This window comes from Rubripirellula tenax (assembly GCF_007860125.1).
In the GTDB taxonomy this organism is placed as follows: Bacteria; Planctomycetota; Planctomycetia; order Pirellulales; family Pirellulaceae; genus Rubripirellula; species Rubripirellula tenax.
The window spans coordinates 461,370-570,046 of record NZ_SJPW01000002.1 but is presented as its reverse complement, the minus strand read 5'-3'; the positions used below and the strand labels follow the sequence as shown (position 1 = coordinate 570,046).

Below are 108,677 nucleotides of genomic sequence, written 5' to 3'. Positions count from 1 at the left end.
TCGATACCACACCCAACGTGTCACCACGGTCAGCGTACGACTCAGGGCCAGCGTTCTTGGCTAAGATTTCACTGTAAGAAACTTTCATTCTCTATTCCAAACCGGTTTATCCCGGCGTTTTCCGAGGCAACGAGTCCCGTGCGACAGGACTAGTCGCCTCGTCCACTGCGCCAGTCACTGATGCGTCGCTGCTAAGGCATCGGCGCCTGCGGCATATCGAGCAGGCTGATGATCAATGGCAAAAGCTGCTTCTTGCGGCTGACGACCTGCTCGAGCTCGTACAGTTTGTCTTCAAGCTGGGGATAATTGATCTCTTCCCAACCGTCCGGCTCGCTGCTCATCAACAACAGGCTTCCGTTGCTGGCGATGTCGGTGATCAGCAGCGCCGAAAACTCGAGCGAATTTTCGGTCGCGAGTGCTTCGAGCGCCGTGGCAAGTTCATCCTTTCGTTGCCAGAACAGATCGAAGCCGATTTCTTCGATTTGCGAGATCGAAAAACGCCGACCGGATTCCTCGAATTCTTTGCAGTCTTCACGAACGACTTGCTCGGGGGTGCATGATCGCAGCGCCGAGCCGACTTGAAAGAACTCGTTGGCGTATTCACTCATGTCAACGTCGCACAGTTCTTCCAACCACTGCAACACTTCGCGATCGACGTCGGTGGTTGTGGGCGAACGCAAGAACAACGTGTCGCTGATCATGCCCGATGCCATACACAGTGCGATTCCCGGTGACGGGTTAATCCCAGCACGTTGGAACATCTTGGCAACCAATGTGCACGTCGAACCGACCGGCTCCATGTAGAACCGCATCGGGTGATTCGACTTAAGTGATCCGCCTAATCGGTGGTGGTCAAGGACTTCGACGATGTTCGCATCTTCGGCACCGTGAACGGCTTGTGACATCTCGTTGTGGTCGACCAGCACGATTTCGGTCTTGGGCGGATTGACCAAGTCGCTCTTGCTGATCACGCCAAAAAGTTCGTCGCCATCAAGCACGGGAAAGATCGTTTGCGGACTGCGAAAGACTTGATTTCGTGCCGCTTCAACGGGCATCTTCGACGACAACTTCATGAAACTGGTTTCGATGATCGGTTCGATCCGCTGGGCTGCCTTGATCCGCATCGTCGTGGTTGCGGTATCAAAGGGGCTACAGATGACCGAGACACCTTGCGCCTTGGCCAACTGCATCAATCCGCTGGACAATTGGTAACCGCCGGTCACGACCAGGGCTCGCACGCCCATTTCCAAAGCCGGCAATTGAATCGTCGGCCGGTCGCCACTGACCACCAACAACCGCTCGGCCGGAAACTGCTTCATCCGATTGGTGAAGCCTTCGGCGCTCATCGCCCCCACGGTCACGACGTAGTCATCGACACGATCGGGCTCAACGCAATGTTGAAACTGGCCGCCGACAACAGAATTGACTTTTAACAGCGTGCTTCGCACCTCGCGCGATCGCACCGGGTCGACGCCGCCTTGCAGCATCAATTCAAGCAAGTCCAACAACGTGACGATGCCGACCACTTTGCCGGCATCATCCAGCACCGGAATCGAACGAACGTCGTGGTCGTTCATTCGCTGGTAAACGTCATAGAAGACATCATCCGTATTCGCAACGATGGGCTGGCGATTACAGACGTCCTCGAGATCGGGGCGGATATCCATAATGATCCGCGGCGTTTTCAGATTCGCCTTTTTCAGCGCAAACTCGGTCCGTTCGTTTGGCGTTCCACAACAGGCCGCGATCGCATCGGGGCGCGTCGTGCGGCGAAGGAAGTCGGCGTAGGCCAATGCGCTACAAATCGCATCCGTATCCGGATTACGGTGACCAAAAACAAAAAGCGTCATAGTTGTTTATACCGAGTTGTTCTTATCAAGCAATTTTTCGGCAGCGACCAGAATCGATTCGGGCTCGGCCATCCGCCCCTCGCCGCTGACGCGACAACTGAGCCATCCCGTTTCGGGGCCCGCAAAGTGGCATCCGTCCTCTTCTAAACGCACGACATTTCGACGAACGGATGGTTTCGACCACATCGCGGCGCTCATCGCCGGAGCCAGCAAGACCGGACAGGCGACTTGAAGGTACAGCGTGCTAACCAGATCATCGGCAGCACCGTTGGCAAACTTCGACAGTAAGTTTGCCGTCGCCGGTGCGATGACCATCAAATCGGCTCCATCAGCCAATTCGATATGGGGTCCCAGCGGAAAACGCGAGTCGAACATCTCGGACGCAACTGGTCGAGACGAGAGCGCCGCGAACGTGGGTGCGCCGATGAATGCGGCGGCGGCGCCCGTCAGGGCGACGCGCACTTCAAATCCGGCTTGAGCAAGACGACTGCAAAGGATGGCCGACTTGTAGGCGGCAATGCCGCCACCAATGGCCAGCAATACGGTCTGGCGTGATTTCATGCGATTGGGCAGCCCAGAAGGGTGGCGAAGCGGAAGACACATCCCGCTTGCGGCAATGTTTTTCAAACGGCGAATGTAATGAAAACGTGGGATCGGCTTTCAACCGATCCCACGTCTCGAATCCAACGTTCGTGTTTCGATCGATCCCTAAAGATCCGATTCGTCCAGATCTGGACCTTCGGCAAGTGCGATCGCGGCATCCAAATCGGGAACCATTTGAACGTCATTGTCCATGTTCAGAACGATTTTGTCCTGCATGATTTCTTGCAACACAATCGACATTTTGTCGTGGGTGTCGACATTGACGAGCGCGCGGCTGCCCTGGTTCAGTTGGACCAAACGCTTTTGGATCAACGTACTCAGTTTGAAACGGCCGCCAACCTTGTTGACGATCTCTTCTTCTTTTAGCTCTTCGAGCATGAATTTTTTTCCTTTTTGTCTTTCAAAATTTGACAGATCTCGGCGACCGCCACATCGACGGATCCGTTAATGATTTCGTATTGGTATCGATGCCGGTAAAGCATCTCGCTGCCTGCTGTTTCCAACCTTGCGGCGATGGCATCTTCGGTTTCGGTTCTTCGTGCCCGCAAACGTTCTTCGAGCTCATCCATGCTGCCGGGATGGATAAAAAGCGAAATCGGATCGAAGTCGCGGTTTTCAAGGATCGTAATCGCTCCTTGAACATCGATCTCCAAAATTACCCACTTCCCCGCTTCCAGGCCAGTAGCGACCTGATCTCGCAGGGTGCCGTACCAGTGACCGCGACCGAAAACTTCCTTATATTCTAGAAACGCCCCGGCCGACTTCCGCTGGTCGAAATCGTCTTTTGTCAGAAAAAAGTAGTGTTGGCCGTCGATTTCACCCGGCCGCGGCGGCCGGGTCGTGGCCGACACGCTTAAAACGAGCGGCAATTCGCATTGTTTTAGTAATTCGCGCACCACCGTACTCTTTCCGGCCCCGCTGGGACCGGAAATGATGACCAATCGTCCGTGGTTTCCATTGCTCATTCGAGATTTTGGACCAATTCTCGCATTCGTTCGATCGCACATTTGATCTCGACGACGTGTGCCGAGACGGCCGCATCGGACGCTTTGCTGCCGATGGTGTTGGTTTCGCGGAACATTTCTTGGATGACGAAGTCTAGTTTGCGGCCGGTGGGTTCGCGACGGTCCGCATCGGCGGCGCCGTTCAAGACCGAACCAAACATCTCCAAATGACTGGCCAAACGTGTGACCTCTTCGCTGATATCGGCTCGATCCGCGTAAATCTGGACTTCCTTGAGCAGATCGACCGATTGGACGTCCAGGTGGTGTTCAGCCAAGATTTTGGTGATTTTGGATTCCAGACGGCTGCGATAAACGTCGACGGCTCGCGGTGCCAGTTCGCGGATTTGGGCCAACGATTCGTCAATCAGCTGAACATCCGCAACCAGCGTTCGGGCCATGTTGGCACCTTCGACCTCGCGCATATGGTCCAGATTTTCGATCGCCGACACAATCACCTGTTCGACGAGCGACCACAGCTCATCGGTCGGACGACGATCATCTCGATTGGAAACGATCACACCCGGCAGCGTCATCAAGTTTGACAGGTCAATCGTGACAGCCGGGTCACCCAATTCGTCGCGGACGCCGATCACATGTTTCGCGTAGGAACGCAGGACGTCCCGATCCACGCCGGGACCGGCGTCATCATCGGGTCGCCGCCATGAAATTTGCATCGAAACGCTGCCTCGATGGATCATCGATCGGGCAAGCGTCTCGATTTTGTTCTCCAAGCCCACCAACGAATCACTGGTCCGCGACGTGCACTTGAAGCCGCGGTTATTGACAGTTCGGACCTCGACCGACACCGTTCCCAATTCGGACTGATTCGACGCATGCCCCTGGCCGGTCATGCTGCGAACGCCAGCGGGGTTGAAGGGCTTCATTCGTCGATCGCTGTCGCGTCGTCGTCGGAGTCAACGCTCGAGTCGCCGGCGGTTTCCGCAGGCACGAGATCGGTCGTTGCGCTCTCGATTGATTCGCTGAGCGAACCTTCACCGATTCCACTCAAACCGGGCGTGCCGCCCATCGGCGGAATCACCAATTCGTTGCCAGTCTTGGCTGCTTCGTCGCCCGGGCCCGCTGAAACTGTCGAATCCGCAATCGGCGTGGGAGAGTGAGTTCCCAGCAGCCACATTGTGAAGGCACAGGTGAATCCCCACACTGCGGCGACGACAACGGTAATCACGGTGAACGTGTCGCCGGCCTTGCTGCCGAACGCACTTTGACCACCAGGACCACCGAGAGCGCCGGTCAAACCGCCGCCTTTGCCACGCTGGATCAAGATCAACAGAATCAAGAACAGCGACAAAAAGCCCATCAGGAATCCCAGCAGGGTGCTGGACACAGAGGCGATTAGCAGAAACGTCATCGAAATACCAAGCAAGGTTTTGAGTGGAAAAAGTGGGGGACGGCGGGCCCAGTGTGGCGGTGCCGGGTTTTAGGTGCCGGGTTTTGGGTGGCGGTGCCGGGTTTTGGGTGGCGGTGCCGAGTTTTGGGTGGCGGTGCCAGACTATGGGTGGCTATGCCGGGTTGATGATGCCCATGAAGTCTTCAATCTTCAAGCTGGCACCACCGACGAGGGCTCCGTCGATATTCGGTTGGCCAAGCAATTCCTTGGCGTTGCCCGGTTTGACGCTGCCACCGTACTGAATTCGGATTTGTCCGGCCACATCGGCTCCGAACAATTCGCCCAACAGCTTACGGATGAACGCGTGAACTTCTTCGGCCTGTTCCGGCGATGCGGTTTTGCCGGTACCGATGGCCCAGACCGGTTCGTAAGCGATCACGACGCCGGCCGCGCGGGCTTCGTCGAGTCCTTCGAGCGATCCACGAAGTTGCGTCTCGACGACCTTTTCCGTGTTCCCCGCTTCGCGGTCTTCCAGAGTTTCGCCGACACAAACGATCGGAACCAGGTTTCCGGCCAAGGCGGCATGCAGCTTTTCGCTGATCTGTGCGTCGGTCTCGCCCATGATCGCGCGACGCTCGCTGTGGCCAAGGATCACGAATCGGCAACCCACGTCGGTCAACATCGCTGCATTGACTTCGCCCGTGAAGGCTCCGTCGGCAGCGGCATAGAGGTTCTGTGAACCCAATTCGACGGGCGTTCCGGCAACGGCGTTTGCAACCGAAGATACGTACACGGATGGAGGACACAACACGACCTCGACGGTCGGGTTTTCACCCACCGCGGCGACGATACCCTTGGCCAACGCGACTGCGTCTGCGCGGCGGGTGTTCATCTTCCAATTTCCTGCGATCAAAATGCGGCGGCTCAAGCGAGTGTCTCCGGTTGTGGTGGATTCGTGTTGGGAGTGTGGTTTGTGGTTGTTAATTCGATGACGGCTTACTTAGCCGCAAGCGGCGAGATGGTTTTACCCAGCAGGCCGGCCAGCGACTTCATCTGGGCCGCCAACTCGTCGTATTGGTCGGGCAACAGCGCCTGGGGGCCGTCGCTTTTGGCTTCTTCGGGGCAATCGTGGACTTCGATGTGAACCCCGTCGGCGCCGGCGGCCAAGCCGGCCATCGCACACGCGGGAATCAAATCGGGCCGACCGGTCGCGTGCGACGGATCGACGATGATTGGCAAGTGGGAAAGCCCGTGAACCAAAGGCACCGCCGCAACATCAAACAGATTGCGCGTCGCCGGGTCAAAACTCTTCACGCCTCGTTCACAAAGCACCACGTTGGCGTTGCCTTGTGACAAAATGTATTCGGCACACATCAGCAAATCCGTCACCGTGGCGCTCATGCCGCGTTTTAGCAGCACGGGCCGATGCGATTTACCGACTTCGGTCAGCAACGCGAAGTTCTGCATGTTGCGGGCACCGACCTGCAACATGTCCGCGTACTGGGCAACCAATTCGACCAATCGCGGATCCGTCACTTCGGTGACCACGGGAACGCCAAACTTGTCGCCGACTTCCCGAAGCAACTTCAACCCGTCTTCGCCCAAGCCTTGGAACGCGTAGGGGCTGGTCCGAGGTTTAAAAGCACCGCCGCGGAACAGGTTCGCGCCCGACGCGACCACTCGCTCGGCGATTCGAAACATGCGATCACGGTCTTCGACGCTGCACGGTCCCGCAATCATGCCCAAGTGACCGCCACCGACTTTGACGCCCGAAATTTCGATCACGCTGGGTTCGGGGTGGGCATCCAGCGAAGCGAGCTTGTAAGGAGGCAAAACGGGCACGACCTGGGCGACACCGGGGATCGCTTTGAGCGGTTCTTCTCGCAATTGTTCTTCGTCGCCGATGATGCCAACGATCGTGCGATGGGTTCCCCGGCTGAGGTGATGTTTCAACCCCATTGCCTCGACGCGACGAAGCACATGATCAATCTGATCGTCGGTGGCTTGGTGCTTGAGGATCAGAATCACGTGGGACAACGTCAGAAAGGTGAGGTGCCTTGGACCGGAAAATGCCCCGAAAACACTGGGCAAGCCGCACAATGTACCACCAAGCAGCCAGAATCGTCGAGGCCAAGAAGCATCTTTGAAATCGGGCGGCGGAGGGGGCAAACCACCGCTGTATCACGAACATCGGGGGCTGCTGTGATCGGCGTTGCCGTGTTTCCCGCTTCGCTGCTACCCTCGCCCGGTCCCGCATTATGGATCTTTGAGGGAAAATCCCATGATTGTCATTGCTCGCAACTTCGGCCAACTTGGCAACCGGCTGCTGTTGTCGTCGAATTTGATCGCGGCAGCTTGCCAATACGACGTGCCTTTGTTCAACCCGTCGTTTGCTCGCTACGCCCACTACTTTCAGGCCACTTCGAACGACCTTTGGTGCCGTTTTCCGGTACGAAACCGTCCAACGGCACCTTCGCCGATCGCCCGCGAAATGCTCTACCGCAGCGTTTATTTGACCGGTCGCACGTTGTCGCACCTGCGAATGACTTCGTTCCCGTTCCACATCGTCCGCGTGACGCCCCAACAAACATGTGACCTGCAAAGCGACGCGTTTGCTCGCAAAGCCACCGGACGCCGACCCGTTCTGGTCAGCGGTTGGAAGTTCGACGCCGGGGACTGGATTCAAAAGCATGCCGATTCGATTCGCAGCGTGTACCGAATCGCTGACCAGCACCAATCCAATGTCGACGGATTGATGGCCCAAGCCCGGGCACGGGGCAGCCACGTCGTCGGCGTTCATATTCGCCAAGGCGACTACGCCCGATTCGAAAACGGCCGCTATTTCTACTCGATCGACCAATACGCTGCTGCGATGCGGCGGATACGCGAAAGAATGGCCGACCGCGACGTCGTGTTCCTGGTGTGTGGCAACGTGCCGCTGGCCGACCATGACTTTGGCGATTTGAATGTCTGCTTCGGAACGGGCCACATGATCGAAGACATGTACGCCTTCGCTGCTGCCGACACGGTCATCGGACCACCGAGCACCTACACCGGATGGGCTTCGTTCTATGGCCGGGTGCCGATGCGATGGATGAGCCACGCGGAAGAAACGTTCGACCAGATCGATCCGCCCTACTGGTCGTCGCCGGTCGGATCGACGAACACCAACTCGGCCCCGACGTTGACGAACGATGACGCCCCGTCGTTGGCTTGGGCGGCATAAAGAAGCTGCCTGGAAATACCAAATCCCCCCGTTTGCCGAATTCGATTTCAGACTAGAGGCAATCCGAGACGATTAAAACGGTAATGCCGTCAACGATTGAGATCGAATCCAACGAACCAAATCACTGAATGTAGTTTCGTGCAAGTCAGCCACTTCAACAGTTTTCTCGACGGCGGTGCCGCGGCTGCGGCCGGGCGGCTGCATGCTGAACTGATGAGGTCGGGTGTTGATAGCCGATTCTATTACTCGGCCAGCCAAGGCCACCGGCCCGAGCTCGACGCGTCATACGTTGCCGCACGCTGGCAACGACAGGGATTGGTTCGAGATGCTGTTGCCTACGCGAAATTCCGGGGTGCTCGCCAGTCGCTCAAACGCATCACGAAACAGAGGCCGGTCGGGTTGGAAGTCTTTTCGTCGCCGCAGGGATCACCTCACACACCGTGGCCACCGACGCAGCACGTCGATCGCGAAGACGGCAATATCCTCCATCTGCACTGGATCGCGAAGTTCCTGGACTACCGGAGCTTTTTCGGATCGCTGCCGCCGGACCAGCCGGTGGTGTGGACGCTGCACGATATGAATGCCATGACGGGCGGCTGCCACTTCAGTGGCGGTTGCGAGCGTTTCAAAACCGGTTGCGGCGGTTGCCCACAACTGCCAAGCAACCTGGCGACGGCGGGCGAGAACGATCCGAGCCGTCGTTATTTCAACGAGAAAAAACTGGCGTTGGCCGGTATCGACCTGCACATTGCAGCACCAAGTCGATGGTTGATCGACGCGGCCCGATCAAGTGACTTGCTGGCCGGTGCTCGATCGTTTCATCATATCCCGTACGGCATTTCGACGAACGACTATTACCCGATGGATCGCTTGGAAGCGCGAGCCCGGCTGGGGATCGATCCAGACGCGACCGTGTTCTGCTTTGGCGCCATGGACATCAACAACCGCCGCAAGGGCGCTCGTGAAATGATGCAGGCGATCGCTAGCATTGCGAACCTTCCCGGTGTCGAAGGACTCGTTTTCGGCAGCGGCATGCTGCCGGACACTGAACACGCTCGACCAAAGATTCATCACGTCGGCGCGGTGCAGGGGCTGTTGAATCAGCGGGCCGTCTACAGTGCGGCTGACGTTTTTGTGCTGCCATCGCTGGAAGACAACTTGCCGCTGACCGGACTCGAAGCGATGGCGTGCGGAACACCGATCGTTGGATTCGACGCCGGCGGTATTCCCGACTACGTTCGCGCGGGCCAGAACGGGTACTTGGCCCAAACTGGGAACGCAGACGACTTGGGTGAAAAGTTGCGAGCGATGTTGCTCGACGCAGAGAGGACGGCGGACATGGGTCGCCGTTCTCGCCATCTGATGGAAACTCAGTTCGGAGCCGCACGCGAAGCCGCCGCCTACCGTTCGCTATACGCAGACTTGAGCGGTGCCGGTCAGATGCCTCGATCAAGAGCGGCGTAAACCCGCGGAAATCATGAGGATTCGAACTGCTTTGCAGTTCGATCCCGCCAGCGGAGTGGCGGGTCCACATAGGGTGCCCGACTTTAGAACTCTCCTGCGATCACGCAGCACGTCGCGTTTGCGACGCGATCGTCGGCGACGGAGGGGTGATGATGGCCATGATTGTGTGACCTTGGATCGATTGCTTCATCGGGTACATCGCAAAGCCGATACGACACGCCACCTTTGCCAGTCGACGGCGGATGCTCCGCTCGGGAAGATGCTGGACCATGCTGGACGTATAAAACCGATAGTGATATTTCGCCAACGGTTCGAATCGAACATCTCGCAATTCCAGTCCCATGTGGCTGGTCAGCGTTTCATATGATTGCTTGTCCCAGCGGCTCATGTGGTGCGGCGGTAAATCCAGCAACTGCCACTGAAATCGTTGCAAGAACGATTCGCGGTTCGGAGTCGTGAACACCAACGTTCCACCGGGTGACAACAACGTGGCTGCCGTTTTCATGAACACGTCTGGATCAGGAACGTGTTCAAGCACCTGAAACGCGAAAATATGATCGAACTGTTCGCCCGCTTCGGCCAGGGAAGCCAAGTCGATGTTGCGAACCGAGTGCCCCTTTTCACGGCACTCACGGATCGCCTTTTCATTGAATTCAACGCCCTGGACGTTTGTGAACGATGCGTCGCGGCAAGCATCCAGAAACGCGCCGCTGCCGCAGCCGATCTCTAGAATCCGCGAGTCCTTCGGTTCATCGGCGAGCTGGTCGATCGATTCGCGAAACTCCCATTTATCGGCCATGTAGTAATACGAGCGTTTCGACAATTGTTCGTAAAACCTGCCGTCACCGGGGATGCAACCGTCGAACATCATGACGCCGGTTTGCGGGTTCCGCGTCAGCGTGATCTTGTCGTTTCGCAAGAACGGCACAATGTCGATGTCCAACTCTTTCGCGTATCGCGTGGCCAGTTCCGATGAAGACCAAATGTTGGGGCTATCCATGACGGCGAAACTCGTAGCTGGAATTGGGATCGTTGACACGGTCGTGGTCCGACCGAGGGCAGCCTCTGCGTTTCCCAAAAAAGCGGGCCGATGTCAACGGAAATTCCAGCGAATTCCGCCCATTCGCTTTGAACATTGACGCGCGTGAAACAAAAACGGTAAAAGCCAACGATTCATTTCCGAAGGAGCCGTCGACCATGCAAATGCCGATCATTTTCGTCCACAGCGGATGGGCCGAACATCTCTACATCGCGACCCGTCAAGCACGGCTGAGCAATCCCGATGCCGAGATCGTGCTGATCGGTGACCGCGACAACCGATTGATGAAGTGGCCGACCTCGCATCACTTGGTCGATGACTACGCCGTCGGTGTCGACCGCTTTCGTTCCAATTATGTTCATCGCAGTCCCAATCCCCCGTCGTTCGAAACGTTTTGCTTTGAACGTTGGTTCGTCGTTGCCCAGTGGATGCAGACTCACGATGTTGATCGGGCTTGGGTGTGCGATTCGGATCTGATGATCTACAGCAACCTCAGCGAGGTCGCCAATCGTTTTACATCTTTCGACCTTGGCATCTCGTACATCAGCGGCCACTCGCTGATGATCAATCGTCGCCAGACTGTGAACGAACTGTGTGACTACATCAACCGCATGTTTGAAGACGCCGATCAACGTCAATTCTTCGACGACTTGTTCCACCACAGCCCCAACGAGTTGGATCGGTCCATCTCCGACATGACCGCGATCACTCATTTCTCGCGATCGATTCCCGACCGCATCGTCGACTTGGCAACCATCCGCGACGGTTCGGTCTTGGACTATCACATCCGACAAATGGACGGCTTCGAAGGCGACCATTGCAAACGGGTCCGTTGGCGAGACGGGAAACCGTTCGGTTACCACCGTGACCATGCCGATCCGATTCAGTTTCATACGCTGCACTTCCAAGGCCGCGCCAAACAAATGATCCATCGATACGCGACGAATCCCGACATCGACGTGTGGACCAGTTGGCTGAAGCGTCGGACGACGACACGCTTGGCCCGATTGAAACGACATCTTCCCAAACGACGTCCTTCATCCATTCAAGCTGCTTGAATCCATCGGCCGCGTCCCCGACGTTCCCTCACTCGTTCGAAAACGAACCCATGCTTGATGTTCCCGTTGCCTTCGTGATCTTCAATCGACCCGAACCGACGCGGATCAGTTTCGAGAAGATTCGTGCCGCGAAACCGACGACGCTTTTTTTGATCAGCGATGCGGCGCGGCCCGATCGCGAAGGCGAAGCACAACGGGTGGCCCAGTCGCGCGCGATCGCCGAAACCGTTGACTGGCCGTGCGAAGTCCACCGAATCTATGCCGACACCAACATGGGTTGCGGCCGCCGAATCAGCACCGGAATCTCAGCGGCGATGGAAGTCGTCGATCGGTTGATCGTGCTGGAGGACGACTGCTTGGCCGAAGAAACGTTCTTTCCGTACTGCGCCGAACTGTTGGAACGTTACGAAGACGACACGCGAGTGATGGCGGTCAGCGGGAACAACTTCCAACTCGGACACAATCGCGGCGACGCCAGCTACTACTTTTCAAAGTACCCGCATTGCTGGGGCTGGGCGACGTGGCGTCGAGCCTGGCAGCATTTCGATTTGAACATTCCCAACTGGCCGGCGTTTCGCGACGACGGCGGTCTGACCAACATGTGTCAAAGCCGCCAAGAAATTGAATACTGGACCGAGATTTTCGACAAAGTACACGCCGGACGAAGCCAAAGCTGGGCGTTCCCTTGGACATTGACGACGTGGATGCAGAACGGATTGACTGTGCTGCCCCAAGTCAACTTGGTCACCAACATCGGGTTCGGCGAAGACGCCACGCACACGCGACGCGCCAGCCCACACGCCAACCTGCCGACCCGTCCGATCGGAACGATCGAACATCCCAAGTGGATCACTCGCGACATCGCGGCCGATCAATTCACCGACCGCTTCGTGTTCAGCGGCACCGTGCGCCGCGGCCCAATCAAGCGAATCGAAAAAGCGATCAAGAAGTTTCGCCGAGCCGCCTAAGATGGCAATCGCCTGGGCCGTTTAAGCGGCAAGATTTCGTTTGACGAGTCGCGATCGACGAGCCGGTCCACCCAGTGGAGTCTTGTCGACAAACTTGGCCAGCTTCATTGACCATCGCTCGATTCCACGAGGTTTGGGTTTCCACTGATACGCCATTTGGATATCGATGACGGCATAGACGTAATCGTTGGTTCGCCAAACGGATTCGTATTGTAAGTGAGTCAAATGACCGCCCAAATCGCTTGCCAATTGCAAGAAATCCGCTGGCCCAATGATCTCGTCAACGATCTGTAACCCTTCGGGTTCGTTGGCGTACAAATGTTGTTGATGCAAAAAACTAGGACAGGTCACGATCAGTCGCGATTTCTCACCCATCGATTGACGAAGGTTGGCGTGAAAGCGAGGTCGCTCGACCGCAGGAATGTGTTCGTAAACGTCCAATAGCGTCACCACATCGAACGGACCGCCACCGACGGGCGATGTCAGATCGTTGACTTCGAAGTGCGCGTTTGTCGAGTCGGCAAACAACCGCTTCGCCATTCGCACGTTTTCGGTACTGATGTCCACGCCAACGGCACGCAAATCCGGCCGCGCCGAACACAGGTGGTTCGTCGTTTCGCCGACTCCACAGCCGACTTCTAGGATCGATTCGGCCGATTCGGGAACGTTTTCGGTTGCAAACGCCAACGCGTGCGACAGACGCGGATTTCCAGTCACATAGCCGCTGACCAAACGATCGCTGAATCCGTCGTAAAAGTCGGCAATTTCTGACTTCGAAACCGAGTCCGAACTGGGATGAGGCGAGTGTGACACGGGGCTGGCTTCCTGCGCGAGAATCGAGGCAACTTGACGCTGAACACTTCCCTATAAGCAATCGATTCGGTCGTTGGCAAGTTCGTTTCTGTCCAGCGGCGTCACGGATGCCCGAACGAAGCCCGCCGGATCCGAACGTCATGACGCCTCGGGATCGCCTGGCGCACTTCCCTCCGGCGCACCCTCGTCCGGCGCACCCTTGTCCAACGCACCCTTGTCCGGCGCACCTTTGTCCGGCGCACCTTCTTCCTCGACCCATGGGTTATGCCATCCGACCCAGTATTTTAGGTAGTGTTGATAGGCTTCGCAGTCATCCGCTCGGTCGACGATCCACTGTTTTGCTTCGGCGACCAATTCGATCTCTTCGTCAAGTGTGACTTGGCCCGCCAAGACCCGCGTCCTTAAAAAGACAAAGTACGTGTCCAAGACATCGCAGCGGCAATAATCGCTGATCGCTTTCTTGTTCCCCTCGTCAAACTGCTGTTGGACCTGATCACCGCGAAGATCCATTTTTCCGGGCTTGCCCAGCATTTGCGAAATCAAATTTAATCCTCCTTCGCAACGGGCCGCTCCAAAATTGGTCAGCACATCTTGGAGATCCAAGTGCGATCCGACGTTGTACCGATTCCTGGGCGACTTGTACCCTTCGCCGCGAAACCATTTTTGCAGCGGCACACCGAATCGATAAGCGGCCAGTTCCATGATCGGCAAGTCGAACGATCGTCCGTTGAACGTCACCCAAGTCGGATACTTGTACGCTTCCCAACCACGCCAAAAATGCTGGGTGATGACGTGGGGGCGAAACTCGGGCTCGTCAAGCGAAACAATGTCGATCAGCCGAAAGTCCATTGCAACTTTCGCGACGACCACGGCCACGGGGACTTGATAGGTGTAGGGAATAAATGTCGTCCCTTTGGCTTCCATCAATTCGTCTTGAAACGTGGCGATCGCGTTCTTGGGTGTCAAGTCTTGGCCCGGGTACCGCACCTTGGATACCAGGTCGCCGTCGGCAACACTCTCTACATCGAAAATCAAAAAAGCGACTTGATCGGCCATCTGTATCTCGCGTCAAAAAGATCGGCGGGTGTCGGCGGGTGCCTACGACCAGGGTTCTATGAAACAATGTAGCGGCAACCGCCAAGACGAATGAATGCCTAGCCCCGAGAATGCGATGTCATCGAAGAAAACTTCCGCGTCGGTCGAAACCGTCGTCGACCGTGACCGACTGTTGGACCGCTTTTTGAGGTACGTCCGCGTCGATACGACCGCCAACCCTGAAACGGACGCTTACCCCAGTTCGTCGGGACAACGGGATCTGGGCGCGATGCTGTGCGATGAATTGGCAGCCATGTCGATCACGGATGTCGAACAGGACGAAAATTCGCTGGTGTGGGGAACCGTCCCCGCATCGGACGGCGGCAACAGCCCCATCGTCGCGTTGGTCGCTCACTTGGATACGTCCCCCGAGGCTCCCGGCGCAGACGTGCGTCCACAGGTCATCGATGCCTATGCCGGTGGCGACATTCCTTTGCCGAGCGGTGTCGCAATTTCGCTGGCGACGTCGCCGTCACTCGCAAACATGATCGGCAAGACGCTGATCACGACCGACGGCACGACGTTGTTGGGTGGCGATGACAAAGCCGGCGTCGCCATCATCATGGAGCTTGCGCAAACGTTGGTCGAAAATCCGCAACTGTTACACGGCCCGGTGCGAGTGCTGTTTACTTGCGACGAAGAAATCGGTCGCGGTACTGACAAGATTGATTTGAGCAAGCTCGATGCTACGGTTGCTTATACCGTCGACGGCGGAGGTGCATCGGTCATCGATGTCGAAACGTTTTCTGCGGACGCAGCCACGGTTCGTTTCACGGGTCACAACATCCACCCGTCGATCGGTAAGGGACGAATGGTCAACGCGATGCGCGCGGCCGCCGACTTGGTGGCCACGTTGCCTCGCGAGACATGTACGCCCGAGACCACCGAAAACCGCGAAGGCTTCATCCATCCGCACGGGATTCACGGAGGAGTAGGCGAAGCGACGGTCGAATTGATCTTACGGTCGTTCGATAGCGACGACTTGGTCACGTACGCGAAACAAATCCAAACGCTGGCCGATTCGATTGCTGCTAAGACGCCCGGCTTGAAGGCCGAGGTCCTGGTTCGTCGCCAGTACCGAAATTTGCGAGAAGGGCTGGAAGAACTGCCCGAATCCATCTCGCTTGCCGAGGACGCCTTTAGGCGATTGGGGCGAACGCCGACGCGAATGATTATCCGCGGTGGCACCGACGGCAGCCAGTTGACCGAAAAAGGTCTTCCGACGCCGAATCTGTCGAGCGGACAACACAACATCCATGCCGTGACCGAGTTCGCATGCCTGGACGAAATGGTCGAAGCGGTCGAGCACTTGATCGAAATGTTGTCGCTTTGGAGTCAGCAGAAAAGTTGATACTGCGTCCTTAGGACTTAAATTCGGCGATCACTGCGGCCAGTGATGCTTTGGCGTCGCCGAATAGCATGCGAGTGTTCTGGCCAAAGAACAACGGATTTTCGACGCCCGAGAATCCCGACGCCATCGATCGCTTCAGCACAAACACGGTGCGGGCGTGATCAACATTGATGATCGGCATTCCGTAAATTGGGCTGTTTGTATCTTCGCGAGCAGCTGGATTGACGACGTCGTTGGCGCCGATCACGATCGCAACATCGACCGTTTCGATTCGCCGGTTGATGTCGTCCATCTCGACCAATTGATCGTACGGTACGTTGGCTTCGGCCAGCAAAACATTCATGTGACCGGGCATTCGGCCGGCGACCGGGTGGATGGCGTAGGCGACTTCGGCGCCGTTGGCTTCTAACAATTCGCCCAGTTCGCGAACAACGTGCTGGGCTTGCGCCACTGCCATTCCGTAACCGGGCACCATCACCACCGACGAAGCCGCTTCCAAGATCAAGTAGGCATCGTCCGGGGTGATCGGCTTCACTTCGCCTTCGACCTTGGTGGCCGGACCGGAGGTCGCAAAACCCGAGAACAAGACGTTGGTCAGCGACCGATTCATCGCGCGGCACATGATGTTGGTCAAGATGATGCCAGCGGCACCGACCAACGCACCGGCGACGATCAAAATCGTGTTGTTGATGGCGAACCCCGCGGCGCAAGCGGCCAGTCCGGAATAGCTATTCAGCAGCGAGATTACCACCGGCATATCAGCGCCACCGATCGGAATCACCGCAAAGACCCCCAAGGCAAGCGACAAGCCGATCACGACATAGATCAGTGGACTGGTCCAGGCCGGCGACGCCACGATCATGACGCTGCAGACGATGGTGATCGCAAGCAACAACAGCGTGACGTAGCGCTGACCGGCGAATGCACCGGAGCCGCTGCCTAGCTTCTCGGCCAACTTGGCCCATGCCACCAAACTGCCAGTAAACGTGATGCCGCCAATCAGAATCGACAGCACGATCGTGGCAAGCGTGAACGGTGACGAAATGCCGAACTCGCCATTGGCGGTATAAAGCGCAGCCCAGCCGACCAGCAGCGACGCGATCCCTCCCGAACCGTTGAACAGCGCCACCATCTCGGGCATACCGGTCATGGCGACGCGGCGCGCGGCGACCGCACCGACGATCGATCCCAACACGGCCGCAACCGCGATCCACCGATAGTCGACGATCTGTTGCGACAGCATCGTGACGATCACCGCGATCAACATCGCGACTGACGAAATCAGATTTCCGCCAACCGCGGTTGCGGGTGAACCGAGTCGTTTAAGACCGTAAATGAACATCGCCGCGGTGACGATGTAAATGCCGCCGATGATTTCTGGACTCATGATTTTTCCTTCGGCGAATTGTCTTTCTTCTTAAACATCGAAAGCATGCGGTCGGTAACCATGTAACCACCCACGACATTGATCATCGCAAAGAAAACGGCCAACGCACCCAACCCGGTTGCCCACGAACCCAAGTCGGCGCCGGCGGCCAAGATCGCACCGACGACGGTGATCCCCGAGATCGCGTTGGCGCCGGACATCAGCGGTGTGTGGAGCGTTGCGGGCACTTTCGAGATCAACTCGAAACCCAAAAAGACGGACAACATCAAGATGAAGCCCAGGTAGACCATGTCCATGTTTAGGTTCCCATTTTGGCTTGGACGGATTCGTTAACCACTTGTCGATCACGTGTGATCACAGCCGCACGCACAATTTCGTTGTCTGGATCCAGCGTCAGCACTTTGGCGTCGGCGTCCCAGAACTCTTCGATCAGGTTGACCAAGTTGTTGGAATACATTTCGCTGGCGTTTCGGCTGACTTCCGAAGGCAGGTTTCCCAGCCCGATGATTTTGACGCCACCGACGTCAACGATTTTGTCCAACTGCGAACCTTCGACGTTGCCGCCCGTTTCAACCGCCATGTCGACGATCACGCTTCCGGGTTGCATTGCGGCGACCATGTCGGCGGTGATGATTCGTGGTGCCGGCCGACCGAACAGCTGCGCGGTGGTGATGACGACATCGGACGCGGCAATGATTTCTTTCTGGCCTTGGCGTTGGAGTTCGATCTGCTCGGGCGTAAGGGCTTTGGCGTAACCTTGGTCGGTTTGGCCGACTTCGCCCAGATCGATCTCGACAAACTTTGCACCCAGCGACCGAACTTGTTCCGCAACGACAGGACGGGTATCAAACGCCTCGACACGGGCCCCCAATCGTTTCGCCGTTGCGATCGCTTGCAGGCCCGCAACACCCGCACCAATGATGAACACCCGGGCCGGGCGAATCGTTCCCGACGGGGTCATCATCATCGGAAAGACTTTCGGACAATGGTAGGCCGCCTGAATCACGGTCACGTAACCGGCCAAGTTGGCCTGTGACGAAAGCGCGTCCATCTTTTGTGCGATGGTCGATCGTGGAATCATCTCCATCGACAGCGATGTGACACCCTGCGCCGCCATCGCACCAATCAGATCCGGATCGTTGAATGGGTCAAGGAAGCTGACATGGACGGCGTTCTCTTTGAGCCAGCCAATTTCTTCGGCCGACGGTTTCCGCACGCGAAGCACCAAGTCGGCGTCGGCAAGCACGGCGCGACGGTCGTCCGACACGGTCGCGCCCGCTTGGACGTACGCCTCGTCATCAAAACCGGACTCGATTCCCGTTCCGGACTCGACAACGACACGGAAGCCGTAACCGACTAACTTTTTCGCATTGGCTGGAACCAATCCGGTTCGACGCTCGCCGGGGAACGTTTCTTTCGGTACGCCGATCTGCATGGAGCCGCTCACAAGTTTTGAAGGTATTCGATACTTTGACTCAGTTCACCGATACTCGAATCTGCTCGTCCGACGACGTAGCGGCCACGGTATCGATGCTCTTCCAACAAGCCAATCAGGTTCGGGAAATCGGCGATCCCCTGTCCCAGAGGAACCCCAATACCACGACCGGCTGCGAGGTCGATGACGCCGTCAACCGCATACACTAATTGAATTCGCTCGCGAAGTTCGCGCACCGCGTCGGGAACTGAAAAACGATTGATGATCAATTGGCCGGGATTGAACGCAACGCCGACAAAACCGTCGTCCGACGTGTTCAAAAGCTTCGCCAACACTTCGCCGGGTTCGGTACCCGTCTCCGCAGCAAAAAACGCACCGACGCGAGCCCCGTGTCGCCCCAAATCGTCCATCACTTCTCGCAGCGTCGCGTAACGCGGATCGTCTTCTGAGTCGGGGACCGATCCGATCGAATTGACCAGCACGGGAGCCCCCAGCTTATATGCTAGCAACATTGCTGACTTGGTCGCGTCCACACGTTCGTCGAGATTTTCTGGCCGATCGAAGCCCCTGCGAGTCGGAAAACGCAAAGAACTGACCTTCAAGTTGAGGTCGTCCAGCATTTTTCGCAACTGTCGCAGCCCGGTGTCCGACAATTGAGAAGGGTGAATGCCGCTGCGCGCATCCAGCTCGACGGCTCTGACCCCCAACCGGGACGCCAATTCCAAGGACGGACGCAGCGCCATTCGCATCGGTTCGGTCCGCAACGCCAGGTTCAGCTCGGCCATATCGGGATCGCTCTCGGATTCAAGTTCATTCGGTTTTACTTCTCGCTAATACTCGTGACATCTCACCCATGACCGGTATCAACACCGGCGGCATCTTACGTGTCGCAACTGCAGACGCCTACACCGCCGCATCGGCGGGTGGAACGTCGTGCGCGTTTGCGATCCGCTCGCTGCGGTGGTTGATCGCTGCGTGGATGGTCGGATTCGTGCTTGCGGCTACGGCGGTTGCCCAGTCGTTGCCCGCTGATTCGTCGACCGATGAAAATCAGTTGGTCGCGTCTCTGACAAAATTGGAGAGCTATTCGTGGACCTTCGGGCGTAGGGACGACCCCGACTTCCAAGGGACTCCCAAAGGTTGGAAGCAACGAATCGGCGACGGATTTCCAAAGTACGTCGGTTACCAGATCGTTCCACGTGACGAAGACTTTGGCCAGCGGATGCGACAGATCGACACCGAACTGGTGCGAATGTGGTCCAGCCTGCGGCCGCGATTCCCGAGCCTCCCGGCATTGCCGCCGTCGATTTCGGACATGACGGTCGATCGATACTTGAGAATCGACCTCGACGGTGGACAATTGATGGCCCAGTCGCCAACGATCGAAGCCAGCCGAATGTTTCAGTATCGATTCTCGGCCGACATCATGACTCAGGGACTGCGTCATGACTCGGCTCGAGCGGAACTGATTTTTTTGGACGAACGCGGCGACGAAATTGCGGCCCATTCGACCGATCGAATCACGGGGACGACCAAGTGGACGACCTACCGCGTCGATTTGGTACGGCCACCGGTCGGGGCAAAAGCGATGCAGGTTCGCGTGCATGTGCAACGCAGCGACGATGGACTCGAAGACATTCGCGGCACGATAGGGTTCGACAACCTTCGGATCGACCAGTATCCGCAGCTGCAGATCACGACCAACCAGTCGCGCGGTGTCTATCGCGTCGGCGAATCGATCACCACGACGGCAAAGATCATGGGTTTGCCGTCGGGCGATTCGACGATTCAATTCGCCTTGCTGGATCACGCCGGTCGCGCGATTGCCAAACAGCAACTATCGGCGCGTCACGGCAACTTGCAATCCGCTTCGAAATCGTCATCAAAGAAGCCCGTCGTGTCGCCCGATTCCGAAGTCACATGGGCGCTGCCACGGTTGGAACCGGGGTTCTACCGCGTCGCCGCGTCCATCGTGGGGAAACAGACGTCCACGCTATCAACCGAGGTCACGCTGGTTGTGATCGACGACTTGGTGGGCGGGCCGCCGCACGGTCCGTTCGGTTGGACGCTGCCGCGCGGATCACGATCGGCATCGCCTCGCGAGTTGGCGACATGGTTGTCCAGCCTCGGTGTTGCTTGGGTCAAGTATCCGTGTTGGATCGCTCCCGATGACACCGCGAGTGCCGAAGAAGTCGCCGCATTGTTGTCGCGTCTGCAAGACTCGGGTTTGCAAACGATCGGCATGCTCGATGCGCCACCCGAGTCTCAGATACCGAAGTATCAATTGCGAGGTCGCCGCGACATTGTTGCCGCGCAAGTGTTTCGCGACGTCAATACTTGGCAACCATTGCTTGAACCGATCATGACGCGCTTAACGTTGAAGGTCCGAACCTGGCAACTTGGCGGCGATCGCGATTTTAGCTTTCTGGGACGACCGCGTTTGCAAGAGTCTATTCAACAGATTTCGACGGGGCTGCAAGGATTTGGGCAACCGATCGAGGTCGCGATCTCGTGGCCCTGGTTAGAGGAAGAACTGCATAGCAAAGAAGCTTCGTGGCAAGCCGTTTGCCGAAGCAGTGATCCGCCGTTGGCGGCACACGAATTAGATGCGTTTTTGGAACTGGGAGAATCCCAGTCTCGCGGCGACGGGCCGCGGACTTGGCTATTGCTCGATCCGATCAATAAAAGCGGCTATGACCGCGATGCCCGTATCCGCGATCTCGTTCTACGGATGGCAACGGTTCGCTCGCACCGTGTTCAGGCAGCCTTCGTAAGCGATCCCTACGATCCACAAAACGGTTTGCTGCGCCCCAGCGGACGGCCGGACGAACTGCTGTTGCCATGGCGGACGACGTCGCGATTGATCGGAAACTTGCGCAAGACGGGATCACTTCAGTTGCAAAGCGGTGCGCAGAATGCCGTCTTTGTCGGTGGCGATCGGGCCGTGTTGATGTTGTGGTCGGCCGAGCCGGCGGTCGAAAAAATCTACTTGGGGGACAACGTCCAAATGATCGACGTGTGGGGGCGAGTGACCGACTTACCGATTCAACCCGATCCGATCCAACCGTGCCAGCATGTTTCGATCGGCCGGGTTCCAATCTTCATCGTCGGGGCCGACCCATCTCTGCTCGCATTCCGAATGTCGGTGGAACTGCAACCCAAACAGCTCGACAGTCTGCTGGGCCAAGTGCAATCGTTGAGTGTCAAGTTTGCCAATCCGACTCGCGACAGCTTGGTTGGAACCGTTCGCATTTTGACGCCTGAATCATGGTCGATCAGCTCACCCATCCGCAACTGGGAAACGCTCAGTGGACGATCGACGAGCGAGTCATTCGATGTCGTGCTGGGCAATACTGCGAAGATCGGTGACTACGATGTTCCGCTGCAATTCGAACTCGAAACCGTGCCGCCAAAGCTGATCACGGTCCATCGCAATTTGTCGGTCGGTCCCGAGGGGCTCGAGATCAAGATCACGACGCGATTGCTACGCGGGAACGAAATGCGAGTCCAAATCGAGATGACGAATCGTTCCACGCGAGCGCAATCGTACGACTGCTTGTTGTTTCCACCGCCGGGACGACAATACAAACGCCGCTTTGTGACGATCCAGCCCGGCGAAATGATCCGCCGAGAAATTTTCTGGCCCGACGGTGATGAGCTCGTCGGAAAACGAATGCTGCTGCGTTCCGTCGAACAAGACGGCAATCGTGTTCTTAACTATCCGATCGATGTCACACGCTGATCGACGATTACTTTCGCTTTCGCGTGACAAATGGATCTTTGGAAATCGACCAGAATCGACTGCGATGTGAATCGGCGCTTGCATCGGTGACGCCATGGAAATAAGTTGCGCTGGCAGGTCTCGACTACCCCCTCGCCACGCACCTCTCGGATTCGCCCATGATCGCCTGTTGTCGTTTTCGCAGAATCACTTCCTCAGCCATTCTTCTATGTTCCGTCTTTGTCCTGGTCGATGTTTCGTCGGCCGAGGATGAAGCGGCAGTCTTGAATTACTACGGATACAAGCACTGTATCCGTCTTAGCAACGCGTCGACCTCTGTGACGCTTTGCCCCGAGGCCGGTGGCCGCGTGCTGGAGTACGCCCTCGATGGAGCCAACGTGCTGTATCTGCCATCCGGCGATGAAGGGTGGACCTACGAGAAAGACGCCTCCAAAACACCCATGAATGCAGGCCGGTTTGATATCGGCCCCGAGAAAATGGTCAACCGTGGGATGGTTCTTTGGGCGGGTCCTTGGAAGGGTGAAATCACCGGACCGCGCTCCGCCAGGATGACTAGCGAGTATGATCCGGAATCAGGCGTCCGATTGGTTCGTGACTTTGAACTGCACGAAACGACTTCCCAGCTCCGTTGCACGCAAACGATCGTCAACGAATCGAAAAGTCACGTCAACCTATGCCATTGGAGTCGAACGTTTGCTGTTGGCGGTGGCATCGTTGTTGTTCCCCGTTCGCCACGCGGCCGATTCCCGCACGGATATGTGCGTTACGAGAACGGCAACGTGCTAACGATTGCACCCGAGGATCCGAACATCGAAGTTTCGGATCGGGCTGTGGTGATTCGTGACGTGCCGGCAAAACCCAAGTTGGGGTTCGATTCCCATGCCGGTTGGTTCGCCTACTTGGCACCCAGCAATCAAATGTTCGTCAAACGTTTCACGACCTACCCCAACCGCGCGTACAATGAGTTTGCGGCGCTGACGATTTCGGTATGGTACCCCAACGACCCAATGGTCGAGCTAGAGCCGATCGGGCCCGCAGAAAATCTGGGGCCCGGAAAAGCAGGAAGCTTCACCGAAGAGTGGTGGCTGTTGCCACATGCCTTCCCCGGCGAATCCCGCGCCGTCGATTTTGAATCGATACAAACCTTGGTCAACGAAAAAACGACGCCACCAAGTCGCTGACGCTGAACTTTGTGAAGCGACAATCGCCAACAGCGTGGCCGAATGCAACGACGTGCTCAACAACGAAGCAGTACGGCGGGGCAGCCCTTATTCATGACGCAAGGCCTCGATGGGATTCATTTTCGCGGCGCGGATTGCCGGATAGAGACCGCTGATCAAGCCGACGCCGACTGCGATCGCGACCGCCAACGGAATCGTCCAGTAAACGATCGCGGGTTCTGCTTCACGAATCGCCGCCGGCAGCGCCGCGAACTTTTCGGGAAGCGTTTGTTTCACGCCCCATATCGCCAACCGATAGAGTGGCAAACTCATCAACCCGATCAAAATTCCCAACATCGCGCCAGCGAAGCTTAGCACGGTCGTTTCGACAAGAAATTGATTCGTGATGTCACGCTGTTTTGCGCCGAGGGCACGCCGAATGCCAATCTCGCGAGTTCGTTCGGTGACACTCGCCAACATGATATTCATGATACCGATCCCGCCGACAACCAACGAAATACACGCAATCAAAATGCCGATCCCCAGAAACATCAGCTTCATATTGCGAGCCTGTTCCAACAATTCCAACGGCACGACCACCGCAACGTCATTGAGCATACCGTGCGATTGAGCGAGCAGCCCTTCAATCATGGCGGCAGAGTTTTTGACTTGGTCTTGGTTGATCGCCTGCAATGTGATTTGATTCAGTTCCATGATCTCCATTTGGAACTGACCACTGCGACGCGTCACGATCGTATCGCCGATGCGTTTCCGCAGCGTATTCATCGGAATGTAGATGTCCGATGAAAAGTCTTGCGAGTCGAGCGATCCACCGATAGCTGCCGACGGATTGCGGTGCTTCAGTACGCCGATGACTTTGTACTTATCGGTGTGTTCCGGAACGGTCACTCGTTTGCCGAGCGGTTCTTCGAACGGAAACAACCGTTCGGCGACGCCCGCCGAGATCACACAGACGGTGTCCGCCTTGATCTCGTCGGCGTCGGAGATGAATCGTCCGCCCCCGGATCGAATTTTCAAATGATTGACGTCGGAATACGCCGGCGTGCATCCTACCAACCGGCCGTCGACGACTCGATCGCGGTAGGTGAACTGTCGGCGAATTTCACGAATCGGAATGGCCGTTTCGATCGTCGGCACGTTGACCAGAATTTTTTCCAGGTCGCTGCGCAGCAAACCAAACTGGGTCGCCGCCATGCCGGCCAACTTGTCATCCGGCGGCTTTTGGCTTCGGACGATGATGGTCGTGGAACCGAGCGATTCAATTTGTTTTTGAACTTGGTCGCTGGCGCCCTGGCTGACCGCGGTCAAAACAATCACGGCCCAAACGCCGATCATGATGCCAAGCATCGTCAACCCGGTGCGCAGCGGGTGCAGCGCCAAGCTTTTGATGCCAAGTTTCCACGTTCGTAGCCACAACATGTTCGGTCGATCCTCTTGGGTTACTCGCGAGCCTTCAGTTCAGCAACAGCGATCGCGTGCTTGGCACGTACCGCCTCGCGGGCCGATTCTTCGACCAATTCGTCAGTATGCAGCATTCCGTCTTTCAATCGGACGATTCGCTTTGCTCGCAGCGCGACATCGTCTTCGTGAGTGACCAGGATGATCGTACGACCTTCCGCGTTTAGTTTATCGAAGATCGCCAAAATCTCGTCGGTGGTGATCGAGTCCAAGTTGCCGGTCGGTTCGTCCGCCAAAACGAAAAACGGGTCATTCACCAAGCTGCGCGCGATCGCCACGCGTTGTTGCTGTCCACCGGACAATTGCGTCGGTCGGTGATCCAGACGATCCCCCAGGCCAACCTGTTTGGCCAATTCGACGGCACGCTCGCGCTGCTTCGGACCCAACTTGCCTTGGTAATAAAGCGGTACCTGAATGTTCTCGACGACGGACAATTGCTGGATCAAGTTGTACGATTGAAACACGAAACCGATGCGACGACTGCGAATGTCGGCCAACTGATCATCCGACATGGTCGAGATGTCGTCGTCACCCAGCATCAAGCTGCCGCTGGTTGGCTGATCGAGACAGCCGAGCATGTTTAGCAAGGTGCTTTTGCCGCTGCCCGACGGCCCCATGATGGCAACGTAGTCGCCTTCGGGTACGTCAAACGACACGCCACGGAGTGCGCGGACGGTCTCGCTTTTAAGCACGTATTCTTTCTTCAGGTCGCGAATCGAAGTCGCAAACCGTTTCGGCGATTCGGTCGATTTCGAAGCCGGCGCGGGGCTGGTTCCGTAAGCATCGGTCACGCTCATTGCGCGCCCCCGGCACCGCCTTCACTGAACCGAGCCGTCATGGACTTGGTCAATTCGGCGCGAGAAACGGCGCCATCGCCATCCTCGTCTGCCGCAGTGATGCCACTTCGGAAACGCTCGTCGACCGAACTGATTTCATCCGCCGACAACGTGCCGTCACCATCGGCATCACTCCGCTCCATGGTGCGCGATACCATCGAAGCGGCATCTGGTTTTCCGGTACCCGCGGCCGAGTCGGGCCGTCCGCCACCACCGGCATCAGGTCGTCCGCCGCCTAGTCGTCCACCGCCGCCACCGGCACCTGGAGGGCGACCGCCGCCTTCACCGCCACCGCCTTGCCAACCGCCGCCCTGAGGTCGCTGTGTTGCGTCGGGAGCGCCAATCGGACCACCGGGCTGTTGCGCAAATTCGCGTTCGGCGCCCAGTTTCCGCATCTCGCTGTTGTCTTCTTCAGCGACATCGGGCAGTTCCATCAGCGTCAGGTGCTCGCGAAGGTTCAGCACGATCCGATCGTCCGCTTTCAATCCTTCGGTGATGCTGGCCATGGTGTCGTTGGTCGCGCCGATCGCGACCTTCACCGTGTCGAACGACTTCGGCGATCGTTGGACCAACGTGTACATTTCGCCGCCATGTTCGTACAAACCTTGAATCGGAATTTGCAGGGCATCTTCAAGCTGTTCGACAAAGATCTGGACCTCGGACGTCATGCCCGTACGAATATTTTCCGGCGGATCCACAATCTCGATCGTCGTGGCATACTCTTTGATCGACGAACTGAAAAATCCACCCGGTTCGGCGTATCGGTTCACCTTCTTGACGATGCCCCTCAGCTTCAAGCCGGGGATCGCATCAATTTGAATCTTGACCGGCATACCGAATCGAACCAGCGTGATTCGCGATTCGTTGATATTGCACTTGACCTGCATCCGCGTCGGATCGGGCAAGCGGATGATGGCTTGACGTTCCCGAACCGTCGAACCCGCTTCGACGACGAACTCGGCACCACCGCCACGATTGCTGAATCGATTGGCGTGGACCACAACCCCATCGGCGGGCGCGTACAACACGCACTTTTCGATTTGTCGTTCGATATCGTCCAGTTCGTTTTGCTCTTCCATCAACTCGCTCGATGCGGCGGAGAGTGCCGCCGACGCGGCCTCGATCTCGCTATCGTATTGAACGACCATCTTTCGTTTTGTCAGGTCACGCAGCACCTGCAGTTGACCCTGCGTGGCTTTCAGTTGGTTGGTCGCGTTGATGACGGCAAACTGATCGGCCTGCAACTGCAACTCTTTGACCAAGCCTTTCGCGACGAGTCGGCGACTGCTTTCGATCGCCAATTTTGCCTTCAGCAAGTCTTGGTTGGCGACGGCTTCGAGACTCAACAGCGCCGCTTCTTCCGTCTTGAAGATTCCTTGCAGGTATTCTTCTTTGGATATCTTGGCTTGTTCCAGTTGCGCCTGGGCCGTCGTCACGCGAGCCTCTTCGGTGATGACTTGGATCTTCTGCTCTTTGAGCCGGATCTCTAACTGCGACGAATCGAGTTCGACCAGCTTGTCGCCTTTGGCAACCTTGGTGCCTTCGTCGACCACCCAAAGAATCGCTGTGCCACCGTTGCCGTTGTTTGACTTGACTTCGCAAATGACTTCGGTATTGCTGCTGCTTTCGACCTCGCCCTGTTCCAGAACGATGTGGTCGAACGAACCTTTCGACACCACTTCCGTGATTAAGTCTTTTGCATTGACCCTGGATTCGGCATCTCGGAAAAACCGATATCCCACCGCGCCGACGATCCCGGCCAGAATCAAACAGACGAGCAAACCGCCGAGCAAGCCGCCGCAGCGATCCCGACGTCGTGAACGGGTGAATCGTTTCATTGGAAAATCGTTGCGAAAAGGAGGGAGGCGAGAGTAGGCGGGGAGACGGCCGTGGCCGGCTCAGTTGATGGCTTCAGCGATCCGCTATTCGTTGAAACCCCGAAGGACGGGGCGAGGTTTCGCGAACGCCGAAAAGGGCACGTGGGATGGGGCTTTTCCGGGCAATTCGAGCTTCTCGATCACTTCACCATCGGATCAGCTCGAGATTTCACGCTTTTCCCCGGGGGAAAACTACCGTCCGGCCTCATTCTAGTTAGTTGTCAAAATATCGATCGGAATCGATCTTCAAATTGGAAGAGATCTTTTCGCGGACCTGTTCGGCGGACATCGCAAATCGTGGGTTGATTTCAACCACGGCGGTATCCGAGACGTCTGCACCTGCGGCTCGCAACCAACCCTTGTGGAGGTCCGAAACGGCGGCTCGGGCCAAGGAAGCGGTATCCGTCGCGGCACCTTCGGCGTTCTTCACCGGAGCGAACGCCTCGCTAGGCAGGGCTTCGACCACAAAGGCATTTTCGGCGTACGGCAGCAGATCAAAAATAAAACGTTCGAACTTCGTCGCATTCGGTTCAGCCGGATCAACCGATCGACCTTGGTCGTCGACATGGCCGACTTTCTTCGACGCGCGGTGGAACGGCAGGGCATCCGATGTTCGACTCATTCGTCGCAAAAACGCAACATCGATCATGTGAACGCCGATGTTGCCGGCCCACAACTTTAGCTCGCCTTGGTCGTTGGTCGCCACGGCTGACGATTCGGGCAAATCGCTATATTCGATGATCTGGACTCGCCCATCCACCAAAACAACATTGCCGACTTTTTCGGTTGGGTAGCGTTTGCGGACGACTTGAGTGGTCATCTCGCTAGCGGCCATGACGTGGTGACCGATCAGGACGGCGTCACAAAGATTCGCCAGCGGATTGTCGACTTGGATGTAGGCCAAGTATTTCACGCCGCGACGGTCCGCGTCGTCGAGACACCCGCTGCGATCGAGTGCTCCCACCGTACCGCCGTGACCATCAGGGCTAAGTGCTAACGAATCCTTCGACGCCAACAACAACTTGCCGCTCGCCGCATCCACGGCCGGCATGGTGCCCTGTTTGAAAATCCGAACTTGGTCCGGATGAAGGCCTAGGTAATTGTTGTCTTCAAAGTACTGGCGAGTTTCCGCGTCCGTCGCATCGCTCGTCATCACGTACCAGGGAACTTCCGTCCCATAGCGATCGCCGATCGCCCGCAATCGATCCGCAAAAATTTGGAACAACGTCCGCTTCGATACCGGACCGGCGGGGAACATGCCTTTGGGTTGATCGAATCCCAATCGCGTGCCCTGGCCACCGGCCACCAAAATCGCACCGACTTCACCGGCCGCCAACGCCGCTTCACCATGTCGGATCGCCTCGTCGACCGACCACGCCGCGCCCGTCCCGTCGGCTCTTACCGAAGGCGGCGACATGGCTCGGTCCGCCATGGCGGCAAAGTCTTGCTTGACGTCCTGGCCTTCGACCAACAACTTCAGTTGATCCAAGCCGATATCAGCGATCTGGGCTGATAATTGAGTGCGGCCGGTTTCGTCCAACTGACCCCAGAAACGTAAAACGTGCTCCTGGCCAAAGAGGGCGAGTTGCTCTTGCAAGGTTTGATGAATATCGGTTTTGTCGGACATCGAATGTTTATCGTGAAAGAGTAAATGGAGTCAACAATGCTTTGTGGCTCAAAAAGATTTTAGTGGAATGATCGTTAGTGTCGGACGTGCCATGCCGCCGAATCGTATCGATCGCGTCGCAATTGATCGATTTGGTCAATCCAGGCCGCCGCGTTGATCGTTTTGGTCACTTGGAACTGAGTCATCAAATCGGATTCGAATCGATTCGGGTCGATCGGGATGTTGGTCACAAATTCGTCGTGATCGCGGCCGTCTCGATATTCGGGTTGCCGCGGCGCGTGGGTCAAACATCGAGCTAGCAGTTCCAAGTCAAAGTCGTGCAAAATCGTCCCGTGATACAGCAAGTGTCGGCGGGCGACCCGCAGGCTATTGCCCGAACATTTTCGATTGTTCCAGGTCAGATCGCAAATGCCCTGCATCGCCGCATCGGGCAACTGCGCCATGACGGAACGCAAAATGTGTGCCATCACATGCTTGTGCGCGGCGTCAATTTTCTGCAACTCCGGTTTTTCATCAAAACTCAACACGACGCTGTACATCAAACAGCCTGGCCCACCCACGACGGACGCGCCGCCACTGCAGCGACGAAGCACCGGGATTCCGCTGGCTCGACAGAAATCTTGATCGACTTCGTCCGCGATTCGCGATGATCGCCCCAGGATCACCGTCGGTGAATCGAACTGCCAAACGCGAATGAACTCGGTGTCCACATCCACACGTTCATCCTTACCATGGGCATCCTCGCTATTCGCACGGTCGGCGATCAGCAGCATCGTTTCGTCCGTCGCCAATTGATCGGCCGCGGTGACCGCGATGCCTGGGCGATTCAATTCGGTCACTTGGTGCATGGCGAAACTCACTCTGACCGCAATGATTCGAGCAGCGGCATGCGACCGACGCGTGCCACCGCGACCAGTCCTGCCAACATTCCGGCCACCATGATTCCGACGACGATCAAAACCGGTTCAACGATTGGTAACTCGGTGCCGCTGATGTACGAATAAGGAACGACCGCAATGATCGCACACAACGCACCGCATCCGATTCCCGCCAGCAACAGAAACGCGGTCTCGCCCATCACGACGGTTGCCAAGCGGCGCCGCGTGAATCCGATCGCTCGCATAACGGCCAGTTCTACACGACGATCCAAGACGCTGCGCAGTTGGGCAACCGCTAATCCCACCGTGCCCAACAACAACCCGAGCGCACCAAGGCTTTGGAAGGTCCGCAGGTAAGTGTTCTGGACCGCCAACATGCCTGCCAGCACGTCGTCACTTCGCGACACATCCATCCCCACATCACCCAGTCGGTTTTCCAGCGTTGATGCAACACCATCGGCATCGTCTGGCGGTGCCGCGATCAGAAAGTAACGATAGCCGCTGATCGAAGGAAAACTGTGTTCAAAGTTGTTTTCGCCGATCATCATTCGGCCCTGCAGCATCGAATTGGAAAGCAGTCCGACGACCCGAAAGAAGGTCGGCTGACCCGATTCATATTCGAACGAACGAACTTCTCCGATGCCGCCCATCATTTGCAGACTCCACATCGCGGTGTTCTGGTCCAGCACGACGGGGATCGGGTCGGCTTGGGTGCCCTTAGCATTCTTGGCCAGCAGCATCCACGCGGACTCGCCATCGGGCAATTCGTCCGTCGCAATCCAATCAAACTGTCCGTCGAATCCGTCAGGAACTCCCACGACGGTTGGGTGCGTCGCTTGATACAAATTATTGCAACTCGCATCGTCACCCAATCGCATCCGCAGCGGAATGACTTTCGTGTTGGCGAATCGCCCGGCATCCGGCCCCAACAATTCCGATTGAACCGACGCATCACCCAAGTCGCGATAGAGCGGCTGAGCGGATTGGGCAACCAACGAAAACCCACCCGTGCCTCGCTCGGTCGGCGACAAGCGAAACGCACCGATGGCAATGATCAGGAACGCAGCCGTTGCCATCAAGCCGATCGTCATCGTGCTACGCATCGGATGACGCGAAGCGCTTCGCGAAATCATGCTACCCAACGAGTAAGGCGAATCACCTTCACTGCGGGTGATTGATCGAGGTTGCCTCAATCGGTCATAGATCAGTACCAAGCCCGCCATCAACAACAACATGCCACCACCGATGAAGCCGCCAGCCGCGGATTGTCCGCCGGCCCTCGCACCCATCACGGCAATGACGATCGCGACGGCAATCATCACCGCACCCAGGATCGGCAAACGACTCTTGCCTTGGCGACGTCCGACGGCAGTATCCAAGTCACGGCCCGACAACAACGCTTGTGCATCGAACTTCAATATCCATCGCAGCGTGATCGCCATCGTGGCGACTGCGACGATCCATCCGAGCAAGCCACCGACGATGATGCTGGCCCATGACCAATGAAACGTCAAAAATGGAACCGTCACCGCACCGACCCACCATGAACGCAGCGCCCAAAGCACCAGCATCGCGTACGCGATCCCGCCGGCGATGCCGATCAAGACGCCCACCGTCGCCACCAACAAACCTTCGCCCAGTGCTACCGACCGAACTCGCTCGGGTGTCCAGCCGATCGCCATCAGCGTACCAAACTGTTTCGTGCGCCCGACCATCCCCAAGCGAAACAGCATCGCAATCAACATGATAGCCGAGAAAATCACGAAGAAACTGAGTGCCAAAAACAGACCGTCAAACGGCGTCGTTCCTTTTGATGCTGCCAATTGTTGAGCACGTATTGGTCGAATCTGCCAACCGAGATCGTCCATTGCCGGCCGCAGTGCCGATAGTATCTTTGACTCCAACCCGATAACGTCGGATGATTCATCAGCGGCGAACCGAAGTCCCGTCGTGTCACCGAATCGGCTGCCGAACAAACGTCGTCCTTCGGCCAAAGGCAGGAACGCCTTGGGAGTCAACCGATGGTTGTTCCAGTAAAGATCGTCTTGCTTTGAAATGGTGCGCTGGAGCGCGAAGGGTAGATCCCAATCGCTGATCGAGTCCTGATCCGTCACGCCCGGAACGATCGGCGTCAAACCGGGGTCATTGAAGATCGTCGGAAATTGATCAAACGTCGCGTCGCGGCGACGTCGATACGGCGTCGCCGGTTCGGTGATCGGTACGATCTGGGTGATGATTGCATCGAAATGACGTTCAACTTCGTTGCCGTTTTCGACTTCCGGTTCGTAATAGGCGACGCGTAGCCGCGTGCCGACGGCGGCGGACAATTCGTTCGCGGTCCAGTCGTTGATAACCATCGGAACGACGCCGCTAGCATCTTCGGACAGATCGTCGGGAAGCGTGTAATTTAAAGCACCACTGCTTGCACTGGAGGTGCCCAACGTATCGACGGCCGAGATGGTGCTGTAAGCGACGGAGGCGACCAAATTGCCAGACGCGTCTAGTCGCTCGATCGCGTTTGCCAAATACGTCAACACAGGAACGGCGGTTTCGTCCTTCAACGTCGCGCCGATGCGGTCAACGACGGGCTCCGGCAACAGCAATCGGTCACCTGTCAACGAATCGTATTGAAAGACCACGTTGCCATCATACGACTGTGTGATGCGGCGAAGGGACAATCCGTAGGCGGACAGGTCAAGGTTCAAGTCGTCGGGTGTGACTTCAGAATCAAACAGCAACAGGTTTGCTTGGCCGGCGCGATCGAGCGTATCGGCCACGACCGAGCGTGAAACATAAACGTTCGATGGCGCCGCTTGGCTGGGCGAGATCGCGAATCGCCCTAGGCCGCGATCGGCGATGATGTCCAGCACTTTCATCCGCGGCAAACCTTCGCTGCGAATATCACGCCGACCTAGCGGGCTGTCGGCAGGCACGGCCTGTTCGGTGGGCAGTCGCAACGTCACTTCATCACCAATCTCAACGCCCAATTCCTTCGCCGCCGACGTGTTCAGCACCACGCCCGAATCGTTGGGAAACGCTGTGGGCCGGATATCGGAAACGTCGAGATCCCAAAAGTCATCGTCGGCGGCGATGATTTGAATCTGGCCCGCACGTCGCAGCGAACCGCTGTCATCGCGAGCCTCGACGGCGCCGGTCGGAAAGTAGATCAACGAAACCACCGAGACTCCGTCGCGAACGATCCCGTCCGACGGGACGAACGCCCCGGGAGCAACGACGGATTCGGTTCGACCGAGACGCTCGATCGTCAAACCCTGCAAGCTGCCTCGCATCGAATCGCCCACCAACAGCGCACCGACGATCACGGCGGTTGCTGTCGCGACGCCCAGAGCGACCGAAGTCGAAATGCGCCAAGAATGGCGAGTCCCAGCGGCGATCATCCCGCCGATCGTCAACGCTGGCGTGACTTTGCCTTGTCCGCTTTCATCGTTTCCAGTCATCGCAAACCATCGTCATGGGTTGAAAGTGTTGATCGACGTGCCTCTATCCACGTCAATGGTTCTATGACGATCGTGTCGATTCGACCAGCATGGTTGACTTTGCGGGGACAGTCCAAACCTTGTCATAACGGTTGCAACGGTGTCCAGACGCGAGTTGGCGATAGGGATCCCGGTGTTCCGATAGCGTCAATCGGGTACCAGGACGGTGCCCCTCAGTTTACTCGGCCGGGGAAAGGATTCCTTTGCTACCGCGACACCTCTTTCCGAACCCGGTGCATAGCGCGCCGTCGTACGTCACGATTGCTGCCACTTCGTTGCTGGTTGGTTCGACGTTGTTGGGGTGCTCGTCCGGTCGATGGGCAAAGAAGGATGTTCCCCAGGCTCGCCGCGACACGGTCGTAAAGACAACGCCGGTCGATGCCCAGCAGATGCTCCTGGACGAATCCGAGTCGCTGTTCCAATTGGCATCGGCATCAACTCGATCGACATCAACGCAACAGGTTTCCACCGTCGCGGCGAAGCTGCCCAATTCCACGACAGCGATCGAGACTTCCAACAAATCCGACGGCGTGGTCACGCTTGCCGAGAACTTGACGCTCGGCGATAGCGAGATGATCGAAAGTGTGGTCGCAGCGACCGCGTCAATCACAGCACCGCTGCGTCCCCGAGATTCGAATTCCGTGCCGGATCATTTTTTCGATATGACCGAAGCCGAGATGTTGTCCATCGCGATGGCCAACAGCCCCGTGCTAAGACCGCTAGGAATTCGCATCGTCGAAAATCCTGCTGCCGTGACGACGGTTTACGATCCGGCGATCGCTTCCACTGATCCATTCTTTGGGCCCGCTGCGGCACTTTCGGAGTTCGATACAAGGTTGTCGGCCGGCCTGAGTTCACAGAACAACGACCGCGTCTTCAACAACGCGACGTTGGGTGGCGACGTTCAGGAATTGACCCAAGACTTGGCGACGCTCAATACCGGTGTTCAAAAACGCGGCCACTCAGGAACGCTGTTCGATTTCAATACCGTCCATGGCTATGACAACAACAACCGAGCCGGAAACAGCTTCCCCAACTATTGGGAAAACCAGTACGAAGTCGGCGTTCGGCAACCGATTTTGCAAGGTGGCGGACGCGAGTTCAACTTAATCGCCGGCCCCAACGCACGGCCAGGCTTCAAGTTCAGCAACGGAATCTGGATCGCTCGGTTGAACAATCGAATCAGCGACGCCGAATTTGAAATCGAGTTGCGGAATTTTGTTCGCGACTTGTACAGCGTGTACTGGGACTTGAAACGGCAATACAAGAACTACGAAAACGTACTCGCCGCTGAATCGGTCGCTTACGATACCTGGCAAAGCGTTTGGGCGAAGGCCGATTCCGGTGTCACCGGTGGCGAAGCGAACAAAGAGGCTCAGGCCCGAGCCAAGTACTACAGCTATCGCCGACAGGCCCAAATCGCATTGGGCGGCGACGGTTCCCAGGACGGTCTGTATGTCGTCGAACGCAGACTTCGCCAAATGATCGGTTTACCCGTTGTTGATTCACAACTGATTCGCCCGATCGATGCCGTCGCAACGGCGCCGATCACGTTCGACTACGACGCGCTGATCAGCCGGGCGATGACGTACCGCACCGAGCTGATGAATCAGTCGCTTCGGGTTCGCAAAGAAGAACTGCTGTTGGTCGCGGCGAAGAACTTCCTGCTTCCTCAACTGGACTTGATCGGTCGCTATCGACTGCGAGGCTTCGGTGACGACCTGGCCGGCAATGACGGAGGCCAGCGTTTTGCCAGCGCCTATAAAGACTTCTTCTCGCTCGATCACCAAGAGTTCGAATTCGGCGTTGAGATGGGCGTCACGGCGGGCCGTCGACAAGCTCACGCCGCCGTACGTCATGCGGCCCTGCAAATCAATCGCGAACGAGTCGTCCTAGCCGAACAGCAGCGCGCCGTCCAGCACCAGATCAGTGACGCCCATGCTGGCGTCGCGTCGACTTACGCAGCGATGGAAACATCGACGGCGCAAGTCGAAGCCTCTCGCACGCGCTTGGAATCATCGGAAGTTCTGTTCGAAGCCGACAAGCTGCAAATCGAATTCCTGCTCGACGCACAAGAAGAATTGTTGCGAGCCGAAACGCAGTTGGCGGGCGACCAGACTCGCTACGCGATGGCGTTGGTCGAGATCAACGCGGCAACCGGATCGTTGCTGTCGGACTTAGGCATCCACGTCCAAGACACCGCCTGCCGAACGCATACGCTGTTCATGCCATAGAGGCATAACGTCGGGTCCTTGATGGGCGGCTTCGATAATCGTAGCGGGCAAGTTCTCGCATGTTGAGCGATGCCGATCTCTTTGGATGCCTGCGTCTATTTCAAGCAGGCCGTGAAATGCTGGACTGTCATAGCGTTGAGCAGTTGTGCAAGCGCCGGGTCATACCGATGGCCTTCGTCTCGCATGAAAGCGTGTTCACCGTTGAATTCATGCCAAGTGAATTCGATTTCGGCCGCTGTCATCGCTTCGTAGATCAGCCGCCGACCTTCGTTTGGAATATGAGGATCCTGGCGACCCCAAATCATCGCCATCTCTCCTTGGATCTCGGCGATGCGATCCAAAGTGTCGTCGGACATTCCTTTGCCCAAGCTGCGTTTGTGAATGTCGGTCGCGTAAAAGCAAACAGCCGCTTTGACTTCGGCGTTCATCGCAGCGCGAAACGCCAGATGCCCGCCTAGGCAAATTCCCGCCGCGCCGATTCGCCCGGTACAGCCCACGTCATTGCGAAAGAAATCGATCACCGCACGGGCGTCGGCGTCATAGCTGGACAACGCCTTGGTCGTTTTCAGTGCGTTCCCACGATCGGTTCCCGACTGGTCATAGGCGAATGCTTCGCCGGGTTCGGTGAACTCGTGGTAGACATCAGGCACCGCAACGATAAACCCATGCCCGGCAATCATGGCCGCCGTGCGAGCGATTGGACCTGTCATTTGATAGATCTCGGCAAACAGCATCACCCCTGGATACTTGCCCGGCCGATCGGGCCGGAACAAGTGGGTGTGCATGGGGCCCATCGCGGTGTCCAATTGAACGGAGGAGACGGGTTGGATGCGCATGCTAGAACCTTCCTTCAGAGTGGCCGGACGACGGATGAAGCGGATCAAGACGGGCAATGGTACCTGACGCTTGTTTTGGCTCGACCAAAATTTTCCTACTTGCACCTGAGATTGCGTGAGACCGCCCGTGACAAACGAAACCGAATCCAAGAATCGTAAGCGTCGTACGCGTTTCACAATGGTGCTAAGACGCGTGCACTTGTACGCCGGATTGTTTTTGCTGCCGTGGGTGTTTCTGTATGGCATCACTGGCGCGATGTTCAATCACTACGGACTGTTTTCCGAAGCGAATATTGTCGACGTCCCGTCGTCTGCTTTGTCGGGCTCGGCCTTGGATGATTTTCCGTCGGCCGACTTGCTCGCCCAGCAAGTCGTGGAACAGCTTCGCTTGGCCGTACCCGATGCGAAAATCGAAATGGTCGACAGCCACCAACCCGAGTTCGTGAACGACGTCATATTGCAAGTCAAGGAAGACAAGATCAAACACCTAGTTCATATCGATCCGGTGGCTAAGTCGGCCTGGGTGGCATCATCGCCGGACAAGAAGTACCAGCCCGACGCGATGTTGGCCAAGATTCGAAACGTCGATGTGCCATCACGCCCCTACGAGCTTGCCAAGACTTCCGTCGCCAGCGTACTCGAGTCGGCTGGGATCGGCGCCGATGGAAAATCAGAGCCACAGGGGTGGTGCAAGTTGAATTTCCTAGCAACCGTCGATGGCACGCCCGCTCGCGTGACTTACGTGTTGCGAGACGGGCACGTCGACGTCAGCAAATTCGAAGGCAAGTCAGGCATGTCGCCAAGGCAATTTTTCATGCGGTTGCACACGTCCCATGGCCGGCCACCCCACTGGAACGCACGCATGATGTGGTCGCTGTTCGTCGACATCATGGCTTGTGCGATGGTCGGCTGGGGGGTCACCGGATTAGTAATGTGGTGGCAAATCAAGCGAACGCGGTTGATCGGCGGGGCAGTCATGATGCTGAGCATCGCAACCGCCATTGGGCTGTACTACGGCATGATCCACTTCTATGCTGCATCCAAGCTTTGAATCGGCGGAAACGGATTCCGCCTTTGATCGCTCGATGAATTGCCGATCAACGTGCAAGGTTTTTTAGCGTCAGGTCTTGGGGAGCCAGGGCCTTGCCGTTTCCGGCAGGCACCCTTTGCCTACCAGCCTGTTAGCTCAGCTTGTCGCCACGGGCATGTTTGGCGAGCGTTTCTTGGTAACGCTTTTTGCCTTCTTCGACCGACTTGCGAATCGCCTTGGTACTTGCATCGGATTCTTTGCGAAGCTCGGCAATCATTTCCAACGACTCGATCTGGAAACCGCTGATCGCGTCGACTAACTTCTGCACCGATTCGGGATCGATGGTGCTGCCGTAACCGGCGCGAAGGGCGGCCCGTTCGAGTTCGCGGCCCAGGGTAGCGACGTCTTCGAGTCCCTTGTTCACGCCTTCTTTCATGGCCTCGGTCGCTTGCGTGACTTCGTGCAATCCATGTTGGCTGGTGTAGACCGTTCCCAAAATGGTGAAGACGTGTTCGTTGGTCGTAAAGAAGGTGACCGCACGACGATAGACACGTTCCTTGACGTCGTGCGTTTGCTTCAGCTTCGTGATCAGCGTCTCGCCAACGTCGTATCCGATTTCAAGATTCTCGGCGATGTCTTTGAGCAGTTGATACGTTTCGTCTTCTTTCTCGTACGCGTAACGAGCTTCGTCGCGTTTGAGTTCCAGTTGGCTCTTACCGCCTTCGTCGGCGCCGGTGTACTGGTCGAGTGCGGTTTGGGTTGCCGCGAGAGCTTCCTTGGCCGCATCGAGTACGGGCAATTGCTTGTCCAGGATTTCGCGAGCGAGGACTTCGGCTTCCTTCAGCGCGAAACGGAAGTCGATGTAGCCCTCCATGATAGCTTCTTCGCTCTTGAGCGCTTCCTTGGTGTCTTTGGCGACTTCGCTATACGTTTCAACGATCTTTTCGAAGCGATCGTTTGGTGATCCACGCCGCATCTTCATCCACCAATTGGACACCTTTTCGGTGCCGCTGATCTTGCCGTCATCCAGTTGCATGATCAGTCGCTTGCTATCTTCCCGGACCGAGTCGAACATCTGAGTGATGTCCATATAGCGGTTACCGATCTTGATGCTTTCGACGTTCTCGCGGACCAATTGGTTGAACGAACTCATGTGTTGGATGACTTCCGCGATGGCCAGCACCTTGTCTTCGTCGAGGTGTTTGACCTCTTCGAGCAGGTTGATCATTTCTTGTGGGGCCGTGTTTTTGCTGTCGATACCGAATTTTTTCAGCACGACGACCGCGCGGTCGAGATATTCCTTCATCGACTTCATGTCGCGAGTCTGCTGGGCCGATTCGGCTTGCGAAGAGGGGTTGGGCGCAGACGCTTGAGCTTGTTCTGACATGGCCGGGGAAGTCTCCGAGAAAGAGGCGTGCGTTTTCGGGTGAAAACTGCGTATCAATCGTACACCCGTAAGATTAGCGCTTGGTCGAGTCGGCTGCAATCGTGCCACCCTGCCGCCAGAGTGCCGTTTTCATAGAATAGGCAGACTGTTCGGTTTGTTTGATCCCCACTTTTCCTTTGGAAGCGTCCGCGAAATGCCTTCGGCCTCAGCCAACGCGCAAGCCACCGCCCCAGCGTCGTCATCGCTAAATTCCCAAGAAATGCCCTCGCCGCTGGAGAATCTGTCGCTCCAGGAGACGCTGCGGGTAATGGATGTGGCGCGTGAGATGCGGGATCGTCGCGAAACGGCCGAAGAGATGTTCCGCCGCGATGACCTGCGGGCTTCGCTACGAGAAAAGCTGCTTCGGACAGCGCGATTGTCCGGCGACACCGTCACCGAAGCCGAGATCGATGCCGCGATTCGGCAGTACATGGACACGTTGCATGTCTTCCAGGAACCGGCGCCGGGGATGAGCAGGTTCATGGCCCACTGTTGGGTTTGGAGAAACCGCATCATGGCGGGCGCGGCGGCGGCCGCAACGGTCGTTGGTGCGTATTGGTTCTTGTTCGCTTAAGTCACCTCCGCTTTCGTTCTCTCGTCAGGTCAGACCTCCCGATGCCGATCTCTGGACCCGTTGTTCATCAGCAATTGATGGATGCCTATTCGCAAACCCAAGCACTGCTCGAATCGGTGCGCGCTCGCATCACCGAAGCGACACAACAGCGCGATCAATTGGACGATACCCGAAGCGAATCGTTGGTGAAGCTGGCCGAGTTCTATCTGCCCGATCTGACGCCGGAATCGATTCGGGCGACGTGGGTCGAGGTCCAGCCGGCGATGTCCCAAGTATTTCGTCGCAAGCAACAGCAGTGTGACCACCTCCACACCGAGCTTACGAAGTTGGATGCACGGCGGCAGACCGAGGATGCGACGTTGCTGACGATCAATCACGACCTTGACGAGCTGATCGAATCGCAAAAGCAGTTGGCAGACCAAGTCGAACAGCAGCTTCGCCAAGATGGCCCGTTCGTCGAGTTGGCCGATCGCGCGGCCGTCGCGGAAGCGGCGCTAGAGCGGGCGGAAGCAAACTTGCACGAGATCGAACAGGATTCGGCTAGAAAGCTGCCGGCGTACGAAGCCAGTACGTTGTTCAAGTATCTTCAGGACCGAAAGTTTGGGACGGCGGAATACAAGCATCGTGGCTTCACTCGCCGCATGGATCGCTGGGTCGGCAAAATGGTCGACTACAACAAGGCAAAGCAGGGCTACGATTTTCTAAAGAAGACACCCGAGCAAATGCGCCAGATTATCGCCGATGATCGACAATCGCTTGACGTGGTGATGGACGAACTGGAACGCCGTCGCGACCACGTCGCCGCTGGCTTGGGCTTGCCGGCCAAGATCGAAGCGAACTCGGCAATGCAACGACGCCGAGACGATCAGATTCGGATCCTCGACAAGCTGATCGCCGAAACGAATCTTGTTCAATCGCAGTTGACGGAAGCAGATGATCCGCGTGGGACGTATTACCGCGAGGCGATCGACTTGTTTCGCAACATGTTGCAGCAAATCGATTCGCGTGATCTTAAACGTCGAGCGACATCGACGATCGATTTGACGGACGATCAAATCGTTGCCCAGTTGATGAACGTGGAAGCCAAAGTCGGATCATACGACGAAGCGGCCCAGCAGCATCAGAACGAGACGTTGAAGATCCAGGCTTTCTTGGAAGACATGGGACGATTGATCCAACAGTTTCGGTCGGCGGGATTCGATTCGGCGCGATCACAGTTTGTCGGTACGTTGGATGTACCGATGCACGTCAACCGTGCGATCCAGTCCGGCAATGCCGAAATGTTGTGGAGCGAGATTCGCAGCGCCCAACGATGGGGGCCGACGGCAATGGAACAGATCACAGCCGTCGCGACGCACCCGATGACACAGGTGTTGATCAACGCGATGGCACACGCGGCCGGTGGAGCTTTGCAAGAACACGCCCGCCGAGCCGGCCGCCGCCGCAACACTCAGGACCGATCATGGATTCAATCGGGTGGCAGCAGCTCCGGTCGTGGCTCGGACAGCTCCTGGGGCGGCGGCATTCGATGGTGATTCCCGTTCACTGCACCTAGGCGGTGCACCCTGTCACTGCACCTTTTCACTGCACCTTTTCACTGCACATTGGCAGTGAAGTATCCCGCGTCGGCCCATTGAGGCTGAAGGTCCAGTCGCCAAACGAGCGACTGCATCGTCGCCCCATGTTCTTCTAGGTCGGGCAGCGTTCCCAGCGGCACCATCATGTAAGCGACGCTAGGCAGCGTAATCAATCGCGTGATTCTCGCTTCCATTGTGACACCCTTCACCACGCCGATCACGGTTTCGAAATCGCCGACCGACGCCATTGAACTGGCGTATGCGGCGTCCATCGTCAATGGTCCATGCGTTGCCGTGATGCCAAGCGATCGATTCAGATCTTCCGCAGCCGATCCGCCAACATCAGGTGTCGCGACGGCCGCATAGTGAAGTCCGTCCAACGGCACCATGCCGACTTTGCTGGTTGGCGAAAGACGAAGCAACGTCTTCTCGTGGACCTGTTTGCCCAATAGTCTTGTCGCGGCCTCGTGAACGACCCAGTGACTTGGGGCGCTGATGCGGTCAGGCGCAACGGGAATCGGTGCCCCCAGGCGAGATAAAAACTCAGGCCGGATCGAAGATTCGACGATCGACTTTTCCACTAGCAGTGCAGTGGACGCGGGAACTTTCTCGCTCGCTCGACGCGTCTGTTCGCTGGCGAAACGTTTTCGCCAAGCCAAGGGTTCAGCCGTCGCTCGGCGGTAGGCCTCAATCTGTTCCGTGAACCCCGGATCTTTGGCCGCCAATTTCGCAAGCGCCGGTTCAAAGGACTTGCCAAAATCCTTTCCCGTGTAGCCCATCCGGCGCTGTAACACGCCGATGCGATCGATCAGTTGTCGATGCAAATCTCTTACCTTGGTCGCCGAAGTCGATGCCGCGGAAGCCTCGACGAGGGCGACGAGCGAGGCGGTCGCCTTGGTCTTTAGCTCGGTGGCTTGGGCATTTCGTTCCGCCCCGTCTCCGATCTTAAAGGCAAACTCGATCGTCGCGGCCTGGATCAAACCCGTCGATGCGGATTGCCACTGGGCGGCAAGATAATCGAATGCTTCGACGGGGCCACCCGATACTCCTTCGCCAAGCGTCGCAGATTCGCCTTTGACGATTTCACCTACGACGCGATCCGCTTGGTCGGCGAACTCAGTCGCGGGCACGGATCGTGCAGCGGCAACTTCCGCGGCGGCCGCTGCATATTTCTTTCGCAATATGGGTGCGTACTGACCGGTTGCACTTCCGATAACTGGGAAAAAATCGGAATCCAGCCGGTCTCGCTCTTCCGGCGTGAAGTGAATCAAGTCGGCGGACAGTTCATATCCTTTCGATTCCATTTGCTGGACAACGACCTCCACTTTCCCCGCCTCGAGGGCAGCTTTCGCTTTTCCAACAAAACTATCGAGCTTAGGAAGGCCTCGCGTCAGCTTCGACCCCAGCTTCTGTCGCAGTTTCTGGCCCGCGGGTGTGCCTCGAAACGCAAGCGCCTTGTTGGCCATCGGTTGCAACAGCATCTGCGTCGTATTCGCAATTTCATAGCCCGCCGGTTCACCCATCAATTGCAACGTTTGGGCGTCGCGAGTCAATTGCCAAATATCACCCGCAGCGGCGCTGATCGCTGAGCCTGACAACTTCGTCGGATCGTTGGGCGGTGCATGCATTTTTACCAAGTCGGCTTCGATGCGTTGCAGATTCTTATAGCACTTGGCCACCAATTCCTTGGCGCCGCTGATGGTGCCGTGGGCGTCCAGACCAGCCTCTAGCTTGTCGTCACTGGGGTTGGCGTGGCAGGGCATCGCCATGATGAACCCGACCAACGCACTGATTGCCACAAACTTCATTCGATTGACCATGATCTACTGACCTCCCTTTGCAACCGCGACCAGCTCACCGCCCGAAATGGAAACCGGCTTCCCATCCGAGCCCACAAGTTCGATCGCTTCGATGTTGGCCTTGATGGTTTGATCGGTCGGGTCCAGCGCCGTGAACGACACATTTGCCAACTTGCCCGGCGCTGTCATCGCGATCGGTGTCGTTGACGAAACTTGAAGGTAGACATCGCACGCCACCGTCGTTCCCGCCAAAGACGAAACGCTCGAAGCCGTCGTCGCACCATGCAACAGAATCGCTGGATAGGCTTTCGACGAATCGGTGGGATCATAGCTAGCGATCTGGACGAAGCCGGGGCGTCCATCCCCGATCGGCAACAGTTCAAGTGTTGCCGTGCTGGTCGGATCGATCGGCGTTGCACCACGCAGGGTGATCTCGCCCGAGGGTGGCAAATGCTCTTCGACGGCTTCGACGGTCGACTGAGCGATCTCTTGCGTCTTCGTCTTGGCGTCTTCAATCGCCTGCTTCATCTCGGCTTTCGAACAGCCAGCGGCGCACAGGAGCAAGAAAGTGAGGCCAAGCCAGTGGCCCGGAGGACTAAGCTGTATCATCATTTTTACCGCCGAGAAAAAAAACAAATTCATGCGTCCGTTAGGAAGCACAGACAACGTAGCGATCTTTGTTGCAAAGTCCGAACAAAAAACGCGGTAAAAAGCCATTCCCTTTCATCACCCCACCGGCGGATCCGCTGACCCATCGTTGGATTCCGTGCTGAATTCGCCGCGGAGCTCACCGCTGAGAACAACCGCCGGTTGGGGCCGACGCCCGTTGAACCAACGCAACATACCCATGCAGCTGGACAAAACGAGGGCCAGCAACAGCGGTGACGTGAACGTGAACATGATGAATAGGATATGCGGCGCCCGACCGCCGTCGGCGCCCAATGAGGCCGCCTTACCGCTCACCAGCATGCTCAGCTCTTCCTGCACTGCGGGAACGCGAGCGGCGTAAAGGAGCCCCGCCGACATCAGCGCGAAAACAACCATCATCAACATCATGAACCCAATGCTGATCTGTGGCGGTCGCCGGGACAATCGCGTTGGATGGCTCATGATCGCTCGGCTTGTTGTTGGCGAATTTGGCGTTGATGTTCATACAGCACGATGCCCGCCGTCGTCGCCAAATTCAAGCTGCGAACGTGCGACGACGTCGGCAGTGACAGCGACCGGGGGTCATCCGGGTCGAGGATCGTGTCCGGCAGCCCCGACGTTTCGCGACCGAATACGAACACGTCGTCGGGTTGAAATTCGGCGTCCCAAATCGTCCGCTTGGCGAATCGCGAAAGAAAAAAGAACCTTCGCGGAGCCAGTTGGCTGACCAAGTCGTCCCAGTTTGCGGCGTCGCCGAGTTCGAGATGTTGCCAGTAGTCCAATCCCGCACGACGCAGTTTCGTGTCGTCGATCTGGAACGCGGCCGGTCGGACAATCCACAGCTTTGCGTCCACGGCGACGCAAGTGCGCCCAATGTTGCCGGTGTTTTGCGGGATTTCGGGCTGGTACAAGACGACGTGAGCGGTGGGCATGGGGGGGAGCCAGGTTTCAGGTGACAGGCGTCAGGAAATCGGGTTTGGCTGCTCGGAGTCGGACGGCGGCTCGTCCCTACAATACCAAATCCAATGTCTGTTATTATCACGAGCACAGCCGAAACCTGACGCCTGAAACCTGACGCCTGAAATCTATTCATCCATGCAGATCCAAGTCACCTGTCCGAAGTGTTTGAAACGGTTTCAAGTCAGCGAAAAATTCGCGGGCAAAACCGGCCCCTGCCCGAGCTGTAAAAACCAAATTCGGGTCCCCGAACTGGACGAACAGGTCGTCATCCACGCGCCCGACGACGGGGCGCCCAAAGACAGTAGCGGCAAGAGTGTTTTAAAGCCCCTCAAACGCAGCGAGACCGATGTCACTCGCAAAGGGCTGATGATCACCGGCGGCGCAGTCCTGGCCGCGATCGGCGTGGCGATCGGATTGCGATTCACCGGTGGCGTTTCCACAGTGATTTTGGCGATCGGAGCGTTGGCCGTCGCACCGCCGCTCGTTTGGGCTGGATACACGTTCGTGCGAGATTCCGAGTTGGCGCCCTACGTCAGCGATGAACTTCGCAATCGAGTTTTGATTTGCTCGGCCTTGTTCGCTTCGCTGTGGTTGCTGTACGCGTTCGTGCCGGCCTATGTCGCCGATTACGAATCGCCGTCACAGATGTCGTTCATGTGGTTTGGGATCATCTTCTCGGTCATGTTGGCTGTGGGCGCGATGATGTCGGTCGGTTGCTTTGAACTTGAATTCACCAGCGGGCTGGCCCATGCGGGGCTGTACCTGATCGCGACTTTGCTGTTGGCGCTGCTTAGCGGCGCTGTGCTTGCGACCGGCACACCGCTTCCCTAGCCGAAGCGTTTCGAGTCTCGCTTTCTCGATCAGTTCATTCGATCAAAACGTCGCCTCATGCTGCCCGAAATTCAATCGCTTTACCAAACCGGCTCGTTAGTTCGGATCCCACCAGCACAGGACGTCCCGATGTCCGATCGCGTTCGGCGCGTGCTGGATACTTCACCGATCCGTCGCCTGGCATCGATCACCCAGTTAGGGATGGTCAGTCTTGTTTACCCCGGCGCGACGCACTCGCGATTCGAGCACACCCTTGGGGTCTACGGCAACGCCGTCGGCGTGCTGGCAAGATTCGCTGGCGATGCCGGGTTCGAATCGATGGTCGATGACCGATTGGCCGACGCGTTCGTTTTGGCGGCGTTGTTGCACGACGTCGGCCACTGGCCGTTTTGCCACCCGATCGAAGACATGCGAATCGCGGAACTCGGTGAACACGAAACCCGCATCGGCGGATGGATCGAACGATCCGAACTTGCAAACTGCATCCGTGACGATTGGGCATGTGACGCCGCCGACGTGCTTTCGCTTCTTTGCCCGGGGTCGGTGCGACCAAGCGATCACACGTCGGGGCACCGGTTTTTGGCATCTTGCTTGAGCGGCCCGATCGATGTCGACAAACTGGACTATCTGCAACGCGACAGCCTGCATGCCGGCGTTCCCTATGGCCGAAACTTTGACGCCGGTCGATTGATCGCATCGCTTTGCATTCACCCGCAAACGGGCGCGTTGGCGGTTGGCGACAAAGGTCGAACGGCCGCTGAGATGATGGTGTTCTCTCGCTACATCATGTTCAGCGAAGTCTATTGGCATCACACCGTCCGCGCCGCGACGGCGATGCTACAGCGGTGCGTATTCCTGTTGCAGCATCGGCTCGATCTGGAATCGACGCTGGGGATGAAGGAAGCCGAGTGGATCGCCAACCTACGCCGATCGGCCGAAGGCAGCGTCGCCGAACCGCTTGCCGAAGGACTGTTCGGTTCCCGTCGACGTCTTTACAAACGGGCTGCCGAATTCAATGCCGTTGATGGCGACCAAGTTCACGGACGATTGGCTCGTAAACCCTATTGGTGGCTGGTCGCCTTGGCGGAGCGATTGGCGGGGAGTCTATCCAGCAAGAGCGGAGTTGTTGTCCACGCGGTCGACGTTCTTGTCGATGCGCCGCCCGTAAAACTAGAAGTCGATATCAACATGGACGTCATCGGACGTGACGGCACAACAAGAACATTGGGTGACGTTTCGCCGGTGGCTTCGGCGCTGGCGAGTCAGCAATTCGACAATCACGTCAAACGCGTAAGAGTGTTTCTAAGAGATGACGTCCGCGACGAAGTCCTGAACAAGATCAGCGCCGGCGAATTGACCTTTTTGATCATGGAAGCGATCGACGCATTGGAGTCCGAACTGGCATGACGTCTTCCCCTCGATTGACCGTTGTCCCCTCAGCCGGCGATGTCGCTGACCAAGTTGCACGCCGCATTGCCGCGGCCATCACATCGAACCCCAAATTGGTTTTGGGGTTGGCGACGGGAAGCAGTCCCGTTGCAACCTACCAACGTTTGATTCAACTGCATCGCGATGAAGCATTGGACTTCTCGCAACTGACGACGTTCAACTTGGACGAATACATCGGTTTGGCATCGGACCATCCACAGAGTTTTCGCCACTTCATGCAACAGCAATTGTTCGATCACGTGAACATTGATCTGGCCAACACTCACGTACCCGATGGTCAATGCCTAGACATCGAAAAGCATGTTGCCGAATACGAATCGGCGATTGCGACTGCCGGAGGCATTGCAATTCAATTGTTGGGGATTGGGTCGAACGGGCATATCGCGTTCAACGAACCCGGGTCAGCCGCCGATTCTCGCACGCGTCAAGTTTCGCTAACTGGACAAACGATCCGAGCCAACTCGCGTTTCTTCGATTCGGTCGACGACGTTCCAAGAACGGCCATCACGATGGGAATCGGCACAATCATGGAAGCCGATCAAATCATCTTGATCGCGACGGGTGACGTGAAAGCGGACGCCATCGGGGACGCGATGCTTGGTCCGGTATCGCCCGATTGTCCGGCATCACTGCTGAGGATGCACAACGATGTGACGTTCTTTGTCGATGAATCGGCCTCGCCCAAGCGAGACGCTTGAAAGAGTGTCGGCGCGACATGGAATCATCGATCCGAAAACTCATTCCGAACGTCGTCGCTGTCACGAACGTGTCCACGGTGGGCGGCGGCTGTATCAGTGACGCCGCTCGCGTCGTGCTGAAGTATTCGGACGGAACTGCCGAAACTGTGTTCGTCAAATCGAACGACCGATCCTTCGCCGAAAATTTCGAATGTGAACGTGACGGACTATCTCGGTTGCGCGCGGCCGACGCGATCGAAGTGCCCGAAGTCATCGCCGGCGGCGTTGTAGACGGGCGAGCTTGGTTGGTGATGCGATGGATTGAATCGGGCCACCGCGGATCGAGCTTTTTTGCAGATTTCGGATGCTGCCTCGCGGCGCTGCATCGAACAACGCTGCGTCAAACAACACTGCACCAAACAACGCTGGGCACTGCCATCGGACTCGACCGGGACAACTATCTCGGTTCCGCTCGCCAACCGAACGCGTCTCGATCGACTTGGTCCGAGTTCGTCGCCGACCAGAGGATCGGGTTCCAGCTCCGATGGGCCGTCGATCAGGGGCTGGCTGATTCGAGTCTTCAACGCGACATCGAAACCATCGTCGGTCGGATGGACGAGTTGCTTGCCGGGCGAGACGACGAGACGTCGTTGCTGCACGGCGACCTGTGGAGCGGCAACTACTTGTGCGACGCCGACGGGCAGCCGGTGATCGTCGATCCGGCGGTTTACCGGGGCTGTCGCGAGGCCGAATTCGGGATGCTGAGGCTTTTCGGGTCTTGCCCCGCAGAATTTTATGAGGCTTACGACGATGCGTTCCCGTTGCCCGCCGGTTGGCAACGGCGAACGGGCGTCTATGTTCTTTATCATCTGATGAACCATTTGAACATGTTCGGCGTCGGTTACTTGGACCAGTGCCGATCGACCGTGTCGAACCTGCTTTCGTAACCCGAGATGACCGACCATGCTTGCTGCCCGCGTGATTCCCTGTTTGGACGTGTTCGAAGGCCGTGTCGTCAAGGGAACCAACTTTGTGAACCTTCGTGACGCCGGCGACCCGGTCGAAGTGGCGCGGCGATACGAAGCCGAGGGTGCCGACGAATTGGTGTTCCTAGACATCACGGCCAGCCACGAAGAGCGGGCGATCATTTTGGATGTCGTCCGGCGTACGGCCGAACAGGTGTTCATGCCGTTGACCGTCGGCGGCGGCGTTCGGACGGTCGACGACGTGCGAGCTCTTTTGTCGGCCGGGTGCGACAAGGTATCGATCAATTCAGCGGCCTGTACCGATCCCGACTTCGTCCGCCGCGCCGCCGATCGCTTTGGCAGCCAGTGCATCGTCGTCAACATCGACCCCAAGCGGATCGTCAAAGACGGCAAAGAAGTCTGGGAAGTCCACATCAACGGCGGCCGAAAACCGACGGGGCTGATGGCGGTCGAGTGGGCGCAAGAGATCGAACGGCTGGGCGCCGGCGAGATCGTGTTGACCTGCATGGACGCCGATGGGACTCGCGACGGCTACGACATCGAGATCACTTCGGCGGTCAGCCAAGCCGTTTCGATCCCCGTCGTGGCCAGCGGTGGGGCCGGTTCGCCCCAGCATTTGGTGGATGCGATTCGCGATGGCAATGCCGACGCGGCGTTGGCCGCCAGTATCTTTCACTTCGGCCAATTCACGATCGCAGAGACCAAACAAGCGATGCGAGAAGCCGGGATCGCCGTGCGTCTGTAGGCTCGCCCCGTTGACGTTTTGGGCTTTTGGCGATTACACAATGGCGGTTCGTTAAGCCACCTGCCTCGCGTTTTTCTCCGCGTTTGACCACTCCGGATCGCCATGACCGCCCCTGACGTCGTCCCCATCCGCACCGCCCTGATCAGCGTCAGCGACAAGCTCGGTCTGTCCGACTTGGCCGCCGGGCTGCAACGTGCCGGTGTCGCGATCTACAGCACCGGTGGCACCCGCCAACACCTGGAACAATCCGGAATCGAGGTCCATGACGTCGCCGAGTACACCGGGTTCCCCGAGATGCTGGACGGCCGCGTCAAAACGCTGCACCCCAAAATCTTCGGCGGCATCCTGGCGATTCGCGACCGTGACGATCACATGGACGCGATCGACGAACACGACATCATCCCGTTCGATTTGGTGGTGGTGAACCTGTACCCGTTCGCCGCAACTGCCGCGCGACCGGGCGTTAGCCGCGAAGAATGCGTCGAGCAGATCGACATCGGCGGGCCCAGTCTGGTTCGTGCCGCGGCCAAGAACCACAACGATGTTGCCGTCGCGACCAGCCCGCAACAGTACGGCGAGCTACTGGCCCAAATGGACGAAGTCGGCGGCACGGCGCACCAGTTTCGAAGCCAGCTTGCGGCCGATGCGTTCGAACACACCGCTGGCTACGACCGCGCGATCGCCGATTTCATGCGAGGCGAACCACTGGGCGGTGAATTCCCGGCCAGTTTGAGCATGACGCTTCGCCGCAAAACGCAGTTGCGTTACGGCGAAAACCCACACCAACGGGCCGCCTTGTATGTCGACCCGAACGTGCGAAGTGCGAACCTCGTCTCGGCTCGACAAATCAGCGGCAAAGAACTGTCGTACAACAATCTGCTAGACCTTGATTCGGCGCTTGAGATTGTTCGTGGCTTTGGCGGACCAGCCGTTTCCGTCATCAAGCACAACAACCCTTGCGGTGCGGCGACGGACATCAAGCTTGCCCGGGCATGCCGTAAAGCACTCGCCGGCGACCCGCTAAGCGCCTTCGGCAGCGTGCTGGGATTCAACCGAACCGTTGACAAAGAAACGGCCGAACTACTTTGTGAACCGGGATTGTTCATCGAAGCGATCGTGGCACCGGACTTCGAAGCCGAAGCCGTCGGGTTGCTGACCAGCAAACCGAAGTGGCGTGACAACGTCCGGTTGATGCAGGTCGGGCGCTTGGATACGCCGCCATCGTCGATCCAACGTCGATTCATTTCCGGTGGAGTCTTGGTGCAAGATGCCGACCGCATGACCAGTTCCATGTTGCAGTGGAAAACAGTCACCGACACCAAGGTTGTCGACGAACTGTGGGACGACGTTTCGTTCGCCTGGGAAATGGTCCGACACGTCAAGAGCAACGCGATCGTGCTTGCCAAAGACACGTCGCTAATCGGCGTCGGCGCAGGCCAAATGAGCCGCGTCGACAGCGTCGAGATCGCGATCGACAAAGCCGGCGATCGAGCCCAGGGTTCCGTGCTGGCTTCGGACGCGTTCTTCCCGTTCCCCGACTCGATCGAAGCCGCCGCCGACGCCGGTGTTGTCGCCGTGATCCAACCCGGCGGATCGCGCCGCGACGACGAAGTGATCGAGGCTTGCAACCGGTTCAACCTGCCTTTGGTGCTGACAGGACGCCGGCACTTTAAGCACTAAATGACAATTCTGGACAAGATCATCGACCAAACGCGGGTCACGATCGAAACGGATCGTGCCCGCGTGCCTGCGTCGGCACTCGAGTCGATGCTTGCCGATTTGCCAGCTTGCCGCGACTTTCACGGCGCACTTGCCGCCGGTGATGATGTTCAGTTGATTGCCGAAGTCAAAAAAGCCAGCCCGTCGGCAGGATTGATCCGCAAAGACTTTGACCCCGCGACTTTGGCCAAGTGCTATGCCACCGGTGGCGCCGCCTGCATCAGCGTGCTGACCGACGCGCCATTCTTTCAAGGATCGCTTGAATACCTGAAACAGGTCCGTGCCGCAGTCGACTTGCCGCTGTTACGAAAAGACTTCATCGTCGATCGATACCAGCTGCTGCAAGCCCGAGTCGTCGGCGCCGATTGCGTGCTATTGATCGCCGAATGCTTGACGCCAAGCGAGCTGAAACGACTGCACGACGAAGCGGCGGAACTGGGTTTGCAAACGTTGATCGAGCTCTACGAGCCATCCAATCTGGATGCGGTCCTGGCGACGGGAACTCGTTTGGTTGGCGTCAACAATCGAGATCTGAAAACATTCAAAACGTCGCTCTCGCACACCTTGGATCTGCGCCCGTCGATTCCTGACGATCGGTTGTTGGTCGGCGAAAGCGGCATTGTTACTCATGAAGATGTTTTGATGCTCGGCCGGGGCGGGGTCAAAGCGGTGCTGGTCGGCGAGTCATTGATGCGACAAAGCGACGTGACCGCAGCAACGCGACGATTGCTTGGACGTACGAATGGCTAGCCGTTTTGTGGTCGGCGACCGCCGATATGCGATCATCGCGTTTTTCATTTTCGCGCTCGGCGTTTTTTTGACGGCCGCCAGAACGGTCAAGCAGTATCAAACGCCTGGCCCGTTTGATCCCTCACGCCAAGGGATGTGCGACTTTCACAACGGAATCTATTTCCCCACCCGCGCGGTGCTGGACGGCATCAGCCCCTATGGCGCCGACTACGCCGCCGCCAACCCCGTCGCCCGCCAGATTCCGTTCTTCCTGCCTTCGATCTTGGTGTTGCATACGCCCTGGGTCGTGATGCCGTTGCACGTTGCCGAAGTCACGTACTTTCTGTTTTCGCTGTTCATGATCATCGCGATCGGTGCGGTCGTTTCCGCATCCATCGGGCGACCGATTCGTGCCGACTTGACGTTGGCCGTCGCGGCGGCGCTGGTGTTTTCTCGTGGCGGACACATCACTTTGTTTGACGGGTACTTCACGTTCGAATTGGTGTTGGCGACCTACTTGGCGATTCACTGGGGCGACCGACGACCGTGGCGGGCGGCGGTAATGCTGGCAGTCGTCGCATCCAAGCCGACTTACATCTTGCCGCTCGGTTTCATAATGCTGGCACGCGGCAATGTGAAAGCGATCATCATCGGCGCCGTGCTCAGCATCGTCGCCGCGGGAATCCCGTTTGCCTGGATTGCCTATCACGAAGGCGAAGGGGACATCGGCCGCGGCATCGAGATCCTGCGCAACGACTTCACAGAGTCTCAAGAGATTCACCGCGCCCAAGACGACGAGTCGCCCGTGTTTTCATGGACGCGAGTCGACGCACTGGCCGTGGTCGCCAAATGGGCGGGCAAAGATCCGAAGGAAGCGGCCCACCTGGTCGCGATGTTCGTTTTCCTGATCCCGTCGATGTTGCTGCTTCACCAGCGGCGACGGGCCGGATTGGACGACGGGTTGGTGGGTGTCACGGGCGCGTTGATTCTGTTGACTTCGTTAGTCAGTCTCTATCACCAATCCTATGACACCATGCTGATGGTCGGCCCGCTCGCCGCCGTGCTGATGAAAACGCCTTCGTCATGGGCGTCGATCTCTGGATTTTGGCGACTGGCGTTGGTCGGCCTATGGTCCGTTCCGCTGTTCAATTACGTCTCGACACGAATGATCATGGGGCGGATCGACGTCGGTCCCATGGGGGTTCGAGTGCTGACCAGCATCAATGGTGTGTGTTTGGCTGCGGGCTTGGTCATTTTGGTGGCCATATTGGTGCAAAAAAGGCCGACGCAACCAGGTGCTTAAGGGTGTTTCGGGCGACGCTGCAAAAAGTGTTGAAAAGTTCACCATGTAAAGTCTTGTGGAAGCGGGTTGTAGCAATGACACTGGAAATTCCACGAAGGAATCACCCCCCGATTGCCTCAGCTTGCTTCATTCGACACCCGCCTTCGACCCCACACCGGTTGGCTCAGGCCCACCCTTCTAAACATGAATCACGATCCGACCGGCCCGGAAACCCAGCAACAAGTCACTTCGCAAGTCGAATCCAATCATGAATCACGCGATTCGATTCGGTTTCGCCCGTCGAAGGTGTTCATGGCATTGCCGGCCTATAACGAAGAAGAAGCACTGCCAGAACTGCTAGAGCGGATCGGCGAAGCGTTCGCGGACAGCGGATTGCCCTACGAAGTCATCATCGTCGACGACGGCAGCAAGGACGACACGGCGAAAATCGCTTCACAAATGTCGTTTCAAATGCCGATCCACCTGGTCCAACACGAAGTCAATTCGGGCCTGGGCGTCACCATTCGTGACGGTCTTCGCGAAGCCGTCGACCGGGCGGGCGAGCGTGACATCATCGTCACGATGGACGCCGACAACACGCATCCCCCCGGGTTGATTGAACGGATGGTGGGCATGATTCACGAAGGTTGTGACGTGGTTATCGCATCGCGTTTCCAACCGGGTGCTCGCGTCATCGGCGTGCCGTTTGAGCGGCATATCTTGTCGATCGGTGCCCGTGTGCTATTCACATCCCTGTTCCCGACTCGTGGCGTTCGCGATTACACATCGGGTTACCGGGCCTATCGTGCATCGGTGATCCGCCAAGCATTTGCCGAACACGGCGACAATTTCGTCGGCGAAAAGGGCTTTTCCTGCATGGCCGACGTTCTGTTGAAGTTGCGTAGCCAAGGCGTCATGTTCGGTGAAGCACCGCTACGTCTGCGTTACGACCAAAAGGGTGGCGACAGCAAGATGCAAGTCTTCAAGACCATCTGGTTGACACTGAAACTGCTCGGCCGTCACCGCGTCGGGAAGAACTAGTTGTGACCGAATCGAATGCGAACGGCGCCCCGCGACGGACATGGTTGGTCGTCGGCGGTGGCGTTATGGGGCTGAAGATCGCCCGCGATCTGATCGGACGCGGCCAAGACGTCACGATTGCCGAATCCGCACCCGTGATGGGCGGATTGACCAGTGCCTGGCAATTGGGCGATGTCGTCTGGGATCGCTTCTATCACGTCACCTTGCTGAGCGATTCGAAGCTGCGTGACGTGCTGTCCGAAATCGGACTCGAAAACGAGATCGATTGGGTCGAAACCAAGACCGGGTTCTATGCCGGCGGCAAGCTGCTTTCGATGAGCAATACGGCCGAATTCCTGAGGTTTCCACCGTTGTCGATGATCGAGCGACTGCGTCTGGGTGGAACGATTTTCTACGCTTCGAAGATCAAGAGCTGGCGGCGACTCGAGAAGCTATCGGTCGAAAAATGGCTTCGTCGCTGGTCGGGTAACGGCGCGTTCGAAAAGGTCTGGTTGCCCCTCCTGAAGGCCAAGCTGGGCGACGCCTACAAACAAACATCGGCGGCTTTCATTTGGGCGCACACCGCCCGGATGTACAAAGCCCGTCGCAGCGGTGCGAAAAAGGAAATGTTCGGTTACGTGCCGGGGGGGTACGCACGGATTCTGGATCGCTGGGTCGAGGTGCTGACTCAAAAGGGACTGAAGGTGATGACATCGTCGCCGGTCACCAGCGTCGTCCGCGTCGACGACGGCCCCGGTCTGGACGTCACCTTTGCCGGCGGCGAATCCCAACGATTCGACAATGTCGTTTCGACGATCGCATCGCCGCTGATCGCCCGCTCTTGTGACGAGCTCACGGACACCGAAAAGTCAAAGCTCGAAGCGATTCGCTACCTCGGCGTCGTCTGTGCGTCGATGCTGCTGAAAGAACCGATCAGCCCCTACTACGTCACCAACATCACCGACACCTGGGTACCGCTGACCGCGGTGATCGAGATGTCAACGATTGTGAACCCGGACACTCAACTGGGCGGCAACCACTTGGTGTATTTGCCCAAGTACCTGCCGGATGACCACGAAGGCCTCAACGAGACCGACGACGACTACAAAGAAAAGTGTTTGTCGACGCTGGAAAAGATGTACGATTATTTTTCACGCGACAACGTGCTCGATTTCAAAGTCGCTCGGGCGAAGTACGTCGCCGCGTTGGCTACGATCGACTACAGCACCCAACTGCCACCGATCGTGACAAGCGTCCCCGGCTTCTATGCGCTCAACTCGGCGCACATTCTCGAAGGCAACTTGAACGTCAACGAGACGATCACGTTGGGCGAGACGAAACTGACCGACGAAGTCTGGCCCGATTTCTTAGCACGAGCCAAAACGGACCAGCCCGTCACCGACCTGCAACAGGCCTAACGGGATCTCGTCGCCTTCCTTCAACGAGGACTCGACGGCATGTTTCATGGGGGGGCTGATACAGTTGCGGTTCCAGATCAGTATCCGGGGTCCAGATCAGTAACCGGCGTAGTTTCGTTGACCATCGCAGCCTGACACGGCCGCGAGCTGACTTCCGTCACGTGTCGTCAGCGTCGGGCCGTTGCTACTTCGATTAGTTCCACAACTTCGATACGTCGCCCGCCAGAAGGTCGAGAACGTCGATCGAGTCATCGTTGCTATCAGTGGTCTCGCCTTCCGCGGACGCGGTTGATGAACCGGCGACTGGTTGACCGGTTGCCGATGTGTCGGCGATCAACGCTTCGCCACTCAGATCAGCGAAGACGGCGTCACTGGCGGCATCCGAACTCAGATCGGTTGCTGTTGATCCGAGCGACTGAGCGACAATCGATTCACCCTCACCACCGGCACGAAGGCTGTTCGATTGACGCGCCAGGTAGTTGATGACCTGCAATGCGTCCAGAGCCGATACGCGAGCGTCACCATTGACGTCGGCAAAGAAGCTTGGTGCCGTTGCACTTCCTTCTTCGCCTTCGCCGGATGGCGAAGTCACTCGGCTCATCGCATTGATGATCAACAATGCGTCGATCGGCGAAACAGCACCGTCGTTGTTGACATCCTGGGCCAGCGTGGGGTTCTGGAACGCGAACGGGTTCGTCACTGTTCCGGCACCGACGTTGATCACTAACTTGTCGTATCGAATTCTCGAAACGTCGATCGGATCGTCTTCGTTGAATAACAATGTGTCTTGGAATGGGAACGAATCAGCGGGCGACCCGATGACTTCGGCGGTTCCCGGTGCGATCGCATCGAAGAACAGCGTTGCCAGGCGCGCGGGGTTGTTGCCCGATGCACCGTCGTTAAGCAGCGTACCGAATTCGTTGATGATGCCCAATCGCGACGCCGTTCCGACACCCGCGTCGGCCACGAAACCGGGACCGAACGAAACATCAAAGTTGAACTCGTCGCTTGCATCGGTGTCGGCCGGGCGAATCACGCCTTGGCTGTAAAGCACGTCCAAGTAACCCGCGAACACATAAGTCGCACCGAAGCTGCGCAGATCTTCCACGTCGATACGGACACCGAATCGATCGCCCGCGTTGACCGTTGTGATTGGCGTGACACCGTCGGCACCGACCAATTGGAAATCGAATGCGACGTCGGCATTGGCGCTGGCGTTGCCCAGTGCCAAAGTGACTTCGGCTGTACTGCGGATGTTGTCGTCGGTGACGATCACATACGTGAATCGTTCCAAGCCGTTCGCATTCGCGTTGGCACGGTAGCTGACAAAGTCATCGTTCAAGTTGGCCGGCGTACCGTTGTCATCGATGAATGCGTTACCGAGCGACGGGTTGGTCACCAAACCGAATTCGCGAATCGTTCCGGTCGGGCCGAGGTTGTCATTGCCAAGGACGTCGATGACGCTGCGATCGAGCGTGTTGGCGTTGATCAATTGACCGTTGCTATCGCGTCCATCGGGGAACGAGTCATCGATTGCCGACGAGAAGTTTCCATTGGGTTGAACGATCAACAGTTCGGTACTACCGAGACGGAGCTGGTTGACCAACAACGCGACATCGGATGCCAGAACCGTGGTTTCGCTTTCGATGTCGTCAGCCGGATTGCTTGCGAATTGAGCCACACCGGGCGCGACCGCTCTCATACGGATCGTGAACAGTTCGGCCGGGCCGGCATGTTGGACTTGGCCGGTGATCTGTTGAACGCCACCGACTTCATCAATCAGTCCGGGCGTTTGTGCGTTTGCACGTTGCAGGCCGTCGGCACGCGAGAACAAAGGTCCGAACGTGATATCGAACGGAAAGTCATCGCTGCCATTCGTGTCCAACGTCGACACCAATTCGTCGGTGTAAAGCAGATCCATGAACGCCGATGCGACGCCTTCGGGATTGGCGAAGGTACGCAGGTCTTCAACCGAGACGCGGACCAAGAATTCTTGGCCGACTTGAACGTTTGTGATCGGGGTGTTGATGTCCGTCGGATCGAAGATGCCGATCGAAAATGCGACGACATCGTCGCTTCGTGATCCGGGTAACAAGTTGATCGTGACGGTGGCACTGCTGATCGAACCGGCCGAGTCTTGAATGCTGTACGTGAATTCTTCGGTGCCGGTGAAACCGGGCTGCGGCGTGTAACGCAGCGATTGACCGCCACCGATAATTTGAATGTTCCCGCCGTTGCTTCCCGGCGTGACACTGGTGATCGAAATGCCGCCGGACAGGCTGGGCACGTCATTGTCCAAAACATTCAACGGGCGTTGCGAGGAGTCTTGGGCGATTTCGAACGAATCGTCCACTGCGATCGGCACGTTGGACTGGAACGTCACGTTGACCACTGCGGTGGCCGTCGATCGGTTTCCGAATTGGTCAACGACCGTATACGTGAACACGTCACGACCCGTGAAACCGTTCGGTGGAGTGTAAAAAATCGACATCTGATCGTTCGATCGGACGACTTGTCCAACCGTTCCAGCCGTGTTGAGGCTGTCGATGCGAAGCGTGTTGTCGGTGGTTTGGAAATCGTTGGCGAGTACGTCTAGGTTGTTCGACAACGTGTTGCGAGCAACAGAGAACGCATCGTTGTTGGCAATCTCGGCCGCGTTGAGAATCGGGAACTGATAATCTTCGACTTCGCCCGAGTTCGCGAACCCGGTCGGGCCCAATCCCGACGTTTGGCTCAAACGGAAACGAACGAACGTCGATCCGACGCTGGCGTTCGCGGGAACATTGACGGTCACATCCATCGCCTGGGCAACGGTGCCGGCGGCGACGGGCAAGTTCGTCGCGAATTGCTCGCCGACGTCAAGGAAGTCACCGTCGCGGTTGAAGTCCATGAAGCCTTGCAGGAACGCCGGAACGCCGGTCGTATTGGTCGCTGTCACGCGGAACGTCGCCGCATCGCCGGGGCCAAGTGGCGACAGCAAGACGACGCCGTCTTCGTCATCGACCGTGCCCGTGGTGTCGTCACCACTTGCGTTCGTCGACGGTTGCCCGTTGGTTTCGCGGTCGACGGTCGCACCCAAGCGAAGCCCGTCGATGATGCCGTGTCCGGCACCGTTGGCCGCGTTGGTGGTACCGTAGGTGTCCGGTGCGTCGCCAAAGTCACGGGTCGGCAACAATCCAAAGTTGGCCGGCGTGTTGACGATCGTGTTGCCGTCGGCGATGACGACATTGGTTCCGTCGAACGTCACCGTGTACTCACCGGCACTTGGCAATGTCGGCGAGAAACCAGCCGTCACCACTTGCCGAACCGTGTAGGTACCTGCGCCAGGTAGAGCAAGCGTGTAACGACCCGACGCATCGGTTCGCGTGTTGGGTTCGCCCAAGTCGGGACGATCGTCGCCGTCCAGATCCAAATACATGTAGACGCCGGCGATACCGCCTTCGCCATTGTCGATCACACCGTCGCGATCGTTATCGGCAAATACGGTGCCCGACAAACCCGAACTGGTTTGGCCGAGACCGAAGTTCAGCGCGACCGTCGATGTGGATGTCACCGTCACTTCGACACGACCGGCCGTCGTCAGGGTTTGACCGGCAGGCGGATTGACGATGATGTTGAACGTTCCCGATCCGGTCGAAAGTCGATAGGTGCCGTCGGCACCCGTGACAGCACGCGGTTCGGAAGCGTCGAGGGTTCGGTTATTGTTCAAGTCGGCATAGACCGTGACGCCGGCAACGCCAGCATCGCCGGTCGGCGAACCATCACCGTTGGCATCGCGGAAAACGCGTCCGCCAACGCCACCCAGGATGCCGCCATCGGTCGTCGTAACGACGGTACCAGTTCCCAGGGTCTGTGACAAAGTTAACGCCGTTTGGTTGAAACCGAACAATCCTTCGCCTCGCGAAAATTCGTCGGTAACAAAGTCAACATTTCGATCGTCGACGGTTCCAAAGATACCGTCGGGACCCGATCCAATGATTTGAGCGAAGTCCGCACCGGGACCTTCGTCCATGATGTTGATGATCGTGTTGGCGCTGGTCGTGTGCCGCATGCCGAAAGAGTGACCGGCTTCGTGCGAGATCAAAAACGCCAAGAATTTGCTCATCGCATCGACGACGCTGGCCGACGGATCGCGATCTGGATCGTCGGCAATGTCAAACACCGAATCGAGCGCACCGATCACGATGTCATCAAGGCTAAAGTTTCCGATGTCAAGCGTCGACGAAATTCCGATGGTATTGATCTCGATATCGTCGACAGTACCGCCCAAAATGACGCGGCTGACCAACGGATTGAAACCAGGATCGGCGTGGTCGCGACTATTCAGAATCGTAACACCGAAGTCACCGGGATTCCCGGTCGTGTCGAAATCGCCGTTATTACCACTGACGCCTAACTGACCAAACATCCGCTTGGTTTCGACGATCGTTTGATCGATCAGTTCGTTGAGAGCAGCGAAATTTGTTTCTTCAAGTCCTAGCAACGGCAGCGATTGCTGCAGCGAAGGAATTCGCACGACACCGCCGGACGGGTCGCCGAACACGGTGCGCGGATAAAAACCACCGTCGAAGTCGATGAAGATGATCTGTTCCGAGCCCACGGGGAACGACTCGATGATAGGGCGATAGGCTCGCAGCCCCATCGTGTACGAACCAGTGATGTCGATCGGCGAGACAGTGATGAAGTAAGTACCGTCTTCAGGAATGACCTGTGCAACGATAGCGTTGCCATTCGTCTGTAACGGCGAATCCGTTGGGTACCCAATCCCTTGGTTCGAATCGGCTGCGTAAAGAAGGCGTCCGAATTGGTTGGAGACCGTTATCGAACCGGCCGCACCGGTCACTGCGATGTCAAGAATGTCGCCGGCTCGCAAATCGACCCGGTAGGTGTCCAAATCGCTGATCAGGCTCGGCGGAATGGACTGCGAGAAACCGAGGGGAAGCGTTCCCGTCACGTCGATCGTGTCCTGTTGGCCTGCTCCGGTGCCCAGCGGAATGAACTGAGCCTGGGTGAAGAAGTCGTTGCTGTTCGGGTTCAGCGTGCCTTCCTGTTCCAGAACCGGCGCTGCGATCACCGTCCCGATGTTCCGCGGCGCCGTGTAGATCGGCACACTGGCCGGCAGGCCGGCAGCCAACAGTTCGCGTTTTTCCAAGCCTTCGACCGTCAAACGCCGCTTACGGTTTTTTTGACCAGCGGCTTGGCGACGAGATTCTTTAGAATTCAATTCGTTTCGTTTGATCATCGAGGGTCTCTACCAAACTGAAGACCAACAACCGCCTGCGGGCGCTGGACCGATCGACTTGGGGTGGATGAACGGAGTGACGGTGTTAATTCTGCCAAAAATCCGCGACAAGGCAATCGAATCCTCCTGCGAATGCCTGGAAACAGTTTTCTAGCGTTACGGGACCAATGGTTTTTGGCGTCATGGACTAGCATCGGCCGAAACATTCTCTTTCGTTTGCCAAATGGCCATTGCCGTCTTATTCGGACCAGTGCCTCCCCATTCGGAAGCAGGAAAAATGGGAAGGCTGCGAGGTTTTGATAAGATGCAGCTGCGATTCTAGTTGCACCCCTACGAGTGTCAACGAACCGCACCTTCTGGGACGCGGTAGCCTAGTCAAAGTTCCAGGCCACACCAGCAAAATCGTCGAAACCGGAAACGTTGTGCCGTTTGCGTGGACGGGCGTTTGATTTAGAAATCGACACAAACGACGAAAAACCCGTCCCTGGACTATACCGAGGACGGGTTTTCGAATTTTCACCGATTTTTGTTATTCCACCGCTGATCTTGGACGATTCGAGGCGGCGACAACCGTTACCAAAGGTACTCGGCACCGAACGAGAAGCCGTTGAGTACCAGCGAATCAAACTCGATCCCAGGTCGTGAGACGTTCTGGGTGCTGACTGCATTGTTGATGAATTCGCGATTGAATTCCGGGTTGCCCACCTCGTCGATCGCGATCAGGTAGTAAGCCGATCGGAGGGTCCACGAGTGGCTCAGTCGGTAAGCCAGTTGCGACGAGAACTCAACCGCAAAGGTGCCTTCATCTTGGCGGAACGCGTCCGAAGCCAGGGCGACCGAGTTTGATCCGATGTTGTATCGGCGGCGAGCCTCGTTCTTTAACCATGCACCCTTCAATTCAACACCGAGTTGGATACCGGGGGTCATGTTGTACCAAAGGTCACCCCCAATCTGGGCACCCAGCATGCTGTTCTGGACGCTGTCGCTGGCATTGAAGAACCGCAGGGTCGGGTCGATCACCGAATCTCCGGCTGCTCCGTTTCCGCCTTGGGTGCCGTCATCGGTCAGGCCGACGATGTCCAGGCCCAAGGAGTTGTCGTAGCGAAGGTATCGCAGTCCGGCCAACCATGATCCTTGGAATCGGCAGTATGGGCCGACGGTACGGCGACGATAGTTGATCTCACCGCTGTGGAAACTGGCGTTATTGGTGACACGTTGCGAGATCGAACGGTCGGTGTCGTCGAAGCCACCCGTAGGGTTCGTTCCGAACTCGCTGATGAAGGAATACAGGTCGGCACCCGAGCTCAAGATGAAAGGTTGGTTGCCTGGGCTGACTCCGACAAGCGGGTTCGGGTCAAACGCAGTGTTGGGAATCAAAACGGCGGGCGAGCTGGCACTTGCCGAGCCGTTCCATTCTTGGCCGCCCATGTACGTTCCTTCGATGCTGCCACCGACGCCGAAGATCAAAGCACCCGACAAACGGGCACCGGCTTCGATTCCGTCTTCGACAATGTCGCCGGCCGAGATCACTGGGGTTCCGCCCGGACCGCTACCACGTTGTGTGATGACGTTGGTGCCGATACCCGATGTCGAGCGATCCAAGAACAATGCTTCGGCCGAAATGTCATACCATCGTTGGGCACATTTGCCCGCTTCGGTATACGGTGCCAAAGCACCCAACAAGCCCGCCAGCGATCGACCACTGAACATCTGACATGCTTCGCAACCGTCGCCGCGACAGAAGATACACAAGTGACGCAGCCCCGAGAGCTCTCCGTCACCACCGTGCATCTTGCCCAGCACACCGCCGGCCAGAACGCCACCGCTCATGCCACAAGCACCGGTGCCGCCGCACGCACCACCGCATGCTCCGTCACAGCCGCCATACATGGATCCGCCGTAGACCGATTCGCCGTACATGCCGGGGGCCATGGAATAGCCTCCGCCGCCGCTGCAACAACCGCTGTCACAGCCGCCGCTGCCGGAACTGTCACAGTCGCTGCCGCCCAAGAATCCGACCTGCTGGACGGATGTCTGTGGTGCGTATCCGACCGGTTGGCCGTAGCCCGCTTGGGCGTTCACGCCGCTTAGCTGCGGGACATGGCCCGGTCCTGCTTGAGCGGCATAGCCGGTCCGTTGAACGGGTCCCGACGATGTCAGCCCGGCAATCGCTCCCGGCGGCATCTGGCCGCTTGCTGGCATCACAAAGCCGCTGGCTTCATAGTCCAGATCGGCGTTCATGGCGCGAGGAGGTTGAGCGGAGGCAGGTCGATTCTCCAAGGATACGCAGGTGACCAGCGTCACTGCGGCGACCAAGATTGTGATTGATTTCATTTGAGTCATTCGTTGCATCGCAAACGTCTCCGCCTCGCTAGGGGCCGGTTTTTTAACTGGCGGAAACGGAAGTTACTGAGGCCATTGCGGTCGATCGAGAATCCGATTCCGATCGGCCGGCCGTTCAGAACAACCGCTCCAGGCGGAACTATCGGCACGATCGGCCCCCGAGATTCGGTTATTCCGCCAGATCCGAGTAGGAAAACTTTGCGGGCCGCAACTCAGAGAGTGCCCCCGATGGGATAAAATCGTTCGATTCACGGCCTTTGAATCACTTTTCCTCGCAAACGGACCGAAACCGTGCTCGATCGAAAAACCATCGAATCGACGCTCCAACAAATCCGCGACGGAGAACTTTCGACCGACGAGGCGACCGATTTCCTGCTGGAACTGGACTCAGCGGCCGTCCACGATTCTCCCACAGCGACTTCGAACGACCCTCACGCTGAATCGGAATCGATCGCATCGATCGTGGCTCGATTAGGCCCGCCGCCCGCGGAGATCGTCGAAACATGGCGCCGTCAATTGATCTCGATCGCAGCCGAACACGAATCCGAAACCGGTCAACCGATAGCCGGGATCGAGTCCGCCGATTGCCAATTGATCAGCGACGGCCGGTTGATGTGGAAGGGTCACGTCGCCATGCCACCCGCATCCGACGCCCCCGCGATTTCCATTAGCCAAGTTTCACGCGATTCCGTCGAAGCATTCGGGCGTCCATGGCACGCCGAGTCCGATTTCAAACGCGTCGAAATCGAAAACCCAGAAGCCGAAGCGGACGCCGAACAACTCGAGCCCTCGTCGCCTAAGCCCTCGTCGCCTAAGCCCGATGCGCCACGTCCTGCCACTCGGGACCCCAAACCGCCGACCGGCGTTGGGAAACGATGGTTCGTCCGCGCCGCCACCGCTGCTGCACTGCTTGCCTGCATCGCGGCAAGTTACTTCATCGTCAACAGCGCGATGAAGCCGGAAACGGTCGCCGTCAAATCATCCAAGTCGGCGGCAGCCAGAAAAACGCCGCCGCGCAACACCGTCGACATCTTCGACTTTTCGTCCGAACCGACGGCCGAAGACTTGGAAACGTTTGAATCGATGACCGAATCCGAATTGGCGACGCTGGAAAGAGAAACGCAAGTCGAAATGGAAGCCGACGCCAAGTCGCTTTCGCTCGATGCGTTCATGCCCGCGACGGCGATGTTCTCGCCCGCATCGAACTCGAACACATCGAATTCAAACGAAGCCTCCATCACGAATCCAGCACTTGCACCGGAGCCACCCGAGGAAAGCGTCACGGATGAAACCCGTGCCAACACCGACACGCCTGCAGCGATGCACACGGCCGATTTGGACAGCGACGATGGCACAGCGCCGCCCGAATCGGAACAGCAAACAGTCGTTGCTCCATCGGCCGGAAGTGTCGCCGTCGCCATCGAACGAACACCGACCATCAGCGAAGTCGATTCCGTGGCTCCGTTTTCGATCGGACCTCGACTGGGCGAATCACTGAGTCTTGATTTCCCATATGACGTGCCCCTAAAAATGGAAACCGTTGGCGACGAAACCTACAACATCGTCGACACACGAAAGGCGAACGCTATCGCAACGCTCACGTCGACCGACGACGGTTTGACGATGGCGTGGACGGCGCCGTCGGCCACCTCATCGAGTGCGTCGATGATCGTGCATGGACGCTTGAAAGACGGGTCCGGCGGCAGTCTTTTCTTGCGGCCCGTTGTGGAAGCGGAGCCGTTCCGATTGCGTCTCGATACGCCCGATTCGATGCCGACGTGGAATTTGGAAGCCCCCATTCCGCCTCGCGTCGCGAAGATTTCCGTCGACATTGAACTGCCCAAAGACGTGGAAATCACGTGGGCCGAAACGATCCAGCCCGATCAAATCCGCCGCGCTCGCGGTATGGCGGTTTTGATGTACCAGGACAACGAGAACGTCGCCTTGGGTGTGCGGATGGACATCCGATGCAGTCGAAAATTGCAATGCCGAATGCGGTTCGCGGGCCGACTCGATTCGTCAATGCCCTGGAATATCGTGTCCCGTTCCGGGCTCGAAACGTTCGCGGACCAGTTGGCGTATCAATCCGAATTGGTCGCCCGCGAAGCAACCCGATTAGACGGCGTCTACGAGATCGCCAATTCGTTGGGCCGCCGAGTGATCAAGATGAAACAGACGCGCAACGACGCGCTGGCCGAAAACATTCGCACGACCCTGAGACGAGTCGCCGAACTCGAATCCCTCGTCGCGGCGGTCGAATTAGAGGCGAAGCTAAAGCTGCGAGTCTGGATCGACTGGCCCGATACTCAGCAGACCATTTTAACAATGGACTAACGACTTTCCCTACGGCAACTTGGAAGTCGGCTCAGGATGGTTCCTAACGAGTTGCTTCCGTACAGATTCTAAGTCGACACCAGCTCGTCAAAGCTGTGCAGTTCCAACGCGAGCGTTGCCGCTTGACCGGGTGCGACCGCAACCGCGCCGATGAAACCGGGCCGAGGTGCGACGCAGTAAAACTGCCATTGCCGATCGCTTTCCAGTTTCGGGTCGAGCATCCGAATTTTGGGGCTATCCGATTCGATTTCCTCAAACGCGAAATCGGCGAGCGGCGTTTGCAAACCCGTGCCGATCGCTTTGATGAACGATTCTTTCAAAGTCCAAATTCGCAGGAACGCCGCGCGGCGGGCGTCGCCGGTTCCACACGTTTTCAAGAATTCGATTTCGGGTTTCGAAAAATAACGGTCGGCCAGTCCCGGATCGGTCCGTCGATCCAGCCGTTCGATGTCCACGCCGACCAACGAATCGGGACGGTCAGCGATGCCGCACATCACCAACCCGTCGGTGTGAGCCACGTTGAACGGACGCCGCGCCGTGTCGGGTTCGATCACAAACGGTTTACCGTACGTTTCGATGTCGAACCGAATCGCGTCCGGCGGGATTCCGTTGGCACCCAATAATTGCCGCGCCATCCCACGGCCGATCACGTGTTGATTGCGGCTGGTCGGTTGGCGAAACCTGTCCGCGCGTTGGCGTTCGGATTCGTCAAGCCAACTCTCGCAGTGACGCTCGATCGGGCCGGCCGGACCCGACGAGCTGGTCGCGTGCCAAACTCGCACAGTTTCGGTGTTGGGTGGGTCGGAAGTCATATCGGCAAACGGGTTTTCGGAATCGCCAAACGGTTCAATCGGCAAAACAAGAGTTACTGATCATGTCGCTGCAATGCGAGTTTCTTCAAGCCGACTGTTTTTGGCTACCGCCGAGCGCCGATCGAATCATCCATGGTATGGCAACTCTGCATCGCGATGGCCGAAGTCCAACGGTCACAATTCCTGGCGGTTGCCGGTTTTGTGATGCTGGGGTGGGTGCTTGCCCGGCGGACGCTGCGAAATCGCAAGCGGGTCAACCAAGATACCAGGGCTGCCAACAAAGAACTGCACCGAATCCGAACGTCAAAACCGTCGGCGTTGCCGCTGGCCGATGCGCCGCCGGAGACCCAGCGGTGGCAGGTCGCCCTGTTCGACACCCAGCGCGAACTGAAGGCCGAACTCGACACGCGGATCGTGATCGTGCAAACGCTGCTGCGCCAAGTTGACGCTAAAATTCGGCACCTCAGTGAATTGCAGGGTCGACCCGAGATCGAACCGGCAGCCGACCCCGCCGGCGATCGTCGCCACGAAATCGAAGCGATGGTCATGAGCGGTCACACCGCCGAAGAAATCGCCAAGGCGATGGGATTGCCGATCGGCAACGTCGAAATGACGATCGCCACGGTGCGAGTCGGCTAAGACTCTCGCCGAACGTCTCGTGCATCGATACACTTCACCCCATGGAAGTGATCACCTTGCAATCGGGAAGCAGCGGCAATTGTGTTTTCGTCGAAGCCGACGGAGTTCGATTGCTATTTGACGCGGGCATCAGTGCTCGCCAAGCCGAACTTCGGTTGGCCCAGCACGGTCGCGACATCTGTGACATCGACGCCCTGGTCATCTCGCACGACCACCGTGATCACTCCACCGGCATCGGCACGTTCCATCGCAAATTCGGGCTGCCGGTCTACGTCACGGCGAAGACTTTCCAAGAAGTTCGCCGGCGAATCAAGATTGGTCCGGTCAGCGACCTGCGTCACTTCGTGGCCGGCGACACGCTCTCGTTTGGTCCGGTCAAAGTTGAAACCCATTCGACGCCTCACGACGCGGCCGATGGAGTCGTATTCGTCGTCGAAGACTCACAGCATCGGTTCGGATTGCTGACCGATCTGGGTCACGTGTTTGAAGGACTGGGCGAACTGATGTCGACGCTCGACGCAGTGTTGATCGAAAGCAATTACGACCCCGACATGCTGGACCGCGGTCCGTATCCTGAATTTTTGAAGCATCGCATTCGAGGCCCCAAGGGACACTTGTCCAACCTCGACTGCGCGATGCTGTTGAAGAAAGCCGTCCGCGATCGGTTGCGATGGGCGTGCCTGGGACACCTGTCCGAAACGAACAACGATCCCGAAGTCGCGATGCGAACGCACCACGAAATCCTGGGTGCCGAGTTCCCCCTGCGCTGTGCCGACCGAAAGGCAGCGTCAACAAAGATGCTGATCGGCGACCACCAGACGGACAACCCGACGTGGACCCGCGACGCCGCTCGCGGGACGTGAGCTGCAAAGCAGTTCACGAAACCCCAAAGAAACCCTGCGACGGCGTCGCAGGGCCGCGTTGGGTGATCCGAAACCTGAGACCCTCTCTGGTATCGACGCAACCCCGAACATCAAATTTCACCCTCCCGAGGGAGGGAGGGTAAATTCCGTCCCTAGGGAGAGTGAAACGGTGGCGCAGCTTCGAAGCTATCCGATTGCCGCATCGGTTTCAAATTTCGTCATCGCAACGCTTGTAGCCAGCTCGCTCGCGAAAGCCTTCGATCATGACTCGTTCGAACGCATCCACGGCGCCGCTTCGGCCGCTAGGAAAAAAGAACCGCACACGACCAGCGTTCCATCGGGTGAAACCGTTCGCAGTGCCGCTTCGCATGCCGCGATTGCGTTTTCGTTGACCGCCGCTTTCGCCACGATCGAATCGGGGACCATCGCCATCAGTTCCGCCGGTGGCCTCCACCGCGGATTGCCTTGGAATCGCGTCAATTGGATCGTTCGCAAATCGACTTGCATTGCCAATTGGGCGATCAATTCCAACATCCGGTCGGCCGACTTGTCGTGGCTGGTCCCGAACACGATCGCGACCGGACCCGTCGCCCGGTTGCGAACCGAGTCACAGAGCGCCCCGATCGAATCTTCGTTGTGCGCCGCGTCCACGATACCGGTCACTCCCGAATTCAATCGGTACCGTTGAATCCGCCCCTCGCAGCAAAGGTTCGCCAACGCCCCGGCGATCGTGTCGTCGTCGATCGAAAGCGATAGCCGGTCGCGAAGCACTTGAGTGATCGCGATCGCGGTGGCGGCGTTGCGTGATTGATGCTGGCCTTCCATCGCCAGCGTCGTTGCAAGGGAAGCCGAAAGCGGCGACGTTTTTCCATGAAATTCGACGTTGGACCCCCAATCGGGCTTCAGCTTCCAATCGATCGAGAAGTCGCGGTCGATCTTTAGCAGTCGCGCGTTCTGGTTGGACGCCACCTGCTCGATGACGTCGGCCGGTTCGTCGGCGACCACGCCGCTGATGACGGGCACGCCCGGTTTGATGATGCCCGCTTTTTCCGCTGCGATTTTGGCTAGCGTGTCGCCCAGGACGTGTTGGTGATCCAGTCCGATCGTGGTGATAGCCGTCACATCGGGCCGGCACACGTTGGTGCTGTCCAGTCGTCCGCCCAGACCCGTTTCCAGCACCACGGCGCCGCAACCGCTGCGATGGAAATGCAACAGCGCCAGCGCCGTCGTCAGCTCGAAAAACGATGCCGCGCCTTTATCTTCGGCGATCAATTCTTCGTCCAACGGCCGAACCGTATCGACCAACCGAACCAAGTCAGCCGGCCGGCAAAGTTCGCCATCGACCCGAAATCGTTCTTCCAAGTCGTACAGGTGCGGCGACGTGTACAGTCCTGTTTTGATGCCCGCGGCGGTCAACGAAGCGGCGACCATCGACGCCGTCGATCCTTTGCCCTTGGTGCCGGCGATGTGAACCAGCGGCACGTGCGGCCCCGACTCGTCACCGTGCAACCAATGCCCCAGATCGAGCCGCTGCAGCAGTTCTCGCATTCGCGTCAAACGAAACGGATACCGCGACGTTCCGCTGGTCATCCGTTCGTAATTGATTCGGTCGTACAAAAAATCGAGGGCTTGCCGATAAGCCCCATCGTCGTTGGTCACGTCGTGTCGCCGCGCAAAATGGGTGCGAAAAAGAAGACCCCGCTCGAAGTGATTGATTGACCGATCGGGCGAGGCTTGGCAAGTCCCCTGGAGTCGGGGAAAACGGGCGAATCATCGGGAAACGCCCATCGTTTCTATGAAGATACTCCGAAACATTCTTTCGGTACGCGGGTGAACCGTTGCCAGCCACGCCCCGTAGCGTACAAACCTGTTCATATTTCTTTGATCGATACACGTCACTTTTCCAGAAGCTTGCCCGTGGATAACGAAGCAACTGCGGTCGCTGAGGCCCAAAACAGTGCCTCATCGCAGACCCAAACCAACCCGACCGACTCGGGCGTCGTCATCGAGACTCGCAACCTCAGTAAAATTTATCGCGACTTTTGGGGTCGAAAGAAGGTTCACGCGCTCAAGTCGCTGGACATCGAAGTCAAAAAGGGCGAAATTTTCGGCCTGCTCGGACCCAACGGCTCGGGCAAATCGACCACAATCAAGCTGATTCTGGGGCTTTTGTTCCCCACCAGCGGCCGTGTGTTGGTGTTCGATAAAGACGCCACCGAAACCAGCAAGAACGAGCGAATCGGGTACCTGCCCGAGGAATCGTATCTGTACAAGTTCTTGACGGCCGAGGAAACGCTCGACTTTTACGGTCGTTTGTTCGACATGTCCAGCGCTGATCGCCGTCGCCGGGTCGCCGAGCTGATCGAATTGGTCGGCCTGAAGGGCGCCAAGCACCGTCAGCTTCGCGAATACAGTAAAGGGATGACCCGCCGAGTCGGTTTGGCCCAGGCGTTGATCAACGACCCCGACTTGATCCTGCTGGACGAACCGACGACGGGTCTGGACCCGATCGGTACCCGCGAAATGAAGGACTTGATCCTGGCCCTTCGCGACCAAGGCAAAACGGTTCTGCTTTGCAGCCACCAATTAGCGGACGTGCAAGACGTTTGCGACCGCGTCGCGATTCTGCACCAAGGCGAACTGAAGGAACTCGGCCGCGTATCGGAACTGTTGAAGGTCCAGGACGTTACCGAAATCCACGCCACCGGATTGGATGACGCGACGAAGGCCGAGATCGCCGAACTGATCGCTCGCAAGGGCGGCCACGTCAAGTCGATCGACAACCCGACCGCGACGATGGAAGACCTGTTCTTGAACATCGTTCGCGAAAGCGAAGCCCGCCCCGGTGCCCGACGCGTAACGTCGTCATCGGATCAAACTGGCGAGAGCGTCCAGAAGAGCGAGGGCGGTCAATGACCCTTGAACCGGAAGATTTCTGGTCGTTCTACGAATGGTTGCTACGACCCAATGCGTTTCTAGAAAGTGCGGCGTTGCAAGGCATCGTGCTGTTGGTGCTGGCCGTCGTGCTAGGACTTTTGATCGGTTACGTCGTTTCGGCGGCCCGATACGGACCCGTCGAAGGTTTCTATGCGGTCGCCCGTGTGATTCGCGACTTGGTGCGTTTTGATTTGCCCGGCACTTCGGCTCGCCGAATCTATGCATTGGCCCGTTTGGCTTTCAAAGAAGCGATTCGCCGCCGCGTTTTGTTCGTGGTCGGATTGTTTTTGGTTGTGTTGTTGTTGGCGGGTTGGTACTTGAACCCCGACAGCGACGACCCGGCCCGGCTTTACATCAGCTTCGTCTTGACGGCGACGAACTATCTTGTGCTGGCGCTTGCGCTGTTCATCAGTACGTTCTCGTTGCCCGCGGAAATCAAGAGCAAAACGATTTACTCGATCGTTACCAAACCGGTGCGACCGACCGAAATCGTGCTGGGCCGAATGATCGGCTTTGTCGGCGTCGGCACGTTGGTGCTGATCCCAATGGGTTTGGCCAGTTATCTGTTTGTCACGCGAGGACTGCGTCACACGCACCAGGAGGTCATCGATGTCGAAGAACTCAGCAACGGCCGACTGATCGGTGAGACCGATTACGTACGCAACCACAAGCACACCTTTTCGATTGAACCCGATGCCGACGGTGAAGGTTTGACCGACACGGTTCGCGGTCACCAACACGTTGTGACGCGAAAGTCCGACGGGTCGTTCGCGATCGGTCCACCCAACGGCGCGCTGCGTGCTCGGATTCCATCGTACGGCGATATTCAGTTCTATGATCGCAGCGGCGAAGCGAAAGATGCTGGCATCGACGTTGGTAACGAACGTCTGGCCGGCGGTTACGGCAGCTCCGGTGTGTCGCGCTTGATCGGCTTGTCACGTGGCACGCGGAAAGCGGAACACGGTTACGTCGAAGGCGGAACCTTGGGTGCGGCCGAGTACACGTTCTATCAGGTCACGCCCGAACGTTATGAACTTGGTTTACCGGTTGATTTGTCCGTCCGTGCCTACCGTTCATACAAGGGTGATATCGAATCGGGCATCCGTGGTTCGATCACGATGAAGCACCCGACCAAAGAAATTGAGTCCAACCCGATTCCCTTTATCGTCGACGAATACACAGTCGATGAAAGGGTGCTGCCGCTCGACATCGAAGGTACCGACAACAACGAAACTCGCTTGCTGAATGTCTTCGATGACCTGGTCGACGAAAACGGTCGCATTAAGATTGTCGTTCGCTGTTTGGACCGCAGCCAGTATTTGGGCATGACGCGAAGCGGTGTCTACTTGAGACCTGCCGAGAGCTCATTCTGGTGGAACTTGGTCAAAGCGTACATGTCGATCTGGCTACAGATGACAATGGTGATCGCATTCGGCGTTATGTTCAGTACGTTCCTGAGCGGTCCCGTTGCGATGGTGGCGACCTTCGTATGCGTGTTGCTCGGCTTCTCGGCCGAACAGGTTTACGACACCCGTCACTACATCGACGAAGGGGTCGCTCGCGGCGGTGGTCCGGTCGAGTCGCTGGTGCGGTTGCTGCGACAAGATGCGATGACGACCGAATTGGACGTCGACTCGCTGGCGGCCACGGTGATCAAAACGACCGATGCGGGAATCGTTTACACGCTCGACGCGATCGCGACGGCGCTACCGAACTTGCCCAAGATGGTTGGCACCGCCGAGTATGCGGCCAGCGGTTTCGACATCTTCGGTGCGTTACTTCTGCGTCACGCCGCCGCCACGCTCGGATATTGCGTGTTGGCTTTCATTGTCAGTTACTTCTTCCTGAAATCGCGTGAGATCGCGGCATGAACCGTACGACTATTCTTCGACGAAAACTTACGTACCTGGTCATCCTGGTCGCCATGTTGATCCCGCTGTATTTGCTGGGACAACCATCGGGCGGCAAGACTGACTTGGGCGGCGAGCTGTCCGAAATGCGGATCAAGTACAACATCGCTGAAAGCGATCTTGGCGAGATTAGCCCGGCCAGCGAAACGATGAAGCTGGCGTCACTCGGCTTGCGAGGTGTCGCAGCCACGTTGCTGTGGAACAAGGCGCACGAGTATCGCGTGATGCACGAATGGGATCGCTTGAAGGCGACGCTCAACAACATCGCGTTGCTGCAACCTCACTTCGACAAAGTTTGGGAACACCAGGCCCACAACTTGGCATACAACGTGTCGACCGAATTCGACGATTACCGCCAACGTTACGAAATGGTCCGCGAGGGTACCGAGTTTCTGACGCGAGGCGTTCGACAAAACCGTAACGCGCCGCGGCTGATTTGGTACACGGGATGGTTCTATGGATCAAAGATGGGGATGTCGGACGAGAAGGTCCAATTCCGACGTCTTTTCGCTGACGATGATGTGCTGCACGAGGAATTGCTGGGCGAAAACATCGCCGTCGACAGCCCCGAAGCGCGTGGCCCATTGGGCAAGCCAGACAATTGGTTGGTCGGACGACTGTGGCTTAATCACGGTTACGAAATGGTCGATGCGGGCGTCAAAATTCGCCGCCAAACACCGCTCAACTTTTACGAAACGGGACCGAAGTGGCGAATCCAACACGCCGAGGCGATCGAACGCGAAGGCATTCTGGATGAACGCGCCCAAAACGCTTGGCAGATGGCCAGCGAGGACTGGAATGCATTCGGCAATCGCAGCATTCCAACGACTTCCCCGTTCACGATCAAACTCGGTTCGCTAGAAGAGCTAGAACGTCAGAAGGACGAAAAGATCGAACAGGTCCGCGAGCTCGTCAAAGACGCTTTCGATGTCGAACAGCAGGCGAGAATCGATTCGCTTGTAGACGAACATCGCAAACTTTGGGAAACACCCGTCGACGAGTTGCCCTACGCCGATCGCGACATGTACGCGTCGATCAAGGAAGGTGTCATACCCGACTTGACGAAACTCGCTCGAACCGCCGATCCGTCGGTCCGCTTACGAGCAATCGAGCTGGTCGGCGAACTGGACGATCTGGAAGAACGTTTGATCAAAGTCCGTGGCTACCGAACGCAAATCAACTTCCCGTATTGGAAGACGCTTGCATTGGCGGAACAGGAAGAGCGAACGGTCAGAGCACGCCGGTTGATCTTTGACGCTGAAAAAGCCAACGAAAACGCCGAACTGGACAAAGCGATCGCGCTGTACGAAGAAGGCTTTGAAGTTTGGGCAGAGATCTTTGACGACTACCCGCTGCTGACAATCGACGACGCGGCCCAAGACCTGTTCGAATCACTCAAGCGATACTCGGTAGCCATCGACAGCGAAGAAATTCCGGAAGGCTTCCCGCTGCGAACCTTCGTCGAACTGATGGGTGAATACGGACAAGTGGACTCGACTCTTTACGCGTCGATTCAAGAAGAAGCAGAAGCGACGGCGATTGCTCGGAAAGCCGAACTGGCCGAAGAAGAACGTTTGAGAGAAGAAGCAGCCAAGGCCGAAGAGAAAGCGGCGATGGAAAAGGAAGCCGCAGAAAAGGAAGCGGCGAAGAAAGCGGCATCCGAAAAGAAAGCTGCTGAGAAGAAGGCCAAAGCAGAGAAACGAAAAGCCGAGAAAGAGGCGGCAGAAGCCAAAGAGGCTGACGCCGCAGAAACTGAATCGAACGCTTCGCCAGCCGACAGCGACAGTCCCACCGACGCCGAAAACGGCGAAGATGTCGATGGCGAAAAAGCCGAATGAGTCGGTCGTCAGATTTGATAAGCTGACCCAAGAATCTCTCATGCGGGGCTGGCCAAGAGGTCAGACGCATTCACTTTTCCTGTAACCTGCTGACGGTACGATCAATGGACGCGATGGATATTTTGGGTGCCCTCTTGGGCGGTAAAGCCGGTTCGGGTAGCGCGGGCGGCAAGGTGCTCAAAGACATGCTGGGCGGTGCCAAACGGCCGGCGCCTTCACAACCGCCACGACAACATCCGCGTGCATCCCAGCCACAGACGATTGATTCGGCCGCAAAGAGTCTCGAGGATTTGCTGGGCGTCAGTCACAACCATCATCAAAGCAAGCGTCAGACGCCGGCAACGCCCGCGGCGACTCGCACCCAAGCACCGGCCGCTCCGTCTTGGTCGACGGCCCAGGTCGAAGCGATGAACGAACAATCGAAGGTTTTGGTCCGTGCGATGGTCAACGCCGCCAAGTCCGACGGTCAAGTCACTCAAGAAGAACAAGACAAAATCCTGAAGCAGCTCGACCACGTTTCACAGGAAGAGATCGCGTTCTTACGAACCACGTTTGCCGAGACCACCGATGTGAAGGATCTGGCGTGGTCGGTGCCGCTTGGTATGGAAGAACAGGTCTACACAGTTTCACTGATCGCCATCGAATTGGACGAACAAAAGGAAGCCAATTACCTGGCCGACTTGGCCCACGGACTGCGATTGGCGCCAGCACGCTGTAACGAAATTCACCAGAGCCTCGGCGCACCGGTGATCTTCAAAGGCTGATGCAAACGCATCTTCGCGCATCCCCGAACGACGGTGGCTTACGCTGCCTGTCGGATCGAACTTTCCAAAATGTGTGCGGTCGGTCGCAACGCTTCGGTATGAATGTTGGCAAGCAACGCGTCGTGCTCGATCGACGATCGTTTGAAGTCAGCGGACCCTGGCGTTTGATCGGCCATCTTCTGGGCGATCCGGTCGGCCCGGCGCCTTAGACGGTAATCGTGGTAGATTTCGATCGCTTCACGAAGTTCGTCCATCTCGGCGGCGCTGCCACCGCCGATCCCGTCTAACATCGATGCCACCGCGCTGTGCGACATGAATCGATTCAGTTCGTCATTGCGCCGACCGTCCAGACTGATCACGACATAGGGAATGTCCCCGTCGTACGCGCGGCCCGTTTCGCCGTGCACCAACTTGCCGGCGGAGATGACGTGAGTCTGCAGAACGCGTCGCTCGTCCTCGTCGTCTTGCATCATCAATGCGAAGTTGGCAACCGGTATCGTTGATCCCGGACGCGCAAAGGTGATCGCTTCCGTCGCACGAAATGCGGTTCGCCGATCGAACAACGATTCGCCCAAACGACCGATCAATTGAGTCATCGCCGATGCACCATGCAGATGCAAACTCGCCGGAGCAAACAACGGCAACCCGGCGGCCGTGGACAACACTTGCGAGAATTGTTCGAACTCAGCACCGGGAAACTCATCGAAGCCAAACTTGATCGTCAACGACGAATTCCGCATCGTTAGCGCCGACGTATAGAACACGACGGGCGTCCCGAATTCGTCTGCATGAGGGGTCGAGAAACCGCTTCTGGCTTGGACGTCTTTGCGAAGAAAATTGATCGCCGTCGACGCTTCGTTCACGACCGGCGAACTCTTGATCGCCGACGTTACGACCATATCGGCTGATCGATGGAACAGATTCTTTTTTGGGTAGCGGCCGGTATAGACGTGCCGGATTTCGATCGTCAGCGGTTTGCCGATTCCGATCGGTTCGAACGGCGTTCGCGTCGCAACGGGCGACACCATCGACCCACGAATCTCTGCAGCCGTCAATCGTCCCGTCGAAAAGTCCATGGCGGCATCGGCGGGCGCCTTCATGGCCGATCGGGCGAAGCTAGCGAACTCGCCGCTTTCGGTCTTCGCCAAGATTTCGTTCTCGTCGATCAGAGCGCCGCCGTAGGCGTAAAACATTCCCATCGTGGTTTCTCTATCGCAAATGAGTACTGGGTATTTGACTAGTACTGGGTACCCGGGCGACGCCACGGCAGTGTCGATGGAGTTTCGCCCGTCGATGGTTGGGTGGTGGGAACGTTCGATTGCGGTCGCTGCGACGTCTGAGTCGACGGCGTCGGAGTCTGCACAGGCACCATCGATGTGCTGGCGATTCGCCCCGTCTCCGGTGCATACGCTTGAGTCGACGGTGATGTGATCGGTTGCCACGCAGGGTTGCCGAACGAACCCTGTGCGGGCGCATAATTGGGTGCGGGCGAGAAATCAGGTGCCGGGGCATACACCGGTTGAATGCTTTGCTGCGACGCATAGCTCATCGTCATCGGCTGATATCCCGGCGGGTTGGGTGCACCGGTCAAATCGATCACTTGCATACCGCCACGACGCGGGTCGGGGTTGTTGCTGGGAATCGTCGCACCGGTTTCGGTAAAGGACGCCGGTTGCACGCCAGACCCGATGGGCTCGAATCCGAAGTTGGCGTTCGGCTGACCATAGGCACTAGCCGGTGGCGGCGTGCCGAACGACTGCGGCGGCGGGGCGTACGAGGCCTGAGGCTGGGTCGTGGGGCTCAAATAGTTGTTGGCGGGCTGCTGGGAGAACGATCCCGTGGCAGGCGGAGCGACACGAGTAGAACCTCCGAAAGGCCCCAACACCGGTGTTTGTCCCGCCGCGACAGGTGCAAGCGGACTGACCGACGAGAAGGTTCCGGAATTGGCGGGCCCGGTAGTTTGCCGGCATCCCCCGGTCGCAACCACCACCGAGGTCAGCAGCGTAACGGTAAGAAGTGGCGTCGCGTTTCGGATCTTAAGCATGTCCAAACACCATGGCGGTGAGGAGTTTTTGTGAATGAACTTCGAGCTTTAACAAAAATGCAGATTTTTCCGAAAGACCAGAAATCCCCCAATCCGGCCCCTATTTAACGGGCAAGCCACGTCCGTGATGCACCAACGGACTGTCATCAACCCGTTTCCGGTTTGTCCGCAAACGCATTCCTTGCTTGCGTCCGCGACAACGCGTTTGCCGTCGACCAAGCCAAATTCCGTGACTTGCCGCCGAAGTTACAATAAGCCATGTTGGAAGACACGAATCACTTCCTGCCTTCGTTATCCTAGGAACAAAGAATATGCGTGGACTTACCTACGCCATTGCTGCTATCGCCGCCGTCGGAATCATGATCGCCATCGGTTCGCGTCCCGCCGAAGAAGCCCCCGCATCCGCTGCGACGGCGGTCTCGACCGCGGCCATGGCCGAATCAGGAACCTTGACCTTGAAGGTGCCGGAAATGATGTGTCCGTTCTCCTGCTATCCGCGCGTCAAAGAGTCGCTTGAAAACACCGCCGCGGTCAACGGCGTCGAACTGGCGGCCCAAAAGGTCGAAGGCGTTATCGACAACCGACAAGTCATCGTCAGCTACGACGCCGGCTTCAACCTAGCCGATGCGATCGATGCATTGCAGAAAGAAGGCTTCACCGAATCCGAAATGGTCCAGTGACCACATCGGGCGTACTGCTGGTCGGTCACGGCACGCGAGACGCCGCTGGGACAGAAGAGTTTTTTCAACTCAGCCGGTGTCTTTCTGATTTGCTGTCGCCCATCCCGGTTGAATCGGCGCTGCTGGAATTTCAAGAACCGACGATTGCACAGGCGTGGCAGTCACTTGTGAAGTGTGGCGTCGACCGAGTCCACGTCGCACCGCTGCTGTTGTTCGCCGCCGGTCACGCCAAGGACGACATTCCGTCGATCATTCGTCAGTGCCAATCGGAAACGCCCTCGATGGTCACGGACCAATCGCGACCTTTGTCCCGACATCCGGAATTGATTGACTTGGTGGTCCAGCGTTTGAGCACCGCCGTGGCTCGTTCATCCGCCGATCCCGACCGAACCGCCGTCGTCATGGTTGGCCGCGGGAGCCACGATCCATGCGCTGCCGCCGACATGCGTGTGCTAACCGAAGTCGTTCGTCGCCGAGTTCCCATGGCGCACTTCGAAACGGCGTTCTATGCGATGGCGACACCGCGCGTCCCCGATGTACTCGACAAGGTTGCATCAAGCGGTCGCTTCGACGCCGTCATCGTGCATCCGCATCTGCTGTTTTCAGGTCGCCTGTACGGGGCGATCCAAAAACAGTCGACCGAAGCATCCTCGCGACATCCTGGTGTCCGATTCATTGTCTCGGACTACCTGGGCCCCGACCGGCGTGTCGCCAAGGCCATCGCCGCTCGCTGTGGACTGTAGCACTCGCACGGTTGCGCCTGCGATTCACATCGCGCGAAAGAAATCGTCGCTGTAGTGATCGTGCCGTTCTTCGAAGAACGTTGCACACGCCACATGAGACAAGTCGCGACGATTTCGTGCGATCAAACCGCCAAATCCGTCGCTGGTGTACACCGTATTTCCGCTGCGAAGGATTCGCGACACAAAAGGCTGGTCGGGCAGCGATCGTAACTTTCCGCTAGCCCAATCCAACTCAATGATGCCGGCCTGGGTTCCTGCTAATGCGACACTGTGATTCCAATCCACGTCTAAACAAAACAAGCGAACCTTTCCGAGTTCGTGGCGACTCAGAACATCGCCCGTCTGCAGGTCCCACGTGATCATCGTTCCGTCATAACTAACGCTGATCGCCAACTTTCCGGCGAGATCGATTTGCACGTCCATGCAGTCGTCGGTGTGCCCGTTTAGGGTCGCCATCTTCCGCAATGAAAAATCATCTTCGACGTTCCACACGATCAAGCGATCATCGCGACTGGCGGTAACCAACATTCGCCGGTCGGCCGAAAGGCGAATGCGGGGAATTGCTTCTTCATGGGCCACCATACTGTGAAGTTTGACCAGGTGCGGTGCGTCAGATCCGTCATGGGTTGGCGTTCGCGATAGTTCCCAGCAACTCAGCGATCGATCATCGCTAACGGTTGCAAGATGCGACTCATCGAGCCAAACGACTCCGTGCAAATCACCGTCATGCGCTGCCAAACCAGTAACCCGTTCTAAATCTGGGTAGCTCCAAATCGCCAACTGGTTGTCACCACCCGCCGTCGCAATCCGATCGCCTTTCGGCGACAACGCGATATCGAACAACCAGTCATCGTGCATGGAAACGACTCGCCTGGATTGTTGCCCTTCCGAATCGAGTACATGAAGTCGACCATCACCGGCACCCACAAGAATCTCGGGCCCGATCGCCAACAAAGAAACCAGCGCAGCGGGCGGGATCGGCGCCAGGGCCAACTTTGCCGCCGTCGAGTCAGGCGAGCGACGCTCGATCAACAGGTCTTCACGCTCGCGCTCGGTGGCCTCGATCGCACCTTCACTGATCTGGTTTTCAAAAATCACCACGTGTTTGAGCGAGTCGGAATAACTCGTGATCGCTTCCCAGCCCTCATCGGTGACTTCCGTGCGAAACAGATCAAGCTGCGTGAGTTCAGGAAACGATCGAGACTGATACGCCAAATTTTTGACCAACTCGTCGTCCACCTTTTCACCGCTCAGAAGCAAGCGTTTGCTCAGTGGCGACGCCTTCAATTCAACCCATTTCCCACCGACTTCCTCGATCCGCTGCAACATCGCGTCTCGTGCTCGTTGCCGCAGCAGCGGCATCAAGAAAAATTGGACACCAATCGCGGACGCGGTGATCAAAACGAAGAGTGTTCGAAGACCGATCTGTGGTTTCGGACGCCAGCGTTTTCGGATCGATGGCGAGAGACTGTCTTCCAACATGATTCACCCGTTGGGCCAACTGTGCGTCTGCAAAAAAAGTGCATCCTCGCACTGGCTACGCACGGAGACCCCAGTTGGTTCAAACTCACCGAATCCATGTGACTCAACATAGCCATTTTCCATCAACGGGCGACGTCGATCACGGCGTCGGCGACTAGTCGGTCGGCGTATTGGGTTACGGTTGCCTGGGCGCCGCGGAACCATGTCATCGGTGGTGGGACATAGTCGGGTGGGACGATCATGGGGGCCACGGGGCCTCGCCATGCGGTACTGAACCAACGCTGGGACGCGGGTGAATACTCGTATTGGCCGCCTAGGGTGCATTGCAGGGGGACGCCCAAAATCTTCTCGATTTGCTGTTCCGCGATCTCCGGTGCAACGCCTAGTTGCCGCGTCACCAGCGACAACAGGCTCGCCCCCGCCACGCTGCCTTCTCGGGCGTGATCGTAAAGTTGGCCGTTGACCCAGCCTTCGATTTGGCTGCCACGAAGATTCCCGACGCTGGCGCGAACTTGTGCCGGATCGTCTACGTCGACGGCGCCCAAGAACGGCAGTGTGCTCTCCAACACCGCCGGTTGAAACGAAAGCACGCTAAACTGGCCATCGGCATAACGATACAGCCCACCGATCAAACGATTCATGCCCGGCCCCACGGGCTGGCCCCGTCCGATACCAAGCGGCAATCGATCCAACATCCCGGGTTGCGGCCAAGCACCCAAGTATCCGGGAATCCCGCGAAGCGATCGAAACGTATTCAACAGTCCGTCAAAGTCTTCGGGTTGCGGCGGGACGGTGTCTTTGATCGCAGCAAACAAATGCGTCGGAGGCCCCAGTTGGTCCGACGCGACGTGAGCCTGAACGGCGACAATGTCATCGGGCGCAAACTTCATCGAGACGCGGGTCGGTGGACCTAAGTAGCCGGCCCACTTGCCGTACTTCTCGGGGACCAGTGGTGCGACTTCGGCATGAATCGTGATCCGTTCGCCGGGTTCGCCACCACCATTTACTCCACCGATCGGCTCGCGTTGGATGCCGACCATGATCGGGTCGATGGTTGGAAACTTAGTCTCGTATTGTCGGGCGATGTCACCGTACCAAGCGGCTTCGTCGGCGGTCACTAAATCGACGGTCACGTCGGCAATCGGCAAGAAATGGCCACGAGAACCGCGTTGCGTATCCATCACATGATCGCCGACGATGACCGTACCGCTGCCGTCGGGACGCACCCCGAATCCCGCGGGTAAAAATCCGTCGACGATCAACGGATCGACGCCGATCATCGACCGCCCCGTGACGAGCGATTCCTGTTCCGCGGCGGCGCGAGCCATATGAAGCATCGCGATATCGGCGCTGGCCGCCAAACGCCGGCGAAGCTCAATCAAGTACGACGGCGACACCAAGCCTCGCAACATTTCCGGCGAGAAATAGACAAACAAAGAATCGTTTCGTTCCGTCGGCATCAACTGTCGGGCCAACTGAAACGCGGGCGTTGCGGCAAGCGACTGGCCGCTGACGCCGACTTCTAAAAATCGCTCGACCAACTTGCGGCTGTTGGTGATCAAGAAATAGTCGCCGTCACGCACCATGAACGAGCGAACGCGATTGTCGGCCGTGCTCAATAGCGAAACGGTTTGCCCACCGACCGTCACGTCCTTCAGCGATACTTCGTCATCGTCGCGCGCCAGCTTGCTGCGGTCACCGCCCAGCGATGTGTTCAACAAGAAACCGTTCTTTGCCTTGAACAGCACGCCCAGACTGGTTCCTTCCGAGAGAAACAAGTCGCGTCCGATGACGGCCTGGTCTTCGATGACATTGGGCGCCAACATTCGCGACAACTCGGTCATCTCCAAGTTCAATTGATTTTGAATTCGCTCGGTCGTGTCCATCTCGATCCCGCGAAGCATGACCATGCTGGAAATGTCGCCGCCGTACTGGGTGGACAGATCGGCGAACCACGCATAGTTTTCGAACGACCCGTAACGAATGTAAAAGCACTCCGGCGGGACACGCGTTGCCATCGGCTCCACCGGAACACCGACCAGCGACGGGTCATCGAACATCGGTGCCCAACGCGGTGGCGGTGGCAGCGGCAAGCTGGCATCGTCCGCCGGTCGTCCACTGGGGTCGAGCGACCCGACGGCGCTGCGACGAAAGATGGCTTCGCTGGCGCCGGGAACACCGGCAATCAACTTCAACGTGTCCAGCACTTCGTCATCCTTGCGCTGGGTATCGGTGAACCAACTGGGCAGCGGCATGCCGATCCGGCGCGACAACATTGCGATCAAATAGTCCTCGATCCACGTCGGATAGTCGGCCGCATCGATTTGGCTTTTCGCCGCCGCAACGTAACCCTGCCACCATTGGTCCATCCGAGGGTTCATTGCGGCTGAGTTCGGTTCAACCGCGATCGGGTAGGTGCCAATCTCGCCCACCGCGTCGCTGACTCGGATCGTCAACGGATCCGATCCGACGAATAAAAAAGTGACTCGCCTTGCCACCGTCTGCTCTTGGTCGGCCTCGGGATTGGCGATCTCGCGAATCAGATTGCCCAACCGACCCAGCAGCCGGCCGTTGCCCGGGCGGGGAACCGGTGTCTCCGAAGGGGGCGGAACGCTGACTTTGACGTCTTCCGAAAAAGAATAGAAAACACGGCCGCTTCCCGTCGTCGCCGCCGCGTCGGTCACTTGGATCGGCGGTGGAGTCTGGCCGACAATTGGGATCGCCAGCGGAATTTCGATCGTCGCCACACCGTACGGTTGGCCCGCGATCGCACGAGCCAAAACGTCGACGGCCATCGCCGACCGCTCGGCCGAAGCCGCTAAAATGCACGAAACACAGATCAAAAGGGTCGAAAAACGCATGTCAACAGATTCTCAATCGAAGCGGGGTCGCCACCCAAGGGCCACTAGCGATAATGACCGGCCGATCCATTATTGAAGCAGTTGCCCCATTGGGATAGTCACGCAGTGAGCACCCCCCCTAAGCCTTCGCAAGCCAGCCCGTCGCGCAGTGGCGTCTTTCACGCCGAAACCGATCAACGACTCGAGGCGTTCGCCGAGAGCATCAGCTTTGATCGCCGACTGTATCGGCACGACATTCGCGGATCGATCGCACATGCCGACATGCTGGCGACGGTCGGCTTGATCGCCCGTGACGAAGCCGACTTGATCCAAAAAACGCTGCGAGAAATCGAACTTGAACTCGATGCCGATCGGCTGCCGATTCGTTTCGAGCTTGAAGACATTCACATGCACGTCGAGCAGGCGTTGATCGATCGCATCGGCGACGTGGGCCGAAAACTGCACACCGCACGTAGCCGCAATGACCAAGTCAGCACCGACATCCGCATGTGGGTCCGCGACGCGCTGGACGAAATCGACGAACGGCTGAAGAAGTTGCAGCAAGCGTTTCTCAGTCGCTGCGATGCCGACTTCGACGTCGTCTTGCCCGCCTACACCCACTTGCAGCGCGCCCAGCCGGTTCTGGCGCCGCACTATTGGTTGGCTTACATCGAAAAATTCGCCCGGGATCGCGACCGAGTTGCCGATTGTCGTCGCCGCGTCAACCAGTGTCCCCTGGGCGTCGCCGCAGTTGCCGGAACGACCTTGCCGATCGATCGCGAACAAACCGCCGCGGCACTCGACTTTGACAGCGTCACCGCCAACAGTCTGGATACCAGCAGCGATCGCGATTTCATGCTGGAAACGTCGTTCGTTCTGTCGGTCGTTGCATCGCACTTGAGTGGATGGGCCGAGGAGTGGATTCTTTGGAGTACCGTTGAGTTCAACTTCATCAAGATGCCGCACGCGTTTTGCACCGGGTCCAGCATCATGCCCCAGAAGGTGAACCCCGATACGCTGGAATTGACGCGAGGCAAGTCAGCGCGAGTGATGGGCAATTTGCAGACGCTAATGTTGTTGGTCAAGAATTTGCCGTTGGCTTACAACCGCGATCTGCAAGAAGACAAACCGCCGCTGTTTGATTCGGTCGATACGGTCATCGCAATGCTGGACTTGGCCGCCCCCATCGTCGAGGGCAGCGTGTTGCAACGCGAGTCCATCGCAAGTCGGCTAGAAAAAGGCTACCTCGACGCCACCACGTTGATGGAATGGATGATCGCCAAAGGCATGCCCCAGCGACGGGCCCACCACTTGGTCGGCGCCATTGTCGGCGAAGCGATGCAACAAGACGTTTCGCTAAGTGAGTTGTCGATCGAACAGTTGCAAGTTCATGCACCGGAGCTCGACAAAAGCATTTACGACTGTCTGGGAAGCCGGAACGCTGTCGATGCCTTCGTCAGCTACGGCAGCACCGCACCCGATCAAGTGCGGACGCAAATCGACCGCTGGAAGGGGCAACTCGAAGCGTAAAAAGCGAAATCGCAACAACCGCCCCATTCTGCGCATCTTGACACCCAGTAGCCCCCTCGATACAGTCTCGTGGTTCGGTATTCTATTTTTTCTTCTAAAAACCCCGGTGATGTGATGCGTTTTGCAGTGCTTCCAGCCCTAATGCTGGGCCTTTTATCGATTTCTACGACTGCCACAGCGGCAACGGTCAACTACGACGTCGTCGGCGTCGCCGGCTTTGGCCTGCTGCCCGGCAATGAGCGGCCCAACCCTGCGGCTAGCCCCGGCAGCGGTGGTGAGATCGGCGCGACCGGAATTCAGTTTGATGATGTCGCCAAGACGTTGTTGATCAATGTCGGATGGGGAAGCCAGCAAGGTTTCACGGACTTGTCGGGTCCAATTACCGCGGGACACATCCACAGCGCAGGAACGGGCGGTGGCATTAACGGTGCGGGCGGTGTCTTGATCAACATCGGGTCGGGCGGAGGAATCTTAGACAACAGCGCCAGCAACGGTATTGTCAACTTCACAACCCGAGCATTCACGCCGGCTGAGGAAACGCTGTTGGCCAATGGCGACTTGTATCTAAATTTTCACTCCGCTTCGTTCGGTGGCGGAGAAATCCGTGGCAACCTGGTTGTATCGGCCGTTCCAGAACCCGGCACACTTGCCGCCATGTCGCTGATCGCAACGGCGGTGTTTGTTCGCTATCGCCGAAAACGAAACGCTTAATCTTGGTTCGATAAGAAACCATCAAAGCCACGTAAACGTGTATGAGTGTTCCGCTCATACGCGTTTTTTTGTTGGTCGATTGATCCGCGACGTGCAAGCCACCGCCGACCGCATCGCTGGTCACTTCGCCGACCGAAGTGGGTTTTCATACCAAGCCACGTTCGCGGTACCACGGCCGGCATTTAGTAAATCCAAGTCGCCATCGCCGTCCATGTCAACGCTGGTCAGCTGGTAACTTTGTTGGTGACGATCAAGCGTGTGATTTGTGAACGAACCTTTGCCGTTGTTCTCGTACCACATCACCACCTCGCTTCCAAAGCCGCAGACGGCGGCATCGACGTCACCGTCCTGGTCGTGATCTGCGACCGTCAAACTGTGTGGGAATTCGATTTGCGAATCGATCGTGTGAATCTTCCAACTGGGATTTTCGAACCAGATCACGCCGTTGCCGTGACCACGTGACGCGAGCCAATCAACCTTGCCGTCGCCGTTCACGTCGGCGGGCAATATATTCGTGGCCGCCGTTTGATTCTCGGCAAGCATCACTTTTTGCCATGCCCCCTTCACGCCATCTTTACCAGGGTTCTTCCAAAAGGCGAACCAGTTTCCATCGGCGAACGGTTCACCCTTCGCGCCAACAGCGATTTCATTCCAACCATCACCGTCGATGTCACCGGCACCCATGTAGTGACTGCCGCCTCGCGCGTCAGCGTCGGCAAACACATGTCGGTCCCAAGGGATAGACGATTTGGGATCGCTGGGAATCGATAGCCACGCGATCGAGTCTCCGATTCCCTTCTCGGGTTCGAAGTTGTTGATGATCAAATCATCGCGCCCATTGTTGTCGACGTCGCTCCGCGTCAAACAGTGGATTCCGGTAATCTCGGAATCGATCGTGCGTCGAATCCAAAGGGTACTGTCGGCGTCGCCGGTGGGTGTCGCGTCCGAGTCGGCCGTTCGCGACAAACGCCCAGGATTTTCGAGCCAGAACGGATGTTCGGATGCAACCGCACCAGCCCAATCCAAATCCCCGTCGCCATCGACATCGATCACGGTGCTGTGAATGCAAGTTTGGCGTCGCTGGGAAAGCCGATGCAAAACGTGTTCGACTTTCCAATCCGGAGCCAGAAACAAGCTGACCTTCCCACCGTAGCTGCAAACAACGTCCATCAAACCGTCGGCATTGGCGTCGATCGCAACTGCCGTGTTGCAATGGCCTTGATCCATCACCACGTGCTTCTTCCAAGCGACGTTGTCATCGGCGCCGACCGAACCCACAAAAATTAGCACCCACACGATGGCGACGGACAGAACGTTTGCTTGGGGCATCGATTCACGCTTCGGACAACGTCGATAGAAACGCATGCTTTTTCAATCCAAGTATGTCGGCAATCCAAGAATATGGGCCGTGATGATGGGACGGTGATCTATTCAGTTCGCCAGTCATTTTGATCAACCGTGATGTCGCACACAACAAGACGATGATCCGACAACGTGGTATCCACGACTCGATAGGCTGCAATCGTAAGTTCCTTGGGCACAAGAATCCAATCGATGACCTGGTAGGGATTCATGGTCGAGAAAGTCATTTCTTCTCGCGTGGGAGGTTGGACCGGGCGAAGCGAAAACTGGTTCGATCCGATGAAGGCATCCATCGCGTTGTCTGTCGTTTGGTCGCTTCCCGGAAAGCCGTTCGGTGTCGAGTTAAAGTCACCCGCAATGATGATCGGAGCACCGTCTGGCACGAATTGATCCAAAATCATTCGAGCAGAATCGGTCCGCAGCGATTCACTTCGGTGCGACAAGTGCACGCCCATCACGCGAACGGCCTTTTCGCCCGGCACAGAGATCTCGCACACGACGCCTCGCTTGCAACCCGCTAACCATGATTCCCATCCCGCATAGTCAGGCAGATCGACGACAGCCGCATCGCTGATCGGGTATTTGCTTAGAATCGCATTGCCGAAGCGCCAGCTTCCGATCAGAAACGCGAAATCCAAGTTTCGCTCTTCCACTCGGTAGGCAAAACCCGCTCGATCGGCGATCGCTTCGGCTTGGTTTTGGCGGCCGCTCCAGCTTGCATCAAAGTCGACTTCGTTTAGCACCACGACGTCGGCGTTCAGTTGACGAATCAGTTCCGCGATCTCGCCGATCCGACCGAATTTGTCTTCGCCCGGTTCTCGCCAATTGTCGTCGGTCGCGCCGCGTCCATGCGCAAGATTGAACGCGACAATCCTCAACACGCCATCCTTATCGGCCGGACGCATGATCTGGCCATCGGGCGTGCCGTGGGCGAATGTTTGAAGTCGGCGCGACGGCGCCGCCAACCGCGAAAACAGATAGGGACCCAAAATTACTACCAACACGATCGCCGCCGCGCATCCCAACCGTCGCCGCCATGGCCGCCGCGCCGGAGCAACAGTCACCGGCGGAAGATCAACGGATTCGGTTGCTTGGCCATTCATCAGATTCAGTCTCAGTATGAATCGAAATACGTTCGAGTAGCAAACCTAGCTACAAGACGAAGCAGGAATAAGATCCCAGCAACGTGGAAGACTCAACCGATTGCCCCCAACTCGCTTTCGTCATTCGTCATTTCGGTCGGCGTCCGTAGAATAGCCAATCGGTTTGCTCGACATCGATCAGATCGTTCAACACCGTCACTTGCTCGACCTCGACGTCGCAGAACACACCCTTCATCTGGGTCAAAAGTGGCGTATCTTCGGCATAGGACCAGACACCCAAGACTCCGCCCGGCTTCAAATGCGATTTGGCTCGGGTCAGTCCCTCGGCCGTGTAGAAGCCACAGCTCTCTTCACCGAGCACATCCTGGGGCGAATGGTCGACATCGATCACGATCAAGTCGAACCGTTTGTCTCTCGGTCGCGCCAATCGCTGATAGATGTCACCGTGGGTGAGAGTCAACTTTTCCGTTTCGTTGAGTTCGCTTGCTAACGGAATCAATCCGTCGCGAAGCCAACCAATCACTTGCGGCAGAAACTCGACCACTTCGATCTTTGCGACACGATCCGATTTCACGGCTTCCGCAGCCGTATAGCCCAACCCGAGCCCACCGACCAGAACCGAAAGGTCCGACTCCGTTCCGCCAACGGCGTTGGCATCCAATCGAGCCAGCCCGCGATTGGTGAGTGCACGTTCGGAATCGGTCAGATGGCTGCTCATCAGGAATTCGTGATTGAGGGTGACCTCTGTCACTTCGATTCCGGGCTGGGACACCAATTCGCGGCGTCGCAAGCAGAGCACTCCGAGAGGCGTTTCTTCGTAAGCAAGGATTTCGATCGACATGAAACGCTCGGCGGGGAAAACATGCGAGTCTACCCGAGTCGACATCGATCCACGCGAAATTCAGACGCAATTGCTACGAATCGGCAAACTATGCAATGAGCCAAAACGAAACTCAGACCTGATCGGTGGGACGCGTTGCCAGAATGACGAACCGATTCTAAATAACTAACGCAGCGACTCCGTTTCGTCGCCAATCATCGCGTCGACCAACTGACGAACATGATTGCCGCTGGCTTGCGTCAATGCTTGCTGGGACATCATCGTGAGTTGATCGATATCCAAACGCGATAGCAACGCCTTAAGACCGAAAATTGATGGCGACGAAACCGAGAACTCACGCAGCCCGAGCCCGACCAATATGGCGAAGCATGCCGGATCGCTTGCCATCTCGCCGCAGATGCAAAGTTCCCTGCCACATCGCTTCGCCGCGGCGACCATCTGGGCGATCGAAGACAAAACGGCCGGATGCAGCGAATCGTAGTAGCGGCTGACCGCCGGATTCGCTCGATCGGCAGCCAACAAGTACTGAATCAAATCGTTCGTACCCAATGCAAAGAAATCAACCTCTTTGGCAAAGTGATCGGCCAACGCGACTGCGCCTGGGACTTCGATCATCACACCAACCGGCACGTGGGGAATGTCCCAACCCTGATCCGAAAGACTCTGTCTGGCATTCGCAACGATTTCCTTACAGGCTGCGATCTCGTCGATCGTCGTCACCATGGGGAACATCAATCGGACGTTGCCGTGAGTCGCTGCCATCAAGACGGCTTCGATTTGAGTTTGAAACATCTCGCGATGGTCCAACGAAACTCGGACACTTCGCCAACCGAGAAACGGATTGAGTTCTTTGGGTGAATCGAAATACGGCAGCATCTTGTCGCCGCCGATGTCAAGAGTTCGCACCGTGACCGGTTGGCCGGGAAAACCTTCGACGACGCGTCGATAGATTTCGTATTGTGTTTGGCGATCGGGAAAACTCGCACGCGACATGTACGGCAACTCGGTGCGATAGAGTCCGACACCGAGCGCCCCGTGCTGCTGGGCGATCGCGACATCGCTTAGCAATCCGATGTTGGCGCGAAGCGAGACACGCGTCCCGTCGACCGTCACAGCATCGCGATCTTTGTATTGCTGTAGTGCTTCCTGTTGACGAACACCGTCAATCTTCAATCGCCGGTACTCGTCTTGAATCGATTGAGCGGGATCAATGTGCAGCGCTCGGCTGGCCGAATCCAGAATCAAATTCGCGCCCGGCTCGACATGGCGCGACGCTCCGGCAACGCCAACCAACGCGGGAATTCCAAGCGATTTCGCGATAATGACGGCGTGGCCGTTCGAATCCGACGCCTCCAAAACCAAGCCGAGTATTTTGGCATGATCGAGCATCGCGATGTCCGACGGCAGCAACGACTTCGCGACAACGATCGCGTCATAGGGCAACGCAATAACATCGCGAACTTGTCCGCCCAAGTTGGCCAGCAACCGGCGCCCGATGTCTTCCATGTCGGCGGCGCGTTCTTGCAAGTACGGATCGTCCATCCTCTGAAACGCGTTGACGTATTCGCCGATCACATGCTTGATCGACCACGTGACACTGCGTCCGTCGTGGATGTGACCCCGCAGTTTGTCGATCAAGACGCGATCCTGAAGAATCATCAAGTGGCTATGGAAGATTGCAGCATCTTCTTCGCCGAGTCGCTGGGCTAATCGCTTTTCGAGGCACAGAGTTTCGATCTTAGATTTTTCGAACGCATCGGCTAATCGGTCGAGCTTCGATTCCAGTTCGACCGGTTCATCGTCGCCGATATCGGCGACGCCCAATTCTTCGTCAATCAAGAACGCCGGTCCAATCGCGACACCACCGAACCCCAGTTCACCTTTAAGGATGGAATCCGTGATCGTTGCGGATGGTTGATGACCGGCCGCGTGGGTGGACGCATCGACGCGAAGCTGGGACTCGCGTTCAAGGCGATCCATCAATCGAGCGCTCGCGACGACTGCCGACAATTGAAACGCAATCGTCGTCAACGTGCTGATTTCGATGGCGTTGAATTGCCGTGGCTCAATCGTTTGAATTGCCATCACGCCGATCATCCGTTGGCGATCGTGCAACGGGATCCCAAGAAACGAGTGATAGATTTCTTCGTTTGAGTCGGCGATGTAGTGAAATCGTGGATGCGACTGTGGTTCATCGACGTTGACGACGTTTCGCGTCTCGGCCGTGTAACCGATCAAGCCTTCGTCGAGACCAAGACTGATTCGACCCACCGCATCGAGTGCCAACCCGATGGTTGCGCGCAACACCAATCTTTCGTCGTCCAACAAGTAAATCGAACACACTTCGGTTTGCATGCGGCCAGCAACTAGCCGAACGATGTTGCGAAGCGTTTCTTCGAGTCCTTGGGACTGCAGAATCAGCTTGCTGATATCTTCCAGCGTTGATAACCCGAGCCGCTCGTCGCGGGCGTCGTCCGTGTTACGAATCGATTGAGGTGGCACCATGAATAGCGAAGCGACAGGCGGGAGTGTTCGAGAAGCGGATGCGAGCCGAGTGGAGAAAACGCCATCGGACAGAGACCAACAGGTTCAACCACGAGCTCTGGTTCAGCAATCAGCATACCGAATCGAGCCGATTCTCGGGCTACGGGCGCGGTACCCGCCCGGTTCGTCGCCCGTCATCGACGATTACTTGCAGAGGAGATCTCCATCTTGCCTGATTACCCCGAACTACGCATCGCGACACGATTGGCTTGGTGACTCTGCCGATGCGAGATGCCTAACAAAGCGGCCTACGGTGCACTCAATCAGGGCAACCCAATCGACTGACGATGCGGCCATGCGACAATCGCCACCCTCAACGGGGCTTAACAGCCGACCGTCGCCCCTCAAAGGACGCCTAGGCAATCGGGCCGGCCAGGGTACGGTAACTGCACACCTCGCTCCGCTTGACTGCGGCGCTCCTAGCCTTCTCTTTTCGATCGGTACATACTTTGACTGAGGCTTCGTTTCCAAACTATCGACACACGAAAATCATTGCGACGCTTGGTCCGGCGACCGAATCTCGCGAGCGTCTTACCCAGTTGATTCTTGGCGGGGTCGACGTGCTGCGTCTGAACATGGCGCACGCGACGGGCCAATGGATCAGCGACATCATCAGCCTCGTTCGGGAAATTTCTTGCGAAGTAGATCGCCACGTCGCCGTCATGATTGACGTCAAGGGTCCAGAAATTCGAACCGGAATCGTTGAGTCACCAATCGATTTGAATAAAGGTGACCGAATTGATTTGTGCACCGAGAGTGCCGACCCGTCAGCATCCAATGTCGTTCGCGTCACCGTCAATTATCCTGACTTACCTCGCGACATCGAAGTTGGCGCCACCATTTTGGTCGACAGCGGGTTGATACGTTTGAAGGTCGTGGGCAAAGATGAAACCAGCGTTCAATGCGTGGTGATGACGCCTGGATCGTTGGGGTCGCGTCGTCACATCAACCTGCCCGGTGTCGAGGTCAATCTTCCAGCACTGACCAAGAAAGACGAATCCGATTTAATCGCAGGGATTGCCGCCGGCGTGGACTTTGTTGCGCTGTCATTTGTTCGACGCGCCAGCGATATTGAAACGCTTCGCAAATTCTTGGACGACCGCGGATCGAAGGCGCGGATCATCGCCAAAATCGAAGAGCAAGCCGGCGTTCGAAACATGGACGAAATCATCCGGGCGGCCGATGCCATCATGGTGGCCCGCGGCGACTTGGGCATCGAAATCGATTACCACCGCCTGCCGTTGGTTCAAACGCAACTGGTTCGCGCCTGTCAAGGCGAGGGTAAGCCGGTGATCATCGCGACTCACTTGTTGGAATCGATGATCCAGTCGCCCATCCCCACGCGAGCTGAAATCTCGGACGTGTCCAATGCCGTTCGCGAGCAAGCCGATGCGGTGATGTTGTCGGGTGAAACGACAACGGGCCTGTACCCGATCGCATCCGTCGACGTTTTGAAAAATATCATTCAAAGTATCGAACCGTCTGTCAGCACCGATTTGAACAAACGCATTGTGCTGCGAGAACCCAAAGCGAAGATGTTGAAAGCGTCGGCAGTGTTGGCACAGGATCTGGGGCAATCCGGCATCGTGGTGTTCACGCGCAGCGGATTCTTGGCCTATGTCTTGGGTGCACTTCGTCCGCGAGGCGTTCCCATTTTCGCCTTCACCGATGTCGAATCGACGTTCCGTCAATTGCTTTTGCCGTGGGGCGTCGAACCGTTCTTGATGGATTTTTCCGATGACCCAGAACAAACCATCCTCGATTCGCTTGACCGGCTGAAACAAAATCGATGGTGCGTTCCGGGGTCATGGTTGGTCGTCATCACGAACGCGTTGGCGAACGAAAAAGTGATCGACACCATGCAGCTTCGGAAGGTTGATTGAGAACCGAACTTCAATGAATGACCCGCGTGAAACCACTATCCCCCATCGAGTTAAGCGATGTTGCTGTGAACCCGTTAGCAACGTCAACGCCGTTCCGAAAAATCGTAACGGGGCTGACATTGTTCTTGTTCGTCTGTGTCGTCGCAGTCATCGGCTACATGGCAGCGGGATGGAAATTCGACGACGCAGTCTACATGGTGATCATCACCATTTTCGGCGTGGGCTACGGCGAAGTTCATCCGATCGTGTCGCCAGGACTTCGAGCCTTGACGATCATGGTCATTATCGCGGGATACGGAGCAGTCATCTACACCGTCGGTGGTTGCATGCAGATGCTTATCGACGGAGAACTGAACAAGGCCCTAGGAGCACGACGGATGACCAAGGGAATTGAACGCCTCGAAAACCACACCATCATTTGTGGCATCGGTCGATTGGGAACAATCCTGGCTCGCGAACTCGCAAGGGCAGGCAAACCGTTTGTTGCGATCGACGCCGACGTGTCACGATTGCAGGACGCCGAGGCTCGCGGATACCTCGTGATTGAAGGTGACGCGACCGAAGAAGAAACGCTTGAACAAGCCGGCATTCATCGCGCTGCAACTGTCGCCACAGTTTTATCCCAAGATGCTACCAACGTTTTCGTCACAATCACAGCGAGAGCGATGAACCCCAACGTGATAATCATCGCACGTGGCGAGAATCCTAGGACCGAAAAGAAGCTGATCAGCTCTGGTGCGAATCGGGTCGTACTACCCACCGCAATCGGTGCTCAAAAAGTTGCGCACCTGATCACTCGGCCAACCGCCGAAAATATGCTGGACCACTTGCGAAGTGAAAATACCTTGGTTGATGACTTGGCCTACATCGGATTGCAATTCGATGAACTTAAAGTCGAAGCGGGCTCCGTTATCGTCGATCGTGAGATTCGCGAAATCGAGATTCGCAGCAATCACGGTTTCTTAATCGTTGGCATCCGTCGCGCAAAAGAAAATGAAGTTGGAATTTCCAAACTCAATCCCGACTCCAACACGAAACTGGCAGTCGGTGATGTCGTGATTGTGCTCGGACATTCGGATGATATCCCCGAGCTGGCCAGTCGATTTACAGCGAAATCAAAACGTATGACTTACCGAGGCGTGACGGTCGATTCATGAAATTCATTTCAACCTACGAAAAAGGAATTCGGAAATGGCTCTCGACATTGAAATCAGCAAGTCGCCACACCAATCTGTCGGACGATCTGATACCTGGCTGGAGCAAGCGAAACAGAAAGCCGAACAGTCACCCGAAATCGATGTCGTCATCGACTTAACAGGCATTGAAAGAATCAACAGTCACGAGTTGAACAAATTGATCCGGCTACAGCTTCATGTGAAGCAGTGCGGTCGCCGGCTCGTTCTGGTCAACGTTCAAGAGACGGTGTTTCAAGTCTTTACGCTGACGAGGCTTGACCGATTGATCGAACTCCATCACGACGGTCACTTTGAACCACCCGCCGCCAAAATGTTGAGGCCAAGACGATGACGGCGGAACGATATCGCATCGAAAAAGCTTGCCGCGTCATCCTACTGTTGGGCTTAACTGCTGGGCTTAGGTGAAAGCCTTTCTTTACGCCGACCGCCCATTCGGTCGATGAAACCAAACTCGCGTTTTCCGCGCGTCGGAAAACTTCTACGAGGAACTGCTTTGCGATCCTGGTCGCGGCGATTCGTCAACGTCGTCAACCTGATCCAAGAGCAAAGTCGGGCAGACCTCTTGTTCGCCGCACTGATTGCACACCAGTCGAACCAGGTCCGTCGCGCCGATTTTGAGATCTTCTTTCTCACACAGTTCGTACAGTTTCTTGAGGTGAACGCAGCTCATGTCACGCGACTCCGTTGAGGTTTCAGTATCTCGCCATTCGATAAATTGTAGCACCGATACCGGACACCGAAATACGCCGAACCGTTCGACAATGCCGGTGCTAGTCGGTAAGTGCTTTCCTGCGACTTGAGCTTTTCCTGCGTTTCCCTGACCTGGGCCCGTAAGTCGCGGACAGAACTTCGTTGACCTTGATTCGATCGTTGCGATTTAGAAAAGCGGGCAGCATTGGGTCTGTGGTCTTTGTCATCTGCGCCACTAGCTTTGCCTGAAGTATCTCGAGCGTTGCCGCGTGATCCCGACTATCGATCAAGTTGTGAAGACAATTGGGGTCATTTCTTAGGTCGTAGAGTTCTTCGGGAACGCGGTATCGAAACAGATTCACTCTCGCTTGAATCGCTGGATCAGTTTTAGCGGCCCGGTTCATCGCTGCCATTGTCAGGCCTTCGTTGTTGTTTCCGTACCAATACTCGCCGTCACTGAACGGATTATAGATGTATCCGAAGTTTTCGTTCTGCACGCATCGCATCGGCACCGATTCGCCGCCCGCCTTTGAATCGATTTGCGTGAAGACGAGGTCGCGGTCGGTTTGCGACTGCCCCTTCAGCAATGGAAGAAACGATCGACCATCTAAACCGTCTGGAGCATTCACTCCGATCGCCTCCATGAATGTTGGAAAAAAATCCACGACAGAAACGAAATGCGATTCATCCCGAGTACCCGGTTCGGTTACGCCTGGCCAACGGACCAATAGCGGGCTGTGAGTGCTATGGAACCACGCGTTGCACTTTGCAAATGGAACCGCGATGCCGTTGTCGGTGATGAACAAAACAAGCGTATCGTCGGATTCGCCCGATTCGCCCAACGCCTGCAACACTTTGCCGAACGTGTCGTCGAGGCGTCTTGTAGAATTCAGATACGTTGCCAGTTCGGCTCGCACGCCCGGCAAGTCGGGAAGAAATTGGGGCACATCCACTTCATCGGGTTGATAGACACACGAGGGCATCGACGCACCCTTGGTGAGCTTTTCCGGATCACAATAGGGACGATGCGGATCGTGCGAGTTCACCATGAAGTAGAAGGGTTTGTTCGCCGCTTGGCACTCTTTCAAAAACGTCTTTGTCCGTTGGTAGTAGATGTCGGGATTGCGTCCATTTCCTAAATCTTTCTGATCGAATTGATAGTCCCATTGCATCGATTGCTTGGGCGTCGAATGGCCAACCTTGCCAAGAATTCCCGTGTGATATCCGGCTGCTTGCAGCGTATTCACGATATCGGGTACGTCCTCACGTGCCGGCATGAACCCCATCGCTCCCGAACGATGGCTGTATCGGCCCGTTGCAATCACGGCACGACAAGGTGCGCAGATAGCGACGTTCACATGAGCCTTGGTGAACATCAGGCCGGATGCCGCAAAGGCATCCAAATTCGGTGTCAGATTCGCGGGCCGGCCGTTGTACACGCCCAGAGACTCAGCATGTAGATCATCAGCGGTGAACAACAGAATATTGGGCTGTGCAGCGTTGGCATCGAAACTCGGAATTCCGGGAAACGTCGAGGCAATGAATGTTGCCAACAGAATTGCACGAATCATTGGATAGGGTTCTCTGGATTTGGCGGGCCGCATTGCAACAAGGTTCTGGCTACGTTCTAGCACACGAACGCGCGGGAGATGGTTCGATTACGGTATCTGTTTGCCTGGACGTGCCAGTAGAATCACGAACATGCATTCTTTGCAGACATTGCCAAGCGATTCTCGTCACAGCCGCCAGTGGCTGTGTCCGTCGCGATACCTGGTTCTTCCTCTTGCCATAGATACGCTTTGAACATCCTTCTGACGAATGACGACGGCATGGATGCCCCTGGTTTAGCTGCGTTTTACGAAGCCATCACCGCGGTCGTCGGATCCGATGCGAACGTAACCGTTGTGGCGCCGGATCGCGGGCGCAGCGAGTGCGGGCACAGTGTCACCACAGGACGATCGCTGGTCATTCATCAACATCGCGCCGGATGGTATTGCGTCGATGGAACACCCGTGGACTGCGTCAGGGCAGCAACGTCGACACTGATGCCTTGTGTTGATCTTGTGCTATCAGGGATCAACGCGGGCGCGAACTTGGGAATCGACCTACTGGTCAGCGGAACGTTCGCCGCCGCGCGGGAAGCAGCTCTGCAAGGTATCCCGGCACTCGCAGCTTCTCACTACCGTCATCCCGATGTGCCCAAGACCTGGGACCATGTGGGTTGTTGGTTGGCGCCGACACTGAAAGAATTTTTTGCACAGTTTGCCAATGGACGGCTGACAGGATCCGAACATTTGTGGAACCTCAACCTGCCAGCGGTTGCCCCTGATGGACCTATTCCCGATTGTGTCGAGTGTAGAGTGGACTCACACCCGATGATTCGAACCGGACAACTTGTATCGAGCGAACGAGAGTCCGCTCAAAAGCTAACGATGTCATCCGAATTTCACGGTCGTCCGCGGGACGCCGGGACCGACGTCGACCGCTGTTTTGCTGGCCACATTACGTTGACACGGATGACACCGCGAATCGTCTGATCCAGGCAGCACGCCTCGTGCAAATGCGACCTACGAGTGCGGTTTGCTAGCAACCGAGACGTTGGTTTCATCCATTGACATGGCCACGGGTGCCGAACCGGGTGAGGCGACCTCATGACGATCGAGTTCGCCTCGTACGATCCTTACTTCACGCGGCGCTTCGATTCCGATCGCGACGCGGTTGCCGGACAAACGGTTGATCGTCAACACGATGTTGTCACCGATGAGTAGTTGTTCACCTTCTTTGCGGCTTAGTACTAACATGATTCACTTCCCTGAGTAGCTCTTGTGATGTGGTTTCCATAGCGAGTGGTACAAACACCGTACCAATCGTCCGCTTTCGGGCCAGATTCATGGAACAATTCGAGCCGACTTGAGCGAAAACCAACATTTCGTTTGATTTTTCGCGAAAGATCTTTTTACGACCGTTCCAATTGCCAATGTCCGAAAACGACCAACGTTGGTTGACAATCCATCGCTGCAACGCGAATTGAACCGGCCGTCTCGTTTTGAGACTCTGCCGTTCACTTCCCCGCGTCAAAAGAACTATCGCATCGCCCCGTGACACGTCTGGTCACTGGCCCAAGCAGCCGGATTTTGAAGCTAGGCCAGATGCCGCGCCAACTTCTCTGTGTCGGGGCTTTCGACAACGCCCAACTCTGTAACGATGGCGGTGATCAAATCTGCCGGCGTGACATCAAAGGCCGGGTTGATGACGTTGGCCGCGTCCGGGACGACGCAAACACCATGCGGGCTGCTGACCTCGATTCGGGCCCGTTGTTCGATCGGAATCAAGTCGCCATTCGCCAACGACAAATCGAACGTGCTCGATGGCGCCGCCACATAGAAGGGCACGTCGTGGTACTTGGCCAACACGGCTAACGGATAGGTTCCGATTTTGTTGGCCGCGTCGCCGTTGGCCGCGATACGGTCGGCGCCGACGATCACGGCATCGATCTTTCCTGTTCGCAACAAACTGCCGGCCATCGAGTCGGTCAGCACCGTGACGGGCACTCCCGCTTGGCTCAATTCCCAGGCGGTCAATCGTGCGCCTTGCAACAACGGGCGAGTCTCGTCGGCGAACACTTCGATCGCGTGTCCCGATTGATGCAAGTGATAAATCGGTGCCAGAGCTGTCCCCCACATCGATGTTGCCAATCCGCCGGCGTTACAGTGCGTCAACACCGCGTGACAATCGCGAAGCAGCGTGGCGCCGTGGCGACCGATATCACGACACATCATTCGATCTTGATCATGGATCGCGATCGCTTCGGCTTGAAGCACGCCGGCTAAGTCATCGTCGGATGATGTGCTTTCGACAACCGCTTTCATTCGATCGAGCGCCCAGAACAGATTGACCGCCGTCGGCCGACTGGTCGCCAACCGCTCGATCGCTGATAAATATCCGGCGCGGTTAGCGGGCTTTGCCAAGCAGACACCGTAGGCGGCCGCGATCCCGATCGCTGGAGCGCCTCGAACGACCAAACGACGGATCGCATCGTGCGTTTGCTCGACATCTTCACAAACTAACGTTACCAATTCACCGGGCAATCGAGTCTGGTCAATCAGAACCAATCGTCCATTCGTGTAAGCCAGCGTTTCGGGAACAGTGGTATCATTCATGCTCAAGTCTTCGCGGCGGACACTTCTGTTTCGTACCAGCCCTAGACTACCCGCTGCGTCCCATCTTGCCGAGACAGCCATGCCACGTACGTTCCGCCGCCTTCGCAGATTCGAATCACTCGAATCGCGCCGCATGCTGACCACGATCGCGTCAGCGGTAGGTGAAGGTGAATCGACCGCGAACGCCCAACCCAGTTTCGTGATCGCCGGTCCGGCACTGATTAACGAAGACGCACCGCTACAGTCGATTGCAAATTTTGCCAGCGACTTCAATCCAGGACCGGGCGAGGGTGACGAATCGACCGCCTCTCGAGTGCTTCACGACGAAGGCGCCGATGGCATCGTCGATCCTTTGTCGACCGACTCATCCGCCCCGACCAATTTGGGCCTGCTGTCGATCGGATCAAACATCGTTCGCGGAACCGTCGAGTCGGCAAATTCGATCGGCAACGTCGATGTTTTCACTTTTCAAGTCGAAGCCGGCTTTCAATTAAATGGGCTGTTCGTGTTGGAATACGAATACGACCAGATTCCGACCAACCCCAACGAACGAAACGCATTCATTGCGATCGATGACACGGATTCGTTTCCCTACGACGCATTCGATTTGGACATCAACGCCAACCCTTTTTTGGATGAGACGCAGTTCATCGGCGGCACGGTGTTCGGACTGGACGACTTGCCCGAGGCGGGCGGTGCCAGCATCCTTCGCCGGGCCGGCATTGTTACCGGCAGCAAGTTCGTACCACCGCTTGCCGCAGGGACCTACACGTTTTACATCCAACAAACGGGACCCCTGAATCGATATTCGCTTGACCTTCGCGTCACAGAAACGGGTAAGCAGTCAGTGCTTGCCTACCACGTCACCAACGTCAGCGACCCGACATTGTTTGCCAGTGGCCCCACCATCGACAACAACGGAACGCTTCGCTTCCGTCCTGCGACGGATGCCAACGGCACCGCCACGTTCGATGTGACCGTCCAAGACGATGGTGGGACAGAGAACGGAGGTCTCGATATATCCGCCGTTCAAGTCGGCACCATCACGATCGCACCCGTGAATGACCGGCCGACGTTCACGACCATCCAACCACCCACGATCGTTCAAGGATCGGGACCGCAGTCCGTGGCCGGTTTCATTTCCAGTTTTGATCCCGGCCCCGATGACGAATCGTCACAAATTCGCATCTCCGCGAGGATTACAAACTTCGACAACCCCGAGTTCTTCGACGCCAATCCGATCATCGATGCCGACGGGACGTTGTTCTACACCGCACGGCCCGACATCACCGGCAGCGTCTCGTTCGATGTTACGGTAACCGATTCCGGCGGCGGACTTGGCACGTCCGACTCACAGCGCATCACGATCACGGTGGATCCAAAACCGATCGTCGAAGATCTAGGCGATGCACCGGAGCCTTACCCCGTCACGATCGATCGCGACGGTGCCCGTCATATCGTAGGCGACGTGTTTCTAGGTGCCACCGCAACGTCGGAATCGGATGGACAACCCAGCGAAGCCGCCGACGCCGATGCGGCCGATGATGGAGTCACTTTCATCACCGACGTGTTAGCCATTTCAGACACCGAGACCACCGCAGGATTGTCGATCGATGCATCGGCAAGTGGGTACTTGGATGCTTGGGCCGACTTCAATCGAGACGGCGACTGGGATGATGTCGGCGAGCAATTTGCGGCGTCCATTTCCCTTCGACCGGGACCGAATACCGTCCCCATGCGGATTCCGGCCGGTTCGGTTCCCGGCGAATCATTCGCCCGTTTTCGATTCAGCAGCCTCGGTGGCCTATTGCCGACCGGATCTGCTTCCGATGGCGAAGTCGAAGACTATCGATTCACGATTGTCGACGCTGCGTCGTCGCCGGATATCAACGTGCAATTGGCGTCCTCGGTCGCGGTCGTTGAAGTGACTCAAAGCAACGTCACCGTTCGCGACAATGACGTCACCCAGTTCACGTCGCCGGTCGCGTCTTTCCATTCGATCGTCGTCGCCAGTCCCGCAAACGATCCGGCGTTCACGATCTCGGGACAGAACCCCGTCGTCATCACGTATGCCAGCCTCGACGAACTTCGCATGGGCCAGTCACAACGAATCGATGGGCGTTTTGTTCGATCGGTTGTCGACACGAATGGTGAAAATCCGCTTTTCTTCGTGACAGATTTGCCTTGGCAAAATCTTGTTCGTTTCAGTGATGTCAACAACAGCGGTGACGTGACGGCCGGCGATGCTCTGCGGATCATCAATGAACTCGGTCGACGTACGTTTTCTGATCGCGAGACCCAGGTCCTGCATGATCCGATCAACATCCAAGTTTGGCCCGATGCGTATTTCGATCAGAACGGCGATGGACGAGTGACGACGATCGACGCGCTGCGAGTCATCAACGAACTTGCAAGGCTGCGAACGATCGCAGCGATGGAGTTGGTTTCCATTGATCAGGTGATCGAGTCGGCTGGATGGATGACCGACAACGCGGATCCGGTCGGTCCAGCAGTGGCGTCACTTTTTTAGCGGCAGACCACGGTGTCGTCGTGTCAAGCAACACCGTTTGAATTTGTCACCGCTTCCGCACGGGCAATCTTCGTTGCGACCGACGCGTCGTTTTCGACGCGGCACTCTGGCAAGCACCCGTTTCGGGTCTTGGCGGTAGATCTTCTGCAGCATGTTGTAGGTATCAGGTGCTTTTTCCGCCAAGATCGCCGGCGAGTCAAAAAAGTATTCCGAGAGCACCGCGAAATACTCGGCTTCGTTGGTGTAGGCATAGTCGTCGATATGTTCGTTGCTTCCCGGCGTTCGACGCAACTCTTCCGCGACCCAGCGCACCCAGGGGATGGCGACTTCCGTCGCGGCGGTTCGCACGACACCGTCAATCGATCCATCTTGCTTGTCGACCAGATGAGAAAATTCGTGGATGCCAACATTGCGTTTATCGGTAGCATTCGCGAAGCCGGCGATCAAATCAGGCTTCGACAAGATCATCACACCGCTCAGATGATAGGCGCCGACCATGCCCAACGTTCGTCGGTCCGAACTCGGATCGGTGCGAAAGTCTTCGCCGTAGGCGCTCGGATAGATCAACACCTCGCCCAGCCCTGAGTACTCCCAATCATCGAACCCGAAAATCGGAATCACTGCGCTGGCCGCAACCAGGGCGATGGTTCGGTCGTCGACATCGGTGCGAATTCCAGTAATCGCTACCTCGTCGACGAACACTTTCACCAGCTTGCGAAAACGTTCCTTGCCGTCGTCGTCGAGAGCGGCAAAGTAACCGACTTCGGTAGCCAGAGTATGCTCCCAGGCATCCGCCATCGGCTGATCCATCGCCGCACGTCGGCGCAGTGTCTTGCGGCGAGACCACCAAAAAACGATCGGCGCGACCAGGACCAGACCCAGCCACCAAATTGAAGCAATCGATAGAAATCCAGCAAGAATCACGATGGCCAGGGCAAAGCTCATCGACACGCTTCGGTTACGTCGATCCGTGTCGGCCGTTACCAGCATTCTGAGTCATCCATCAATGGGTGTTAAAGGCAAAACGGTTCTCGGGTGATCTCAGTGGGTTACGGTGCGTTCTTGTGCCGGTGCTCGAAAGCGATGATTGCCCTGCTTGGCCGCGCGATGGCTTTCACGTGTGTCTTGTTCGATTCCCGGGTCGCCCTGCGATTCCAACCATCGATCCAATTCCAAAGAGAGTTCTTCGCGAGTCTTGGCAATGGACGTCGAATCGGTGTTCAGTAAGTTTTGCATCTCGTAAGGATCCGTTGCCGTGTGGTAGAGCGTTTCCGCAGGCCGGCGTTGATACCGGTCCACCAACCGGTAAATCGCATCCGAGTTGGCCGTCTCCCACACCCAGGTCTGCCAGTAGGTCCGCGACGGACTGGTGCTGTTCTGGTGAGCCATCACGTGCTTTTCGATGTACAAACTTTCCGGACTCAAGTTGCGAATGTAACGGTACTTACCATCACTGATGGATCGTACCGGATACGGCGGCCCCTCGGGAACATTGTTATGAACGCCGTAAACGTATTTGCGGTGAGTATCCGCTTGTCCTTTCAATACCGACAAGAAACTGGTGCCGTCGAACGACTTGCCCGTCACATCGCCGCCCACGGCATCCACGATCGTTGGCGCGATATCGGCGTACTGAACCAATGCGTCGGTACGCTTTCCAGCGGCGACAATACCCGGCCAGCGCGCAATCAGCGCCGTGTGGACACCGGTGTCCCAGTTCGTCCATTTGTTGCCGGGAAACTGCGACCCCTGCTCGGAAGTAAACAACACCAACGTATCCTCGGCGTGCCCGGTCGCTTCCAGCATCGCAAGAATTTCACCGACTTGCCCATCCATGTAAGTGATCTCGGCCAAGTATCGCGAGAACGCTTCGCGAGTCACTTTGGTATCGGCGATGTTTGGCGGCAGAACGATTTTTTTAGCGGGATACGCCGATGCGTCCCCCATCACCCACGGCACGTGCGGCTCGACCAATGCAATGACCATGCAAAACGGTTGGTCAGTACTTCGCGTGACAAACGCTTCGGCGCCACTTAGATCGTGCGTCCGAGTCGGTTCGCGAACACACGACTTTTCAAAACCAGGGACATCCTCGAAGGGGAACGCTTTTTGGGGCAACACGTGAACCTTGCCCGCGATGCCGACGCGATATCCCAACTCGCTCAAGTGATGCGGAATACTCCTCGTTTCGGGAACGCTGGACGAATGATTCCACGCGCATCCATTGCGCATCGGATACTGGCCGGTGTACAGTTCCGCACGGCAAGGTTGGCACATCGCTTCGGCCACGTACGCTTGGTTGAACACCAAACCCTCGCCGGCCAGTTGATCCAAATTTGGCGTCTTGGCATTCAGACCACCGTAAATCGACAAATCGTTGTAGGTACAATCGTCGGCCATGATGACCAAAACATTGGGCTGGTCCGCTGTCGCCCAAGATCCGAGCATCACGAATAAGGCGAAGATGGCGATCAAACGTCGTGACATGGCGGACTCCGCAGGCTTGGAATGAATTCGAGTGCCGACATTCTAGTTGACCGCAGTCGGGTCGGGTTTCCGGTGGCGGGGCGGCGAAAAGCGGGATTCGACGCCGCCAAATTTTAGATCGTTTCCCAATTCGACCGATGCTCGTCATAATGCCTCAGATGGACACACCACTGACGACGACCGAACGATCGAAAAAGCGACAGGCTCCTGAACTGCTGGCACCGGCCGGCGATTGGGAGTGCGTCAAGGCAGCGGTCGAAAACGGTGCCGATGCGATCTATTTCGGTCTCGATTGCGGCTTCAACGCCCGCTACCGGGCCCAGAATTTTGGGATTCGCGACCTACCCGAATTGAGCAAACGACTGCGTGGCCGCGGCGTCAAAGGCTATGTGACACTCAACACCCTGGTGTTTCCATCCGAGATGCCGGCGATTGCGGATGTGGTCGAGCACATTGCGATGGCGGGCATCGATGCGGTATTGGTTCAAGACTTTGGCGTCGCTCGCCTCGTTCGCGAGATCTGCCCGGACTTGGAAGTACACGCATCGACCCAGATGAGTTTAACGAGCGCAGAAACCATTGCCGTCGCTGCGCAGCTTGGGTTGTCTCGTGTCGTGTTGGCCCGCGAGCTTTCGATCGACGAGATCCGCAAGATCACCGCGTCCACTGAGATGCCAATCGAGATTTTCATCCACGGTGCACTGTGCGTCGCCTACTCGGGACAATGTTTGACCAGCGAGTCTCTAGGTGGACGCAGCGCCAACCGTGGCCAATGCGCCCAAGCGTGTCGGTTGCCCTACGAATTGATCGTCGATGGCACTGACCATGAACTCGGCGACGTCAAGTATTTGCTCAGCCCTCAAGACCTTGCCGGTTACGCTGCGATTCCGGACGTCATCAATGCCGGTGTGGCGTCGATCAAAATCGAAGGCCGTTTGAAGACACCCGAGTATGTCGCCAACATCACCGGTCATTATCGCCGCGCGATCGACGACGCAATGGCGACGGGCCGTGTCCAGATCGACGAAGAAGCCAAGCGAGAAATGGAATTGTCGTTCTCGCGAGGTTTCTCGCCCGGTTGGTTGTCGGGCAATGATCACAAGCGGTTGGTTCCCGGATTGACGTCGTCGAAACGTGGCGTACGCATCGGCGAAGTCATCGATACTCGCAAGGGCGAACTCAAGATCCGCCTCGAAGGCCCAGTCGCATTGGGCGATGGGTTGGCGATCACCGGTTTCGATGGCCAGGAGCCACAGGGCGGCCGCATCTATTCCATCATGGAATCATCCGGATCTTCCAATGCATCAGGCGTGAAAACAAAAACGGCTGCATCCGGTGCATTGATTTGGATCGGATTCGGACACGGCGAAATCGATTGGTCCGAAGTCCAGATCGATGCCGTCGTCTACAAAAATGATGATCCGCAACTGAACCGTCGACTTCGAAAGACGTTCTCGAGCGAAGACCCCAACGGTCGACAATCGTTGGATATGCGCGTGGTGGTGAAGGTGGATCAACCGCTTTCAATCGAAGCCCGTCTGGCCGACGGCCGATCATGGTCGGTCACCAGTGACGAAGTTCTAAGCGTGGCCCGCAATCGCCCCGCCGACGAGGCCCTGATCCGCGACAAACTTGGTCGCTTGGGCGGGACTCCGTTTGTGCTAGGCGATCTGGATGTCGCGATCGAAGGCCAACCGATGGTTCCGATGGCAATGCTGAACCAAGTTCGTCGTGCGCTGGTCGAAACGATCGAAGCCGGCTTGGCCGAAGTGCCCGAACGAAAACTGACGATCGACTCCGCAAAGCGTTGGTTGGCACCCATTGCTGCCGAGGCGACAACCACTTCATCACCCAAACTGTCAGTCCTCTGCCGGACGATGGAACAGCTTGCCGCCGCCTGTCAGGTCGGTGTCGATATGGCATATGTCGACTTTCACGACGTTCGCACGTACCGGGACGCGGTTGCGATGGCCAAGGATGCTGGAACGCCCATCGGCATCGCCACCGTCCGAATCCAGAAACCGGGCGAGATGGGACTCTTGAAAGTGCTGCGGCGGTTGGATCCAGATGTGATCTTGGCTCGCAACTTGGCAGCGATCCGATTCGCGAAAGAGAATTTCGAGCACGTGATCGCTGACTTTTCGCTGAATGTGGCCAATCACCGATCGGCCCAGTGGCTTCGTGATCAGGGTGCAGCGCGAGTCACGGCGTCGTACGATCTAAATCGCGAGCAGTTGATGGACTTGGTCGACTCGCTGCCGTCACCATGGTTGGAGATCGTGATGCACCAGCACATGCCGATGTTCCATATGGAGCACTGTGTGTTTTGCGCCGTGATTTCCCCCGGAACGAACAAAACCAATTGCGGTCGTCCCTGTGACCGCCATGTCGTGCAACTTCGTGATCGCGTCGGTGCCGAACATCCGCTTCATGCGGACGTCGCATGTCGAAACACGCTGTACAACGCGACGCCGCAAAGCGGCGCCGAAGTGGTTGGCGATTTGATCGCTCGTGGTGTCGAATGGTTTCGAGTCGAGATGCTCGAAGAAGATGCCGACAGCACAAAGAGCACTCTCGCGGTCTATCGCAAGTTGCTCAAAGGCCAAGTCACCGGTCGCGAGGTCTGGCAGACGCTCAACGCATCCAATCGGCTTGGCGTCACGCGTGGCACGTTAGAGACCCAACGAAATCCGCTGGCCATTCTTTAGCCGTCACGTCCATCGCTCGCGTCCGGACGACTCGAACGAAGGTAACTAGACCGACGTCTCGTTGGTCAGCATCAAGTTAGACTGCTGGCTGAACAAAATCGGCATCGCCACTTGTTGTCGCAGTGCTCGAATGCCTTCACTTTGCATCGGGTCGGCGAGTAGTTCGTACAATCGATCGACCGAAAGCGGTTGCGAAAAGTAGTAGCCTTGAACCGCGTCGCAACCCCAGCGCCGTAGCGCCGCCAGTTGCTCCTTCGACTCGACGCCCTCGGCAACGATCCTGGATCCGAGTTGGTGCGCCAATTGAACGATGGCTTGCGTGATGACCGCATGACTGTGGTCGGTGGCAATCGCAGCGGTGAAACTGCGATCGATTTTGACAGCCTCGATCGGGTAGGACTGGAAACAGGTCAGCGACGATTGCCCTTTTCCGAAGTCGTCGATCTGGATCCCGACACCGGTACGATGAAGGCTTAACATCGTTTGAACGGCTTGTTCGCGGTGTCGCGGATCATAGGATTCGTTGACCTCCAGTTTCAATCGCTGCCTTTCAAAACCGGTGCGGTCGATAATTTGATTTAGTCGCTCGACAAAGAACGGGTCACTCAATTGGCGGCGTGACGCATTGACGCCCATGTAGAGATCCTGGTGCGACCCAGCAGGCAGTCGCGAAACGACGTCGTTGAATGCATTCATCGCGTGCTCGATTGCCCATTCCCCGACTTTGCCGATCAAACCGATCTCTTCCGCCATCGGAATAAAGTCGCTTGGCGAAATGTATACGCCTTGCTCGTTCTTCCATCGCATCAGCACTTCGATGCCCATGATCGAGGCATCGCGAAGGTTCACGATGGGTTGATAGTTCAACTCGAAGGATTCAAGTTCGACGGCGCGACGAAGTTGATTTTCAAGTTCCATTCGTTCGACGACATCGGCGTGCATCGATCGGTCGAAGACGGCGATGCGACCCTTGCCCGCATTCTTCGCGCGATACATCGCCGTATCGGCGTTTCTTAGCACGATGTGTGCTTCAGTAGCGTGATGGTTCATATACGCGATGCCGACACTTGTGCCGACCGTTACCAAACGACCACACAATGGAAACGGCTCGGAGATCTTTTCGACGATACGGTTGGCGACGGTAATCGCGTCCCTTTCATCGGCCAAGTTCTCCAACAGCACAACGAACTCGTCGCCACCCAGACGCACGGTCTCCTTGTCGGAATAGCGTCCCGACGTGTCCGAGTCGCGGACGCATTCTTTCAAGCGGGCGGCGACTAGGTTTAACAAATCGTCTCCGGCATTGTGACCCAGGCTGTCGTTGACGATCTTGAAGTTGTCCAGATCCAAGAACAGCACGGCGTTCTCGCACTGTATGCCTGAGCGATTCTCTTGGATGATTCTTTCCAACTTGTCCAACAGATACGGACGGTTGGGCAACTGTGTCAACGCATCGCGAAGCGCCATTTCCCGCATCTCTGCTTCAGCACCACGGCGCAGGACGACTTCGTGTTCCAATTTTTTCAGCTCGAACCGTCGCTCGTTTTCGAGTCGGCTTTTCTCGCTCAGCGCCAGCGCCAGTTGTCTCGCCTCATCCGACTCAAACGGCTTTCTCAAAAGCAACAGACGGTCGTTTCGCCCGAGTCGATCGAGCACGTGTTCCCATGCGTGGTCGCTATAGGCGGTGCAAACGACAACCTGAAGCGTTGCGTCGATCTGCCAAAGCGCCTCGATCGTTTCCAGGCCGTCCATACCCGATGGCATTCGCATGTCGACGAAGGCGA

General features: G+C 57.2%; 84 protein-coding genes (1 of these 84 only partly in view). 38 read left to right on the top strand and 46 right to left on the bottom strand.

The window, feature by feature from the left end; genetic code table 11:
• Positions 1-191: 191 nt before the first annotated feature.
• The 8 genes from Poly51_RS07885 to aroF form a co-directional block, all read right to left on the bottom strand.
• Positions 192-1,850 (bottom strand): putative manganese-dependent inorganic diphosphatase, encoded by a 1,659-nt coding sequence (locus tag Poly51_RS07885; protein WP_146456066.1) that lies wholly within the window; start codon positions 1,848-1,850, stop codon positions 192-194.
• A gap of 6 nt (positions 1,851-1,856) precedes the next feature.
• Positions 1,857-2,411 carry a flavoprotein gene (locus Poly51_RS07880; RefSeq protein WP_146456064.1) on the bottom strand — a complete coding sequence of 185 codons (555 nt, stop codon included), beginning with the start codon at positions 2,409-2,411 and terminating at the stop codon, positions 1,857-1,859.
• A gap of 147 nt (positions 2,412-2,558) precedes the next feature.
• Positions 2,559-2,831, bottom strand: coding sequence for a DNA-directed RNA polymerase subunit omega (locus Poly51_RS07875; RefSeq protein WP_146456062.1), 273 nt, complete (start codon positions 2,829-2,831; stop codon positions 2,559-2,561).
• Complete coding sequence (gene gmk / locus Poly51_RS07870) at positions 2,816-3,418, bottom strand: guanylate kinase (protein WP_146456060.1); 603 nt, start codon at positions 3,416-3,418, stop codon at positions 2,816-2,818. The genes Poly51_RS07875 and gmk overlap by 16 nt, the downstream gene beginning before the upstream one ends.
• Complete coding sequence (locus Poly51_RS07865; RefSeq protein WP_246114335.1) at positions 3,415-4,341, bottom strand: YicC/YloC family endoribonuclease; 927 nt, start codon at positions 4,339-4,341, stop codon at positions 3,415-3,417. The genes gmk and Poly51_RS07865 overlap by 4 nt, the downstream gene beginning before the upstream one ends.
• Positions 4,338-4,826, bottom strand: coding sequence for a preprotein translocase subunit SecG (gene secG, locus Poly51_RS07860; protein ID WP_146456058.1), 489 nt, complete (start codon positions 4,824-4,826; stop codon positions 4,338-4,340). Before secG ends, Poly51_RS07865 begins: the two co-directional genes overlap by 4 nt.
• A gap of 151 nt (positions 4,827-4,977) precedes the next feature.
• The gene (tpiA, locus tag Poly51_RS07855) at positions 4,978-5,733 is read right to left on the bottom strand and encodes a triose-phosphate isomerase (RefSeq protein ID WP_146456056.1); all 756 of its coding nucleotides are present in this window, start codon (positions 5,731-5,733) and stop codon (positions 4,978-4,980) included.
• A 68-nt stretch (positions 5,734-5,801) separates the two neighbouring features.
• On the bottom strand, positions 5,802-6,833 hold the full coding sequence (aroF, locus tag Poly51_RS07850; protein ID WP_146457244.1) for a 3-deoxy-7-phosphoheptulonate synthase: 1,032 nt from the start codon (positions 6,831-6,833) through the stop codon (positions 5,802-5,804).
• Between the two features lie 253 nt (positions 6,834-7,086).
• On the opposite strand from aroF, the gene Poly51_RS07845 reads away from it, so the two are divergent.
• Together Poly51_RS07845 and Poly51_RS07840 are read left to right on the top strand one after the other, a co-directional pair.
• Positions 7,087-8,031 (top strand): hypothetical protein, encoded by a 945-nt coding sequence (locus tag Poly51_RS07845; protein ID WP_146456054.1) that lies wholly within the window; start codon positions 7,087-7,089, stop codon positions 8,029-8,031.
• Between the two features lie 138 nt (positions 8,032-8,169).
• Positions 8,170-9,495 (top strand): glycosyltransferase, encoded by a 1,326-nt coding sequence (locus Poly51_RS07840; RefSeq protein WP_146456052.1) that lies wholly within the window; start codon positions 8,170-8,172, stop codon positions 9,493-9,495.
• Positions 9,496-9,595: 100 nt separating this feature from the next.
• Here Poly51_RS07840 and Poly51_RS07835 read toward each other — a convergent pair whose 3' ends face one another.
• Complete coding sequence (locus Poly51_RS07835; protein WP_146456050.1) at positions 9,596-10,495, bottom strand: class I SAM-dependent methyltransferase; 900 nt, start codon at positions 10,493-10,495, stop codon at positions 9,596-9,598.
• A gap of 197 nt (positions 10,496-10,692) precedes the next feature.
• Between Poly51_RS07835 and Poly51_RS07830 the strand changes: the two genes are divergently transcribed.
• A complete protein-coding gene (locus Poly51_RS07830) occupies positions 10,693-11,592 on the top strand; it encodes a hypothetical protein (protein WP_146456048.1) in 900 nt (299 codons plus the stop codon).
• Positions 11,593-11,642: 50 nt separating this feature from the next.
• Positions 11,643-12,560: a glycosyltransferase family 2 protein gene (locus tag Poly51_RS07825; protein ID WP_146456046.1), complete on the top strand. Its 918-nt coding sequence runs from the start codon at positions 11,643-11,645 to the stop codon at positions 12,558-12,560.
• A 21-nt stretch (positions 12,561-12,581) separates the two neighbouring features.
• On the opposite strand, the gene Poly51_RS07820 is transcribed toward Poly51_RS07825, so the two are convergent.
• Together Poly51_RS07820 and Poly51_RS07815 are read right to left on the bottom strand one after the other, a co-directional pair.
• Positions 12,582-13,373 carry a class I SAM-dependent methyltransferase gene (locus tag Poly51_RS07820; RefSeq protein WP_186775413.1) on the bottom strand — a complete coding sequence of 264 codons (792 nt, stop codon included), beginning with the start codon at positions 13,371-13,373 and terminating at the stop codon, positions 12,582-12,584.
• Between the two features lie 138 nt (positions 13,374-13,511).
• On the bottom strand, positions 13,512-14,429 hold the full coding sequence (locus Poly51_RS07815; RefSeq protein ID WP_146456041.1) for a 3'-5' exonuclease: 918 nt from the start codon (positions 14,427-14,429) through the stop codon (positions 13,512-13,514).
• Positions 14,430-14,544: 115 nt separating this feature from the next.
• Between Poly51_RS07815 and pepT the strand changes: the two genes are divergently transcribed.
• Complete coding sequence (pepT, locus tag Poly51_RS07810) at positions 14,545-15,819, top strand: peptidase T (protein ID WP_146456039.1); 1,275 nt, start codon at positions 14,545-14,547, stop codon at positions 15,817-15,819.
• A gap of 10 nt (positions 15,820-15,829) precedes the next feature.
• On the opposite strand, the gene Poly51_RS07805 is transcribed toward pepT, so the two are convergent.
• Genes Poly51_RS07805 through Poly51_RS07790 form a run of 4 tightly spaced genes read right to left on the bottom strand, consistent with a single transcriptional unit; the run spans position 15,830 to position 19,426 of the window.
• Positions 15,830-17,206, bottom strand: coding sequence for an NAD(P)(+) transhydrogenase (Re/Si-specific) subunit beta (locus Poly51_RS07805; protein ID WP_146456037.1), 1,377 nt, complete (start codon positions 17,204-17,206; stop codon positions 15,830-15,832).
• Positions 17,203-17,502: an NAD(P) transhydrogenase subunit alpha gene (locus tag Poly51_RS07800; RefSeq protein WP_146456034.1), complete on the bottom strand. Its 300-nt coding sequence runs from the start codon at positions 17,500-17,502 to the stop codon at positions 17,203-17,205. The genes Poly51_RS07805 and Poly51_RS07800 overlap by 4 nt, the downstream gene beginning before the upstream one ends.
• Before the next feature lie 2 nt (positions 17,503-17,504).
• A complete protein-coding gene (locus Poly51_RS07795; protein WP_146457241.1) occupies positions 17,505-18,641 on the bottom strand; it encodes a Re/Si-specific NAD(P)(+) transhydrogenase subunit alpha in 1,137 nt (378 codons plus the stop codon).
• An 8-nt stretch (positions 18,642-18,649) separates the two neighbouring features.
• Positions 18,650-19,426: a sugar phosphate isomerase/epimerase family protein gene (locus tag Poly51_RS07790; RefSeq protein ID WP_146456032.1), complete on the bottom strand. Its 777-nt coding sequence runs from the start codon at positions 19,424-19,426 to the stop codon at positions 18,650-18,652.
• A 68-nt stretch (positions 19,427-19,494) separates the two neighbouring features.
• On the opposite strand from Poly51_RS07790, the gene Poly51_RS07785 reads away from it, so the two are divergent.
• On the top strand, positions 19,495-22,383 hold the full coding sequence (locus Poly51_RS07785) for a hypothetical protein (protein ID WP_146456030.1): 2,889 nt from the start codon (positions 19,495-19,497) through the stop codon (positions 22,381-22,383).
• A gap of 158 nt (positions 22,384-22,541) precedes the next feature.
• Positions 22,542-23,564: a hypothetical protein gene (locus Poly51_RS07780; protein ID WP_146456028.1), complete on the top strand. Its 1,023-nt coding sequence runs from the start codon at positions 22,542-22,544 to the stop codon at positions 23,562-23,564.
• Between the two features lie 87 nt (positions 23,565-23,651).
• Here Poly51_RS07780 and Poly51_RS07775 read toward each other — a convergent pair whose 3' ends face one another.
• The 6 genes from Poly51_RS07775 to Poly51_RS07750 all read right to left on the bottom strand — a co-directional run bounded on the left by Poly51_RS07775 (position 23,652) and on the right by Poly51_RS07750 (position 33,698).
• On the bottom strand, positions 23,652-24,983 hold the full coding sequence (locus tag Poly51_RS07775; RefSeq protein WP_146456027.1) for an ABC transporter permease: 1,332 nt from the start codon (positions 24,981-24,983) through the stop codon (positions 23,652-23,654).
• 20 nt (positions 24,984-25,003) lie between these two features.
• On the bottom strand, positions 25,004-25,819 hold the full coding sequence (locus Poly51_RS07770) for an ABC transporter ATP-binding protein (RefSeq protein WP_146456025.1): 816 nt from the start codon (positions 25,817-25,819) through the stop codon (positions 25,004-25,006).
• A complete protein-coding gene (locus tag Poly51_RS07765) occupies positions 25,816-27,696 on the bottom strand; it encodes an efflux RND transporter periplasmic adaptor subunit (protein WP_146456023.1) in 1,881 nt (626 codons plus the stop codon). Before Poly51_RS07765 ends, Poly51_RS07770 begins: the two co-directional genes overlap by 4 nt.
• 253 nt (positions 27,697-27,949) lie before the next feature.
• On the bottom strand, positions 27,950-29,362 hold the full coding sequence (locus tag Poly51_RS07760; RefSeq protein ID WP_146456021.1) for a UTP--glucose-1-phosphate uridylyltransferase: 1,413 nt from the start codon (positions 29,360-29,362) through the stop codon (positions 27,950-27,952).
• Positions 29,363-29,436: 74 nt separating this feature from the next.
• Positions 29,437-30,210 (bottom strand): lipoate--protein ligase family protein, encoded by a 774-nt coding sequence (locus Poly51_RS07755; protein WP_146456018.1) that lies wholly within the window; start codon positions 30,208-30,210, stop codon positions 29,437-29,439.
• Positions 30,211-30,218: 8 nt separating this feature from the next.
• The gene (locus Poly51_RS07750) at positions 30,219-33,698 is read right to left on the bottom strand and encodes an ABC transporter permease (protein WP_146456016.1); all 3,480 of its coding nucleotides are present in this window, start codon (positions 33,696-33,698) and stop codon (positions 30,219-30,221) included.
• Positions 33,699-33,940: 242 nt separating this feature from the next.
• Here Poly51_RS07750 and Poly51_RS07745 point away from each other — a divergent pair, with 242 nt between their 5' ends.
• Positions 33,941-35,971, top strand: a complete 2,031-nt coding sequence (locus Poly51_RS07745; protein WP_246114333.1) for a TolC family protein — start codon at positions 33,941-33,943, stop codon at positions 35,969-35,971.
• Between the two features lie 95 nt (positions 35,972-36,066).
• On the opposite strand, the gene Poly51_RS07740 is transcribed toward Poly51_RS07745, so the two are convergent.
• The gene (locus Poly51_RS07740; RefSeq protein WP_146456014.1) at positions 36,067-36,807 is read right to left on the bottom strand and encodes a dienelactone hydrolase family protein; all 741 of its coding nucleotides are present in this window, start codon (positions 36,805-36,807) and stop codon (positions 36,067-36,069) included.
• A gap of 127 nt (positions 36,808-36,934) precedes the next feature.
• Between Poly51_RS07740 and Poly51_RS07735 the strand changes: the two genes are divergently transcribed.
• Complete coding sequence (locus Poly51_RS07735; RefSeq protein WP_146456012.1) at positions 36,935-37,858, top strand: PepSY domain-containing protein; 924 nt, start codon at positions 36,935-36,937, stop codon at positions 37,856-37,858.
• Positions 37,859-37,988: 130 nt separating this feature from the next.
• Here the strand turns inward: Poly51_RS07735 and Poly51_RS07730 are convergent, their stop codons facing one another.
• Positions 37,989-39,224 (bottom strand): cell surface protein, encoded by a 1,236-nt coding sequence (locus Poly51_RS07730; protein WP_146456010.1) that lies wholly within the window; start codon positions 39,222-39,224, stop codon positions 37,989-37,991.
• Positions 39,225-39,417: 193 nt separating this feature from the next.
• On the opposite strand from Poly51_RS07730, the gene Poly51_RS07725 reads away from it, so the two are divergent.
• The gene (locus tag Poly51_RS07725; RefSeq protein ID WP_146456008.1) at positions 39,418-39,837 is read left to right on the top strand and encodes a DUF6384 family protein; all 420 of its coding nucleotides are present in this window, start codon (positions 39,418-39,420) and stop codon (positions 39,835-39,837) included.
• Positions 39,838-39,878: 41 nt separating this feature from the next.
• Entirely contained in the window at positions 39,879-41,372 is a 1,494-nt protein-coding gene (locus Poly51_RS07720) for a hypothetical protein (RefSeq protein ID WP_146456006.1), read from the top strand.
• A gap of 59 nt (positions 41,373-41,431) precedes the next feature.
• Here Poly51_RS07720 and Poly51_RS07715 read toward each other — a convergent pair whose 3' ends face one another.
• The 4 genes from Poly51_RS07715 to Poly51_RS07700 form a co-directional block, all read right to left on the bottom strand.
• Positions 41,432-43,234: a hypothetical protein gene (locus Poly51_RS07715; RefSeq protein ID WP_146456004.1), complete on the bottom strand. Its 1,803-nt coding sequence runs from the start codon at positions 43,232-43,234 to the stop codon at positions 41,432-41,434.
• Positions 43,235-43,237: 3 nt separating this feature from the next.
• The gene (locus tag Poly51_RS07710) at positions 43,238-43,741 is read right to left on the bottom strand and encodes a hypothetical protein (RefSeq protein ID WP_146456002.1); all 504 of its coding nucleotides are present in this window, start codon (positions 43,739-43,741) and stop codon (positions 43,238-43,240) included.
• A gap of 198 nt (positions 43,742-43,939) precedes the next feature.
• Positions 43,940-44,323 (bottom strand): hypothetical protein, encoded by a 384-nt coding sequence (locus tag Poly51_RS07705; protein ID WP_146456001.1) that lies wholly within the window; start codon positions 44,321-44,323, stop codon positions 43,940-43,942.
• Positions 44,320-44,793 carry a tRNA (cytidine(34)-2'-O)-methyltransferase gene (locus Poly51_RS07700; protein WP_146455999.1) on the bottom strand — a complete coding sequence of 158 codons (474 nt, stop codon included), beginning with the start codon at positions 44,791-44,793 and terminating at the stop codon, positions 44,320-44,322. Before Poly51_RS07700 ends, Poly51_RS07705 begins: the two co-directional genes overlap by 4 nt.
• A 163-nt stretch (positions 44,794-44,956) precedes the next feature.
• On the opposite strand from Poly51_RS07700, the gene Poly51_RS07695 reads away from it, so the two are divergent.
• The 10 genes from Poly51_RS07695 to Poly51_RS07650 all read left to right on the top strand — a co-directional run bounded on the left by Poly51_RS07695 (position 44,957) and on the right by Poly51_RS07650 (position 55,677).
• Positions 44,957-45,652: a hypothetical protein gene (locus Poly51_RS07695; protein WP_146455997.1), complete on the top strand. Its 696-nt coding sequence runs from the start codon at positions 44,957-44,959 to the stop codon at positions 45,650-45,652.
• Positions 45,653-45,781: 129 nt separating this feature from the next.
• Positions 45,782-47,059, top strand: coding sequence for an HD domain-containing protein (locus Poly51_RS07690; RefSeq protein ID WP_146455995.1), 1,278 nt, complete (start codon positions 45,782-45,784; stop codon positions 47,057-47,059).
• On the top strand, positions 47,056-47,799 hold the full coding sequence (gene nagB / locus Poly51_RS07685; RefSeq protein ID WP_146455993.1) for a glucosamine-6-phosphate deaminase: 744 nt from the start codon (positions 47,056-47,058) through the stop codon (positions 47,797-47,799). The genes Poly51_RS07690 and nagB overlap by 4 nt, the downstream gene beginning before the upstream one ends.
• Before the next feature lie 17 nt (positions 47,800-47,816).
• A complete protein-coding gene (locus Poly51_RS07680; RefSeq protein ID WP_146455991.1) occupies positions 47,817-48,725 on the top strand; it encodes a fructosamine kinase family protein in 909 nt (302 codons plus the stop codon).
• A gap of 16 nt (positions 48,726-48,741) precedes the next feature.
• A complete protein-coding gene (gene hisF / locus Poly51_RS07675) occupies positions 48,742-49,509 on the top strand; it encodes an imidazole glycerol phosphate synthase subunit HisF (protein WP_146455989.1) in 768 nt (255 codons plus the stop codon).
• A 102-nt stretch (positions 49,510-49,611) separates the two neighbouring features.
• On the top strand, positions 49,612-51,189 hold the full coding sequence (gene purH / locus Poly51_RS07670) for a bifunctional phosphoribosylaminoimidazolecarboxamide formyltransferase/IMP cyclohydrolase (protein ID WP_146455987.1): 1,578 nt from the start codon (positions 49,612-49,614) through the stop codon (positions 51,187-51,189).
• Positions 51,190-51,978, top strand: coding sequence for an indole-3-glycerol phosphate synthase TrpC (gene trpC, locus Poly51_RS07665; RefSeq protein ID WP_146455985.1), 789 nt, complete (start codon positions 51,190-51,192; stop codon positions 51,976-51,978).
• The gene (locus tag Poly51_RS07660) at positions 51,971-53,260 is read left to right on the top strand and encodes a glycosyltransferase family 87 protein (RefSeq protein ID WP_146455983.1); all 1,290 of its coding nucleotides are present in this window, start codon (positions 51,971-51,973) and stop codon (positions 53,258-53,260) included. The genes trpC and Poly51_RS07660 overlap by 8 nt, the downstream gene beginning before the upstream one ends.
• A gap of 183 nt (positions 53,261-53,443) precedes the next feature.
• Positions 53,444-54,280 carry a glycosyltransferase gene (locus Poly51_RS07655; RefSeq protein WP_146455981.1) on the top strand — a complete coding sequence of 279 codons (837 nt, stop codon included), beginning with the start codon at positions 53,444-53,446 and terminating at the stop codon, positions 54,278-54,280.
• Positions 54,281-54,282: 2 nt separating this feature from the next.
• Positions 54,283-55,677: an NAD(P)/FAD-dependent oxidoreductase gene (locus Poly51_RS07650; protein WP_246114332.1), complete on the top strand. Its 1,395-nt coding sequence runs from the start codon at positions 54,283-54,285 to the stop codon at positions 55,675-55,677.
• Positions 55,678-55,870: 193 nt separating this feature from the next.
• Here Poly51_RS07650 and Poly51_RS07645 read toward each other — a convergent pair whose 3' ends face one another.
• The gene (locus Poly51_RS07645) at positions 55,871-60,919 is read right to left on the bottom strand and encodes an Ig-like domain-containing protein (RefSeq protein ID WP_146455979.1); all 5,049 of its coding nucleotides are present in this window, start codon (positions 60,917-60,919) and stop codon (positions 55,871-55,873) included.
• A gap of 573 nt (positions 60,920-61,492) precedes the next feature.
• Positions 61,493-63,253: a hypothetical protein gene (locus Poly51_RS07640; protein WP_146455977.1), complete on the bottom strand. Its 1,761-nt coding sequence runs from the start codon at positions 63,251-63,253 to the stop codon at positions 61,493-61,495.
• A 300-nt stretch (positions 63,254-63,553) separates the two neighbouring features.
• Here Poly51_RS07640 and Poly51_RS07635 point away from each other — a divergent pair, with 300 nt between their 5' ends.
• On the top strand, positions 63,554-65,596 hold the full coding sequence (locus Poly51_RS07635) for a hypothetical protein (RefSeq protein WP_146455974.1): 2,043 nt from the start codon (positions 63,554-63,556) through the stop codon (positions 65,594-65,596).
• Between the two features lie 68 nt (positions 65,597-65,664).
• Here the strand turns inward: Poly51_RS07635 and Poly51_RS07630 are convergent, their stop codons facing one another.
• Entirely contained in the window at positions 65,665-66,408 is a 744-nt protein-coding gene (locus Poly51_RS07630; RefSeq protein WP_146455972.1) for a 4'-phosphopantetheinyl transferase family protein, read from the bottom strand.
• Between the two features lie 132 nt (positions 66,409-66,540).
• Here Poly51_RS07630 and Poly51_RS07625 point away from each other — a divergent pair, with 132 nt between their 5' ends.
• Both Poly51_RS07625 and Poly51_RS07620 read left to right on the top strand, forming a co-directional pair.
• Positions 66,541-67,047 carry a hypothetical protein gene (locus tag Poly51_RS07625; protein WP_146455970.1) on the top strand — a complete coding sequence of 169 codons (507 nt, stop codon included), beginning with the start codon at positions 66,541-66,543 and terminating at the stop codon, positions 67,045-67,047.
• Between the two features lie 41 nt (positions 67,048-67,088).
• Positions 67,089-67,910 (top strand): MBL fold metallo-hydrolase, encoded by an 822-nt coding sequence (locus Poly51_RS07620; protein ID WP_146455968.1) that lies wholly within the window; start codon positions 67,089-67,091, stop codon positions 67,908-67,910.
• A 261-nt stretch (positions 67,911-68,171) separates the two neighbouring features.
• Here the strand turns inward: Poly51_RS07620 and Poly51_RS07615 are convergent, their stop codons facing one another.
• Positions 68,172-69,569 carry a bifunctional folylpolyglutamate synthase/dihydrofolate synthase gene (locus tag Poly51_RS07615; RefSeq protein ID WP_146455966.1) on the bottom strand — a complete coding sequence of 466 codons (1,398 nt, stop codon included), beginning with the start codon at positions 69,567-69,569 and terminating at the stop codon, positions 68,172-68,174.
• 258 nt (positions 69,570-69,827) lie between these two features.
• On the opposite strand from Poly51_RS07615, the gene Poly51_RS07610 reads away from it, so the two are divergent.
• The 4 genes from Poly51_RS07610 to Poly51_RS07595 all read left to right on the top strand — a co-directional run bounded on the left by Poly51_RS07610 (position 69,828) and on the right by Poly51_RS07595 (position 75,359).
• On the top strand, positions 69,828-70,826 hold the full coding sequence (locus tag Poly51_RS07610; protein ID WP_390621753.1) for an ABC transporter ATP-binding protein: 999 nt from the start codon (positions 69,828-69,830) through the stop codon (positions 70,824-70,826).
• Positions 70,823-72,718: an ABC transporter permease gene (locus Poly51_RS07605; protein ID WP_146455962.1), complete on the top strand. Its 1,896-nt coding sequence runs from the start codon at positions 70,823-70,825 to the stop codon at positions 72,716-72,718. The genes Poly51_RS07610 and Poly51_RS07605 overlap by 4 nt, the downstream gene beginning before the upstream one ends.
• On the top strand, positions 72,715-74,595 hold the full coding sequence (locus Poly51_RS30340) for an IRE (iron responsive element) (RefSeq protein ID WP_186775412.1): 1,881 nt from the start codon (positions 72,715-72,717) through the stop codon (positions 74,593-74,595). Before Poly51_RS07605 ends, Poly51_RS30340 begins: the two co-directional genes overlap by 4 nt.
• Before the next feature lie 104 nt (positions 74,596-74,699).
• A complete protein-coding gene (locus Poly51_RS07595; RefSeq protein WP_146455960.1) occupies positions 74,700-75,359 on the top strand; it encodes a DUF533 domain-containing protein in 660 nt (219 codons plus the stop codon).
• Between the two features lie 38 nt (positions 75,360-75,397).
• Here Poly51_RS07595 and Poly51_RS07590 read toward each other — a convergent pair whose 3' ends face one another.
• On the bottom strand, positions 75,398-76,558 hold the full coding sequence (locus tag Poly51_RS07590) for a hypothetical protein (protein WP_146455958.1): 1,161 nt from the start codon (positions 76,556-76,558) through the stop codon (positions 75,398-75,400).
• A 38-nt stretch (positions 76,559-76,596) separates the two neighbouring features.
• On the bottom strand, positions 76,597-77,403 hold the full coding sequence (locus Poly51_RS07585) for a hypothetical protein (RefSeq protein WP_146455955.1): 807 nt from the start codon (positions 77,401-77,403) through the stop codon (positions 76,597-76,599).
• A 311-nt stretch (positions 77,404-77,714) separates the two neighbouring features.
• Here Poly51_RS07585 and Poly51_RS07580 point away from each other — a divergent pair, with 311 nt between their 5' ends.
• Positions 77,715-78,083 carry a heavy-metal-associated domain-containing protein gene (locus Poly51_RS07580; protein WP_146455953.1) on the top strand — a complete coding sequence of 123 codons (369 nt, stop codon included), beginning with the start codon at positions 77,715-77,717 and terminating at the stop codon, positions 78,081-78,083.
• Entirely contained in the window at positions 78,080-78,826 is a 747-nt protein-coding gene (locus Poly51_RS07575) for a sirohydrochlorin chelatase (protein ID WP_146455951.1), read from the top strand. Before Poly51_RS07580 ends, Poly51_RS07575 begins: the two co-directional genes overlap by 4 nt.
• A gap of 24 nt (positions 78,827-78,850) precedes the next feature.
• Here Poly51_RS07575 and Poly51_RS07570 read toward each other — a convergent pair whose 3' ends face one another.
• Positions 78,851-80,308: a hypothetical protein gene (locus Poly51_RS07570; RefSeq protein ID WP_146455949.1), complete on the bottom strand. Its 1,458-nt coding sequence runs from the start codon at positions 80,306-80,308 to the stop codon at positions 78,851-78,853.
• A 122-nt stretch (positions 80,309-80,430) separates the two neighbouring features.
• Positions 80,431-83,169 (bottom strand): hypothetical protein, encoded by a 2,739-nt coding sequence (locus Poly51_RS07565; RefSeq protein ID WP_146455946.1) that lies wholly within the window; start codon positions 83,167-83,169, stop codon positions 80,431-80,433.
• Positions 83,170-83,274: 105 nt separating this feature from the next.
• On the opposite strand from Poly51_RS07565, the gene argH reads away from it, so the two are divergent.
• Together argH and Poly51_RS07555 are read left to right on the top strand one after the other, a co-directional pair.
• Positions 83,275-84,678, top strand: coding sequence for an argininosuccinate lyase (gene argH / locus Poly51_RS07560; protein WP_146455944.1), 1,404 nt, complete (start codon positions 83,275-83,277; stop codon positions 84,676-84,678).
• Between the two features lie 114 nt (positions 84,679-84,792).
• A complete protein-coding gene (locus tag Poly51_RS07555) occupies positions 84,793-85,389 on the top strand; it encodes a CHRD domain-containing protein (RefSeq protein ID WP_146457235.1) in 597 nt (198 codons plus the stop codon).
• A gap of 120 nt (positions 85,390-85,509) precedes the next feature.
• Here Poly51_RS07555 and Poly51_RS07550 read toward each other — a convergent pair whose 3' ends face one another.
• From Poly51_RS07550 to ptsP, 4 genes are all read right to left on the bottom strand, one after another.
• Positions 85,510-86,718: an FG-GAP repeat domain-containing protein gene (locus tag Poly51_RS07550; RefSeq protein WP_186775411.1), complete on the bottom strand. Its 1,209-nt coding sequence runs from the start codon at positions 86,716-86,718 to the stop codon at positions 85,510-85,512.
• Positions 86,719-86,816: 98 nt separating this feature from the next.
• Positions 86,817-87,854: an endonuclease/exonuclease/phosphatase family protein gene (locus Poly51_RS07545; protein WP_146455942.1), complete on the bottom strand. Its 1,038-nt coding sequence runs from the start codon at positions 87,852-87,854 to the stop codon at positions 86,817-86,819.
• A 127-nt stretch (positions 87,855-87,981) separates the two neighbouring features.
• Positions 87,982-88,740, bottom strand: coding sequence for a spermidine synthase (locus Poly51_RS07540; RefSeq protein ID WP_146455940.1), 759 nt, complete (start codon positions 88,738-88,740; stop codon positions 87,982-87,984).
• 120 nt (positions 88,741-88,860) lie between these two features.
• Positions 88,861-91,200 (bottom strand): phosphoenolpyruvate--protein phosphotransferase, encoded by a 2,340-nt coding sequence (gene ptsP, locus Poly51_RS07535; RefSeq protein WP_146455938.1) that lies wholly within the window; start codon positions 91,198-91,200, stop codon positions 88,861-88,863.
• Between the two features lie 488 nt (positions 91,201-91,688).
• Here ptsP and pyk point away from each other — a divergent pair, with 488 nt between their 5' ends.
• From pyk to Poly51_RS07520, 3 genes are read left to right on the top strand one after another with little or no spacing between them, the layout of a single operon-like run.
• Positions 91,689-93,122: a pyruvate kinase gene (gene pyk, locus Poly51_RS07530; protein ID WP_146455936.1), complete on the top strand. Its 1,434-nt coding sequence runs from the start codon at positions 91,689-91,691 to the stop codon at positions 93,120-93,122.
• A gap of 26 nt (positions 93,123-93,148) precedes the next feature.
• On the top strand, positions 93,149-94,279 hold the full coding sequence (locus Poly51_RS07525) for a potassium channel family protein (protein WP_246114331.1): 1,131 nt from the start codon (positions 93,149-93,151) through the stop codon (positions 94,277-94,279).
• Between the two features lie 34 nt (positions 94,280-94,313).
• Positions 94,314-94,649, top strand: a complete 336-nt coding sequence (locus Poly51_RS07520) for an STAS domain-containing protein (protein ID WP_146455932.1) — start codon at positions 94,314-94,316, stop codon at positions 94,647-94,649.
• A gap of 147 nt (positions 94,650-94,796) precedes the next feature.
• Here the strand turns inward: Poly51_RS07520 and Poly51_RS07515 are convergent, their stop codons facing one another.
• Together Poly51_RS07515 and Poly51_RS07510 are read right to left on the bottom strand one after the other, a co-directional pair.
• Entirely contained in the window at positions 94,797-94,988 is a 192-nt protein-coding gene (locus tag Poly51_RS07515) for a hypothetical protein (RefSeq protein ID WP_146455930.1), read from the bottom strand.
• Between the two features lie 100 nt (positions 94,989-95,088).
• Entirely contained in the window at positions 95,089-96,579 is a 1,491-nt protein-coding gene (locus Poly51_RS07510; protein ID WP_186775410.1) for a sulfatase family protein, read from the bottom strand.
• Between the two features lie 228 nt (positions 96,580-96,807).
• Here Poly51_RS07510 and surE point away from each other — a divergent pair, with 228 nt between their 5' ends.
• Entirely contained in the window at positions 96,808-97,545 is a 738-nt protein-coding gene (gene surE, locus Poly51_RS07505; protein WP_146455926.1) for a 5'/3'-nucleotidase SurE, read from the top strand.
• Between the two features lie 30 nt (positions 97,546-97,575).
• Here surE and Poly51_RS07500 read toward each other — a convergent pair whose 3' ends face one another.
• Positions 97,576-97,809: a carbon storage regulator gene (locus tag Poly51_RS07500; RefSeq protein ID WP_146455924.1), complete on the bottom strand. Its 234-nt coding sequence runs from the start codon at positions 97,807-97,809 to the stop codon at positions 97,576-97,578.
• Positions 97,810-98,148: 339 nt separating this feature from the next.
• Positions 98,149-99,168: an S-methyl-5-thioribose-1-phosphate isomerase gene (gene mtnA / locus Poly51_RS07495; RefSeq protein ID WP_146455922.1), complete on the bottom strand. Its 1,020-nt coding sequence runs from the start codon at positions 99,166-99,168 to the stop codon at positions 98,149-98,151.
• Positions 99,169-99,247: 79 nt separating this feature from the next.
• Between mtnA and Poly51_RS07490 the strand changes: the two genes are divergently transcribed.
• Positions 99,248-101,698: a GEVED domain-containing protein gene (locus tag Poly51_RS07490; protein ID WP_186775409.1), complete on the top strand. Its 2,451-nt coding sequence runs from the start codon at positions 99,248-99,250 to the stop codon at positions 101,696-101,698.
• On the opposite strand, the gene Poly51_RS07485 is transcribed toward Poly51_RS07490, so the two are convergent.
• Both Poly51_RS07485 and Poly51_RS07480 read right to left on the bottom strand, forming a co-directional pair.
• Positions 101,687-102,643 (bottom strand): zinc-dependent peptidase, encoded by a 957-nt coding sequence (locus Poly51_RS07485; RefSeq protein WP_246114330.1) that lies wholly within the window; start codon positions 102,641-102,643, stop codon positions 101,687-101,689. The genes Poly51_RS07490 and Poly51_RS07485 overlap by 12 nt on opposite strands.
• Positions 102,644-102,739: 96 nt before the next feature.
• Entirely contained in the window at positions 102,740-104,185 is a 1,446-nt protein-coding gene (locus Poly51_RS07480) for a sulfatase family protein (protein ID WP_146455915.1), read from the bottom strand.
• Positions 104,186-104,322: 137 nt separating this feature from the next.
• On the opposite strand from Poly51_RS07480, the gene Poly51_RS07475 reads away from it, so the two are divergent.
• Entirely contained in the window at positions 104,323-106,893 is a 2,571-nt protein-coding gene (locus Poly51_RS07475) for a DUF3656 domain-containing U32 family peptidase (protein ID WP_449314214.1), read from the top strand.
• Positions 106,894-106,938: 45 nt separating this feature from the next.
• Here Poly51_RS07475 and Poly51_RS07470 read toward each other — a convergent pair whose 3' ends face one another.
• A protein-coding gene (locus tag Poly51_RS07470) for a putative bifunctional diguanylate cyclase/phosphodiesterase (RefSeq protein ID WP_146455913.1) crosses the window boundary here: on the bottom strand, positions 106,939-108,677 show its 3' portion. The gene runs 271 nt beyond the window's last position; only the last 1,739 of its 2,010 coding nucleotides appear in the window; its start codon lies off the right edge, out of view — the gene reads right to left on this strand; its stop codon occupies positions 106,939-106,941.

Excerpts from the sequence above, each read along its gene's own strand:
- Poly51_RS07885 (WP_146456066.1), bottom strand. The coding sequence starts at position 1,850 with ATGACGCTTTTTGTTTTTGGTCACCGTAATCCGGATACGGATGCGATT.
- Poly51_RS07880 (WP_146456064.1), bottom strand. The coding sequence starts at position 2,411 with ATGAAATCACGCCAGACCGTATTGCTGGCCATTGGTGGCGGCATTGCC.
- Poly51_RS07875 (WP_146456062.1), bottom strand. The coding sequence starts at position 2,831 with ATGCTCGAAGAGCTAAAAGAAGAAGAGATCGTCAACAAGGTTGGCGGC.
- gmk (WP_146456060.1), bottom strand. The coding sequence starts at position 3,418 with ATGAGCAATGGAAACCACGGACGATTGGTCATCATTTCCGGTCCCAGC.
- Poly51_RS07865 (WP_246114335.1), bottom strand. The coding sequence starts at position 4,341 with ATGAAGCCCTTCAACCCCGCTGGCGTTCGCAGCATGACCGGCCAGGGG.
- secG (WP_146456058.1), bottom strand. The coding sequence starts at position 4,826 with ATGACGTTTCTGCTAATCGCCTCTGTGTCCAGCACCCTGCTGGGATTC.
- Poly51_RS07845 (WP_146456054.1), top strand. The coding sequence starts at position 7,087 with ATGATTGTCATTGCTCGCAACTTCGGCCAACTTGGCAACCGGCTGCTG.
- Poly51_RS07835 (WP_146456050.1), bottom strand. The coding sequence starts at position 10,495 with ATGGATAGCCCCAACATTTGGTCTTCATCGGAACTGGCCACGCGATAC.
- Poly51_RS07830 (WP_146456048.1), top strand. The coding sequence starts at position 10,693 with ATGCAAATGCCGATCATTTTCGTCCACAGCGGATGGGCCGAACATCTC.
- Poly51_RS07825 (WP_146456046.1), top strand. The coding sequence starts at position 11,643 with ATGCTTGATGTTCCCGTTGCCTTCGTGATCTTCAATCGACCCGAACCG.
- Poly51_RS07815 (WP_146456041.1), bottom strand. The coding sequence starts at position 14,429 with ATGGCCGATCAAGTCGCTTTTTTGATTTTCGATGTAGAGAGTGTTGCC.
- pepT (WP_146456039.1), top strand. The coding sequence starts at position 14,545 with ATGTCATCGAAGAAAACTTCCGCGTCGGTCGAAACCGTCGTCGACCGT.
- Poly51_RS07805 (WP_146456037.1), bottom strand. The coding sequence starts at position 17,206 with ATGAGTCCAGAAATCATCGGCGGCATTTACATCGTCACCGCGGCGATG.
- Poly51_RS07800 (WP_146456034.1), bottom strand. The coding sequence starts at position 17,502 with ATGGACATGGTCTACCTGGGCTTCATCTTGATGTTGTCCGTCTTTTTG.
- Poly51_RS07795 (WP_146457241.1), bottom strand. The coding sequence starts at position 18,641 with ATGCAGATCGGCGTACCGAAAGAAACGTTCCCCGGCGAGCGTCGAACC.
- Poly51_RS07790 (WP_146456032.1), bottom strand. The coding sequence starts at position 19,426 with ATGGCCGAGCTGAACCTGGCGTTGCGGACCGAACCGATGCGAATGGCG.
- Poly51_RS07785 (WP_146456030.1), top strand. The coding sequence starts at position 19,495 with ATGACCGGTATCAACACCGGCGGCATCTTACGTGTCGCAACTGCAGAC.
- Poly51_RS07780 (WP_146456028.1), top strand. The coding sequence starts at position 22,542 with ATGATCGCCTGTTGTCGTTTTCGCAGAATCACTTCCTCAGCCATTCTT.
- Poly51_RS07775 (WP_146456027.1), bottom strand. The coding sequence starts at position 24,983 with ATGTTGTGGCTACGAACGTGGAAACTTGGCATCAAAAGCTTGGCGCTG.
- Poly51_RS07770 (WP_146456025.1), bottom strand. The coding sequence starts at position 25,819 with ATGAGCGTGACCGATGCTTACGGAACCAGCCCCGCGCCGGCTTCGAAA.
- Poly51_RS07765 (WP_146456023.1), bottom strand. The coding sequence starts at position 27,696 with ATGAAACGATTCACCCGTTCACGACGTCGGGATCGCTGCGGCGGCTTG.
- Poly51_RS07760 (WP_146456021.1), bottom strand. The coding sequence starts at position 29,362 with ATGTCCGACAAAACCGATATTCATCAAACCTTGCAAGAGCAACTCGCC.
- Poly51_RS07755 (WP_146456018.1), bottom strand. The coding sequence starts at position 30,210 with ATGCACCAAGTGACCGAATTGAATCGCCCAGGCATCGCGGTCACCGCG.
- Poly51_RS07750 (WP_146456016.1), bottom strand. The coding sequence starts at position 33,698 with ATGACTGGAAACGATGAAAGCGGACAAGGCAAAGTCACGCCAGCGTTG.
- Poly51_RS07740 (WP_146456014.1), bottom strand. The coding sequence starts at position 36,807 with ATGCGCATCCAACCCGTCTCCTCCGTTCAATTGGACACCGCGATGGGC.
- Poly51_RS07730 (WP_146456010.1), bottom strand. The coding sequence starts at position 39,224 with ATGTCAGAACAAGCTCAAGCGTCTGCGCCCAACCCCTCTTCGCAAGCC.
- Poly51_RS07725 (WP_146456008.1), top strand. The coding sequence starts at position 39,418 with ATGCCTTCGGCCTCAGCCAACGCGCAAGCCACCGCCCCAGCGTCGTCA.
- Poly51_RS07720 (WP_146456006.1), top strand. The coding sequence starts at position 39,879 with ATGCCGATCTCTGGACCCGTTGTTCATCAGCAATTGATGGATGCCTAT.
- Poly51_RS07715 (WP_146456004.1), bottom strand. The coding sequence starts at position 43,234 with ATGGTCAATCGAATGAAGTTTGTGGCAATCAGTGCGTTGGTCGGGTTC.
- Poly51_RS07710 (WP_146456002.1), bottom strand. The coding sequence starts at position 43,741 with ATGAAGCAGGCGATTGAAGACGCCAAGACGAAGACGCAAGAGATCGCT.
- Poly51_RS07705 (WP_146456001.1), bottom strand. The coding sequence starts at position 44,323 with ATGAGCCATCCAACGCGATTGTCCCGGCGACCGCCACAGATCAGCATT.
- Poly51_RS07700 (WP_146455999.1), bottom strand. The coding sequence starts at position 44,793 with ATGCCCACCGCTCACGTCGTCTTGTACCAGCCCGAAATCCCGCAAAAC.
- Poly51_RS07695 (WP_146455997.1), top strand. The coding sequence starts at position 44,957 with ATGCAGATCCAAGTCACCTGTCCGAAGTGTTTGAAACGGTTTCAAGTC.
- Poly51_RS07690 (WP_146455995.1), top strand. The coding sequence starts at position 45,782 with ATGTCCGATCGCGTTCGGCGCGTGCTGGATACTTCACCGATCCGTCGC.
- nagB (WP_146455993.1), top strand. The coding sequence starts at position 47,056 with ATGACGTCTTCCCCTCGATTGACCGTTGTCCCCTCAGCCGGCGATGTC.
- Poly51_RS07680 (WP_146455991.1), top strand. The coding sequence starts at position 47,817 with ATGGAATCATCGATCCGAAAACTCATTCCGAACGTCGTCGCTGTCACG.
- hisF (WP_146455989.1), top strand. The coding sequence starts at position 48,742 with ATGCTTGCTGCCCGCGTGATTCCCTGTTTGGACGTGTTCGAAGGCCGT.
- purH (WP_146455987.1), top strand. The coding sequence starts at position 49,612 with ATGACCGCCCCTGACGTCGTCCCCATCCGCACCGCCCTGATCAGCGTC.
- trpC (WP_146455985.1), top strand. The coding sequence starts at position 51,190 with ATGACAATTCTGGACAAGATCATCGACCAAACGCGGGTCACGATCGAA.
- Poly51_RS07660 (WP_146455983.1), top strand. The coding sequence starts at position 51,971 with ATGGCTAGCCGTTTTGTGGTCGGCGACCGCCGATATGCGATCATCGCG.
- Poly51_RS07655 (WP_146455981.1), top strand. The coding sequence starts at position 53,444 with ATGAATCACGATCCGACCGGCCCGGAAACCCAGCAACAAGTCACTTCG.
- Poly51_RS07645 (WP_146455979.1), bottom strand. The coding sequence starts at position 60,919 with ATGATCAAACGAAACGAATTGAATTCTAAAGAATCTCGTCGCCAAGCC.
- Poly51_RS07640 (WP_146455977.1), bottom strand. The coding sequence starts at position 63,253 with ATGAAATCAATCACAATCTTGGTCGCCGCAGTGACGCTGGTCACCTGC.
- Poly51_RS07630 (WP_146455972.1), bottom strand. The coding sequence starts at position 66,408 with ATGACTTCCGACCCACCCAACACCGAAACTGTGCGAGTTTGGCACGCG.
- Poly51_RS07625 (WP_146455970.1), top strand. The coding sequence starts at position 66,541 with ATGGTATGGCAACTCTGCATCGCGATGGCCGAAGTCCAACGGTCACAA.
- Poly51_RS07620 (WP_146455968.1), top strand. The coding sequence starts at position 67,089 with ATGGAAGTGATCACCTTGCAATCGGGAAGCAGCGGCAATTGTGTTTTC.
- Poly51_RS07605 (WP_146455962.1), top strand. The coding sequence starts at position 70,823 with ATGACCCTTGAACCGGAAGATTTCTGGTCGTTCTACGAATGGTTGCTA.
- Poly51_RS30340 (WP_186775412.1), top strand. The coding sequence starts at position 72,715 with ATGAACCGTACGACTATTCTTCGACGAAAACTTACGTACCTGGTCATC.
- Poly51_RS07595 (WP_146455960.1), top strand. The coding sequence starts at position 74,700 with ATGGACGCGATGGATATTTTGGGTGCCCTCTTGGGCGGTAAAGCCGGT.
- Poly51_RS07590 (WP_146455958.1), bottom strand. The coding sequence starts at position 76,558 with ATGGGAATGTTTTACGCCTACGGCGGCGCTCTGATCGACGAGAACGAA.
- Poly51_RS07585 (WP_146455955.1), bottom strand. The coding sequence starts at position 77,403 with ATGCTTAAGATCCGAAACGCGACGCCACTTCTTACCGTTACGCTGCTG.
- Poly51_RS07580 (WP_146455953.1), top strand. The coding sequence starts at position 77,715 with ATGCGTGGACTTACCTACGCCATTGCTGCTATCGCCGCCGTCGGAATC.
- Poly51_RS07570 (WP_146455949.1), bottom strand. The coding sequence starts at position 80,308 with ATGTTGGAAGACAGTCTCTCGCCATCGATCCGAAAACGCTGGCGTCCG.
- Poly51_RS07565 (WP_146455946.1), bottom strand. The coding sequence starts at position 83,169 with ATGCGTTTTTCGACCCTTTTGATCTGTGTTTCGTGCATTTTAGCGGCT.
- Poly51_RS07555 (WP_146457235.1), top strand. The coding sequence starts at position 84,793 with ATGCGTTTTGCAGTGCTTCCAGCCCTAATGCTGGGCCTTTTATCGATT.
- Poly51_RS07550 (WP_186775411.1), bottom strand. The coding sequence starts at position 86,718 with ATGCCCCAAGCAAACGTTCTGTCCGTCGCCATCGTGTGGGTGCTAATT.
- Poly51_RS07545 (WP_146455942.1), bottom strand. The coding sequence starts at position 87,854 with ATGAATGGCCAAGCAACCGAATCCGTTGATCTTCCGCCGGTGACTGTT.
- Poly51_RS07540 (WP_146455940.1), bottom strand. The coding sequence starts at position 88,740 with ATGTCGACTCGGGTAGACTCGCATGTTTTCCCCGCCGAGCGTTTCATG.
- ptsP (WP_146455938.1), bottom strand. The coding sequence starts at position 91,200 with ATGGTGCCACCTCAATCGATTCGTAACACGGACGACGCCCGCGACGAG.
- Poly51_RS07520 (WP_146455932.1), top strand. The coding sequence starts at position 94,314 with ATGGCTCTCGACATTGAAATCAGCAAGTCGCCACACCAATCTGTCGGA.
- Poly51_RS07515 (WP_146455930.1), bottom strand. The coding sequence starts at position 94,988 with ATGAGCTGCGTTCACCTCAAGAAACTGTACGAACTGTGTGAGAAAGAA.
- Poly51_RS07510 (WP_186775410.1), bottom strand. The coding sequence starts at position 96,579 with ATGATTCGTGCAATTCTGTTGGCAACATTCATTGCCTCGACGTTTCCC.
- Poly51_RS07500 (WP_146455924.1), bottom strand. The coding sequence starts at position 97,809 with ATGTTAGTACTAAGCCGCAAAGAAGGTGAACAACTACTCATCGGTGAC.
- mtnA (WP_146455922.1), bottom strand. The coding sequence starts at position 99,168 with ATGAATGATACCACTGTTCCCGAAACGCTGGCTTACACGAATGGACGA.
- Poly51_RS07490 (WP_186775409.1), top strand. The coding sequence starts at position 99,248 with ATGCCACGTACGTTCCGCCGCCTTCGCAGATTCGAATCACTCGAATCG.
- Poly51_RS07485 (WP_246114330.1), bottom strand. The coding sequence starts at position 102,643 with ATGAGCTTTGCCCTGGCCATCGTGATTCTTGCTGGATTTCTATCGATT.
- Poly51_RS07480 (WP_146455915.1), bottom strand. The coding sequence starts at position 104,185 with ATGTCACGACGTTTGATCGCCATCTTCGCCTTATTCGTGATGCTCGGA.
- Poly51_RS07475 (WP_449314214.1), top strand. The coding sequence starts at position 104,323 with ATGCTCGTCATAATGCCTCAGATGGACACACCACTGACGACGACCGAA.